Here is a 114,381-nt window from a genome sequence, read left to right as displayed (position 1 = left end):
GCCGCGATAGAAGGCGTTGCGGCCATCCCTGGCGATGGCCTTCAGCGTCGCGGCGAGGGCGGGATTGGTGACGCGTTCACCCGTTCTCGGCGCCCGGCCGTTCGGCAGGAAGTAGGCGGCCGAATCCTGATATTTGGCGACGCGGTCGCTGTAACGATGCCAGTCGAGTTCGACACGCGGCGTGATGCAATAGCCGTCTTCCGCGGCGGCGATGGCCGGAGCCAGTACGCGGCCCATATCCAGCCTGCCGTAGGTGCCGATCAGCCGGCACCATGCATCGATCGCGCCGGGAATGGTGACGGCATGTGGGCTGTCGTCGGGAATGGCGGTGAAGCCCTGTTCGAGGAAATAGTCGAGTTTTGCCTTTTGTGGCGCGCGGCCGGAGCCGTTGAGCGCGACCGGCATGCCGCCGGCGGCACTATAGAGGGCGAAGCAGTCGCCGCCGATGCCGGTCATGTGGGGATCGATGACCGACTGCAGCGCGACCGCAGCGACCGCGGCGTCGACGGCATTGCCGCCGGCACGCAGGATGTCGACGGCGGCGAGTGTTGCCAGCGGATGGGAGGTGGCGGCCATGCCCTTGTCCGAAACGGTGACCGAACGGCCGGGCTTGAAAAAGTCTCGCTGCTGCATGTCGTCGACGTCCTCTGTCTGCCTTGTGTGCATCCGCGCGCATGGCGCGGCGTCGATAGTGTTTTACGGTGTTTTTTCCGTCATGGAAGCCATGGCCTTGCCGCGTTGTGATTTTCAAACATCTTGTCATCAACCGATCGTGCTATCGGCCAGCCAAGCAGCGAAAATATCCGGATATTTGTCATGTTCATCTGTCAGGTTCGGGATGAAGCGGCCCGCCGTGCGGTGGCAATCACGCTAGGGTCGGCTTTTTTGACGCGCTTGCGTCGGATGGTCACTTTCGAGTGGCCCGGGCGTCGGAATTGAGTATTGTCGGCGGTAGTGGCGGCCTTGATTTGATTGTCGAAGGCCATCTCGAAAGATAGGGCTTGCGCTCGATTAGGTGAGGAAAATCAATATGACGACTGACATTAACGGCTTTGCCGGGCGCCTGAAGCGTCGCGAGAATGGCGGTATGATCTCTGCCTGGATCGGCACACCCGACCCGCTGTTCGTCAATCACCTGGCGCAGGAAGACTTCGATACCGTTGTGCTGGATATGCAGCATGGCATGTGGGACATGGCGTCGGCCGCCAACGGCATTGCGCATGTAAGGCTCGCCGGCAAGCCGGCGATCGCCCGCATCCCGGTCGGCGATTTCGCCTCCGCCTCGCGGCTTCTGGATGCGGGTGCCTCCGCCATCATCGCGCCGATGATCAATTCCGCCGATGACGCTCGCGCTCTGGTGAAGGCGACGAAATATCCGCCGCTCGGCGAGCGTAGCTGGGGGCCTTCGCTTGCGCTCAATCATTTCGGCATTTCAGCGGAAGACTATCTGCAGAGCGCCAATAGTCTGACCGTCACCATCGCTATGGTGGAAACCCGCATGGCGCTCGACGCCATCGACGAGATACTTGCTGTCGATGGTATCGATGGCATTTTTGTCGGCCCATCCGATCTTTCCATCGCGCTTTCGAACGGTGCGCGATTGGCGCCGGAAAGTGCGGCGATCGATCAGGCGCTGTCGACGGTGCTTGCACGTTGCCGCGCCCATGGCAAGGTGATCTGCGCCTTCGGCGGCGATGGCGATCGCGCCGGGCAATATCTGAAACTTGGCCTCGATCTGGTCATCGCCGGCGCGGAAACGGCGCAGTTGCGGGCCGGTGCCCGCACGGCCATTCAGACTGCACGAAAAATCGCTAGTTCATAAACGATTGGGTAGCAAAGAGGCTGCCCGGGAGCACTTCCGGGCATGCCATTGCCACTATCTGCGATGTCGATCCGCAGTTTCGGATCCGCCGATATCGGCCCAAACGGCAGATCCGGAGAATCCGGTCAGCGAGCTCGGGCTGCGAACGATGGGTTTTGTTAGTTTACGAGCTTTACGTAGCAGGGCCTATAAGTCTCCAAACCACAACCGCCACCGACGGCTTGTGCCGGCGTGATCGTGTTTTGGATGGCGATCGCTGCAAGCGCGACGGCAATGATTGTCAAAACAGTTTTGGTATATTTGTCCATGAGCTATTCTTTCAAAAGTAGCGAGCAATGATTTGCACTTTAAAATTGCTTTTATGAATGTCAATTACAAAAAGTTGCATTAAGCAATTTGCTGTCGAGCATATGCGCCGGCGGGGCCTGCTGGTCTTTCCGTTGCGATGAGCGCGGCTCCGCGCTTGCGTCGCCATTCGCCGGCGGGCATTGTCAGGCTGATATGACGGAGCAGAAAGATTTGTCGAAAGTGCATGGATGGGGACTAGGGCGCGGCTTGCGGCGCGAAGCTGGCCAGCGCGTGACCTTGCGAACGGTCGCGACTGCTCTCGGCCTTTCGGTCACAACCGTCAGCCGGGCTTTGAAAGAGGGACCCGAGGTCAATCGCGAGACGATCGAGCTGGTCAAGCGAGCGGCGAGCGAGCTTGGTTATCGCCCCAATCTTGGCGGTATCAATCTGCGCACCGGCAAGACCCACGCCATCGGCATCGTGCTGCCATTCGGGCGTGAGGGCGAGGTGAATATTGTCGTCGCCTCGCTGATCGAGGGTGCGTCGCGCTACATGAAGGCGCGGGGATACCGGACCACCATCGTGCCGCAACTGCAGGCGGATGATCCCTTCGCGACGGTGCGCGATATCGTCGAGGAAGGGTCCGTCGACGGCATCATCATCACGCATACGACGCCGCAGGACGACCGCGTCAAATATCTGCTTGAGGTCGGCATGCCTTTTGTTACTTTCGGCCGCACCGAATTGTTGAGCGTCCATCCGAGCATAGACCTCGATCATGAGGTGATCGGCGCGCACGCCGCGCGCCTGCTTCTGGATGCCGGCCATCGCAAGCCGTTGCTGATCGCGCCCAGCAGTCAATTCACCTATAGCCTCCAGTTCGTCCGGGGATGGCGCAAGGCCTTTGCCGAGCGGCATCTCGATGTTACGGGCGAACAGATCCACTTCACGGCGGGAACGCCGGATAATGGTCGCGAATTGGCAAAGCGCGTCGTCACGCAAAATCCGGAAGCGACCGCCGCCTTCGTCGCGAGCGAGGAGGCGGCTCTGGGCTTCCTGGCCGGCTTGCGGGACGCAGGCCGACAGGGTGGGCAGGATTTCGCGCTGATCACCTATGGCGGCACGGCATTGCCCGATTTCTTCAATCCACCGCTCAGTACTTTCTATTACTCCAATCATGCGATCGGCGAGCGGTTGGCCGCCTTTCTAACCCTGGCGATCGCCGGTGACGATCCCGCTGAGCTACGCGAAATCGTTCAGGCCGAATTCGTCGATCACAATAGTCAGCTACTCTCTGCCTGATATGCGCAGCAGTCGGGAACATCAGCCGAGCCGTAGAAGATATTCGTAACGTTACAATTTCGCGCATTTATAGGAAATGCCGCGCCTGTTGCCAAGAAAATGATCGCTTGACAGCATCATGATTATCCAACAATCGTAACGTTACGAATTGTCATTCGGAGGGGTTTGAGGCTCCGATTGGCAAAAATATCGACGAGGGCACGGAAGCCCTGCCGCAGGCGGGCAGCCACATTCCAAGGGAGGATGACGTGAGCCAAGGCGCGCTTTTTTTCGGATCGCCAATCTGGACGTTCAACTGGAACCCGCCTTACGCGGCACCGCTGCGGCGACTTGCCCGCACCGGCTGCAAGGGCTTCGAGCTCACCGCATGGTCGGTCGACATGCTGGCCTATTACACGCAGGAGACCATTCGCGAGCTGAAGCAGATCGCCGGTGGCGAGGGGCTGGTGCTCACCAACTTCTTCTTCAATCTGCCCTTCAGCCGCGTGGCGGAAGCGGCGACTTCAAGCGTCGATCTCGATGGCTACAAGCGCGGAATGGATGTGGCGGCGGAGATCGGCACGCCCATCGTCACCAGCATGACGCCCTATCCCTTTCAGTCCGACGTCAAGCCGATCTTGCAACGGCCGATTTCGCAGGAGTGGACAGCGGCGGTCGAGCCGCAATGGGACTGGACGGGCGAATATGATGTGGTCATCGATGGTTTTGCCAAGGCTTGCGAAATCGCTGCTTCGGCGGGCCTGCGCGTGGCGATCGAGCCGCATCCCTATCGCTGGGTCAGCTCTGGCCAAGGCATGCAGCGTCTGATCGAGCGCACAGGCGCTCCCAACCTCGGCCTGAATTTCGATCCGAGCCACCTCTTTCCGGCCGGCGACATGCCGCACTACGTCGTGCTGGCACTCGGCGACCGCATCTTCAACACCCATTTCTCCGACAATGAGGGCCATACCAATGCCCACTGGCGGCCGGGGCGCGGCAAGATCGACTGGAAGGCGATTTTCGCGGCACTGCAGGCGATCGGCTATTCCGGTCCGATCACGCTGGAGCTGGAGGATGCGCCGGGAGCGTCTCACTGGACGCATTTCCGTGAAGCGACACCGGAATTCGACGAGGAGATGCGACGCGGCATGAGCTATCTGCGCGCCGCCGCCGCCGAACTCGACATCATCATTTCCTAGAGGCAATCCCAATGAGCAATGAGCCCATGAAAGTCGGCATCGTCGGCGCCGGCAATATCAGCGCCACCTATGTCGCAACCCTGCATATGTTCGATTTTATCCGTGTGAAATCGATCTACGATCTCTATGATTCATCGGCGCAGAAGCTGGCTGCGCAGTTCGGTATTGAGGCCGTGCCGCTGGATACGATGTTGGCCGATCCGGAAATCGGCCTGATCATCAATTTGACGACGCCAGTCTCGCATTATGCCATCAGCAAGAAGGCGCTTCTTGCCGGCAAGCATGTCTATTCCGAAAAGCCGCTAGGCGTTTCCATGGCGGAGGCCGAGGAACTCATGTCGATCGCCCGTGCCGGTGACCTGCGGCTCGGTTGCGCGCCCGACACCTTCCTCGGCGGCGGTCATCAATTGACACGGCGGCTGCTGGATGAAGGCCGCATCGGCAAGACGATCTCGGCCACCGCCATGCTGCTCTTGCCCGGCCATGAGCATTGGCATCCCAATCCGGCCTTCTTCTACGGCCGTGGCGGTGGGCCGATGCTGGATGTCGGTCCCTATTACGTGACCAACCTCATTGCCTTGCTCGGCCCCGTGCGCGAGGTTTTCGGCACCGCAAAGATCACTCGCATCGAGCGCATGGTGAAGACCGATCCGCATCGCGGCGAGACGATCAAGGTACTGGTGCCGACGCATCTGACTGGCGTCATGGAGTTCCATAGCGGCGCGACGGTGACCATCGCGACCAGCTTCGATGTCATCAAGCACAAGCACAACCAGATCGAGCTTTATGGCTCGGAGGGAACCATGGTGACGCCGGATCCGAACAACTTTACCGGCAAGGTCGAGATATTCCGCGAAGGCACTGATGCCTGGGAGGAGGTTCCGGTCGACCATCCCTATACCGAGGGTGTGCCCGGCCATCTCGGGCTGCGCGGTTTGGGCGCGGCTGAAATGGTTGATTCCCTTCGCTCGGGACGCCAGCATCGGGTATCGTCGGAACTTGCCTTCCACGCCCTGGAAGTCATGACGGCATTCGAGCGGTCGGCCCAGTCACGCGGCGTGGTTGCAATCCACAGCAGCTGTGGTCGTCCGGATCCGATAGATCGCACAATTAATGAGGGACGTTTCGCATAGGCTGCGCTATAGGTTGGGAAAATGCAGTCCTTTCGGACTGTGGGCTTGACGAAGGGACGATGCGTAAGGGAGCATTGGCCACTCGCCGCAGGGAATGGAGGCCCGGCGGTACGGTTTTGGAGGACCGTGAAATTCGGCATCCGATGTCTGAAGATGGCGGCGGCTGAGCACGGGCGTTTGGAGAACGTTATCAAAGGAGGAGGAACGTATGCGTAAATTGATGATGGCATTGGTCGGCGCCACGGCGCTGGTCGCGGCAAGCGTGACCGGCGCTCTGGCCGACGGCAAGAAAGCCGAAGTCTTGCATTGGTGGACATCCGGGGGCGAAGCCGCCGCCGTGAAGGAACTGGCCAAGGCCTTCAACGCTGCCGGCGGCGAATGGGTGGATACCGCGATTGCCGGATCCGGCTCGACCGCTCGCCCGATCGGCATCAACCGCATCATCGGCGGCAACCCGCCGACGGCCATGCAGTTCAACACCGGCACGCAGATGAACGACCTGGCCCAGCAGGGCCTGCTGCGACCGCTTGATGATCTGGCCAAGGAGCAGGATTGGAAATCCGTCCTGACGCCCGCCTTCTATCAGGCGATTCAGTTCCAGGACCATATCTATGGCGCGCCGATCAATGACCACGGCCAAAACTGGCTGTTCTATTCCAAGCCCGTTTTCGCCAAGGCGGGCGTGACCGAGGAGCCGAAAACCTGGGATGAAATGTTTGCCGCGCTCGACAAGATCAAGGCCGCCGGGCTGATCCCGGTCGCCGTTGGCGGCCAGCCCTGGCAGCTCCAGTTGATGTTCAACGCCATCCTTCTCGGTGAGGGCGGCAAGGATCTCTACGGCAAGGTCTGGAAGGATCTCGATAAGGATGCGGTCAAGTCCGACAAGTTCAAACATGTCGCCGAGGTCTTCGCCAAGCTGCGCAACTACCAGGATCCGGGCAGCCCGAACCGCGACTGGAACGTCGCGACCGGCATGCTGATCGACGGCAAGGCCGGCATCCAGTTTATGGGCGACTGGGCCAAGGGCGAATTCATCCATGCAGGCCTCGTCGCCGACAAGGATTTCGGCTGCATCCTCGGGCCGGGCGAATCGAACTTCATGATGGGCGGCGACATCTTCGTCTTCCCGGTCCTGAAGGACAAGGCGGCGGTCGACGCTCAGACCCTGCTGGCAACGGTCATCATGTCCAAGGAAGGTCAGCTCGCCTTCAACTCCAAGAAGGGCTCGGTACCGGTTCGTCTCGACGTCGATACGTCGAAGCTCGATGCCTGCGCTCAGAAGGGTCTGAACGCGCTCAAGGATCCGAGCCGTCAGATCCTGACCTCCGACGTGCTGACATCGCAGGATATCGTTCAGACCGAACAGGACCTCGTCGCCCAGTACTGGACGACACCGAGCATGACGCCCGATCAGTTCGCCGACCAGTTTGCCAAGGTCATAGAACAGGCGAAGTAAGCTTCAGTCGACATCCATGCGGCGGCAGGGCCGGCCTGCCGCCGGTTTTCATGAATGCTGAGGAGGAGCGTCATGAGCACACCTGAAACAAGCGCCGCCACTGTCGGTGTGACCGTCGTAAAGACGGGCGCCACCCGCAGGAGAATGCGTTTTTCGCCCTATATCGCCCTTTTCCCTGCTTTCGTCATCGTCCTTCTCGCCTATGTCGTGACGGTTGTCTGGAACATCTGGATATCTTTCACAGACAGCAAGGTGCTGCCGGTCAACATCTTTGTCGGCACCAAGCAGTACGAGCGGCTGTTTGACACCGCACGCTGGCAGATATCGCTGCAGAACGTCGTGCTTTTCGGCTTTCTGTTCATTGCCGGCTGCCTGATCCTCGGCTTCCTTCTTGCCGTGGCGCTGGACCAGAAGGTTCGCTTCGAAAATACGTTCCGGACGATCTTCCTCTATCCCTTCGCCATGTCCTTCATCGTGACAGGCCTTGTCTGGCAGTGGATCATGAATCCGACGCTCGGCCTGCAGAAGGTTGCCGACAGCATCGGCTTCACCTGGTTCCGCTTCGACTGGATCGTCCAGAGCAATCTGGCGCTCTACGTCATCGTGCTTGCCGGCATATGGCAATCGACGGGCCTCGTAATGGCGATCATGCTGGCGGGATTGCGCGGCGTCGACCGCGAGCTGTGGAAGGCGACGCGCATCGACGGCATCCCGAGCTGGCGCGTCTATCTCCACATCGTCATACCGATTCTGAGACCGACCATTATCACCGCCAGCGTTCTTCTGGCGATCGCCGTGGTCAGGGTCTATGAGCTGGTTCTGGCGACCACCGGCGGCGGCCCGGGAATTTCGACCGAGGTGCCCGGGAAATTCATCATGGATTACCTGTTCGGCCGCGGCAATATCGGCCTTGCCACAGCGGCGTCGACCGTCATGTTCGTCACCGTGGTCATCGTGGTGACGCCCTGGCTCTACTACGAATATTTCCGTGAAAAACCGAGGGGGAACTGATGACGATGCCATCTTCCGTCGCAGCCGCCATGCAGGGCCCGACCGGGCGCAAACCGCAGCACTTTACTCCCGGGCGCATCGGCCTCTACGCCTTTCTCGTCATGGCGGCAATGTTCTTCCTGCTGCCGCTTTATGTGATGCTCGTCACCTCGTTCAAATCCATGCCGGAGATCCGGCAGGGCAATATCTTTGCCTTCCCGCTGATGTGGACGACGGAGGCCTGGGTGCAGGCGTGGAGCACGGCCTGCACCGGCCTTGAATGCGGCGGTATCAGCGTCGGCTTCTGGAACTCGGTAAAGATCCTGATTCCGAGCATGATCCTGTCGATCTTCATCTCGTCGCTGACCGGCTATGCGCTTTCCTTCTGGCGGGTGAGGGGCTCGAATGTCCTTTTCGCCATCCTCCTGCTGGGGGCCTTCATTCCCTACCAGGTCTTCATCTATCCGCTGGTTCTCATCTATCGCGATGTCGGCATCTATTCGACGCTGCCCTGCATCATCATCACCCATACGGTGTTCGGCCTGCCTGTTCTGACGCTGCTGTTCCGCAATTATTATTCCAGCCTGCCGATGGAGCTGTTCAAGGCTGCCCGCATCGACGGCGCGGGGCTATGGCAGATCTTCTTCCGGCTGATGATCCCCATGTCCATTCCGATCCTTGTGGTGGCGGGGATCCTGCAGGTCACCGGTATCTGGAACGACTTCCTGTTCGGCGTCGTCTTCGCCGGCCGGGAAAACTTCCCCATGACCGTGCAGCTCAACAATATCGTCAACTCCACCCAGGGCGAGAAACTCTACAACGTCAACATGGCGGCAACCATTCTGACCGCCCTGGTTCCGTTGATCGTCTATTTCGGTTCGGGTCGTTGGTTCGTGCGGGGTATCACCGCCGGCGCAGTCAAGGGATAGTTCATGGCCAATGTTTCCATTCGCGAACTTGCAATCGGTTTCGGCAGCGTCGGCGTCCTGAAATCGCTCAATCTCGAGGTGAGGTCGGGCGAGTTCATCGTTCTGCTCGGTCCGTCCGGCTGCGGCAAGTCGACCCTGCTCAATGCCATTGCCGGCCTCACCGATATCAGCGATGGCCAGATCTGGATCGGCGACAAGAACGTCACCTGGGAGGAGCCGAAGGATCGCGGTATCGGCATGGTGTTTCAATCCTATGCGCTCTATCCGACGATGACGGTCGAAGGAAATCTCTCCTTCGGGCTGCGCATCGCCGGCATGGCGAAGGAGGAGATTGCCAAGCGCGTCGACCGCGCCGTGCAGATCCTGCAGATCGACCCCCTGCGCAAGCGGCGGCCGGGAGAATTGTCCGGCGGCCAGCGCCAGCGCGTCGCCATCGGCCGCGCCCTGGTGCGCGACGTCGATGTCTTCCTGTTCGACGAGCCGCTGTCCAACCTCGATGCCAAGCTTCGAACCGAACTGCGCGTCGAGCTGAAGCGCCTGCATAGCGGCCTCGGCTCCACCATGATCTACGTCACGCACGACCAGATCGAGGCGCTGACGCTGGCCGATCGTATCGCTGTCATGAGCGGCGGCGTCATCCAGCAGTTCGCCACGCCGAAGGAAATCTATCGTCGCCCTGTCAATCGCTTCGTGGCGGGCTTCGTCGGCTCGCCCTCCATGAACTTCCTGTCGGGGAAGGTGACGAGCAACAACGGCTTGCCTGCCTTCGTGCTGACCGATGGCCGCACGATCGATCTCAACGGCTACCAGTTTTCCGGCACGCCCGGGGAGGGCCGTACGGCAACGCTCGGCGTGCGGCCGGAACAGATGCAGTTCACGCTCGCCAGCGATCGTGCCTCGAATCTGCCGGCGACCTTCAGCATCGTCGAGCCGATGGGCTCGGACAATCTGATCTGGGGCCAGGTCGGCAACGAGACCATATCGGTGCGCATCGATGCCGACGAGGAGGTTGCGCTCGAAAGCGAGCAGCCGGTCTATTTCCAGCCGGCGCTCGCGTCGCTGTTCGGCGAAGACGGGCAGCGTCTATAAAAGATCAGATGGCGCCGCGCGTTCTGCGGAGCGCGCGGCGCCATTTTCATGCCTTGACTTCGAAGACCATATTGAACGGCGTTTCGGTCGCCTTTCGGAAATGCGAATAGCCCGCATCCATAGCGACCTTGCGCAGTTTCAACTCGCCGGCTTGCGCGCCTAAACCCAGCCCGACTTCCTGCGACAGCGAGGCCGGCGTGCAGATCATCGTCGATGCGCCGTAGAAGACGCGGCCGACCGGGTTGAGATTGTCCTTCAGGCAATCATGCGCAAAAGGCTCGACGATCATCCAGGTGCCGTCGTCGGTAAGGCTGTCCTTGACATGTTTGCCGGCGCCGACAGGATCGCCCATGTCGTGCAGGCAATCGAACATCGTCACGAGATCATAGCCGGCAGCCGGGAAGTCCTTGGCACTCGCCTGTTCGAAGGTGATGCGACCGTCGACGCCCGCTTCCTTCGCCGCAGCTTTCGCTCGCTCGATGGAGGGAAGATGATAGTCGAAGCCGAAGAAGGTCGAGTTTGGATAGGCTTCCGCCATCAGGATGGTCGAGGCGCCATGGCCACAGCCGACATCGGCGACGGCGGCGCCGGCTTGAAGCTTTTCCTCTAAACCCTTCAGCGCCGGTATCCATTCCGAGACGAGATGGCTGTTGTAGCCCGGCCGGAAGAAACGCTCCGTGCCGCGGAACAGGCAGGCGCTGTGCTCATGCCAGCCGAGGCCGCTGCCGGTCCTGAAGGCATTGGCGATCTTCGGTTCGTCAAGCCACATGGATTGAACGACATCGAAGGCGCCGGTGAAGAAGGCGGGACTGTTTTCCTCCGCAAACACCATCGCCTGTTCCGGCGTCAGGTGGAAGCGCTCGGTCTTGTCGTCATAGCTGACATAATCGGCCGCCGCCTGAGCCGAAAGCCATTCGCGCACATAGCGCTCTTTCACGCCGACTTTGTCGGCTAACTCAGCCGAAGTCATCGGTGTTCCGTCCGCCATGGCCTTGAACAGGCCCAGATGATCTCCGAGCGTTACCAACACACCCGAAACCGCCGCGCCGAGATCGCCGACCAGGCGTCCGACTAGGGCATCGAGTTTCTGCATATCAGGTTCGCGCATGACATCCTCCCATCAGAATTGATGCAGCGTTCCGTCCAGATATATACGGAAGCCGAAACATACTCTCGGGCGGGAGGGGAGGCAATTACGTCATACGGCTGAGCAGGCCTCATGCTGCAGCCTTGGAAAAGGTGCAGCCTATTGAGGTAATGCCTTATTTTGGAAACGCGCGAGTTGCTTCAGCCGGCGCGCGCCAGCTCCTTTTCCAAAACGGAGAGCAAGCGCGGATCGTCGGCCGTAACATCAGGTGCAAAGCGGGCGGCGACCTTGCCGTCGCGGCCTATCAGGAACTTTTCGAAGTTCCAGACGATGCCGCCGTCCTGGCCGGTCTCAAGGCCGTGTTTCGCCAGGCGTTCGCGCATCGGGCCGTCGCCGGTCGTTTCGACGCCGGAGGCGATCAAGCCGTCGTAGAGCGGATGCCGCTCTTCGCCCGTGACAGCGATCTTGGAAAACATCGGGAACTGCACGTCATAGGTCAGCGTGCAGAAGCTCAGAATGTCCTCGTTCGTGCCGGGTTCCTGGCCCTTGAAATCATTGGCCGGGAAGCCTGCAATGACGAAGCCTTCGTCGCGCTTGTCCTCGTAAAGCTTTTCCAGCCCCTCATATTGCACCGTCAGCCCGCATTTGGAGGCGACGTTGACGACCATGATGACCTTACCGCGATAATCGGCGAGCGTCGTATCACTGCCGTCGATCTTCTTTACCGGAATATCGAGCACGTTGTCGGTCATTTCGTTCACTCCAAGTGAGATGGAAAATAGGATGCCGATATTTGCCTGGATTTGACGGCCGTCAAGGTCAAAATCCTGCTCAGGCGGCCTCCTCCATCCGGACCAGATGGCCGTTCGACACTTCACGGTAGTGTCGCGTCGGCGTGATGTATCCGACCGGCCGCACAGGGCTCTTCAACTCGTCGACGCCCAGATTGCGCTTGATGCCGCGACGCGACGGATCCGGCACGGGCACTGCCGCCATCAGCTTCCTCGTATAGGGATGCTGCGGGTTTTCGAACACCGAGGCACGCGGGCCGATCTCGACGATTTCGCCGAGATACATCACCGCAACGCGATGGCTGACGCGCTCGACCACGGCCATATCATGCGAGATGAAAAGATAGGATAGATTGAGGCTCTGTTGCAGGTCCATCAGCAGATTGCAGACCTGCGCCTTGATCGACACGTCGAGCGCCGAGACACTTTCGTCGGCAACGATCACCTTCGGATCGAGGGCGAGTGCGCGGGCGATACAGATGCGCTGGCGCTGGCCGCCCGAGAATTCGTGGGGGTAACGGCCCATCATATCAGCCTTGAGGCCGACGCGCTCCAGAAGATCGGCGGCCTTTTCGCGGGCTTCCGCGCGTGAACCGAGACGATGCTCGATGAAGGGTTCGGCGACCGCCGCTCCGATCGTCATGCGCGGGTTGAGGCTGGCGAAGGGGTCCTGGAAAATCATCTGGATGCTGCGGCGCATGCGGCGCAGATCGAGCGCGCCGAGCTTCATCACGTCATAGCCGTCGAGACGAACGTCACCGGATTTGGGATTGATGAGGCGCATGATGGAGCGCCCGGTCGTCGACTTGCCGCAACCGGATTCTCCCACCAGCGACAGTGTTTCTCCTTGGGCAAGATCGAAGGAGACGTTTTCAACTGCGTGGATGGCGCCGGTCGGGCGCCCCAGCAGCCCACCGCGAAGATCGAACCGGGTGACGAGGTTCTTGACCTCGAGAACCGGCGTCTTGCCGCGATCGACGGTGTCGGCAAGCGCCTTGGGTTCGCTGCGCTCGCCGGTGCTGATATCGACGATGGGGAAACGCAGCGGCTGGGCCTGATCCTTCATCGAGCCGAGCCGCGGCACGGCCGACAACAGCGCGCGGGTATAGGGATGCTGGCCGCGATGGAAGATGTCGTCGGTCTTGCCGGTTTCCACCGCCTCGCCGCGATACATGACGATGGTGCGGTCGGAAATCTCGGCAACGACACCCATGTCGTGGGTGATGAAGAGAACGGACATGCCTTCCTCCTCCTGCAGCACCTTGATGAGGTCGAGGATCTGCCCCTGAATGGTGACGTCGAGAGCCGTCGTCGGCTCGTCGGCGATCAATAGTTTCGGGCGGCTGGCGAGCGCCATGGCGATCATCACGCGCTGGCGCATGCCGCCGGAAAACTGATGAGGATATTCGTCAAAGCGCGAGATTGCGTTGGGGATGCGCACCTTCTCCAGCAGGCGGATCGTCTCTGCCCTGGCTTCTGCCTTGGAGATATCGCCGTGGCAGGTGAGCGCTTCGGAAATCTGCCGGCCGATGGTGAAGATCGGGTTGAGGCTGGTCATCGGCTCCTGAAAGATCATGGCGATGTCCTTGCCTCTGACCCTGCGCATCTCCCGCTCCGGAAGAGTAAGGATATCGCGGCCGTTGAGCCTGACGGAACCTTCGATACGGCTGCTGCCCCTGGCAAGCAGGCGCATGATCGAAAGCGAGGTGACGCTCTTGCCGGAGCCGCTTTCGCCGACAATCGCAACCGTCTCTCCCGGCATGACGTCGAAGGAGATGTTCTTGACCACCTGACGCCATTGGCCATCGACGAGAAACGAGGTCGTCAGATTGGAGACGGAGAGAACAGGCTGTGCATCCGGTTTGGTTTGCTGCGTTGTAACGGTTGTCATGGCGTCCCCTTTTTATGATCTTGCGCACTGGCCGGGCATCAATCGACGCTGTTCATGATGGTACCGGCGCGGTGGCGAAGGAGGCCGAAGGACGACCCTCGGCGATCCTTGCGGCTTCAAGAGCAGCAATCCTCTCGTCGATCTCGCGGCGGTCGGTCATCCCGCTGGGGTTCTGCCGTGTCGGCATGGTTTCGGCGACGTGCAGATAGCGCTCCTGCGCGACGGCATAGAGCCGTTCGAGTTCGGTGAGCGGGTCGGCGCTGTCGTCGACGCGGATGTTCAGCCAGGCATAATCCTGATCGCGGTAAATCACGAGCGCGGCCGATTGCTTGCCGCGCTTGTCGCCACCGGCATTCTCGCCGGCGCGCATGGCTTCGAGCAACCGCTCGGCCAGCGGCTTTCCCTTGGTCTTCCTGTAGGTCGCAAGCGTCTCGGCAATCACCTGTGGACCCGCCAGCATATTGCCGGCAACCGAGACATTGTCATCGACAAGATGGCCTGCCCAGTCGATGCACTTGGCGCCGGTGAAGGCGGCGTTGTTGCCCTTGCTGTCGATCAGATGGAACTGGCGTTGCTCGCGGCCTTCGTCGCGGGCACTCAGCGCTTGCAGAATCTCGGTCGGTGTATGACCGGCGGCGAGCATCGCAAGTCCGTCGATGCCGTAGAGCGGGCTTGCGAAGGCCTGCGTCGCGACGGCGCCGATGCCGCCGCGAATATGCGGCACGATGCTGCCGACCGCGAAAAAGCGGGTGGCGACGGCAATGGCGAGATGGCCGGTTTCCGGCTCACGGGCAACGATCGACCAGGTCATCGGCTCTATCTCCCAATGGCATAGGCTTGCATCAAACGCGGTGTTGCTGCAGCGCGCAAGAGGCCATCTTTATCTCGCCGTGCTGCGGTGAGCCGCCCCACGGTCCATTCGGGTGCGACGGTCAGCTGATGGCCCTTCCTGCGGAGGGCATCGAGCACTTCGGTATTGAAATTGGCCTCCGCCGTCAGGCCGCCGGGCTCGCGGGTGCGCGGATAGAAGGAGCTGGGGAAATGCGTGCTGTGAAACAGCGGCTTATCGATCGCTTCCTGCAGGTTCAGTCCGTGGTGAACATAGCGCAGGAAGAAGGAAAGCTGCCATTGCTCCTGCTGATCGCCGCCCGGCGTGCCGAAGGCGAGCGTCGGCCGGCCCTCGTGCAGCGCAAGCGTCGGCGTCAGCGTCGTGCGCGGCCGCTTGCCCGGAGCAAGCGAAGAGGGCAGGCCCGGCTTCAGCCAGAACATTTGCGCACGCGAATTCAGGCAGAAGCCGAGACCGGGAATGATCGGCGAGGACTGCAGCCAGCCACCGGAAGGGGTGACGGAGACCATGTTGCCCTCACGGTCGATCACGTCGATATGCACGGTATCGCCGCGCTTTTCGGTCAGGTGCGACATGGTGGGCTCGTAGACCGCGCCGCCCTTGGCTTCCGGAGTTTCGAGCATCTTCATGGTGAGATCGTATTGGTCTTCGAAGCCCGGCAGCTTGCCCGGGCGCAACGCAAGCGAGGCCTCCGGGGAAATGAGCTTGCGGCGCTCATCGGCATAGGCGTCCGATAGCAGGGTATCGAGCGGTACGGTCGTGAAATTGGGATCGCCGTAATAGACCTCGCGATCGGCAAAGGCGAGTTTCATGGCCTCCGTGATCGTGTGGACGAAGTCCGCGCCGGCCGGATCCATGCCAGCGAGGTCGAAACCCTTGAGCAGCGACAAAGTCTGCAGGAAGACCGGTCCCTGGCCCCACGGGCCGATCTTGGCGACGGTCCAGCCATGATAGTCGTAGGTCTGCGGCTCCTCGACGGTGGCGGACCAATTGGCCATGTCATCAGCCGTCAGGACGCCCTTGTGGCGCTGGCCGCTCGCATCCATCACTTCGGCCTTGCCGACATAGCTGTCGATCGCCTCCGCGACGAAGCCGCGATAAAAGGCATCGCGTGCCGCCTCGATCTGCGCTTCGCGGCCGCTCTTCACCTCCGCCTCCGCGACGACACGTTTCCAGGTTTCGGCAAGAACCGGGTTCTTGAAGTTGGACCAAGGTTCCGGGGCGGAGCCTCCGGGAAGCCAGGCCTCATAGGAAGTCGGCCATTCCTTGCGATAGAAATCGGCAAGTCCCGCGATGGTGGCGGAAACGCGGGGCAGGATGGGGTGGCCGTTCTCGGCATAGCGGATTGCCGGCTCGAGAACATCGCGGACCGTAAGCCTGCCATAGTCGCGCAGCATCAGCATCCAGCCGTCGAAGGAGCCGGGGATGACGGTGGCGAGCAGGCCATCGCCAGGGATCAGCTTCAACCCCTCGCTCGTATAGTGCTCGATCGTCGCTCCGGCCGGCGCCGGTCCCTGGGCGCAGATGACCTCGACCTTGTCCTTTTTCTTCGAATAGAGGATAGCCGGCATATCGCCGCCCGGTCCGCAAAGATGCGGCTCGACGATCTGCAGCACGAAGCCGGTCGCGACGGCGGCGTCGAAGGCGTTGCCCCCCTTTTCGAGAATGCTCATGCCGACGGCCGAGGCGATCCAGTGCGTTGACGTAACGACGCCGAAAGTGCCGAGGATCTCGGGGCGTGTGGTGAATGCGGTCATTGGGGGCATCCTTTCAGTTTATTCATGCTTCGCGCGGGTCGAGCGCATCGCGCAGGCCGTCGCCGAGGAGGTTGAAGCCGATCACGACGAGAAAGATGGCGGCCCCCGGCCACATGGCCATCCAGGGCGCCTGTTCCAGATAATTCTTGGCGACGTTGAGCATCGAGCCCCAGCTCGGAGCCGGCGGTTGCTGGCCGAGCCCGAGGAAGGAGAGGCTGGCCTCGGCGATGATGGCGGTCGCGATGGTGAGTGTTGCCTGCACCAGGATGGGCGCAAAGACGTTCGGCAGGATATAGCGGGTGATGATGCTGAAGTGGCGCAGGCCGATCGAGCGGGCGCCTTCGACATATTCCTCCGTCTTGACCGCGAGCACCTGACCGCGTGTTAGCCGTACGAAGACAGGCGTTGCCGAAAGGCCGATCGCGATCATCGCATTGGTGAGGCTCGGTCCGAGAAAGGCGGCAAGAGCAATGGCTGTGATCAGGAACGGCATGGCCAGAAAGGCTTCGGTGATGCGCGAGATGATCTGGTCGATCCAGCCACCGTAGTAGCCGGAGATCAGGCCGAAGGGCACGCCGATGGCGACCGCAATGGCGACAGAAAAGATGCCTGCCATCAACGATGCTTGCGCGCCCCAGATCATGCGGGACAGAATGTCCCGGCCGATATCGTCGGTGCCGAACCAATGGGCTGTTGATGGCGCCTTGCGGATCGCCGACCAGCTGGTGGCAATGGGATCGGCGATCGGCAGGATCGGCGCCAGCGCGGCGAGCACGGCAAAGAAGAGGATGATGGCGAGCCCGACCAATGCTCCCTTATTGGCCTTCAACTTGCGCCAGGCGCGGTTGGGAGCGCGCTTGGCCGAGGGCGCGGCTACGGCCGTCTGTACGATCGTACTCATAGCGCTGCCCTCATGCGCGGGTTGAGGAGGACATAGAGAATGTCGGCGATGAGGTTCATGGCGATGAAGCCGATAGCCGTGCAAAGCACGACTCCCTGGACCACCGCGTAATCCCGGTTGAAGACGGCATCGACGATCAGCTTGCCGAAGCCTGGGATGGTGAAGATCTGCTCGGTCAAAACCGCGCCGGCCAGCAGCTCGCCGAATAGCAGCGCGCTGACGGTGACGATGGGCAATATGGCGTTGCGGAAGGTGTGCTGCAAAACGACGGCGGCTTCGGAAAGACCTTTCGCGCGGGCCGTGCGGATATAGTCGGCGCTGAGCACGCTCAGCATCGAAGAGCGGGTGTGCCGCATCAGCGTGGCCGCGAGCGCATTGCCGAGCACGAAGGCGGGCATCAGCATGGTCTGGATCGAGCGCCAGGGATCCTCGAAGAACGGCTGGTATCCGGAGGCGGGCAGCCAGTGAAGCTTCACCGAAATCAGCAGGATCAGCATGATCCCGAGCCAGAAATTCGGCACGGACAAGCCGCAGAGGGCGACGATATTGGCGAGAAAATCGATAAGCGTATTCTTCTTCACCGCTGCGAGGATGCCCATGGGAATGCCGATGGCGAAGGCGAAGATCATCGACATGACGGCGAGCTGGATGGTGACCGGCAGCTTTTCCGCGATGAGCGTCAAGACCGGCTGATTGGTGCGCAGCGAAACGCCGAGATCGCCCTTCGCGACGCCCTGCAGCCAATAGCCATATTGGTAGATGACAGGGTCATTCAGCCGGTATTTTTCGCGAAGCAGCTCAAGAACCTGCGGATCGCGCTCCTCGCCTGCCATGGCCAGCACCGGATCGCCCGGAAGGAGCTTCTGCAGGGAGAAGACGAAGATCGAAATGATCAGCAGCGTCGGTATGGCGACGAGCAACCTCTTTCCGATATAGCTATACATGGGCAGATCCTCGCCGCGCATATCGAATGCCGGAAATGCCATGCGGGGAGAGCGCCCGCATGGCGTTTTTGGCTCAGTTGCTCTTCTTCACGCCGGCAAGACGGATCATACCGTCCGGGGCGGGCGCGAAGCCGGTCACTTTCTTGTTGTAGGCCCAGATCCAGGCCTGATGACCGAGAAAGATGATCGGCAGATCCTCGTTGAGGATGGCTTCGGCCGCATCGTATTTTTGCTTGCGCACCGCAGTGTCCTGCGACTGGCGTGCCTCGAGCAGCAGCTTGTCGACCTCAGGATTGGTGTATTTGGAATCGTTGAGGCCGGCACCCGTCGTCACGAATTGCTGGATATTGCCGTCGGGATCGGAGCGGCCGGACCAGTCGGAGCGGCTGAGCTGGTAGTTGCCGCTCGACTGCGCATCAAGCAGCGTTGCGAATTCGGTGGTTTTCAAGGTTACGTCGAAACCGGCTTCGGCAACCATCGACTGAATGATTTGCATCATTTGCATCGAGACCGGATTGTTGGCGACGGCGAGTTCGACGGGGATGCGATCGAAACCGGCGGCCTTGACCAATGCCTTGGCCTTGTCGATGTCGCGGGCAGGAACCGGAATGTCCTTATCGTACCAGGGGCTGTTCGGTGCAAAGGGCTGATTGCCGGCAAGCCCGGTGCCGTCGAAGACGATCTGCATGGCGGCTTCGCGGTCGATCGCCAGCGAGAAGGCCTGGCGCAGGCGCTTATACTTGCCCAGCGGATTGTCTGCGCGCGCACCATTGCCGACATTGGCATAGACGCCGAGCCACCCCGTGCCGATTGCATCGGCATAAACGAGATTGGGATCACCCTTCACCGTGCCGACATCGGATGCGGCGACGCGCTCGATCATGTCGAGATCGCCGGAGCGTAGGTTTGCGAGGCGAACCGTCGTGTCGGGGATCGGCAGATAGGTCACCTTGTCGATGAAGATGGTGTTCTTGTTCCAGTAGTCCTGGAATTTTTCGAGTACGATGCGGTCTTGCTGCACACGCTCGACGAATTTGAACGGACCGGAGCAAACGGGATGATCGCCGAATTTGGCGCCGGTCGCCTTTGCCGCGGTCGGCGAGACCATCATGCCGGAGCGGTCGGAGAGCTGGGCAAGCAGAGTGACATCGGGCGCTTTCAGGGTAAAGGTGACTTCGTATTCGCCCGATGCCTCGACCTTGGCGACGGAGGAGAGCTCGCTCTTGCGGCGCGATTCCGGCATCGTTTGGTAGCGCTGGATGTTATCGACCACCGCTTGCGCGTTGAACGGCGTCTCGTCCTGGAATTTTACGCCTTGACGCAGTTCCATGATCAGCTGCTTGCCATCAGCCGACCATTTCCAGGATGTGGCGAGCTGCGGCACGAACTGCAAATCCGGCGTCACGTCGACCAGCTTGTCGCAAAGGGCGGTATAGACGATACGGCCGACGAATGTGCGCGACTGGGCCGGATCCAGCACGTCGGCATCGTCCTGCAGGCCGATCTTCAGCTCGACAGCGAAAGCCGGCAGCGCGATCAATGCGCCGGCGGCAAGCGATGTCAGGAATTTGGCGATCTTCATCTTGTTCTCCTGATTATGAATTATGATTTTCGTTTTTTGCAGTCTCGACCGGTTTCCTCTCCGGTCGTTGTCTGGTGCGGGCAGAGCTTTTGGTCAGCCTACCTCTTCGGTCAGCGGTTCCTGTGCTTGTCGCGCATCGAGCGACGTGATGCGGATCAAGCTTTCCTGAAGCATTAGAAGGTGCTTACGCATGGCTTCGGCGGCCTTCATCGGGTCGCGCGCCGCAATCGCATCGATGATCGCCATGTGCTGGGCATAGGAGATCGGGCGCGTCTTGTTGATGCTGCGGGCCAATTCGCGAATGGTTTGCCATGCCTCGTCCTGGCGGACATGGTTGATGACGTCGAAGATGGTCAGAAAGAACTGATTGCCGGCACTCTCGGCGATCAGCCGGTGCAGCGCGCCATCCCAGAGCTCGCGACTGTCGGCATCGTCGCTGGCGGTGATTTTCTTGGTCAGCTCATACATGCGATCGATGTCATCGGGCTTGGCGCGCATGGCCGCCAGCTGGGCCAGCTGCGGCTCGATGCGCAGACGAACCTCCATGACCTCCATGAGATCCGTGCGGGCGACAAGCGAACTGACATGCTCGCTCCAGCCGTCCGGGCGCTGCCCCGCATAGGTTCCCGAGCCCTGGCGCCGCCAGACGCGGCCTTCGGCCTCCAGCACCTCCAACGCTCGCCGGATGGCACGACGGCTGACGCCCAATGTCTCCGACAGAACCCGTTCCGTCGGCAACTTCCCGTCTGCCGGCAGATCGGCCGAATTCAAAAGCCCTCTGAGCTTTTCCAGGGCGTAGATCGAATTCTCCGGAAGGCTGCTGATTGCCATAGTGGGGAGTGAACCAATTTCGAATTGGTTCAATAGAAGTTCAACGCAACCCTGCCGTCAAGCTCTTTTTTGTGCAATTTATGCAATGCACAATGTTTGTGCGTGACGCACAAAAGCGGACCGTAAAACGGTGCCGCCCGCGTGCTATTCCGGAAGAGTTTTGCCCGACCTACCGCTGCCGGCTTTGGAGCTCAGCGACTGATAGCGCGCGCCGAGACTACCGTCTCGGGCGTGAAATCGAAATCCTTGTCGAAGGGGTAGGTTGGCTTCTGCTTGCGCAGCCGCGGCAGGCGTTCGACGAACTGATCAACGACCCCCGGCGAAAGCGCCATCAGGTTCGGATTGGCGATCGGCGCCAATTCCGGCGAGAGATAGCCGGACTTCACGACGATGATCCTGGCCTTGTGCGGATCGAGGCCGAGGCGCGTGAAATCGGAGAGGTTGTGATAGGGCCGGCGCTTTGCCGACAGCACTAGGTCGATACCGCCGATGGAAACAACCGCCTGGGCGTCGATCGGGTCTGCGGTCTCAAGTAGAAATTTAACGGTGAAGCTGCCTTTCACGGGCTTGCTGCCCTTCGTGTCGAGCGATGCGCCGACCGAAAGATCGAGGGTGGCGCCGACGCCTGCCACATAGCAGGCTTCCGTGGCAGCCTTGTCGGCAATGCCGGCGAAAATGACGCCCTTTGCGTTATTGGCGATAAGTTCAGCAAGGACATCAGCGCGGTCGCCGACGCCGCCGCCTGTGGGATTATCGCCGGATTCGGCAAGCACCACGGGCACCGTCTCGCTGGCAATCGCCTTGGCGACGCATTCCCCGATCGTTCCGGTCTTGCAACCGAAAACGAAGTCCTCACGCACATCCCAATAGGCCTGAGCCAGGCGCTTCGCTTCGCGCTCAAGAACTTGGCGATCCGTGCCGGTCATGATGGCCGCGGCGGTGGCCCGCGGTTCGTCGGCCCAGACATAGCCGACCATCAGCGAGGCATCCCAGACGCCATCGATGGCGTCTATCCCGGGCAGTAGATCGTAGAGGCTCTTGGCCGGCTCATCGACCGTGCTGGTGCGTTCGCCCGGCAGTACCACAGGGATCGGTGCCCAAAGCAGGATCGGCTTCACGCCGGTCTTCAGGCTCTCCGTCAGCATCTTCACGGCGCGACGCATGGTCTCCTCGACATCAATATGCGGCGCGGTGCGATAGGTGGAATACATGTCGAGCGCATCGATGATGCGCTGGGTGACGTTGCCGTGCAGGTCATAGCTGGCCGAGATCATGCAATCGTCGCCGACGACGGCACGTGCCGCGCTGATCCAGTCGCCTTCGGCATCTTCCATGCCTTCGACATACATGGCGCCATGCATGGCAAGATAGAGCCCGTCGAGCGGCAGCAGGGGTTTGAGACGCTCCAGAAACTCCGCCTTGAAGGCCTCGTATGTATGGCGTGCGACAGGACCGCCGGCGATTGCCCTGGCATGGATGGTCGGCAGGAATTCGCCGTCGTAATCCCTAAGGAAAGCGAAATAGGGCGCGGCCGTCAGCTCCTCGCCACGCAGAACGCGAAAATCCCTTTCCTCGTTCAATACGGGATTATAGGTGCTGCACTCGATGTGAATGCCTCCGACGGCAATGCGCATGGGAACCTCAATTCGGGCTGGGACCAATCAGGAAATTATGGGCGGCAATGCTGGCGGCGCCACGCGCCCAGACATCGCCATCGACGCGCTGGTTGCGGATCGGCGTCTGGCCGGCATAGCGCGGCAACACGTTCGCCTCGGCCGCCTGCCGCATGACAGTGCCGAAGAGACCATCGAAGCGTCCCTCGACATGGGTGATCAGGATCATGCCGGGATCGTTGAACTGGATCAGATGGGCGATGGCCAGACCGAGTGCATTTCCGGCCCGATGCAGGATGCGGATGGCGGCCGCGTTGCCGAGCGAGGCCTCGTTTTCCAGATCGTCAAGGGAACTGCACGCAAGGCCTTCCGCTTTCGCCATTTCCTTGATTGCCTTCATCGAGGCGACGGTATCGAGGCAGCCGCGCTTGCCGCACCGGCAGGGCGAGCCATTGGGTTCGATGGTGCAATGGGCAATCTCGCCGGCGCCGCCATGATTGCCGCGATAAAGCTTGCCGCCGACGAAATGGGCGCAGCCGATGCCGTCGTCGAAAGAGACGACGCTGAAATTCTGGACGTCGCGTGTGCTGCCGAACAGCTTCTCGCTGACGGCGACCGCCTTGGCGTCGTTTTCGATGAAGGTGTCGATACCGGTCTTCTGCCTGACGATGCTCGCAAGCGGCACATCCTTCCAGCCAAGCAGCGTTGATTGAACGCAGTTTGCCTGCTTCTCGTCGACAAAGCCTGAGAGGGCGATGCCGATGCCGTAAAGCTTGCGGACAGCATCCTCGCGTTCTGCCAGCAGCTTCGGCAGCGTCTCTGCTATCAACTCGGCGATAACATCCGGATCGCGCGACCGCGGCATGGTCTGGCGCGCGACGATACTGCCGTTGAAATCGCTAAGCACCATCGCTGCCGGGTCTTCGAGCAGTGAAATGCCGACGAAGAAGGCGCCTTCGGGATGCAGATCGAGCAGGATCGAGGGGCGGCCCTGGCCGTAGATCGTCTCCGTTTCGTGCAGGACGCCAAGTGAGATCAGATCGCGGGCAATTCCGCTCATGGCGGCCTTGCTAAGACCCATAGATGTCGCAAGATCTGTTCGACTCAGTGGTCCGGATTGACTGATCACGCGCAGAAGCTGTTGCTGGGAAGAAGTAAGCAATTCGACGTTCCGCCTGGATTTCAGCGTGTTTTTCCGACAATAAGTTCATAAAATGAACAAATCAACGGAAATAAATTTAGCTGAGGGCTTATTTGCGGACGTGACAACAGACGGATTCCAGTCAATCTGCGCGATCTGCAGTTGCGTTTAAACAGTTGACATCGACCTGTATCAGTATGCAATGCTTATCATAGCAATCTAGGCAAAAATCCCCCCAGTCGCCTCGTCTTCCGGCGTCGATTCCAAAAATGAAACGCTCGATCATGGTCGCCTCGACGGCCTGTGCGTATTCGACATCGGGCGCGGCAGTCAGAAAGGAATACCATGTCCAGCACGGTCGATCGTTCGAGACGTCCGTTGGTCATCGTCTCGATCATGCTTGCGACCTTCATGGTCGCAGTGGAAGCGACGATTGTCGCGACCGCCATGCCGCGCATCGTCGGCCAGCTCGGCGGCTTCACCTATTACAGCTGGGTCTTCTCCGCTTTTCTCCTGGCGCAGTCCACCACGACGGTTATCTATGGCAAGCTTTCCGATATGTTCGGCCGCAAGCCCATGCTTATCGTTGGCATCCTGATCTTTCTCGTGGGATCTACGCTTGCGGGTTTTGCCTGGTCGATGGCCTCGCTGATCGCGTTCCGGCTGCTTCAAGGGCTTGGCGCCGGCGCCATTCAGCCCGTGACGATGACGGTTGTCGGCGATCTCTACAAGCTGGAAGAGCGTGCCAAGGTGCAGGGTGCCCTTGCCAGCGTCTGGGCTGTTTCGGCGGTCATCGGTCCGCTTGCCGGTGGCATCATCGTCGATCATCTCTCCTGGGCATGGATTTTCTGGATCAACCTGCCGTTAGGCGTCCTGTCCATCGCCGGCTTCGTATGCTTCCTGCATGAGCGCATCACCCCGCGCGAGGCGAAGATCGACTATCTCGGGACGATCCTGTTTTCGATATCGATCGTATCGCTGCTGGTCATTCTGACGGAAACCGGTTCCGGTTTTGCCGTCCTTGGTTTGCTAGCGATCGTCTTTGTGGTCAGCGGCGTCCTGTTCATATGGCAGGAGCGGCGGGCGCCTGAGCCGATCATCTCGATCGCGCTGTGGAGCCGGCGGCTGGTGGCGACCAGTAATGCGGCAACCCTGCTTGCCGGCATGGCCTTGATCGGCCTGACGACAGTTCTGCCGATCTACGTTCAGGGTGTTCTCGGCCGATCACCGCTCGAAGCCGGATTCACCTTGACCATGCTGATCGTCGGCTGGCCGCTGGCGGTCATGCTTGCGAGCCGGTTCTTTCGCATGTTCGGCATCCGCCGGACCTTGCGTGCCGGAAGCTTCATGTTTCCGTTCGGTGCGCTGTTTCTTTTGTTCCTGACCCCGGAAAGCAGCCCGATCATCGCCGGCGTAGGCTCGTTTCTGATGGGCTTCGGCATGGGTCTCATCAGTCTCACCAGCGTCGTGCTCGTGCAGGAAAGCGTCGAATGGTCTATGCGCGGCAGCGCCACGGCCTCGATCATCTTCTCGCGCAGCCTCGGCAACACGCTTGGCGCCACGGCGCTCGGCGCGATCATGAATATCGGTATCGCTCATTTCGGCAGCGGCGAACTGGCAACGAGGCTTCACGATATTCTGAACCAGCCGACTGGCCTTTCCGATCTTGTCGGCGATCCGGCGATCAGGAACGTTTTCGACGCCGCGCTTCACTGGAGTTTCTGGGGCGTCGTCATCGTCGCCATCACGACGTTCGCAACCGTCTGGCTCATTCCCGTTGCCCATGATGCCGGCCGCCGATCGGTGCCCAAGGCGGATGCCCAGGATGCGATGACGCATTGACGGAGCGCGACCGGCAACGGGCCACGCTTCCCTCCGCCGGCATTCATCGTGACGCTTGCGACGTGCTGCGTCAGAAATCGTAGTGGCTGATGCGCCAGGACTCCAACAGGCTCCGTGATGCCTTGATCGCGGCGTCGGAATCGCGGGCGACGATCGCGTCAAGGATGGCCTTGTGGTAGGGCAGGGAACGCTTCTGACCCTCCGCCACTTCATCATGGTCCGAAAGCGTGCGATTGGCGTAGATCCCAACCGCAATCAGGTCGATCAGCTGTGAATAGATCATGTTGTGCGTGGCGGCGAAGATCGCGGTATGGAAGCGCAGATCAGCGTCGGCATTGGTATTGATGTCGCCGATGGTGGAAACCATTTCCCCGTAAGCGGAACTGATTGCCGTGACGTCTTCGTCCGTGCGGCGTGTGGCGGCACGCGCGGTAGCCTCCGGCTCCAGCGCCAGCCGCAAATCCTTGATGGAGCGCATGATTTCCACCGAAGGTCCGGTCTCGTAGTACCAGACCATGACGTCGGTATCGAGGTGATGCCAGTTGGAGCGCTCCTTGACGCGGGTGCCGACGCGGGTCTTGATCTCCACCAGCCCCTTGCCGGCAAGGCATTTCATCGCTTCGCGAATGACGGTGCGGCTGATGCCGAATTGTTCCACCAGATCGGGCTCGTTCGGCAGCGTGGCGCCTACCGGGTAACTTCCACCGACGATGCGGCGACCAAGCTCGTGGACGAAATAGCCGAAGACGCCGCGACGGGGGATCGTACCGTATTTTCGCACAAAGGCATCGAATGGTGACTGCGTTACGATCAGTTTCGCCTCCGGTGTTGCCGCAGTGGTCTTTGCATCAAGGCCATGTTTCATTATGCGGAGCTCTCATTCCTTTGATACGCGATTGCGAAGCTAATCTTCAGCCGATGATATGTTTTGCGGGCTCTATGCTGATGTCTCGGCTTGTTCGAGGCTGTTTCATATTGTTTTGATATCGATCCTGTCGTTCTTGGCGCGGCATTTCCGATAAAAAACCCTACCATGTCTTGTGCGCAAATGCCTACTGGCACCGGATTGACCGGTCCGTTCACCAAGGCGCATTGGCGGATCGTCATGATTTCCGGCCCAGCCGCATGGCGGAAGGTGGCAGCACGGCAATCAAATTCTGCGCCACCCACTAAGCGAAACGTGATTGACCAATCGAATGATGGGACGATTTCGATCTATCGGAAACGATGCCGAACCGATTAAATAAAGGGGGATGCGAGGCGGATTCGGAGTAACTGGTTGATGAACGACATGTCCACGCATGGGCGGGAGAAGGAAATGCAGGCGGCAGGCTCACGGTCGGTCTCGATTGCGTTGCTCGTGGCCGGTGCTTTCTTCATGGAAAACCTGGATGGTACGGTCATTGCAACCGCGCTGCCGCAGATGGCCGTTTCCTTTGGCGCCCGACCGGTGGATCTCAATATAGGCATGAGTGCCTATCTTCTGACGCTCGGCGTCTTCATCCCCATCAGCGGCTGGATCAGCGACCGTTTCGGCGCGCGACTGGTATTCACCACGGCCGTCGTCGTCTTCACGCTCGCTTCCGTTTTGTGCGGTTTTGCCAACGGTGTCGGCTCCTTCGTCGCTATGCGCATCCTGCAGGGGATCGGCGGCGCGATGATGGTGCCGGTGGGCCGGCTCGTGGTTTTGAACAATACCCCGAAGGACAAGCTGATCTCGGCGATTGCGACGATCACCTGGCCGGCGCTGGTGGCGCCCGTTCTTGGACCGCCACTCGGCGGCTTCATCACCGACCATGCGAACTGGCGCTGGATCTTCTTTCTCAACTTGCCGCTCGGCATATTGGCGTTTGCCTTCGCGCTTATTCTCATTCCGGAAACCAAGAATGCTGCGCGGCCGCCTTTCGACTGGATCGGCTTCGTCGTCAGCAGCATCGGTCTGGCAAGCCTGATGTACGGGCTGGAGCTGGTCGGCCGTCCCGACCTCATATGGCTGGAAGCCTCGGCCTATGTGGTCGCCGGGCTGGTTTTGCTCACCGTAGCCGCGTTTCATTTCCTGAGGACGGAGCATCCGCTCATCGATCTCTCAGGGCTGAAGCTGCCGACCTTCGCGGTCACGATCTCCGGCGGATCACTGTTTCGTACCGCTATCGGTGCGGTGCCCTTTCTGTTGCCGCTGATGTTCCAGGTCGGCTTCGGGCTCAGCGCCTTTCATGCCGGCATGCTGACCTTGGCGGTCTTTGCCGGCAACCTGGCGATGAAGCCGGGGACGACGCCGATTTTGCGGCGTTTCGGCTTTAAACCGGTGTTGATCGTCAACGGCATCCTGAATGCCGTCTTCATTGCAGCCTGTGCGTTGTTTTCGCCCGATACGCCGGTCTGGCTCGTCGTACCGGTGCTGTTCATCGGGGGCATGTGCCGCTCGATGCATTTCACGGCATTGAATACGATTGCCTTCGCCGACATTCCGCCGCAGAAGATGACAGGCGCCAACACGCTGTTCAGCACCGTCTTTCAGCTGACCATGGGCATGGGCATCGCTGTCGGTGCCATCGGCATTCGCATCGGTCAGGCTGTCAGTGCACCGCTTGGCGTAGGCGGCATCGTCGCCATCGAATTCCGCCTCGCCTTCGTGTTGCTCGGCATCATCGCTCTCTTTGCCGTGCTGGATTGCCTGCCGCTCGACCGCAGGGCCGGCGACAACGTTGCGCGCAAGCAGAAGGCGGGCGCGAAAAAGGCGGCTTGAAAATCTCCGCTATGAACGACATGTGCTGCTCAATGGGGATACTGAATGAGATTATAATGCAACAGCACGGCGGGTATCGCCATCAGGATGATAAGAAGCATTGCAAAGCTTGCTGCACGCAACATTTTCATCCGGCGGGCGCGCTGACCGGTCCAATCATATACTGCCATAATGAGCCCCTCCTTTTCCTCAATCATTACAAAGGCAAGAAATGGAACTCCAGTCAATATTGGCAATAGGGCGTTAAATAATAAGTTCATTCTAATATAATGGGGTAGTATACCGCCATTCTATTGGGCACCAGCACAACGCGTCTTCTCCGGCATTGGCGCAAGCTCGTTTCGCGACACCGGTTGGACGCTGGAAGAACAAGAGTTTGGGCCTTGCGCAAGCAGGCGCCGTTTGCTTCGAAAAGAGGAAAAATGCGATGAGTAAGATGCGCGCTTTGGTGCTGGAACGCCAGCATGAACTGGCAATCCGCGATATAGACCTTCCGCAGGAGGTCGGGCCGGGTCAAGTCAAGATCAAGATCCATACGGTCGGCGTCTGCGGATCCGACGTCCACTATTACACGCACGGCAAGATTGGCCCCTTCGTCGTCAACGAGCCGATGGTGCTTGGCCATGAAGCCGCCGGCACTGTCGTCGAAGTCGGTGCTGGCGTGACGCATCTGAAGATCGGCGACCGCGTCTGCATGGAGCCGGGGATCCCCGATCCCAATTCCAAAGCGAGCCGTCTCGGCATGTACAATGTCGATCCCGCCGTCATCTTCTGGGCAACGCCGCCCGTCCATGGCGTGTTGACGCCCTTTGTCGTGCATCCGGCCAATTATACCTTCAAACTGCCTGATAATGTCAGCTTTGCCGAGGGCGCGATGGTCGAACCCTTTGCGGTCGGCATGCAGGCGGCGACCAAGGCGAGAATTACCCCCGGTGACACCGCCGTCATCCTCGGCGCCGGCCCGATCGGCACCATGGTCGCGATCGCGGCTCTTGCCGGCGGCTGCGCACGGGCGATCGTTGCCGATCTCGCCCAGCCGAAGCTCGACATCGCCGCCCAATATCAGGGCGTCATCCCTGTCAATATTCGCGAAAACAATCTGGTCGAGGAAGTCAGCCGCCTTACGGATGGTTGGGGCGCCGACGTCGTCTTCGAGTGCTCCGGTTCGCAGAAGGCCTGGGAAACAGTCATGGCGCTGCCGCGCCCGGGCGGCGTCATCGTCGCCGTCGGCCTGCCGGTCGATCCGGTCGATTTCGATGTTTCGACGGCATCGACCAAGGAAATCCGTATCGAAACGGTCTTCCGCTATGCGCATCAATATGAGCGCTCCATCGCACTGATCGCGTCCGGCCGTGTCGATCTGAAGCCGCTGATCTCGGAGACATTCGCCTTTGAAGACTCCATCGAGGCGTTCGATCGTGCCGTCGAGGCCAGACCAACGGATGTCAAGCTGCAGATCATCCTGGATCAGTAAGCGTCTGTTTACCTCGTCGCCTTGCATGGGCGAGGCGACGTTTTCCTCCGGTTTCGCACGACCCCGTAGACGGGTAGGCAAAAGCGATGCTAGTTAGCCTGAAAAGAGAGGAACAGGCTTTAACGCCGTGAAACGGGAAGGATAGCCGTGCCGCACGACGTCGCATTGATCGCACTGATTGCCGGCGGGTTCGTGTTCGCGGCCATTTTCGGCTATCTCGCCGACAGGCTACATCTGCCGCCGTTGGTCGGCTATCTGGTTGCCGGCGTCATTATCGGCTCATCCACACCGGGCTTTGTCGCCGATGTTTCACTCGCATCGCAATTGGCGGAAATCGGCGTCATCCTGCTGATGTTCGGCGTCGGCCTGCATTTTTCGGCCGCTGATCTGCTGGCGGTGCGCGGGGTCGCCATCCCCGGTGCCATCGGTCAGATCGCGATCGCAACGCTTTTAGGCATCGGCTTGACGTCCCTCTGGGGCTGGGGCATCGGCGCAGGCGTGGTCCTCGGGCTAAGCCTTGCCGTTGCCAGCACCGTTGTACTGTTGAAAGCGCTGGAAGAGCGCAATCTGGTGAATTCGACCAACGGGCGCGTGGCTGTCGGCTGGCTGATTGTCGAAGATCTGGCGATGGTGCTCGCACTTGTCCTGCTGCCGGCCTTTGCCGGCGCCATGGGCGGCCATGTGAATGCCGGCGACCATGCGGCTTCCGGCTCGATCTGGCTGACGATCGGCATGACGCTGGTCAAGGTGGCGGCATTTACTCTTGTAGCGATCTTCATCGGTCCGCGCGTCGTACCCTGGCTGTTGACGTCGGTCGCCCGCACAGGCTCGCGCGAATTGTTCACGCTGTCGGTTCTGGCGATCGCGCTCGGCATCGCCTTCGGGGCGGCGGAAATATTCGGCGTTTCCTTCGCGCTTGGAGCCTTCTTTGCCGGGCTCGTGATGAGTGAATCGCATCTCAGCCATCGGGCTGCGGCCGACTCCCTGCCATTGCAAAATGCCTTTTCCGTGCTGTTCTTCGTGTCTGTCGGCATGCTCTTCGATCCGACTATCCTGGTGCGCGAACCGCTGATGATCGTCGGCGTGCTTGCGCTCATCATGATCGGCAAGTCACTGATTGCTTTCGGCCTGGTGCTGTTGCTGCGTTACCCGGCGAGCATGGGCTTTGCGGTTGCAGCCGGCCTTGCGCAGATCGGCGAATTTTCCTTCATCCTGGCCGGGCTCGGCGTTTCGCTCGGTCTGTTGTCCCGGGAAGGACAGGATCTCATTCTTGCAGGAGCGATCCTGTCGATTACGCTCAATCCGCTGGCCTTCTTCGCCGTCGAGAAGCTGGAGAAATGGACGTTTTCCCGATGGCCGTCGTTCGCGAGCAAATACGGCATGGCCAAGCAAGATGGGCTGCGTCGCGAACTGACCGCCATCAACAAGCAGCGGGAGGAAAGGGATCGGCAGCATAGTCTCGAGATCGAGGAACTGATCGAGACCTTTCCGATGTTTGCCGAGCTGGATGACAATGCGCATGAGGAGCTTCTGCTGCTCTTCCGGCCGAGATCGGCTTCGCCGGGCGATCGCGTCATTCGCACGGGCGATCGCGGCGACAGCATGTTCTTCATCGCGTCCGGCGCCGTCGAAGTGCAGCTTGAGGACGATGAGGTTCCGCTCGGCGCCGGTTCATTCTTCGGCGAAATGGCCCTGTTGACCGGCGCGCGCCGTACCGCCGATGTCGTTGCCGTCGATTTCTGTCAGCTTTTCGTGCTGGAGCGCCGTGATTTCAACCTGTTCATGTCGCGGCATCCGCAACTGCGCGCCGCCGTCAGCCACATGGCGCGCGAACGGCAGGAAAGCAACGTGTCGCGCCAGCGGCGCGACCAATCAGAGGATGCGAGCTGACGCCCGATCTGGGATTTAGCGGCGCCTCAGCCAGGATTTCGAAACGCGGCAGGCCATCGTATAGGCCGGATCGAAGACATTGCCGACATCGTAGCGCACGACTTGGCCGAGCAGGTGGCTGGCGGCAGTCTTATCGAGGCCGTAGTCGGAGCCGAGCCAGCGCAGCATTTCACTGGTTGCGTGCTGCAGGGCCTGGTCGAGCGGCCGGGCATTGCCGATGGTGAAAATGTCGTCCACCGTCTCGCCGCGCGGCCAGACTATCGTCTTTTTCTTTTCGACGCTCAGCCGTACCGTCACCTCGAAGGTGGTTTCGATTCCCGTGCCGACGATCTCGCCGTCTCCCTGCACGGCGTGGCAATCGCCCAGGAAGAAAAGTGCGCCTGGCGCCGATACGGGAAACCAGATGGTCGTGCCCGGCCCCAGCAGCCGATAGTCCATGTTGCCGCCGAATTCGCCGCTGGTGGCGGTCGATATGGCCTGGCCGAGCGCCGGCGCAACACCGAAGCAGCCGATCATCGGCGAAAGCGGCAGCGTCAGGGCCTCAAGGCCGGCCACCGGCTCGGAAAGTCTCGTTGTCAGGGCTTCGCGGTCGATCTGCCAGATCACCTTTTCGCTGGCCGGCAGTGCCCGCACATCCTGCGGATCGACGACGTTGCCTGCAACGACGCTGCGGGTGAATCCCGTATCGCGCGTCGGCACCATCGTCAGGATTTCGACTTTGAGGGAATCGCCCGGTTCCGCACCCTCGACGAAGATCGGGCCGTTCATCGGGTTGGGACCCGAGGCATGGCGAATATCATGCTTGTCATAGCCGGCAGCGTCGAGCGTTTCGGTAATGACGGTATCGCCATCGGCGACATGCAAGGCCGGCGGCAGGGAGCCGATGACGTTGTGATAGACGGTGGGGGTAAAACGGTGCGTTGCCATTGCCTACAGCCTTATCCTGAATTTGGTTCGGTCAACCTATGACAGCTTTGCCGTGTCACGAAAGACCGCGTTTGCGGATATTATGGATTACCGCTTCGGACGATCCCAAGGACGATAATAGAAAAGCGACAACAGCGCTCTGCGGATTTCGCCGGCCGCGACCTGGAATGCAGGTTGATCTAGGCGAAATGATCGCGAAACTCCTGTGGCGTGGTTCCGAATTTTCTCAGGAAATTGCGCCGCATGGTTTCCTCCGAGCTGAAGCCGCAACGGATGCGCGCCTGGTGAACCGTAAGGCCCTCTTCCAGCAGACGCCGCACCGCCTCGGTGCGGATATCCTCCACAGCCCTTGCGGGCGTGCGTCCGGTCGCCTTGAGGTAATGCCGGGAAAAGCTGCGCGCACTCATATTCGCCCGTTCGGCGAGAACGGGCAGAGAGAGGTCCGCGCGCAGATTGCTCATGATCCAGGCATGCAGTTGGTCGAAGCGCTCGCCGCTTTCCTGCAGTCGCAATGCTGAACTGAATTGCGCCTGGCCGCCCGGCCGCTTCAGGAAGACGACGAGCTCGCGGGCGACGGAAAGTGCCAGTTTCCGGCCGAGGTCGTCTTCGACCAAAGCGAGGGCCAGATCGATGCCGGCGCTCACGCCCGCCGAGCTCCATAGGTCGCCGTCCCGGACGAAGATCGGATCCGGCTCCAGTTTCACTTGCGGGAAGCGCTTTGAGAATTCCTCGCAGCGGTTCCAATGGGTCGCCGCGCGTCGCCCGTCCAGAAGTCCCGCTTCGGCAAGAAGAAAGGCGCCGCTGCAGACGGAGGCGGTTCGCCGGGTGCTTGCCGACCGCCTGCGCACCCACTCGACCAGGGCCTGATCTTCGCATGCCTTGTTGACGCCCCAGCCGCCGGCGATGATCAAGGTGTCGAGCGGGCCGCCAACGTCGCTGAGTGGCGCAGTCGTCAGCACAAGGCCTGAACTGGTCCTGGTCTGCGCGTCCGTCGCGACTGCGACTGCCTCATAGGGCCTTGGCAATCCGCTTTCGATTGCCGCCTCATTGGCACTGGTGAAAACCTGCAGCGGACCGGCTATGTCGAGCAGCTGGGCATTGTCAAAGGCAAGTATCTCGATGTGGCGCATGATTGGCACAAAATGACGGGAGTTTGGCAAATACGCCAGATTGTGATCGCATAGGCTGGTCGAAGTCAACCATAGGAGATCCACCATGACCGTTCGCTTCGGCCTGCTCGCCTTTCCGGGCGTCCAGCAACTCGACCTGACCGCCCCTTACGAGATATTTGCGTCGATGGAAGGTGCGGAGGTTCACCTCGTCTGGAAGGATACGTCTCCGATCGTCTCCGCCACCAAGCTGGTGCTGCAGCCGACGACGAGCTTTGCGGCGTGCCCGTCCCTCGATGTGATCTGCGTGCCGGGGGGCAGCGGCGTCAATGCGCTGCTGGAAGACGAGACGGTTCTCTCCTTTATCCGCGCGCAGGCGGCCCAGGCACGCTTCATAACCTCGGTGTGCACAGGTTCTCTCGTTCTTGGCGCCGCCGGTCTGCTCAAGGGCAGGAAGGCGACGACCCATTGGAATGCGCGCGATTTCCTGGCGGAATTCGGCGCCATCGCGACCCCTGGACGAGTCGTCCGGGACGGCAACCTTTTCACCGCGGGCGGCGTGACGGCGGGCATCGATTTCGGACTGACCATCGTTGCGGCCCTGCGCGATCAGGCGGAGGCGGAAGCCATCCAGCTTTCGCTGGAATACGCGCCCGCACCGCCGTTTCACTCCGGATCGCCGGAGGAGGCGCCGGCCGATGTGTTGATCGAGACGAAACGGCGGCTTGCCGGCTCGCGGACGGCCCGGGAGGCCATCATGGCTCGTCTCGCGGCTCGCCGGCATCAGGCCGGTTGAGCGCCGATCCTGTGCGCAAGCGATGTCACCTCGCTGAAATGGAACGTCGATAAGGACACGATCTGACTTTTGATCGTAGCGACAATCCCATCGAGGTGACGATGCCCAATCGGGCGAACAGGATCCTGATTTCAGGTAGCCTCTCATGCTTGACAGGAACAGCATTTCTGCGACCGTGGCATCACGATGTCGTGTGCGGCCTTGTGGTGGGCGAGAGGCTATTCTGATGAACAAGTTCCGATCATTTCGCTGCATTCCCCGTTTTGCCATGGCGATGAACATTCTGGTCGCCGCGGTTTTCTCGCCGATGCTGCCGGCATCAGAAGCTCACGCGCTTGAGGTCGGGCAGCAGACGAAGGCATCGGGCGAGCAGATCGAGAAGCTGATCAAAGCGCTGCGCGACAGCGGTGCCATGGCCGACAAGGACCTGTTGCAGCGGCGTGCCGACTTCGAGAATCTGATGGCAGCGACGCCGGATCCGACACGGGTGCAGATTCGCCGGGTTGACGCCAACGGCGTTGCCGGCGATCTGATCTGGCCGGCACGGCTGCACTATGGAATCGGCAGGCGTGCCATTCTCTATCTGCATGGAGGGGGCTTTTATAGCGGCTCGCTGCGGACACACCGCAATATTGCCGCCTCGCTTGCCAAGGGGGCGTCTGCCGATGTGCTGCTCATCGACTATCGTCTCGCGCCCGAACACGGTTTTCCCTCGCAGATCAACGATGCGGTGGCGGCCTATCGTTGGCTCCTGTCGTCAGGATACAAGGCCGGAAACATTGTCATTGCGGGAGAGTCGGTCGGCGGAACCCTGGCCATCGAGATTATCCTGAACCAGCTTCGCCTCAAAGGAGCGCTTCCCGCGGCAGTGGTTGCCATGAGCCCGGTGACCGATTTCGCCGCGACGGGGGCGTCACTGGTTGCAAACGCTTCCCGTGACCCGTTCATGGGCAAGGAGGAATTGACCATCATCCACAATGCCTATGTTGCCGACCGATCACCGGTCGATCCCGAGATATCGCCGCTCTATGCCAATTTGGCCGGCTTTCCACCCCTGCTGATCCAGGTGGGTTCGCGGGAGACGCTGCTGGATGACAGTGTGCGGCTGGCGGACAAGGTGCGGCAGGCGGGCGGAGACGTGGCCCTGGAAATCTGGCCTGGCATGATTCACCAGTGGCAGATTTTCCCATTCTGGCTCGAGGATGCCAGGAAGTCGAATGGGAGAGTGGCGGAATTCGCGATTTCGCATTTCGTCGACAAACCCGCGCAATAGTCTTGGCGTACAATCGTATGCGGCCCGATTGGGTTTCGTGGAGTATCCTATAATTATTTATCGCACGATATAATCGTAAGATAAATTTTTTGTAGACAACGCGCGGCGAGTGCTCTATGCATAATGATATTGCGATAATAAATCGCGCAATATATTATAAGTGGAGATTGAAATGAGCCAGTCGATCAATCAAGCTACCCGTCGTGGCGTTATGACCGCCGGACTAGGCCTTGCCGCCGCCGCCGTCATGCCCTTCGCTCAACCTGCACAAGCCTCTGCAAAGCAATCTTCGAAAGGTAAGGACACAATGAGCAGCAGCACGATCACCACCAAGGACGGAACTCAGATCTTCTACAAGGATTGGGGAACAGGCCAGCCGATCGTCTTCCATCACGGATGGCCGCTGAGCTCGGACGATTGGGACGCCCAGATGCTCTTTTTCCTCAATCAGGGCTACCGCGTTATCGCCCATGATCGCCGCGGCCACGGGCGCTCGAGCCAGACGGCGACCGGAAACGAGATGGATACCTATGCTGCCGACGTGGCCGCACTCGCCGAGCATCTCGACCTGAAAGGCGCCATTCACGTCGGCCATTCGACCGGCGGTGGCGAAGTCGCCCGCTACGTGGCGCAGTATGGCGGTCATGGCCGGGTTTCCAAGGCGGTGCTGATTGGCGCCGTGCCGCCGATCATGGTCAAGTCCGACAAGAATCCCGGTGGCCTGCCGCTGGAGGTATTCGATGGCTTCCGCGCGGCGCTTGCCGCCAATCGCGCGCAATTCTTCCGCGACGTTCCGTCAGGACCGTTTTACGGCTTCAATCGCCCCGGTGCGGTGGTTTCGCAGGGCGTCATCGATAATTGGTGGCGTCAGGGCATGATGGGGGGCGCCAAGGCGCATTACGACTGCATCAAGGCCTTCTCGGAAACGGACTTCACTGAGGATCTGAAGAAGATCGAGGTGCCGACGCTGGTCATGCATGGCGATGATGACCAGATCGTCCCGATTGCGGACGCGGCCCTTTTGTCCATCAAGCTGCTGAAGAACGGCACGCTGAAAGTCTACAAAGGCTTTCCGCACGGCATGGCGACCACGCATGCGGATATCATCAATGCGGATCTGCTGGCGTTCTTCAAGGCTTAAAGATCCCCCGAAGAGTGAAGCGCCCGCCTTCCGGCGGGCGCTTCACAGCCGGCCGGGTGCTGTTACCACGCCTGCCGCTTCAGCTATCAAGTTTCAATGAAAGCTGAACGGCACGCGGCAAGGGTGGTAGCGGCCGGCTGATGTCGACGCGGCGTTTCCAATTGGCGAGCCGCTTCTGCTCGCGCTCCCGAAGCGCCTTCGAGACCGCGACAAAGGTCATGGCACGCTCAATGACTTGTTCAGCTTTGGTCATGGACATCTCCATATGTTCACTTTATGTTCTCATATTGAGTGCAATAAGTCAAGCCTATGGCGGTGAGCGCCCAGCGCTCTCGGGTTCCGAATATAGGGCGAGCATATTCCGACTGCTCTGCGGAATGTCCCGGACTTGCAACGCCAGTGAATGGGGTTGACGTTCGTAGCCAATCAAATGCTTAGAAGAGTGTCGCGGTCGTCTTTTCCAATTCGGACGTTGACGGTCTACTAGCCTTTCAGCCTGCGCCCCTGTTTTTGCTTCGGCTTCTCAACGGATGGGTCCGACACTTCCTTGGCCAATCTTGCCTGGCGAAGGCGCTCCGTCTTGCTTTCACGCGCAACGACTTCGTTTTGAATGATGGTCCGTGCTGAATCATTCGTGGCAATCGCCGCTTTTTCGGCTCTGGACAAGCGCTGCTCTGACCGATTGACTCTAAATGCACTCATGTTGCCTCCTGGAGCTGCCGGCAACAAAAAAGGCCGGAGCGAAACCGCGCCGACCTTCCTCACATCGCCCTCGCACCAATGCCAGTACATCCGTGGTCAAAAGAGGAAAACGACTAAAACATCGCGAGCGTCAAATTTCGTTAGCGCTCACCAGCAATGTTACTTTGTAGATGTGGGGTGTCATTCCGTCGAATGCAAGTACTAGAGAAATTTATTTCGATTTATTAGGCGTCCATAGGGAGTTTCCGGACGTTTTTTCGATGCAGCTAAGGAGATGATGAGTATCCGTCTTCTCCGAAACTTAAATGGCTGATAAACTACTTGAGATCGATGCGACACGGAAATTGCTCCGCCCCATCCTTCTCGGTGGCCCATGTCGAAGCTTACATTCAGATACAGCGTTCGTGAGGAGCGTGATTGTACCTGGACAGTGTACGATGTCTTCACGGGAAGGGCTGCGGAGCCCACGCATTGGATACTGAACGTTCTGACTGAGAAGGAAGCAAAGGCCTATTGCGCCATTCTTAATGTCAAGGACATGGAAAGACGTGAACGCCTGGGCTTCTAGCGCGCGCAGGCGAGATTGCCTTGTCCCTTAATGGTTAGGCGATATTCTCCCGCAATGTCACGCCCGGCCACGCCGGATGGGCTTTTTTCTTTCCTTTACCAAGGTGGCCGTTTTCGGTTCTTCCGTGGCTTCTTGTTGCAGGCGAAGAGTTCGCAGCGCCTCGGTTTTCTTTTCCCGGGCGGAGTTTTCCGCCGCCACGATGGATTTTGCCATGCTGGTGGTGGTCGCGGCTTTGTCGTTGGTGAGAGACGCAGCCTTCTTGAAGAATTGGTCCTTGGTGGCTGTCATGATCGCTCCTTCGCGCACAGCAGTAAATTGGGGAGGGTTGTCGAAGATTAACGACTTTGGGTCCGGCTTCGGGTGCTCTTGGGCAGCAGACCGTCTCTTTGTAGCTTCTTGCGCATCAGCTTGCGGTGCCGGCGAATGGCTTGCGCTTTCTCTTGAACACGCTGCTCGGATGGCTTCACAAAGGCTGAACGCACTTTTATTTCGCGAAAAATGCCTTCACGGATCATCTTCTTCTTCAGTACGCGCAATGCTTGATCAATATCATTGTCTTTTACAAAAACTTGCAAATCATACCTTTCCGTAGCGCACAGCATGTCGCTCCGCGCCCTATCTGAAGGCTTGTTTTTTGCCTCCCGCAGTAAGGGGTTTCAGCCAAGGCTCCGGTCTTGCGGATGTGGAGTTTTGGCTGTCGGCAACTGGATCCGCGCAAAGCTGCTCGATGTCCGCCTCCGAGATGCGGCGTTCAAAGCTCTCATGCGTGAAGCGAACCTGATAATATGCCTCGGCGGAGTCGGAGGGGAGCATGCTTATGATGCGGCATGTCCTTGGGGCTGCTTTCAGCCGAGTGAGATCCGCTTTCAAGACCACTACGTCTCCAGCCGAAAACTTCATTCTGCTCATGGCATCCCCTCGCTGATGGGCCGCAGAAATACAAAAGGCCGGGCATTACCCGACCTTTCCCTGCCAGTTCGATCCTTGCTGCCGGTACATCCGTGGTCAGCATGACGAATGACAATCAGATAGCTTTGAGATTGTCGGCAGAACTCTTGCCGGTCTTGCGATCGCGAACCAGTTCGTAATCGACCTTCTGGCCTTCGGCGAGAGAATTCATACCCGCGCGCTCCACAGCGGAAATGTGAACAAACACATCCGTTGCGCCGTCTTCAGGTTGAATGAAGCCAAAACCCTTGGCGCTATTGAACCACTTTACAGTTCCAGAGCTCATGACAATTTCCTTTCAATTAGACATAGAATTTCGCTCCGCGACAAACCATTTGCCGCAGTATCACGACCAAAATTGAAAGAAAATTCGGCTACGCTTCCGCGTTAACAAAGATCATCAAGCAAGATCGACATTATTAACATAGGGCTGAAACAAGGCAAAGGCAAGGCTGCATTTATGGCCGACGATTTTAACCGGCAGCCGCTCCGATACAATAAATGAAAATAACCGTTGATTTACAATCGCGATGGGGTGTTCGCTACACCCACGGCCGCGGTCGCAAGGCATGTGTCGACGATCCCGCGGGTATCGGTACGGCAGGAGCCGCGACCGGCTGGCAGGCGACGTTGCGGGTCGCGCGGCCGGAACATTTGCCGGATGGACGGTTGTGTCGGATGAGAGCGAAAATCATCTGGCCGCTAGCGCATGAAGCGACAACGCCCGCTTGAAATTTGCCTCATCTTCCGCCACCTGTTCGGCGCGACTTTCAATATTCCCAGGAGACTAGACGCACATGACAACCACCGCAGAAAACACCGCTGAGAGCCACGTCTTTGAGGCTGACGTTGCCCGCCTTCTGCATATGATGGTTCACTCGGTTTATTCGGATAAGGACGTCTTCCTGCGCGAGCTGATCTCGAACGCGGCCGATGCCTGCGAAAAGCTGCGCTATGAGGCAATCGCCGAGCCCGCGCTGCTCGCCAACGACCCCGACAGCCGCATCCTGCTGACGCTCGATGCCGACGGCAACAAGCTCGTCGTCGAGGACAACGGCATCGGCATGAGCCGCGACGAGCTGATCGAGGCGCTCGGAACGATCGCCCGCTCGGGCACGCGCGCCTTCATGGAGCGCATCGAGGCCAACAAGCAGGGCGAAGGCGCCCAGCTCATCGGCCAGTTCGGCGTCGGCTTCTATTCCTGTTTCATGGTCGCCGACCGGGTCGACGTCGCCTCCCGCCGCGCCGGCGCGGAGGAAGCCTGGCTCTGGTCATCCGACGGCAAGGGTGGCTACAGCGTCGCCCCGATCGATGTGGCCGAGGCTCCCGCTCGCGGCACGCGCATCACGCTGCATCTGATGGACGATGCCAAGAGCTATGCATCGCGCTGGACGGTGGAGCGCATCGTCAAGGAGCAGTCGGGCCATGTGCCGGTGCCGATCAAGATCGTCGAGGCGCCCGGCGCCGAGCCCACGCAGCTGACCGACGGCACCGCGCTTTGGACCAAGTCGAAGAACGACATCACCAGCGAGGAATATACGGATTTCTATCGCGGCGTTTCCGGCCAGTATGACGAGCCGGCGCTGACGGTGCATTTCCGCGCCGAAGGCCGCCACGAATATTCCGCCCTCGCCTTCGTGCCGGGCTCGCAGCCATTCGATCTCTCCGATCCGGATCGCAAAGGCCGCATGAAGCTCTATGTGAAGCGGGTCTTCATCACCGACGAGGCGGAATTGTTGCCGCGCTATCTCCGCTTCGTGCGCGGTCTTGTCGATACGAACGACCTCCCGCTCAACGTCTCGCGCGAGATGATCCAGGAAAGCGCGATCCTGTCGGCGATCCGCAAGGGTGTCACCAACCGTATCATCACGGCGATCGAGAAGCTGGCTGAAAGCGACCAGGATGCTTTCCTGAAGCTCTGGGAAAATTTCGGCAGCCTGATCAAGGAAGGCCTCTACGAGGATTTCGAGCGGCGCACGCAACTGCTGGCGCTGTCGCGCTTCCGCACCACCGCCTCCGGCGATGGCTACCGTTCGCTTGCCGATTACGTCAAGGACGCCAAGGAAGGCCAGCAGTCGATCTACTATCTCGTCGGCGGCAGCCTGGATCAGCTGAAGGCATCGCCTCAGCTCGAAGGTTTCCGCGCCCGCGGCATCGAAGTGCTGTTGCTGACGGATTCCGTCGACAGCTTCTGGGTGACGAACGCGCCGGAATTCGAGGGCAAGAGCTTCAAGTCGATCACCCAGGGCTCCGCCGATCTCGCGCAGTTCAAGAAGCTGGACGAAGACAAGGCGGAAAGCGCAAGCGCTCCCGCCGAAGTGCAGGCCTTCATCGATTTCGCCAGGGAAAAGCTTGCCGATGAGGTGTCGGACGTGCGCGCGTCCGATCGCCTGATCGAAAGCGCTGTCTGCCTGGTCGCCTCCGAACAGGGTTACGACCGGCAGCTCGAGAAGATCCTGCAGGGGGCCGGCCGCTTGCAGTCCGGCGCCAAGCCGATCCTGGAAATCAATATGGATCACCCGGTCGTCAAGGCTATCGCCGCCAAGGTCGATGCACCGTCGCTGCGCGACGATGCGGCATTCCTGCTGCTCGATCAGGCGCGCGTGCTTGATGGTGACAAGCCGGCCGATCCGCGCGCTTTCGCCGAGCGTCTGGCGCGGGTGATGGAAAAGGCTCTCCAGTAATCGAAAGGGCCGGCACGACTTTGATGAGGTCGTGCCGGCCCGGATCTTTCGAGTGCGGTCGGGAAGGCTGAATACGTTCGACAGAGCGGGTCGCTATAGCCAAAACTTATCGCCAGGGCACGAGGTCCGAATTGGCAAACTGCGCCGCGCGGCGTGAAATCGCTGTCGTTCGGAAGGAGTTTCCCATGTCGGAAGAAAAGACGGCACTTGTTATCAGCGCGCATGCTGCTGACTTCGTATCGCGCTGCATGCGGAGCGGGCTATAAGGTCACCGTCGTCTGCCTGTCCCTCGACGAGCGCGGCGAGTCGGCAAAGCTCCGGAAGCAGCCGGGCATGACGCTGGAGCGGGTCAAGGCAGCGCAACGGGCGGAATCGGAAAAGGCGGCAAAGGCGCTCGGCGTCTACGATCTCATCAGCTTCGACCTCGGCGACTATCCGCTGCGCCTGACGGACGAAGGCAAATACTGCCTGGCCGATGCGATCTCTTATCGAACATCCGGCGGGCCTGATGGAGGTTTTCCTGGACCTCGACGAGGGCGGCCGTCAATGGGGCGGGAACGGTCAGGACAGCGCGAAAAATGTTCGATGGCCGCGTGTTTCCGACGTCATAAACTTGAGTTTCGTTTGAAGCTTTTTATTGCGCGCCGCGCGTTCTTCTCCTATAGAGGAACCCGAAATGGCCGGGTGTCGCCCGGCCACGTAAGCGTTAACGTCACTCAACGCGTATGATCGAACGGCTCTGCGGCTTCGGTCTGCGCGGCTATGTCCTGCGGATCAAGGTTTAAGAGCCTCGAAGGGACACAGATGGATAACCCCCAAACCTCAAATCCGAATAGTTCGGTTCCGAAGATCGAGCGTGTGCGCCATGAGCTGAAGCGGCGTACCCTGACCGTCTCCAACGTCGAAAAGATGACGCCCGGCATGCTGCGCATCGAGCTTGCCGGGGAAGACCTTGCCGATTTTGTCAGCCTGGCGCCCGACGATCACATCAAGGTTCTCGTGCCGGGCCCTGGCGAAGAGATGGTGCGGCGCGACTATACGCCTCGCCGCTACGATACCGATGCCCGCACGCTCGTCATTGATTTTGCCATTCATGAAGCAGGACCTGTCACTCAATGGGCACTCGGCGCCCGCCCCGGTGACAGCCTGGAGATCGGCGGTCCCCGCGGCTCTGCGGTAATCTCCGACGACGTCAAGAATTGGCTGCTCGTCGGCGACGAGACGGCGTTGCCGGCCATCGGCCGTCGCATAGAGGAGGCAGGCAGCGATGTGCGGATCACGGCCATCATGGCGGTTGCGGACGCTGCCGAGCACCAGATCTTTCAAACCGACGCCCAGCTGGAGACTCATTGGGCGCATCGGCCCCTGTCGGAGGCGACCGACGCGTCTGCGCTGATGGCCGTTCTCCAATCGGTCGAGCTTGCGCCCGGCACCTTCGTCTGGATTGCCGCTGAAGCCTCGGTGACGCGTGCGCTGCGGACCTATTTCGTCGAAGAACGCGGCTATCCGCTGAGCTGGATCAAGGCATCCGGCTACTGGGTCAAGGGCAAGGCGGACGCGACCGAGAAATTCGACTAGGTGTCGATATGGCAGGCGGCTGCAAGAAACCGCCTGCCAATCCTGATATGAAGGCCGGCTCATCTTGCCGGCAGATGTTCCTGCCCCATCTGATGGCACAGCTGTCCCGTAAAAGGACAAGGGGCTCAATGCTAAGATTGAGTTCACCGAGACTGAAGCCGGGGCAGATTTCGACTTCCTAAATTGCGTGGAATCGCCGAAGGTTAGGCGCGAAGCGGAAATGGTGACGAAGTCATCGCCGGCCAATTTACAGGTTCGAGGCGCCGAGCGGGAGGCGGTGCCGACGAACGTCGCGCAAACCCCTGCCGCACGCGACGGCCGATATTGAGGATCAAAGCGAAGTGCCTGCCGTCCCGAAAGAACCGCCGCAAACATTCGCCTCGCTGATGTTGTCGTCTCTGCGCAAGGCCTTCTTCAGCATTGCGCTTGCGAGTGTTGGTATCAACGTGCTGGCGCTGACCGGCTCCTTCTTCATGCTGCAGGTCTACGACCGGGTTATTCCCAGCCGCAGCCTGCCGACGCTATCGGGACTCGTCATCATCGTCGCAACCCTGTTCCTCTTCCAGGGAGTGTTGGAACTGCTGCGTTCGATGCTGCTTGCGCGCATCGGCACGTCGCTGGATGAGCGGTTGAACCGAAAGGTCTTCCGCTCGCTTCTGTTCCTGCCGACTCAAAGGCAGACATCGGATGACGGGTTGCAATCGGTTCGCGATCTCGAGCAGATCCGCTCGTTTCTGTCCGGCAGCGGCTCGACGGCGCTTTTCGACCTGCCTTGGATGCCTTTCTACCTGATCCTCTGCTTCCTGTTCCACGTCTGGATCGGCGTCACGGCCCTATGCGGCGCCATCCTGCTCGTCGGCATAACCTTGCTCGCGGAAATATTGTCGCGACGGCCGGCCTTGGATGCCGCCAAGTCCTCCGCCCTGCGTCTCGGCTTTGCCCAGGCGGCACGGCGGAACTGGGAGGCGGCGATATCAATGGGTTTTGCCGGCCGGCTGACCGAGAAATGGGTTGTCATGAATGACGATTACCTGAAGCATCAGGCGGCTGCCGGCTCCATCGTCGGAGCGCTGACGATCGCGGCAAAGATGGCGCGCATGATGCTTCAATCCGCGGTGCTGGCGGTCGGCGCGATCCTTGTCATCCGTCAGGAGGCGACGGGCGGTATCATCATCGCGAGCTCGATCCTGGTGACGCGGGCGCTGGCACCCGTCGAGCTTGCGATCGGTCAATGGAAGGGTTTCGTTGCCGCGCGCCAGGGCTGGACGCGGCTTGCGACGCTCCTCGATGTCGCACCTGCCGAGCAGCATGCTCTCACCCTCCCGGCACCGGCGCGCGAACTCAGCGTCGAGAATATCAGTGTTGCCTCTCCGGGCGGCCGCGATCTCATCCTGCGCAACGTCTCGTTCAAAGTACCGGCGGGAACGGTGCTGGGCGTCATCGGTCCGAGTGCATCGGGCAAGTCTTCGCTGGCGCGCGCGATCACGGGTCTCTGGCCAGCTGCGATCGGCACCATCAGGCTCGACAAGGCAGCGCTATCGCAATGGGAGCCGAACGAACTTGGCCGGCATATCGGCTATCTGCCGCAGGATGTCGCTCTCTTCGACGGCTCGATTGCGGACAACATTTCCCGTTTCGATAAGAATATGGAGCCCGAGCCGGTCATCTCAGCTGCAAAGGCTGCTGGCGTCTACAACATGATCGTCAAGCTTCCCGATGGATTCGATACGGTGATCGGCGAGGGCGGCTCACGGCTTTCGGCCGGCCAGAGGCAGCGCATCGCATTGGCGCGCGCGCTTTACGGGGATCCATTCCTGGTGGTCCTGGACGAGCCGAATTCTAACCTGGATGCCGAAGGAGAGACGGGCCTGACCGCCGCGCTGACGGGCGTGCGGGAGCGGGGCGGCATCGCCATCGTCATCGCTCACAGGCCGAGTGCGCTTGCCGCCGCCGACAAGGTGATGATCGTTGCCGGCGGCCAGATGCAGGCATTCGGGCCGAAGAAGGAGATACTCGGCGCCCCGCCCAAGCAGGTCGAGACGGCAGCCCTTGCGATTGCTGGCGGAGAAGTATGAGGATGAACGACAGCGCATCACCTTCAACCGAACGCGCCATCCGCCGTCTGTCGCTGCTCGTGGTGGCCGCCATCCTGCTATTGTTCGGCGTCATGGGCGGCCTTGCGGCCGCAACGAAGATTTCCGGCGCGGTGATTGCTTCCGGCAGCCTGGTCGTAGACAGCTACGTGAAGCCGGTGAAGCATCTGAAGGGCGGTATCGCGAGCGCGATCTTCGTGAAGAACGGCGATCATGTCGGTGCAGGCCAGGTGCTCCTGCGGCTAGACGATACGCAAACCAGAGCCAATCTCGCCATCATCCGCAAGCGCCTCAGCGAACTGTCCGCGCGCACGGCGCGTCTGGTCGCCGAGCGCGACGGCAAGGATGAGATCGCCTTTCCGGCCGATCTGCTCACTGCTGTCGGCAACGAGGATGTCGGGGCCATTCTGGACGGTGAGCGGCGGCTTTTTCGAGACCGGGAGGCTTCACGCGAGGGCCAGAAATCGCAGCTGCGCGAACGAATTCAGCAGCTGAAGCAGGAGATCGAGGGGCTTACGGCGCAGGAGCAGGGCAAGCGGAGCGAGATTGCGCTGATCGGCAAGGAGCTTGGCAGCCTCGAGGGGCTGCTCAACCAGGGCATCATTTCGGCGACGAAGGTCTATTCTCTGCAGCGGGAAAGCGCCTCGCTGAACGGCGATCTCGGCAATCTCGTATCGTCGATTGCCCAGACCAGGGGCAAGATCGCGGAAACCGAACTGCAGATCCTTCAGATCGATGCCGATCAGAGCTCGCAGGTCTCCGATCAATTGCGCCAGGCGGAGAGTGATACCGGCCAGTTTTCGGAACGCCTGGTCGCCGCCGAGGACGATCTGAAGCGGATCGACATCAGGGCGCCGCAGGCGGGCATCGTCGATCAGCTGGGCATCCATGCCGAAGGCGCGGTCATCTCGCCGGCCGAAGCGATCCTGCAGATCGTCCCCGACAAGGATGCGCTCGTGGCCGAGCTGAAGCTCGCGCCGCAGGATATCGATCAGATCGCTGTCGGGCAGCCGGTCTCATTGCGATTTCCCGCCTTCAATCAGCGGATTACGCCGGAGCTGAACGGGCATGTGGAGACGGTCTCGGCGGATCTGGCGATCGATCAGCGTTCGGGCCAGAGCTATTATATCGTGCGGGCAAGGGCGCCGAAACAGGAATGGGACCGGCTGGGGAAACTGACGCCGCTGCCCGGCATGCCGGTGGAGGCTTTCATGCAGACAGGCCAAAGAAGCATTCTGGCCTATCTGACGAAGCCGATGACCGATCAGATCCGGCGGGCATTCAAGGAGGATTAGGGTGCCGCCGTGAGGCACCCTTGATCTTCTCAGATATGCCAATCCGACGTATGGGCTGTTTGGGCCGAGGCGGCGAGTTGCGCTGCATGGTCGTCCAGCGAATAGGCCTTGATGTAGTCGATCTTCATTTCGGATCCGTGCTGGAGCCCGTCCGACGGCGTGCCCGCCAGGCCTCCGACGGCGAGATCGACAAGCATATACATCGGACCATGCATATCGGCGGGCGTGGCGGCATGGGCGACGGCGACGTCGTCGAAATACCAGGTGATCTGATCCTTGTCCCAGAGCACGCCGTAATTGTGGAAGCCGTCGGTGCTCGGCACTTCCACTGGAATGGACGTCATCGTGTGCTCGCCGGTGGCATTCGAATGAACCGTGACGTTGACCGTATTCGGGTTCTGGCCACGCATTTCCGCCACGTCGAGTTCCGGCGGCCAGGAGCCATCCTCCGGCAGCAGCCAGAAGGCCGGCCAGACGCCCTGGTCATGCGGCATCTCGGCGCGCATTTCGAAATACCCGTAGGTCTGGGAGAAGGAGGAATGGGTGGTCAGTACGCCGGACGTGTAGTTATGGTTCTCGGTGATTGTCTTCAATGCGTCGGGCGTCGGTTTCGCGGTGATGGTGAGAACACCGTCGGATGAAATTGAAAACGGATTTGCCGATGCCGTCGGCGCATAGGACGGGTTGATGTACCATTGCAGCTCGTCGTTCAGGCTGCTGCCCTTGTCCGGTGCCCAGGAATATTTCGCGTCCCAGGTGCCCTGTGTTCCCTCATGCAGCGAGAGCGCGTTGAAATCGTCTGAAAAGGTTTGCGTCAGCAAGGATCTGTCCAATCCGAGCTGGAACTGATTTTCGTGCAGATCGGCAACCGTCTTGTTGGCGAAGACCAGGCTTTCGCCGTTACCGAGATCGAGATGCAGGTTGGCGCCATCCTGGCTGGTATGGCTGACGACCTGATCGAAGGAAGTCAGACCGTATTGGTTGAGGCGCACCTTGTCGTCAGCGCTGAAGTCGGTAATGAGATCGCTGCCGTTGCCCTTGGTGACGATGAAGGTATCGGCACCGCCGCCGCCTGTCAGCACGTCGTTGCCGGCGCCGCCGTCGATGGTCTGGCTGCCGCTGCCGCCTGTGATGATGTTGTCGGCGCTATTGCCATAGGCATGGCGGTTGTTGCCGGTCACCGTGAGATTTTCGAAATTGTCCGGCAGGGTGTAGTCCATCCAGGTGTTGATGGTATCGACACCGGCATTGGGCGCCTCGTAGGCGTGGTTGATGCTTGAATAGAGATAGTAGATATCGTCGCCGGTGCCACCCATCATCGTCACGTTGACGGTGTTGTCACCCCACATGGAATCATTTCCGGCGGTGCCGTGGAGCGTAGGGCCGGAGCCGGTGGCCGAAAAGAAACCCGTCGACGTATCGCTGTAGTAAAGCGGCTGTCCTAGGGCATTCAGAACCGAATTGGGCATCGCAAACCTCTTCCTTTGTGCCGGGCTGTCTCCTCCACAGACCTGATATTATATTCCTCCACGCTCATGTGCCTCAGATAGCGTGCTTTGTTTTTTCGCCCAGCCCCGCGCGACAAGTTTTTCGGCGATATGAGTGAAATGGCTGGGCATCGCGCATTTTGGATCACCCGGGACGGGCAGCCCCTACAAGCAGGGAAGAGATTTTCGGTTTTGCGACCAACGAGAGATCGTCGTTTCTTTTAATCTATCAATTTTGTGGACAATATTCGCATTATCGAAAGCGTGCCCGACGTTCGGAAAGGAATAAGAATGAGCGCCCCTAAACTCGTCGGCATCGCCGGCAGCTTCAATCGGCCATCAAAGACCTACGCGCTGGTTCGGACCGTCGCCGGTCTGGCGAGCGACCGATATGGGTTTGCCAGCAAGGTCTACGACCTGCACGATGTCGGTCCCTCGCTCGGCGCAGCGCAATGGCGCAAGGATCTTGACGATCAAGCCAAGAGCGTCATCGACGATATCGTCTCGTCGGATGCGCTGATCATCGGTTCGCCGACCTTCAAGGGATCCTATCCGGGGCTCTTCAAGCATCTCATCGACCTTATCGATCCTCATGAACTGCGCGCCAAGCCGATCATCATCACGGCGACGGGCGGAGGCGACCGGCATGCGCTGATGGTGGAGCACCAACTACGGCCGCTCTTCGGCTTCTTCATGGCCCATACGCTGCCGACTGCGGTCTATGCCTCGGATCGCGATTTCACCGATTACAAGGTTTCCTCGGAGCCGCTCGCCAACCGGATCAATGAAGTCGTCGGCGAGCTTGCCGCCTTCTTTCCGCATCCGGTGAGGGTGCTTGTTGCCGCGGAATAGTGCCTGAAAGGCGGTTCGATCTGCAAGCGCTAAGCCTGGAATTCAACGAGATGGAGGGTTGCATGAGATCTAGTATCATCAGTCGCCTGAAGACGATTTTCGGCTTCTTTCCGTTGGATAGAAAGAGGGATGGGCTTGTGCCCGTACAAGGGGCGCCGATCGCAAGCGACGGCCGGGAGCCTTCCGCGCGCGAGTATGAGCTCTATTATTGGTGCTCCACGCCGGCGCCCTGGTATTGAAGGGACACGCCCTTGGTTTTGTGTCGCGGATTGCGGTTCTCGCTGAAATCGGCTGCGAGGGTATCATGAGCAGAGTGCTGATCGTGCCCGGATTGTTCGGATCGGGCGAGGGGCATTGGCAACGCTATTGGCTGCAGGATCATCCTGATGTTCGGCTCGTGGAGCAAGACGATTGGGACCATCCCAATCTCGGCAATTGGATGGAAAGCCTCGAGGCGGCGCTGGAAGAGGCCGGCGAAGCCTATATCGTTGCCCATAGCCTGGGCTGCCTGCTGACCGCGAGATTGGCCGGTCGCCCGGCTGCGCGAAGGGTCAAAGGAGCACTTCTCGTCGCTCCTTGCGATATTCCCGCAACCGAGACGCTTCACGCCGGCCATCTTTCCTTCGGCACGATGCCGACGGAGGCGCTGCCTTTCCCTAGTATCACGATCGGCAGCCTCAACGACATCTATATGAGGCTCGACCGCCTGACCATGTTCGGCCGGCTCTGGAATTCCGATGTCCGCAACATCGGCCTTGCCGGGCACATCAATATCGCCAGCGGGTTTGGACGATGGCCAAGCGGCTACGGGTTTCTGGAAATGCTGAAGGCGCGCACGAGGCATCGCCGGCCGCAAGGACTTCCGCTTGCAATCACGGCGCTCCCTTGAAAGAGGGGCTTCCCATGAGAGCCATTCGACGCCATTGTGCGGTCGACTTTTTGACCGTTTCCTTTGCTCGCAATCCAAGGCATGCGACGAGGATCACATTTTGGAGGTAGGGTAATGAGCTTGCGTATCAACGATATTGCTCCCGATTTCACCGCAGAGACGACGCAAGGGGAAATTCACTTCCACGACTGGATCGGCAGCGGCTGGGCTGTTCTGTTCTCCCACCCGAAGAACTTCACGCCCGTCTGCACGACCGAACTCGGAGCGATGGCAGGCCTGGAGCGGGAATTCGCCAAGCGCGGCGTCAAGGTCATCGGCATTTCCGTCGATCCGGTCGAAAGTCATGAAAAGTGGAAGAGCGATATCAAGACGGCGACCGGCTTCGAGGTCGAATATCCGCTGATCGGCGACAAGGACCTCAAAGTCGCCAAGCTCTATGACATGTTGCCGGCCGGTGCCGGCGAAAGCTCCGAGGGGCGCACCCCCGCCGACAACGCCACTGTTCGCTCGGTCTTCGTCATCGGCCCGGACAAGAAGATCAAATTGATCCTTACCTACCCGATGACGACCGGGCGCAATTTCGGCGAAATTCTCCGCGCCATCGACTCCATCCAGCTGACGACCAAGCACCAGGTCGCGACGCCGGCAAACTGGCAGCAGGGCGAAGATGTCATCATCACCGCCGCCGTTTCCAACGAGGACGCCATCAGCCGGTTCGGCTCGTTCGATACGGTATTGCCCTATCTGCGCAAGACCCGGCAGCCGACTGCCTAAGTCGCCACGTTGGCGCGACTACCAATCGATGCGATGCGACCTCAGGGGCCGCATCGCCTTTTCATAGCCTGACATTCTCGCGCAGGAACTCCAGGAGCGCCCGCACCCGCGCCGGCAGGGGGCCACCCTGGCCGATATAGACGGCGTAGAATTCCTCGACATCGCCCGGGTTGAGCTCTTCCAACACCGGAAGCAGCCGGCCGGCATCAAGATCGGCCTTGACCGTGAAGGCGGCGAGGCGCGCAATCCCGGCGCCCGCAAGCGCAAGGTGGCGCATGGCTTCGCCGTCGCCAACCAGCAGGTTGCGCGTCGCCGGAAGTGTCATCATTTGGCTGCCGGACTGAAGGGGCCAGTCTTCGATCGCCCGCGAATAGGAAAAGCCGATGCGGCAGTGCCTTTCAAGCTCTGCGGGTGAGCGCGGCACACCATGCCGCCGTAGATAATCCGGCGATGCAACGATCATCTTACGCGTCGCGCCGAGCTTGCGGGCGGTGAGGCTGGAACTCTTCAGCGGGCCGGCGCGGATTGCGACATCTGCCCGCTCTTCCATCAGATCCACGATCCGATCGGTATGAAAGACCTCGAGCGAGACATCAGGATATAGCGCCATGAAGGCGGGAACGAGTGGAGCGAGCACATGATTGCCGAAGGAGCCGCTGGTGTTGATGCGGATATGCCCTACAACCTGCTCGCCTGCCGAAGCATGGCGTTCGGCCTCGCCAATATCGGCGAGGATCGTCACGCTGCGCTCATAGAAGCCGCAACCCTCGGGCGTCAGCTGCAGGCGCCTCGTTGAGCGATTGATGAGACGCGCGCCGAGACGCTTCTCTAGCCTCGCGACGAGTTTGCTCACGGCTGAAGGGGTCATGCCGCAGGCCTTAGCGGCGGCGGTGAAGCCGCCGAGCTCGACGGCGCGGACGAAGACCTCCATTTCACCGGAACGATTGATGTCCTGACGGCTCATGATGAATTGAAATCACAAATTAGTTTCTTTCCGACAATCTATATCATCACTGCCGAAGCGTCTATCTATGAGGAGAACCAAAGGAGACAGACGATGGATTACAGAAATCTTGGTGCTTCCGGCTTGAGAGTGCCCGTGCTCAGTTTCGGAGCCGGCACATTTGCCGGCAGCGGGCCGCTCTTCAGTGCCTGGGGTTCGACGGACGCGACGGAGGCGCGGCGTCTCGTCGATATCTGCCTCGAGGCGGGCGTCAATCTCTTCGACACCGCCGATGTCTATTCGGCCGGCGCCTCCGAAGAGGTGCTCGGTCAGGCGATCCGGGGCCGGCGCGACGCCGTGTTGATTTCGACCAAGACTGCACTGCCAATGGGGGATGGACCGGGTGATTGGGGCGCTTCGCGTTCCCGGTTGATCAAATCGGTCGACGCTGCGTTGCATCGTCTCGGCACTGACTATATCGACCTGCTGCAGTTGCACGCCTTCGATGCCTCGACGCCCATCGAGGAGACGCTTTCCACCCTTGACGGTCTCGTGAAGGCGGGCAAGATCCGCTATATCGGCGCTTCGAATTTTGCCGGCTGGGAGCTGATGAAATCGCTTTCCGTCTCCGACAGGCATTCATATGCGCGCCATGTCGCCCATCAGGTCTACTATTCGCTTGCAGGCCGCGACTATGAATGGGAGCTGATGCCGCTCGGCGCGGATCAGAATGTCGGCGCGCTGGTCTGGAGCCCGCTCGCGTGGGGCAGGCTCACGGGCAAGATCCGCCGTGGTCAGCCGCTGCCGGAGAAAAGCCGTCTGCACGAAACAGCATCCTTCGGGCCGCCGGTCGATGACGAAAAGCTGTTCGATATCGTCGATGCTCTGGATGAGATCGCTGCCGAAACCGGCAAGAGCGTGCCGCAGATCGCAATCAACTGGTTGCTGAGCCGGCCGACCGTTGCGAGCGTCATCATCGGCGCGCGCAACGAAGAGCAGCTGCGACAAAATCTCGGTGCGGTCGGCTGGGCGCTTTCCAAGCAGCAAATCGAAAAGCTGGACCGGGTCAGCGCCGTGGCCGCGCCCTATCCTTATTTCCCATATCGACGGCAGGAGGGCTTTGCCAGGCTCAATCCGCCGCTGGTCTGACCGGCAGCCCTTGTGCTTGCCCGAGACTGGGACAAGGAAAAAGCTGGCGGCGAAGAACGATCTCTCTTCGCCGCCAAACTATATTTTACCGGCCGCCTTCGATCTTGCGATGGCGCTGGTTCCTGCCGCTCTCGCCATAGGGATAGGCGGCGGGTTGCGGTGCGCTGATCTCGTTCAGCCTATCCATCTCCGCCTCCGACAGCTTCAGCTCGCCAGCGCCGAGATTGTCTGCAAGCTGCTCCCGCGTGCGGGCACCGAGGATGACGGAGGTCACCGCCGGCCGCGCAGCCGTCCAGGCCAGTGCGACCTGCGCCATGGTGACGCCGCGTGCCTTGGCGATCTCTTCCACGGCAGCGATGATTGCCCAGGTCCGCTCCTGCGCGTTGCGCGGTGCATAGGATTCGCTGCCGCGATTGGGGTTCTCGCCAAGCCGGGTAGCACCGGTCGGCGCCTCGTCGCGCCTGTATTTGCCGGTCAGCCAGCCCCCGCCCAGCGGTGACCAGGGCAGCATGCCCATGCCGGCATCCAGGCATGCGTCGACGATCTCAAGCTCGATATCGCGTACGAGCAGATTATATTGCGGCTGCAGCGTGACCGGCCGCGTGTATCCGTGCGCCTTGGCGATCTCGACGGCCTTGGCGATGTGCCAGCCGACATAGTTGGAGAAGCCGTAATACCCGATCTTGCCGGCGCGCACCGCATCGTCGAGAAAGCGCAGCGTCTCCTCGATCGGGGTCAAGGCATCCCAGGCATGCATCTGATAGAGATCGATGTGGTCGATGCCGAGACGGCGCAGCGAGTCGTCCAGAGCCTGCCCGAGGTGCCGGCGCGAGAGGCCGATGTCGTTCGGGCCGTTGCCCATCGGAAAACGGCCCTTGGTGGCGACGACGGTCTGTCGTGCCTCGGTCGGACGCGCCTTGAGCCAGCGCCCGATGATCTCTTCCGACTTGCCGGCGCTATAGACGTCGGCGGTGTCGATGAAATTTCCGCCCCAGGCGAAGTAATCGTCCAGCAGTTTGTGCGATGCGGCTTCGTCCGCTTCCGCGCCGAAAGTCATGGTGCCAAGGCAGTAGGCGGTTACGACGGCCCCGCTTGGGCCGAGCTTGCGATAATCCATTCCTGTCTCCTCTGACGGAGCGACGGCACCCGATTCGCAAAAGCGAGCGGCAGAGCCGGGGGCTCCGATATCCATAGCGATGTCGTGGTTGAGACGGCCTCCACCGTCGATGACGTATGGCGCCCGACACTCCAGCGTCGAGGCCACAGCAATACAATAGCCAATCATCCCATGATAACCAAGCGCATTCATTGCCTGGACGACTTGGCTTGCGTAAAATTCTCCGTGATGATTCCTCTTTCGCCGAATGTCTTCCTTCATGGATGAAACGCCGACAAGCCGCATGCTCTCCTGGGCGCGCAACTCCACGATCTATCGCCTCGAACGCCGGATGATGACCGAGAAGCAGCTGTTCGATGCGATCGCCAGAAAGGCGAAACAGAAATTCGAGGGTATCAGTGATGCGCAGATCAAAGCGCTTGCCGATTTTGCCGTCAAATTCGCCTATGAGCTGAAAGTACTCGATGATGTCGTTTACGCCGAGATCAGCACGCGCTCCGCAGCTCGCTCCGGCAAATCGAAGAAAGCCATCGCCTTCAAGCTCGCGTCCAAGGGGATACATAGTGAAACGGTCGTCGCCGCAGTGGAGGAGGTCGACGATCTCCACGCGGCCGTGATCTTTGCCAGAAAGCGCGGCTTCGGCCCCTTTCGACGCGGTGATCTGGATGAGAGGCGCAAGTCAAAGGAATTGTCCGCCTTCGCCCGCAACGGCTTCAGCTTTGCGGTCGGCAAGAAGGTTTTCGATATGGAGCGTCAGGACGCCGAAGAGGTGCTGCAGTCGACCTCTGCATTCTGAGGCCTGACACTCATTGAAATAGCCGGGGTCACCGGCTAGCTTGCCGCGCTTGAGAGCAGCGTGCACGGGGAAGTTTGTGAGATCAGCTATTCGATTGTCCGCGATGGCCTTATGCATCGCTTTTCTGCCCATGCCTGCCTATGCCGATTGGCAGCCTGTCGAGATCATCAAGACCTATGCAATTACTGGAACGTCCGGCGCCGAACTTTATGATTCGATCGGCGAGCGGGGTCCGTTGCTCGGCCCCAAGGTGCGGGCGATCGCCCATACCGATTTCAAGCTCACCTGGACCCGCAAATACGAGCCGCAGCCGGATGGCGCCTGCATGATCACCGTCAACATTCCCAAGGTGATCATCACCTACACATTGCCGAAACCCTCGGCACGACTGCCGGCCTCGACGCGCAGAAGCTGGCAGAAGTTCATTGCCGGCGTCGAGGCGCATGAGCGGGTGCATGGTGGGTTCATCAAGGATATGGTCAAGGAAATCGAGACCATGAGCGTCGACTTCTCCGTGCCCGACGACCCGAAATGCAGCAGGATTCGCGTGGAGTTGACGAAGCGGCTTGGCGAGATTTCCAAGAAAGAGCGGCAGCGCAACGTCGACTTCGACAAGGTCGAATTCAGCGACGGCGGCAATCTCCAGCAGCTCGTTCTGAAACTGGTGAGGGAAGAATAGGCGGCGACAGAGATATCGAAGCTCGCAACGCTATTGTCGTCTCCGCCGCTTGCCCCGATATCGACCTTTCGCCATTGTCACGCCCGGGGCGGAAGAGGTTGTGCAAGGCGATATGAAAACACCCAGGAGAATCGGTATTCTTGAGGTTGCGCGGCTGGCCGGCGTTTCCGCTACGACGGTTTCCCGCGTCCTCAACGGTCATGCCGATAGCCGCATCAGCCTGGAGACACAGGAACGCGTCAGGGCGACGGCAAACAGTGTCGGTTATGTCGTCAACCGGCTGGCGACATCGCTCAGAACGCACAGAACCGGTGTGTTCGGTGCCATCGTCAACAGTCTTTCGGGTCACTATCAGCCGCATCTGACAAGCCGCCTTCAGGCGGCGGCTCAGCGGCGAGGGGTGGAACTGCTGGTCGCGCAGGCGAAGGCGGAGGCTGGCGAGGTCGCCGGCCAGCTACGCCTGTTCCAGGAGGATTTCTTCGACGGCGTGATCATGGTCAGCGATCTCCCCGGTCAGCAGGCCCTTTGCGATCATCTGGATCGCATGGGCAAGGCGCATGTGACGCTAGGCGCGGGGTTGACCGGTCCGTTGCCTGCAGTCGTGACGGACGACCGTCATGGCATGACCCTGCTGTTCGACCATCTGACGGGATTGGGACACAGCCGCATCTCCTTCGTCTACCGCGTGAGCCGCAGCGCGCTTCGTGATCGCCTGTCGATCTATCAGGACGTGGTTGGCGGCAGCGCGGGTGCCATCGTCGGCGATGTCATCTCCTTCGAGAGGAATGATAGCGATCGTGACGCGTTCAAGAGCATCCTGGCTTCGCCCATGACGCATCCGACGGCCCTCATCTGTGGGAGCGATGGCCTTGCGATCGAGGTCGTTGCATTTCTGCGCGACATCGGGCTGCGGATTCCCGCCGATATATCCGTTGTAGGCTATGACAACGTGCCCGACACAGCCTATTGGGCGCCGCCGCTTACGACAGTGGCACAACCGACGGATTCGCTGTGCGAAGCCTCGCTTGACCTTCTGGTTGAGCTGTCGAATCTTCCACTGGAAGCACGCATTACAAAGCGCCCGATGCGCTTCGTACCGCCTGAACTTGTCATACGTGCGTCATCGTGCTCCCCTAGTTTGCGGCCATTCTCCCTTGCGTAGTTGAAACGACAGTTTTGAGCGCAAGTGGTCCTTTCTTATTTGCGCAAACGTTTGTGCAAGCCCTTAACAGGAGAGCGTGCCGATGTCCGATACCCTGCTCACCGGCCTCAATATGGCCATTACCCGCCGCACGACGCTTTTCATGGGAGCGGCGGCAGGACTCTCCGTCTTCGTGCCGGCACTGTCTGCTTCCGCTGGGGATGGCGATGACAAAAGACCCGAGCTTCGCATCGCGGTTCAGCAGAATCCGGTATCGCAAGAGCCTGTCGATGCGGCCAGCAACGTCGCCTTCCGCAACAATTATTCCATTCACGAGACGGTTCTTGCGCTCGACATGCGCGGCGACTTCTCGGTGAAGCCCAATCTTGGGGTATCCTGGACCTGGGTCTCGCCGACCATTTTGGAAATGAAGCTGCGTCCGGGCGTGATCTTCCACGACGGCCGCGAGATGACGGCTGAGGATGTCGCCTTCTCTTTCGGCCCCGAGCGGCTCCTGAACAAGGATGCGCCGGGCTACCCCGTCTATCGCACCAATTTCACCAGCCTCGATCATGTCGAGGTGGTCGATCCGCTGACGGTTCGCTTCATCACGAAATTCCAGGATCCGATCTTCCTGCAGCGCCTGGCATCCTATGCCGCCGTCGTCATCAGCAAGGACGCCTGGCAGAAGAACGGCGGCAACTGGACCACATGGCGCCAGAAGCCGGTCGGCGCCGGCCCCTACAAGGTCGAGAGCTATGCGACCAATGAAAATGTGATCCTCGCGTCGCATGATCAGGCTTATCGCGGCAAGCCGGCCGCCAAGCGCGTGACATTGCGCATCGTCCCGGAAGTCTCCTCGCGCATCGCCGGACTGCTCGCCGGCGACTACGACATCGCGACGGACCTGCCGCCGGATCAGCTTGCGGTCGTGACCGCCAGCGCCGGCCATGAGATCGTCGGCGGTCCGGTTCCCAATCACCGCATCCTGTTTTTCGACAAGAACAATCCGGCGCTCAAGGACCCGCGCGTACGCCAGGCACTCATTCTCGCTATCGACCGTCAGGCGATCGTCGATACGATCTGGAACGGCCGCACCAGAGTGCCGAACGGCCTGCAGTTCGAACTCTACGGTCCCGTCTATCTCAAGGACTATCCGGCTTACAAGTACGATCCGGATCAGGCGATGCAGCTCCTGAAGGATGCCGGCTATAACGGCGAAGAAATCGAGATTCGCTCGCAGAACAATTATTATACGGCGGAAAATCCCGTTACGCAGGCCGTCGTCGCCATGTGGCAGGCCGTCGGCGTCAACGCCAAGATGAAGTTCGTCGAAAGCGGCAAGCTGTTCGAAAACTCGTCGACCCGGGCCACTGGCAACTGGTCGAGCACCGGGCAGGTCCCCGACCCCTATATTTCCTTCTTCACGCAGTTCAGCTCGGCCGGCTCGTTGAACTCGTTCAAGATCTGGCAAAATGCGGATTTCGACGCCCTGGGCGCGAAGATGGAGCAGGCCGTCGATCCGGCCGAACGTGCCAAGATCTTCCGCGACATGCTGCATCTGATCGAGTGGCAGGATCCGGGTGTGACTGTCCTGCACCAGAATGCCGTCTTCTTCGGTATCCGCAAAGGCATCAAGTGGCAGCCGCTGCCGGCCTTCCAGATGGATCTTGGTGCCGGCAGCCTTGCCTTCGAAGAGCAGAAGAGCTGAGCATCGTCGCGATGGCAACGCCCATTCTTTCGGTCGACAATCTGAGTGTCTCGTTCAGAATGGGCGCGGGCCGGGTTCATCCGATCAACAATGTCTCCTTTGACCTTGCCGAGGGTGAAATCCTCGGCATCGTTGGGGAGAGCGGGTCGGGCAAGAGCATGACTTGTCTTGCCCTTGCAGGCCTCTTGGGTCCGACGGCGAGTGCCACCGGCTATATTTCCTTCGAAGATGCCATGTACGATGCTGCGGAGCTTAGCGGGATGGCGCGCGCAAAGCTGCCGCCCATCGGCCTGATCTTTCAGGAGCCCGTCTCCTGTCTCGATCCGGTCCGCACGATCGGCTCCCAGATCGCCGAAGCGGCTGTCAGCGCCGGCCTGTCCGCAAGCGAAGCCAGGGCCGAGGCGCTGCGGCTGCTGGCGGAGGTCGCCATTCCGCAGCCGGAAACGCGTTACAATGCCTATCCCGCGCAATTTTCCGGTGGCATGTGCCAGCGCGTGATGATTGCCATGGCGCTTGCCATGCAGCCGCGGCTGATCATTGCCGACGAGCCGACCACCGCGCTTGACGTCACCGTTCAGGCGCAGGTCGTGGCATTGCTGGTCAAGGCAGTGCGCGAGCGCGGCATCCCGATGATCTTCATCAGCCACGATCTCGATCTGGTTTCCGAGGTCTGCGACCGTATCGCGGTCATGTATGCGGGCTCGCTGGTCGAGATCAACCGGACGGACGATCTCTACGACAATCCGCGCCATCCCTATACGCGGTTGCTGCTGGAGGCGATGCCGGGCCGCGGCAAGCCGCTCGAGAAGCTCGCCGATATTCCAGGCGAGCTGAAGCTGCACGATGCCAAGCCTTTGGCCTGCGCCTTCGCTCCACGTTGCCCGCGGGTCGAGACCCATTGCGCGACGGCCGTTCCGCCGCTGATCGCCGGCAGGGCTTCGCTTGCCTGCTTCAATCCATGGAGCTCCCATGACGCTTGAGAAAACAATCCCATCGAATGGGGATGAAGCCGGCCTCGCGCTCGCCGCCCGCAATCTGCAATTTTCCTATTCGCCCGGCTTCTCCCTCTGGCCTGGGCGAGCCCAGGGATTTCACGCGATCAAGGATGTGAGCCTGGAATTGAAGCCCGGCGAGACGCTGGGTCTGGTCGGGGAGTCCGGTTGCGGCAAATCCACGCTCGCCTCCCTTCTCTGCGGTGACCGGATGCCGACATCAGGCGCCATCGAATTGTTCGGCCAATCCTTTGACGACTTAATGAAGCCGAACCGGCGCGGGCTGGCCAGGCATTTGCAGGTGATTTCACAGGATACGCTGGGCGCGCTCGATCCGCGGCGCAGCGTCGGCCACCAGATGCTGGAGACACTGGCGATCCACCGCATCGGTCATCCGTCGAGCCGGTCCGACCGCGCCGCCGAGACCTTCAAGGCCGTCAGCCTGCCGGTCTCCGCCCTGCAGAAGTTCCCGCATCAGCTTTCGGGCGGCCAGCGCCAGCGCGTGGCCATCGCGCGTGCTCTAATCGTCGAGCCGAAGATCCTGCTCTGCGACGAGCCGGTCTCGGCGCTCGATGTCTCGGTGCAGGCTCAGGTTCTCAATCTCCTGCTCGATCTGCAGCGCGCCCGCGGCCTGTCGCTGCTCTTCATCAGCCACGACGTGCGGGTGGTCCGCCATGTCTCGCATCGCGTAGCGATCATGGAGGCTGGGCAGATCGTCGAGACCGGCCCGACCGAGGAGGTCTTCGCAAACCCAGATCATCCCTACACGGCAAAGCTTCTGTCTGCCGTTCCGCGCGGACGTCGCCACAAGATGCGGCAGGCAGCCGCCGTTCTCGAAACGCTCTGAAGGAACGGGCCATGCTTCAATCCATTCTGCGTGCGCTCTTCAGGGCCCTCGTCACGCTCTTCTTGGCGATCACCTTTACCTTCATCATCCTGCGTATCAGCGGCGATCCCCTGCATTCGCTGTTGCCCGTCGAGACGCCGCCGGAAGTGGTGGCGCTGATGCGGCAGCAATGGGGTCTCGATCAACCGCTCTACATCCAGTATTTCTCCTATCTCGGCCATCTATTGCGCGGGGATTTCGGCAAGTCGCTGCTGAACGGGCAGGATGCCTTGACGCTGGTCCTTTCGAAGGTGCCGGCGACGCTGGAGTTGATGGGCGCGGCGCTGATATTGGCTTTTGGCGCCGGCGTGCCGCTTGGCATTCTGGCCGCGCGCAATCGCGGCGGTCTGATCGACCGTTTCGTGATGATGCTGGCGGTGCTGATGCATTCCCTGCCGAATTTTCTGATCGCAATCCTGCTTATTCAGTTGTTCGCCGTGTCGCTGCGGCTGCTGCCAAGCGGCGGCGGATCGACGGCGGCGCATCTGGTCATGCCTGTTCTGGTGATCGGTCTTTACAATGCCGGCATCATCGCCCGCTTCGTTCGTTCGAGCGTGCTGGAAGTGCTGGGCCAGCGCTATATCCTGGCCGCCCGCGCCAAGCGGATCGGCGAGAGCGCGGTGCTCTGGCAGCATGTCATGCCGAATGCGGCCCTGCCGCTCCTGACCATGCTCGGCTTTCTCGTCGGCGGCATGATCGGCGGCGCGGCTGTTGTCGAGACCGTGTATGCCTGGCCCGGCGTCGGCCGCTTTCTCGTTTCGTCGGTGGCGCAGCGCGACCTCAACATCGTGCAGACCATCGTCATCCTCATCACGGCGACGATGGTGAGCGCCAATCTCCTCATCGATTGTCTCTACATTCTCGCCGATCCGCGCCTGCGGCATCGGGCATCGGCCTGATCGGCCACTTCGAAAGGTCATCATCATGACGAACGCCGCGACCGGCGCCGATGCGCTCCCCAAGATCAAGTCCGAGAAAGCGTCGCGTAGCCCGCGTCTCGATCTCACGACGGCGGTTTGCGCGATCGTGCTTGTCACGTTCATTCTGGTTGCGATCTTTGCCAATGCGCTTGCGCCCTATGGCTTTGCGCAGATCGATCTCCATGCCCGCAAGGCGCCGCCGCTCCTGTTCGGCGGCACATTCAAGCACGTTCTCGGCACGGACGAGCTTGGCCGCGATATTCTAAGCCGTGTCTTCTATGGCGTGCGGACCAGCCTGCTGATCGCGCTCGGCGCCTCAGTGATCAGCCTGGCGCTCGGAACGACGCTCGGACTGCTCGCCGCGTTTCGCCGCGGCTTTGCCGACATGCTGATCCGGGTCGCGGTGGACTTCCAGGCATCGATGCCGTTTCTGATCATCGCGCTCGCCGTTCTCGCCTTCTTCGGCGACAACCTCTGGCTTTTCATGGCGCTGCTCGGCCTCTACGGCTGGGAGCGTTACGCCCGGCTGGTTCGCACCATGGCCGGCCTGGAACTGGAGCGGGGCTATGTCGCTGCCCTGAAGCGCAACGGCGCCGGCACACCCCGCATCGCCTTCCTGCATGTCTTGCCGAATATCCTCTCGGTGGTTCTCGTCAATCTCACAGTGATCTTGCCCGAAATCCTGATGCAGGAATCGGCGCTGAGCTTCCTGGGCCTCGGTATCCAGCCGCCGCTCGTCAGCCTCGGCAGCATGGTCGGCGCAGGGCGCGATTACATCATGACCGAATGGTGGATTTCGACGCTGCCGGGCATCGTGATCTTCCTGCTGTCGCTGTCGATCAGCCTGATCGGCGACTATCTGCGCGACGCCTTCGACCCGACGCTGCACTAAGCTTTTGCTGAAAACATTCGATAATCCAAGGAGACTTCCATTGCCTCTACCTCTTCATGCCGCTCGTCACGGCCTGCTGCGCATCGCAGCCCATCGCGGCTTCAGCCGACATTTCCCGGAAAATACCATCCTTGCCTTCCAGAAAGGGGTGGACGCCGGCGCCAACGAATCCGAGATCGACCTGATGCTGACGCGCGACGACAAGATCGTCGTGATGCACGACAAGACGCTGGATCGCACCACGAGCGGCCGAGGCTTCGTCGCCGATCATGATCTCGACCATATTCTGACGCTCGATGCGGGCGCGAAATTCGATGCGCGTTTTGCCGGCACGCGCGCGCCGGCGTTCGCCGAGGTGGTCTCCTGGGCGAAGCGGACGGACACGCGCCTCGCCATCGAGATGAAGGAGCAGGAGCGGCCCGACAGGCTGGCCGACATCATGATCGGGACGCTGAGGGACATGGATGCCTTCGAGCACGTCGCCATCTCCTCCTTCGATCACCTCGATCTGCGGCGGGTGAAGGAGATCGAGCCCCGCCTGCAGACGGAAGCGATCCTTCATCATCGTCCGGTCGATATCGTCGCCTCCATGCGATCAGGCGGGATAGATGGCGTGTCGCTGGAGCTCAATCGCTTTCATCGAGCCGATGCCGAGGCCCTGCAGGAGGCTGGGATCGCTGTGCGATTGAGCCTGCCGCTACCGGAAAAACTCGCCGTTTTCTGGCAAGGCGGCAGGGACCTGCTTCCCATGATCCGGCATTGCGTCAAGGACGGCATTATCGACGCCCTGATCGGCGACGACGTGGATTTCCTGTGCATGCTGGCGAGAAGCGCAGCCGGAATCGAGGAGTAACGGACATTCCCGTGGCTACGCTGTTGCGTGAGGGCCGCCGTCAGCGGCCCTTTTTCTTTCGCCATTCGGCGAATTTGAGCTTCGGGGCGTCGCTGGTTGCTGGGTAGAGACCGATGATGGTGGCGCCGTTCATGACCTCCTCGGTCACGAAGTCCTCGTAAGCCGTCATCTCCACGGTCTCGTCTGCTATTTCATCTGCCAGATGTGCGGGAATGACGATGACGCCTTCATTGTCGCCGACAAGAACGTCGCCGGGGAAAACGGCGACGTCGCCGCAGCCGATCGGACCGTTGATCTCGATGGCCTGATGCAGCGTCAGATTTGTCGGCGCTGAGGGGCGGTGATGATAGGAGGGGATATTGAGTGCGGCGATTTCCGGGCTGTCGCGGAAACCGCCGTCGGTGACGACGCCGGCCACGCCGCGCACCTGCAGGCGCGAGATCAGGATCGAGCCCGCCGATGCGGCGCGAGCATCCTTGCGGCTGTCCATGACCAGAACGGCGCCGGGCGGGCACTGTTCGACGGCGGCACGCTGCGGATGTTCCGGATTACGGAAGACTTCGAGCGTGTTGAGGTCTTCGCGCGCCGGAATATAGCGCAGGGTGAAGGCCTGGCCGACCATGTTCGCCTTCTTCGGCGAGAGCGGCCGGACATCCTGGATGAACTGGTTGCGCAAGCCGCGCTTGAAGAGGGCCGTGGCGATCGTCGGTGTTGCGACCCCCATCAGCTTGTTGCGCGTCTCGTTGCTCAGCACGTAGTTGCTCATACAGAATATCCTTTGCGATCAATAGATGTCGGGTTCGCCCGGTGTCGGGCCGAAGCTGGTTTCCAGGAAGTCGAAGTCGCAGCCCGTATCGGCCTGCGCCACATGGCGCGAGAACATCCAGCCATAGCCGCGGCCGAATTTCTCGGCCGGCTTGACCCATGCTTTGCGCCGCCGTTGCAATTCGCCTTCGTCGACAAGCATGTCGATGCGCCGCGCTTCGAGATCGAGACGAACGATATCGTCGTTGCGCAGCAAGGCCAGCGGGCCGCCGACATGGGATTCCGGGGATACATGCAGGATGCAGGCGCCGTAGCTGGTGCCGCTCATACGGGCGTCGGAGAGGCGGAGCATGTCGCGATGACCCTGCTTCAAGAGCGCCTTGGGGATCGGCAGCATGCCCCATTCCGGCATGCCCGGCCCGCCCTGTGGGCCAGCACCGCGCAGCACCATGACGTGGTCTGGCGTGATGTCGAGATTTTCATCGTCCACCGCCGCTTTCATCTCCGGATAGCTGTCGAACACCAGCGCCGGCCCCTGATGCTTGTGGAAGCGCGGATCGCAGGCGGCCGGCTTGATGACGGCGCCTGTTGGAGCAAGGTTGCCCTTCAGCACCGCGAGCGAGCCTTCATGATAGACCGGATTGTCGAGCGAGCGGATGACGTCGTCATTGTAGCATTTGGCACCTTCCAGCGTTTCGCCGAGCGTAACGCCGGATACGGTGAGTGCCGACAGGTCGAGCTTGGAAGAGAGCTTCGCCATCAGCGCTCTGAGGCCGCCGGCGTAATAGAAATCCTCCATCAGATAGGTCTTGCCGGTCGGCCTGATGTTGGCGAGCACCGGCGTGGTGCGGCCAGCCGTGTCGAGATCGTCAAGCGAGAGATTGACGCCGGCCCGCCGCGCCATGGCGATCAAATGGACGACGGCATTGGTGGAACAGCCCGTCGCCATTGCCACCGCGACGGCATTGTTAACCGCGGCTTCCGTGACGATCTTGGAGGGAATGAGATCTTCCCATACCATCTCGACGATGCGACGGCCGACGGCCGAGGACATGCGGATATGGTTGGCATCCGGTGCCGGAATGGAGCTGGCGCCGGGCAATGTCAGGCCGAGCGCCTCGGCGATCGCCGTCATGGTGCTTGCCGTGCCCATGGTCATGCAGTGGCCGTAGGAGCGGGCGATACCGGCTTCGACGTCGACCCATTCCTTCTCCGAAATGGTGCCGGCGCGGCGCTCGTCCCAGAATTTCCAGGCATCCGAGCCGGAGCCCAGATATTCGCCGCGGTAATTGCCGCGCAACATCGGGCCGGCCGGCAGGTAGATCATTGGCAGCCCCGCGGAGAGCGCGCCCATGACGAGGCCGGGCGTAGTCTTGTCGCAGCCGCCCATCAAGACAGTGCCGTCGACCGGATGCGAGCGCAGCAGCTCTTCAGCTTCCATCGCCAGCATGTTGCGATAGAGCATGGTCGTTGGCTTCACATAGCTTTCCGACAGCGACAGGGCGGGCAGTTCCAACGGAAAGCCGCCGGCCTGCAGGATGCCGCGTTTCACATCCTCGACGCGATGCTTGAAATGAGCGTGGCAAGGGTTGGCATCGGACCAGGTATTTAGGATGGCGATGACCGGCTTGTCGGTCCATTCTTCGGGCGCATAACCCATCTGCATGGTGCGCGAACGATGCCCCGAACTTCTGAGATCGTCCGGGGCGAACCATCTGGCGCTGCGCAGTTCCGACGGTATTTTCCTGCTGCTCATTGTATTCCAGCCTCGTATCCGAATGTTGGTGGAAGCGATAAGTCGATGCGCCGCATCATTCCTTCATGCCCCATTTTTGCAGGGTCCGACGCTCGATCGTCTGGAAGACCAGGTTCTCGACAATAAGCCCGATGACGATCACAGTCAGCAGGCCGGCGAAGACCGAGGGTATGTCGAGAAGATTGCGGTTTTCGAAGATGAACCAGCCAAGGCCGCCCTGGCCGGAGGAGACGCCGAACACAAGTTCGGCGGCAATCAGCGTACGCCACGAAAAGGCCCACCCGATCTTTAGTCCGGTCAGGATCGAGGGGAAGGCGGCCGGGATCAATATGCGGAAGACATAGGAAAGTCCGGTCAGCCCATAATTGGCGCCGACCATACGCAGCGTGCGCGAGACGCCGAGGAAACCGGCATGAGTGTTGAGCGCGACAGCCCAAAGTACCGAATGTATGAGTACGAAGACGAGGCTTGCCGGTCCGAGACCGAACCAGATGAGGGCGAGCGGCAGCAGCGAAATTGCCGGCAGCGGGTTGAACATCGCCGTCATGGTTTCAAGAAAATCGGTGCCGATGCGGGTATTGATCGCGACGACCGTGAGGATGGCGGCAAGCACCGTTCCCGAGACGTAACCCGTCACCAGCACCTTCAAGGTGGTCCAGATGCGGGCTGGCAGGACGCCGTCGGCGAACCGATCGTAGAGCGCCGTCAGCGTGTCGCTGAGCGTCGGGAACAGGAGGGGATTGTCGAGATGCCGGGCATAGGTCTCCCAGATGATGGCAAGGGCGACGATCAGCAGTGATTTGCGAAAGAGACCGGATTGCCAGAGGAGCTCCAGCGGGCCGAGCTTCTGTTCGACGGCGGCGATATGGCCGACCGTTTCGGCTGTCTCGGGGGCAAGGATGATCTGCGGTGCGCTCATGGTCTCACTCCCTGTGTCCCTGTTCGGCAAACAGCATGTGATGGATTTCCTGCTCCAGCTTTGCGGCGGCCGCGGCGTCATTGCGGACCGATTCCACATCGCGCACTTCGGCCTTGACGCGGCCGGGATGCGGCGACAGCAGCAGGATGCGGTTGGAGATCTTGATCGCCTCGGCGATCGAATGGGTGACGAAGATGACGGTGAAGCGGGTATCTTCCCAGAGCTGCAGCAGCTCATCCTGCATCTGGCGGCGGGTCAGCGCATCGAGTGCGGCAAAGGGCTCGTCCATCAGCAGGATATCGGGCTGCATGGCCATGCCGCGGGCGATTGCGACGCGCTGCTTCATGCCGCCGGAAAGCATATGCGGATAAGTGTCCACCGCCCGGGTGAGCTTTACCTTCTCGATATAGTCGCGGGCGATGGCCTCGGCTTCCCTGCGTGGCAGGCGGCGTGCCGTCGTCAGCGGAAACATGACGTTTTCGAGCACTGTCTTCCACGGCAGCAACTGGTCGAATTCCTGGAAGACCATCATGCGGTCGGCGCCGGGCTTCTTGACCGGCTGTCCCTTGATTTCGATCCGGCCCGCCGTTGGCGTCATATAGCCGCCGATGGCCTTCAGCAGGGTCGATTTTCCGCAGCCCGAGGGTCCGAGGAGAACGAAGCGATCGGACTGGGCAACCGAGAAGCTGACGTTTTCCGTCGCGGTGATGAGGAGATTCGGCGTCTTGTAGCGCAGCGTCACCTTATCGACATTCAACAGCGGCTTTGCGGTTGCCGTTTCTGTTGTGGGCTTGTCGGCGGCAATTTTTGTCTGAAGCATGAGGGCTCCTCCACGAAATGGCTTGAAGGCGGCATTCGCGCCGCCCGCAGGCGTCAGTTGCCGTTGAGATCGGCTGCTTCCGGCAGGTAGTAGTCGGTCCAGGCCTTGGGCATCGTCTTCAGTGTGCCGGTCTTGTAGAGATGGGCCGCGAACTTCATGGTTCCCTGTGGGTCCATGCGGAATTCCATCATGTGCGGCTCATTGAGGATCGCCAGCAGGTCGTCGACACCAGTTTTGTCGCCGCTGACCGTCTTATAGGCTTCCACCGCCGATTTCGGGTCCTTTTTGATGAAATCGATCGCTTCCGCCGTCGCTTCGCGCACCGCCTTGATGATCGTCGGGTTGGCGCTGGCAAACTGGGTCGTGGTGAAGAAGGTGCCCTGGGTCAGCTCGCCGCCGATGATGTCGCGGGAATCGATGACCTTATGAACGCCCGGCTGCTTCAGCTCCAGATACTGGAAGGGTGGGGCGGAGAAGTGGTTCTTCACCTCATGCGTCTGGTTGGCAAGCGCTGCCATGGCATCGGGATGGCCGAGCTGTACCGTATTGGCATCGAATTTGTGCACCTGGTCGTCGCCATACATCTGCGCGGCAGCCATCTGCAACAGGATAGCCTGCGTCGAAACGCCGACCGTCGGCACGGCGATCTTGTCGCCCTGCTGGATATCCTTCAGCGACTGAACCCGCGGATCGCGCGAGACCATGATGACCGGCTGGGCCGAATTGGTGACGATGCCCTTGACCTTGCCCCTGGTGCGATCCCAAAGCAGCAGGAGGTTGCCGGTGCCGGTATTGACGATGTCGACGCTGCCGGAAAGCAGTGCATCGGTCTGCGCGCCGCCGCCGCTGAAGGTGCGCCATTCCACCGTGACGCCGGGCAGGCCATCGGCCGCCGCGTGTTTCTCGATCAGCTTCTGCGTCTCCATGACGTGGCTGGCGAGATAAAGAATGCCCGGCTGGCGCGTGATCGAAATGTCGGTCTTTTCAGCGGCGCCGGCTGAAAAAGTGCCGGCAAGCATCACGCCGACCGCGGTCAGACAGCGAAGAAATCCTCTCATCTACTCCTCCCATTGATCCAACCCTTGAGAAATGGAGTTGGCTTGGTTGGACTAAAGCACTAATGTATCAGTGCATCAAGCCCTAAACTGTGCTTAAAGGTTCGACGCTCTCGATCAGAAAGGCTGCCAGTGAAGCTCAACCCGAAAGAATTCGCCCTGGACCGCTCCCGTCAGGTCGCGCCGCAGATCCTGGAAATCCTGCGGTCACGTATTCTTTCCATGAGCCTGCCACCGACGACGGTGCTATCGCGCATCTCGCTGCAGAGCGAATTTAACGTCAGCCAGACGCCCGTGCGCGATGCCTTGATTCGGTTGGAAGAGGAGGGGCTGGTCGAGGTCTATCCGCAATATGCAACCGTCGTTTCGCGGATCGATATTCGTAATGCCACCGAAGCGCATTTCCTGCGACTGTCGATCGAGCTTGAGGCGATCCGCCGGCTGACGCTGGAAGCGCCGGATGAGACGTCAGCGGCTCTGGAGACGGTTCTGTCTCGCCAAAAACGTGTCGTGTCGCCGGAGACCTACGATCTCTTTGATATGCTCGACAAGGATTTTCATCGGGTACTTTACGAGAGGGCAGACATTCTCGGCCTGTGGGCGACAGTTCGGCGTCAGGGCGCACATATCGACCGGCTGCGGATGCTCAATCTGCCGATGCCGGGCAAACTGGAGCAGATCATCGTCGATCATCAGGCCGTCGTCGATGCCGTTCGCTTGGGCGATCCGGAGGCGGCCGTTGCCGCCTTGCGCAAGCATCTCTCCGGCACATTATCGATCATCGATCTGATCTGCGAGCAATATCCGGATTATGTGAGCCGTTAAACGCCATCGGTCATCTCAGGATTGCTTGGACATGTGGAGCGCGCAAGCGCGCGCATTGGCTTGCGCCTCGCTTCATGCGAGAAAGCATGTGATGAAACAGATCATGGAGTTTGCTTGACCATCGGACTTGCGCATGCCGAGCTGATCGCGGTCCTGACGGCTGTCACGGGCAATGATCCCAGGGTGATGACGGTGCGGTCGGGCGAAGCTTTGCCGTCCGGTCCGTTCGAGCTTGGGCATCGCACGCTGCAAAGCGGGCTTCGTGAGTGGATCAGGGAGCAGACGGCTCATCCCGTCGGCTATCTGGAGCAGCTTTATACCTTCGCCGATCGTGACCGAAACAACGAGATCCTCGGCGGACGAACGATCTCGATCAGCTATCTCGGCCTGGTGCGCGAACAGGCAGCCCCCGGCGGCGGCCTGCCGGGATGGCATGGCTGGTACGAATATTTCCCTTGGGAAGACCATCGCAAAGGTCGGCCGGCGGTCCTCGATGACATCGCCGCCCGCGTTGCGCTCTGGGTCGATGGTGACGCTGCGAGGCGTGATCAACGCCGGCGCCGTATCGATTTCGCCTTTGGATTAAACGGGGCCGCATGGAACGAAGATCTCGTTCTGCAGCGCTATGAGCTGCTCTACGAGGCCGGTATCGTCGCCGAGGCGGGCTGCGAGCAGTCGCGAACTTTCGGACGGCCGATGTTTGCCGATCACCGTCGTATCCTCGCCACCGGCATGGCGCGGCTGCGGGCCAAGATCAAGTACCGCCCGGTCGTCTTCGAGCTCATGCCTGAGAACTTCACGCTTCTGCAATTGCAGCGAACAGTCGAGGCGCTGGCAGGCCTGACGCTGCACAAGCAGAATTTCCGACGGCTGATCGAACAGCAGGACTTGGTGGAAGAGACCGGCGGCTCCGAAAGCGAGACCGGCGGCCGCCCGGCGAAGCTCTTCCGCTTCCGTCACGCCATCCTCGAAGAACGCGAATTCGCCGGAACGAAATTACCGCTCTCCCGCAATTGACATATGCTCATATCGAGAATATCTATTTGCGCATAATATGCTCAAAATGAGTATAACAAGGAGCCGGTCATGAATCTTCCCGTATCCGCATCCTCCCTCTATGATCGTGTCAGCCGCGTCATCCCGAAAGCCGAATGGCTGACGTTTCAGGATGATGTCGAGGCCATCCTCGAGCTGAAGCGGCGGCACAACGCCGTCATTCTCGCCCACAACTACCAGACGCCGGAGATCTTCCACGGCGTTGCCGATATTGTCGGCGACAGCCTGGCGCTGGCGCGCAAGGCCATCGAGGTCGACGCCGACATCATCGTCCTTGCCGGCGTGCACTTCATGGCCGAGACCGCCAAGCTGCTGAACCCGGAAAAGACGGTGCTGATCCCCGATATGGACGCGGGTTGTTCGCTGGCGGATTCGATCACGCCTGAGGATATCGCCTTGCTGCGACAGGCACATCCGGGCGTTCCCGTCGTCACCTATGTCAACACCTCGGCTGCCGTGAAGGCGGCATCCGATATCTGCTGCACTTCGGGCAATGCCAAACAGGTGGTGGAATCGCTCGGCGTGCCGAAAGTGCTGATGCTTCCGGACGAATATCTGGCGCGCAACGTCGCGCGCGAAACCAATGTTCAGCTCATCGCCTGGCATGGACACTGCGAGGTCCATGAACTCTTCACCGCCGATGACGTGCGCCAACTGCGTGAAAATTATCCTGGCGTCACGGTGCTTGCGCATCCCGAATGTCCGCCGGATGTTGTCATGGAAGCGGATTTTGCCGGCTCGACTGCCGTCATGTCCGACTATGTCGGCAAAAGGCGCCCCGCGCGCGTCGTGCTGCTGACGGAATGTTCGATGAGCGACAATGTCGCCGTGCGTCATCCCGATGTGGAGTTCATCCGGCCCTGCAATCTCTGCCCGCATATGAAGCGCATCACGCTCGGGAATATCCGTAAGGCGTTGGAAGAGGGGCAGCATGAAGTGACGATCAATCCGGCGATCGCGGTCGCCGCCCGCCGCGCGGTGGAAAGGATGCTGGCGATATGAGCGAGATTCTTGAAGAACTGAGCGGTCGCATCGTTATCGTCGGCAGTGGTCTTGCCGGGCTGATGACAGCGCTGACCTTGGCCCCGGAACCCACCGTGATCGTAACGCGCGCCGCGCTCGGCGGGGAAACGTCGAGCGCCTGGGCGCAGGGCGGTATCGCTGCCAGCATGGGTGACGACGATAGTGCTGCGTTGCACCTGGCCGATACGCTTGCCGCCGGCGACGGGCTTTGCGATTTGAAGGTGGCTGCGAGCATCGTCGCCGAAGCGCCCGCTGCCATCGCCGCGCTGGAGCGGGCCGGCGTTCAGTTCGATCGCAATGGCGCCGGCGTCCTATCATTGGGCCTCGAAGCGGCTCATTCACGTCGCCGTATCGTGCATGCGAAAGGCGACGGCTCGGGTGCGGCCATAGTCCGTGCGCTTACAGAGGCGGTCGCCCGCGCGCCGTCGATCAGGGTGCTTGAAGGCTATGAGGCGCGACGGCTGTTGCTGGACGGCGACCATATCGCCGGTCTGCTGTGTGCTACGGAGAAGGGTACAATCATCCTGCCATCCTGCCGCGTCGTGCTCGCGACGGGCGGCATAGGCGGCCTCTACGAGGCCACGACCAATCCTGTCGGCAATTTCGGGCAGGGGATCGCGCTTGCCGCGCGGGCCGGCGCGTTTCTGGCCGACATGGAATTCGTGCAGTTCCATCCGACGGCGCTCGACAGCCGCAGGCGACCGCTGGCGCTCGTCAGCGAGGCGGTTCGTGGCGAGGGTGCCTTGCTCGTCAATGAGAATAACGAGCGCTTCATGGCTGAGGTCGATGGCGCCGAGTTGGCCGCCCGCGATGTCGTTGCGCGCGCCATCAGCGCGGAAATCGCGCGCGGAGGCCGGGTTTTTCTCGATGCCCGTGAGGCGCTCGGCAACCGCTTCGCGGCGCGTTTCCCTGTCATCGACGCGCTTTGCGGCGAGGCCGGCGTCGATCCATCGCGTGATCTCATTCCGGTGCGTCCGGCTGTCCACTATCATATGGGTGGCGTGGCGACGGACGAGAATGGCCGCAGTTCCGTGCCCGGCCTATGGGTCGTTGGCGAGGCGGCATCCACCGGCCTGCACGGGGCCAACCGCCTTGCCAGCAATTCCCTGCTGGAAGCTGCCGTGATGGGCATGCGAGCGGCGCATGATATCGCCGGCATCGATGCAGGCCCGACAAGGCTGCTGCACGATCATGCGCGTCTCGTGGCACCCGATCCGTCGCTTGTTCGGCCTGTTGTCTCGCGCCATCTCGGCGTACTGCGCAATGCTGGCGCGATTCATGGCGCGATCGCAGCCCTCCTGCCGTTGTTCGACAGTGAGGGTCCGGCGGCCGATCCGGCCCTCGTCGCGCTGCTGATCGCCGTCTTCGCCAGCCTCAGGAGGGAATCGCGCGGTGCCCACGCCCGCACGGATTTTCCGCTGAAGCTGCAGCATGTGCAGCGTCGCATGATGCGTCTGTCCGATGCCTTGGACATCGCGAGATCCGTCATTCCCTATTCCTTCGCCAGGAGCGCCTGACATGACCCTCGTTCCCCTTCCGCGCCTCATCGTCGAGCCGTTGGTGCGCAATGCCCTGCTTGAGGATCTCGGCCTTGCCGGCGATGTCACGTCCGCTGCCGTGATCCTCGCGACGCATCGGTCCCGCGTGGCAATGGTGACGCGCCAGCCGGGTGTGGTCGCCGGCCTCGATGCGTCCGAACTCGCCTTCCAGCTCGTCGATCCCGGCATCACCATGACCCGCCACGTGCCTGACGGCACGAAGGTAGAGGCAGGCGAGGTGATTGCAACGATCGAGGGGCCATCGCGCGGCCTGCTGACGGCGGAACGCACCGCCTTGAATTTCCTCGGCCATCTCTCGGGTATCGCGTCCGTGACGGGCGGCATCGTCGAGGCGATCGCGGGCACCAAGGCTTCGATCGTCTGCACCCGCAAGACGACGCCGGGCCTGAGGGCGCTGGAGAAATATGCAGTCCGCGCTGGCGGCGGCATGAACCATCGCTTCGCGCTCTATGACGCTGTGCTGATCAAGGACAATCATGTTGCCATTGCGGGCGGTGTCGTCGAGGCGATCCGTCGAGCCAAGGCGGGCGTCGGCCATATGGTCAAGATCGAAGTCGAGGTCGATACGCTGGAACAGCTTCGCGAAGCCATGGCCGAAGGTGTGGATGCCGTGCTGCTCGACAATATGGCGCCGGATCAGCTGCGCGAGGCGGTCGATATTGTCGCCGGACGAGCCATTACCGAAGCGTCGGGCCGCATCACGCCGGCAACCGCTGCAGCAATCGCGGCCTCCGGTGTCGATCTCATTTCCGTCGGATGGCTGACACATAGCGCGCCGACGCTCGATATCGGCCTGGACTGGAAGTCGGCGGCTTAACGCCGCCGATTGCAAGCTCAGACAACGATCGGCACTTGTGCGCCGTCCATGCTGATGACGACGCCGGTAACGTAACTTGCCTTGGTCGAGCTCAGGAAGGCAACGACATTGGCAATGTCGGTAGGATCTGCCATGCGGCCGATCGGGATGCGCCGCAGCGCGTCGGCGAGCGCCTCCTCCTCTGTCGAGCCGGTAGCTTTCGCCGCCGCCTTCAGGCCTTCGGCGACGCGATCCGTTTCTGTCAGGCCGGGATTGAGGCCGACGACACGCACGCCTTTGCCGGCATAGGCGTTGGCGAGCCCGACGCTTGCGAGCATCAGGGCGGCATTGGCCGACCCGCCGGCCAGATGGAAGGGCGAGGCGATCTTGCCGCCATTGCCGATGATATTGATGACGGCGCCCGAGCCACGCGTACCCATGCGTTTGATGACGGGATCGATCACGTTGATATAGGAAAAATACTTCGCATCCATCGCGGCGCGCCAGATCGCAGGGGTCAGTTCGTCTGCCGGCGTGCGCGCCGCAGCCCCTGCGCTGTTGACGAGAATATCGATGGGGCCGATTTCGGCCTCGACCTTGTCGACGACCGCGAGTGCCTGCTCATCGGATATCAGGTCGGCGGCATAGCCTTGCGCTCCGGAGAGCTTCGAAAGCGCCTTGTCGATGTTGGCTTGCGCGCGCGAACATATGGCGACACGCGCGCCTTCCGACAGGAAGAGTTCGGCGCAGGCGTAGCCGATGCCCTTAGAGCCGCCTGTGATCAGAACGACTTTATCCTTGAGGCCAAGGTCCATGAGATTGTCTCCGGGTGCGTTGCGAAAGGGCTCGCAAGCTACGTCCGGAAATCCCTGCAGTACAGAGTGGCAGCCGTCACAGCTTGTTTACCGGTCTCTACGAAAGGCGTTTGGCCTTCAGCACGGAAACGGCGGTTTCGCTGTTGTGGACATAGTCGTGGGCATCGGGCTGCTTTTGCACCAGCAGAATGAACAGCAAATCCGTCAACATCAGCTGGGCATCGCGCGCCGTGATCGACGAGGAGCGGACGCGATCCTCGTCGCCGACGGTGTGAAGGCGGATATCGGCAACGCGGGCAAGCGGGTTGTCCTGAAGTCCGGTGACGGCAATGACGGTCGCCTTGCGCTGGCTTGCGAGCTCGGCGATCCGCAGCGTCTCGATGCTGGTGCCGGAATAGGAAAGGGCGAAGAGCAGATCGTCCGGGCCGAGCGTCGACGCATTGGCCATCTGCACGTGGCTGTCGCTGTCATGCAGGACGTTGCGGCCGAGCTTCATCAGCTTGTAAGAAAAGTCGCGGGCGACCAGCGATGAGGCGCCGACGCCGGCCAGATGGATGCGCCGTGCATCGTGAAGGGCTTCGAGCGCCTTGTCGATATCGCCCTCATTGTTGACCGAGATGGTCTGCTGCATGGCTTGCAATTTACTGCCCAACAGCTTCTGCAGGATCGTGAGATAGCCGTCACCCACTTCGATCGTGCCGTGGATCATGCCGGCCGGGGCTGGCCATTCCTGGGCTTTCGCCTCGCTGACGGCAAGCTTCAGTTCCTGGTAGCCGGCATAGCCAAGCTTCTGGCTGAACTTGACGACGCTCGACTGGCTGCGGCCTGTCTCGACCGCAAGCGCCGCCGATGAGAGGCGCAACATCTGGTCGGGATTTTCGACGATGAATTGCCCGATCTGGCGATCGGCAGGCGCCATGGTCTCGAGCTGCGCACTGATTTTCTTCAAGATAGACATCTGTCCCTTCGGGCCGTCGGGGCCGATTCACGCATCATCACGAGCAGACCAAAAATAGCATTCGGATGAAGCCGGGCAACCATGCTTTGAGCGATAGAGGTTACCATAGAGAATTGGAATAAAAAATTCCAATTTCCGTTGACAGGTTGGAATGGTCGAATAATCTTCTGCAGGAAGCAGGCGGCGGAGTCTCTGGGACGTCGCACCTCTCTTCAACGGGTTCTGATCATGGATAGACTTCGCATCTCTGGCGGCAAAAGGTTGCAGGGCGCCGTGACGATCTCGGGCGCCAAGAATGCGGCCCTGCCGCAGATCGCGGCTGCCCTTTTGAGCCCGCATCCACTCGAGCTGACCAACCTGCCTGTCGTCAGCGATGTCGAGAACATGCTTGGCGTCATTGCCCTTCATGGGGCGAAGATCACGCGTGCGGCGCACGGCACGACGATCGATCCGAGCGCCATCGTCTCGAAGGAGACCTCCTACGATACGGTGCGGCGCATGCGAGCGACCGTCCTGGTGTTGGCGCCGCTGCTTGCCCGTTTCGGTCAAGCATGCGTCTCCCTTCCCGGTGGTTGCGCCATCGGTGCCCGACCTGTCGATATGCATATCAAGGCGCTTGCGACCCTGGGAGCCGATATCGCGATCGAAAGCGGCCTAATCGTCGCTTCGGCTGCCAATGGGCTGAAGGGTGCCCGCATCGTGCTGAGCTCGCCGTCCGTCGGCGCGACGGAGACGGCCATGATGGCCGCCTGCGCAGCCAAGGGTGAAACGGAGATTTTGAACGCCGCGCGTGAGCCGGAAGTTGCCGATCTCGCCGCCTGCCTCAGCGCCATGGGTGCGCGGATCGAAGGGGCGGGCACGCATCGCATCCTCATCGATGGCGACACCAGCTGGCGTCCCGCCAAACACCACGGCATCCCCGACCGTATCGAGGCGGGAACCTATGCCGTGGCCGCCGCCATCACCGGTGGACAGCTCGAGCTCATCCATGCCCGGTTGGAAAATCTTGCCTCGGTCGTACAGGCGCTGGAGGCCATGGGCGTCAGTGTCTGGCCGAGCGATCGCGGCTTGGTCGTCTCCAGAGACCGTCCGCTCAAGGGCGCCGACCTCACCACCGAACCCTATCCGGGCTTCCCGACCGATCTGCAGGCGCAATTCATGGCTCTTGCCTGCTGCGCCGAGGGCGCCTCGCTGATCCGCGAGACGGTGTTTGAAAATCGCTTCATGCATGTGCCGGAGCTGATGCGGCTGGGAGCCAACATCACCCTGCAGGGCACAACGGCCCTGGTGCGGGGTGGTGCGCCGCTCAAGGGGGCGCAGGTGATGGCGACGGATCTTCGCGCCTCCGTTTCGCTGGTGCTGGCGGCGCTCGTGTCGAAAGGCGAAACCATCGTCAATCGCGTCTATCATCTCGATCGCGGCTATGAGCAGCTTGATCGCAAGCTTCGCCTCTGCGGCGCCGATATCGAACGGCTGACGTCATGACCGCTGCAGCAGAAACCTCTCCTTATTTCCTCGGCGTCGATGGCGGCGGCACCGGTTGCCGCGCTCGCATCGAGGATACCGCCGGCACGATACTGGGGCAGGGATTGTCCGGTCCCGCGACGACGCGGCTCGGTGTCGAGGAAGCCTGGGCTTCCATCGTCAGGGCCTTCGATGCCGCAATCGAAGAGGCGGGTCTGAGCGCCGTGCATATCAAGCGTATCCATGCAGGCGTCGGGCTGGCCGGCATCAGCCGCAAGGGCGCGCTTGCAGCCCTCAGGGCCATAGAACATCCCTTTGCCAGCATCGACTTCGTCAGCGACGGCGAGGGAGCCTGCCTCGGCGCCCATTCCGGCCGGGATGGGGCAATCGTCATTGCCGGCACGGGGTCGATCGGGCTCGGTCTCGTCGAGGGCCGGCAATTGCGGGTCGGTGGTTATGGTTTTCCGATCTCGGACGAGGGTAGTGGCGCTTACCTCGGGCTGAATGCGGTGCAGTTCGCGCTTCGCGCCCATGATGGCCGCGAGCAGAAGACGGCATTGCTGGCCGAGATCATGCAGCGATTCCAGAACGATACCATGGAAGCGGTGGCCTGGATGGATCGCGCATCCGCCACCGACTATGCGACACTTGCGCCGATGGTTCTGCGTCATGCCGACCAGGGCGATGCCGTGGCGCGGCGCATCGTGCAAAGCGCGGCAGGGCATATCGACACATTGGTTCGCACCCTGTTCGAGAAGGGTGCGCCGCGCGTCTGCCTGCTTGGCGGCTTGGCGAGTCCGCTCGAGCCCTGGCTTGCGCCGGATGTGCGCCGCAGCCTCAAGCCCATCGATGGCGATGCGGTCTCGGGCGCCATCATCCTTGCCAGAAGGGCAATCCGCCAGCGTTGACGGGAAGGTTGGCGCAGCGGTTTTTCGCGCGAAAAAATGGAATATTTTATTCCTTTTGTGATTGACTGAAGGAATAAACGGACATAGTGTTAATAAAGGTAAACAGGGAATGGGCGCAGAACGAAGCCGAAAAGGCCGGCTGCATCCTGGCTGATTTCAGTCTTCCGTTTTGTTGAAAAACCGAATTTTGCTGAGGCGGGTCCGATGCTTCATTGGTCGGGCTTGTCATCTCCTGACCTATTGATGTCGAAGCGTTAGTTCGAGAACAGGCCCATGACAGAGCAGAAGTTGATATCCGAACTGGAGCAGTTGGTTTCCGAAGGCCGCAATCCGAATACGATGCATATCGATCTGCTGCCGACCTTCGATATCCTGCGCGAGATCAATTATGAGGATCAGACGGTGCCGGTCGCCGTCGAAAAGGTCATTCCGGCCATCGCCGCCGCCGTCAACCAGATCGTCGCCGCCTTCCAGAAGGGTGGCCGGCTGATCTACATGGGGGCAGGGACCAGCGGCCGGCTCGGCGTGCTCGACGCCTCCGAATGCCCGCCGACCTTCAGCGTGCCGCCGGAGATGGTCATCGGCCTGATTGCAGGCGGGCCGGATGCGCTGCGGCGCTCGATCGAGGGAGCCGAGGATGATCCCGAGCAGGGACGCCAGGCGCTGCGGGACATCAATCTGACGGCAGCCGATGTCGTTGTCGGCATCGCCGTCAGCGGTCGCACGCCCTATGTCATCGGCGGCTTGAACTATGCGAAGAGCATCGGCGCCTTTACGGTCGCCCTGTCCTGCAATCCCAATTCCATTATTGCCGGCATCGCCGATCTGGCGATTTCTCCGGTTGTCGGTCCGGAAATCCTGACAGGCTCGACGCGCCTGAAGTCCGGCACAGCGCAGAAGCTCATTCTTAACATGCTGACGACGGCAAGCATGATCCGCATCGGCAAGAGCTATCAGAATCTGATGGTCGACGTCAGCGCGAGCAACAAGAAGCTGGTGGCGCGCGCCGCGCGCATCGTCATGCAGGCGACCGGCTGCTCGCAGCAGGAGGCACGCCGCGTTCTCGATCTGACAGGCAATGACGTCAAGCTTGCCATTCTCATGGAAATAACCGGGATGGGCATTGAAGAAGCCCGCGCGGCATTGCAAAACGCTGATGGATTCTTGCGCAAGGCCATCAACGCTAGGACTGCTTAAGGGAAGATCGCGGCGCGCCGCGATAGCAATCAATTGGCCAAAATCGGCCGGGGACATTTGAAAAAATCGGAGGGCTGGGAATGGAAGGGCATTTTGCAAGGAAACTGATTTCGGGGGTCGTGCTGGCGGCGGGGCTTGGCATGGCGGTGGTCGCGATGCCGGTTGAGGCAGCGACGCTGCGCATGGCGTGGTCGCAGGATGCGACCGGGCTCGACCCGCACAAGCAGACGGCCTTTTCCTCCATCCGGCTGCTGGAACTGATCTATGAGCCGCTCGTTCGCCTCGATGGCAGTCTGCAGATCGTGCCCGGCATTGCCGACAGCTGGCAGTTTTCACCCGACGGCAAGCAGCTGACTTTCAAGCTCAACGCCAAGGCGAAGTTCCAGAATGGCGCCCCGGTGACCTCGGCCGACGTGAAGGCTTCCTTCCAGCGCATCCTCGACCAGGCGACCGGCGCCGTCGCCCGCGCCAACTTCTTGTCGATCGCGAGCATCGATACGCCCGACGCCAATACCGTTGTGTTCAACCTGTCGCAGCCTGACGTTCCGATCCTGACGGCGATGACCAGCCTCAATGCGGCGGTTGTTCCGGCGAGCGAAATTGCCGCCGGCACCATCGGCACGAAGGCGATCGGTTCCGGCCCCTTCAAGCTCGACAGCTGGGTTCCGAATTCCAAGGAAGTGTTGAGCGCCAACAAGGATTGGGCAGGCGGCGCCATCGGCGTCGACGGCATCAACATCAGCGTACTGCCCGATGAAACGGCCATCCTCGCCTCGCTGCGCACCGGCCAAATCGATTTCGCTCTCCTGAACGATCCGCTCGTGGCGACACTGGTGCCTAAGGAGCCGAAGCTGCAGCTCACCCGCACGCCGGTGCTTTCCTACAATGTCCTGCAGCTCAATCCCTCCCGCAAGCCGATGGATCAGCTTGCGGTGCGCCAGGCGATCTCTTGCGCCATCGACCGCAAGGACGTGATGGATACGGCCGCGCTCGGCGAGGGCAAGGTGACCGGGCCGCTGACGATGCCGCTCTACGCCACCGATCCCGGCCAGCTTTTCTGCTATACACGCGACGTAGCGAAGGCAAAGAAGCTGATGGCCGATGCCGGTTTTGCCAATGGCTTCTCCGCGACCGTGATCGCCGCCACCGGCGAGCCGCCGACGGCGACAGCCGAAGCGCAGGTCATCCAGTCGCAGCTCGCCGAAATCGGCATCAAGCTCGATATCAAGGTGATGGAGCTCAACGTCTATGTCGATACCTGGCTGAAGGGCAATTTCGACATGGCGGTCGCGCTCAACGGCGGCAGCGCCGATCCTTACTCCATGTACAACCGGTACTGGACGAAGACCGGCAATCTGCAGAAGGTCGCCAATTACATCGACGACACGCTCGATAGCCTGATGCAGAAGGGGCGCGTCGAAACCGACCCGGCCAAGCGCAAAGCGATCTTTGCCGAATTCGAGAAGCACATCGCCGAAGTCTCGCCCTGGATCTGGCTCTACACGGCTTATGGCTACACGGCTGAACAGAAGAATGTTCAGGGCTTTGTGCCGACGCCGACGGGCTCGCTGTTCGGCCTCGCCAAAGTCTCGATCAAGTGACGGCAGTCGAGATTTAGAGGAAGTGCCATGGGATACCTGACGCGCCGGCTCATGACATTCCCGCTGATCATGCTGGGCGTATCCATCCTCGTCTTCGTCGCCATCCGGCTGGTGCCGGGTGACGCGATCACGGCGATGCTCGGAACCAATGCGGGCCTGCTGACGCCGGAGCAGCGGCAGGCCCTTGCCACCTATTTCGGCATCGACCAGTCCTGGCCTGTTCAGTATTGGCATTGGCTCCTGGGCATATTCCAGGGCAATCTCGGCATTTCCGTCACCTACGGCAAGCCGGTGCTCGACATCATCCTCGAGCGTTTCCCGCTGACGCTCGAACTTGCGTTGCTCTCCATGGTGATCGCGCTTGCCATCGGCCTGCCGGCGGGCGTCTTTGCCGCGACACGAAACGAGAGGTTCTCCGATCTTGCCGTGCGCATCGTCGCCATGATCGGGCAATCGACGCCGAATTTCGTTCTCGGGCTTCTGCTGATCTATGCCTTGTCGGCCGGTTTCGGTGTCTTGCCGACCATGGGGGAGTTCACGCCCATCTGGCAGGATCCGCTCGGCAATCTCGGCCAGATGATCCTGCCGGCATTGACGCTTGGCTTCGCCTTCGCCGCCTCGGTCACGCGCGTCGTACGCTCGGCCATGCTCGATGTTCTGAGTGATGATTATGTCCGCACGGCCCGCAGTCGCGGCGTGCCGGCGCGTGGCGTCATCTGGCGGCATGCGTTGCCGAATGCGCTGATCCCGGTGGTGACGCTCAGTGGCGTCGAGTTCGGCTATCTTCTCGGCGGCGCGGTTCTCGTCGAGCAGATCTATGCTCTGCCCGGACTCGGCCGCATGGTGCTCGACGCCATCCTGCAGCGCGATTATGCCCTGGTGCAGGGTAGCGTGCTGTTCATCGCCTTCAACTTCATGATCGTCAACCTGCTCGTCGATCTCGCCTATGTCGCGCTCGATCCGCGCGTCCGTCTGGGAGAGGGTTGATGCGGATCGTCAAGGCCATTTTGGGACATATGAGCGGCCGGATCGGCGGCATCATCGTTCTCATCTATATCGTGCTTGCCATTCTCGGCATGCTGGGGCTTACCCCGCACGATCCATTGATGCAGAACCGGATCGACCGCCTGCATGCCCCCAATCTCACCTATTGGATGGGCACCGATCTCTTCGGCCGCGATGTCGCAAGCCGGCTGATGAACGGCATCGGAGAATCCTTCACCGTCGCCTTCCTGTCCGTGGCCGCCGCAAGCCTGATCGGCACCGTGCTCGGTTTGACCGCAGCCTGGTCCGGAAAGCGCTGGGACGGCGTGATTATGCGGACGATGGACGTGCTTCTGGCCTTCCCGGCGATCCTTCTAGCGCTCCTGATTATCGCCATCGTCGGGCCGGGCACCTGGACCAGCGTCGCGGCGATCGCGATCGTCTACACGCCTATCTTTACCCGCGTCGTGCGCGGTCCGGCGCTGTCTTTGAAGGGACGCGACTTCGTCGATGCCGCCCGCACCTTCGGCAGCAGCAGGTCTTACATCCTGACGCGGCATTTGTTGCTCAATCTTGTTGCGCCGCTGACGGTGCAGGTGACGCTGGCGCTCGCCTGGTCGCTGTTGACCGAAGCGGGCCTGAGCTTTCTCGGTTTGGGAACGCAGCCGCCGGCCTCCTCGCTCGGGCTGATGCTGAGTGACAGCCGCAACCTTATGGAAACAGCGCCCTGGCTGCTGATCTTCCCCGGCATAACCATTATGATCTCTATTCTCGGCTTCAACCTGCTCGGCGATGCCCTGCGCGATATTCTCGATCCGAAAATGCGGAGGTCCACCGTATGAGCCCACTGCTGTCGGTCTCGGATCTGCGCGTCGGTTTCGGACGCAACCCGGAAGCAAATCCCATCGTTCGCGGAGTCAGCTTCGAGCTCGAAGCCGGCGAGACGCTGGCGATCGTCGGTGAGAGTGGGTCGGGCAAATCCGTCACGGCGCTTTCGATCAATCGCCTCGTCGATTTCGGCGGCGGTCGCATTACTGGCGGCTCGATCCGGCTGAAACGTGCGGATAACAGCGTTCTCGACCTGACCACGGCCGGCGAGGCACAGCTGACGAAGATCCGCGGCGCCGAGATCGGCATGATCTTCCAGGAACCGATGACGTCCCTTAATCCAGTGCTGACGATCGGCACGCAGATCGAGGAATCGTTTCGGCTGCATCGCGGTCTGACCGGCCGCCAAGCGACGGCCGCCGCCAAGGATGCCTTGGATCGTGTGCGCATTCCCGATGCCGCGCGACGCCTGACCTATTGTCCGAACCAGCTTTCCGGCGGCATGCTTCAGCGTGTGATGATCGCGACGGCACTTGCCTGCAATCCGCGCCTGCTGATCGCCGACGAGCCGACGACCGCGCTCGACGTGACCGTGCAGGCGCAGATCATGGCGTTGCTCGCCGAGCTGAAGCGCGAGACCGGCATGTCGATGATCTTCATCACCCACGATATCGGCCTCGTCGCCGGCATTGCCGACAAGGTCATGGTTATGCAGGCCGGAGAGGCGGTCGAGCAGGGCGAACTTAACCAGATCCTCGATAATCCCATCCATCCCTATACACAGCATCTGCTGCATTCGGTTCCGCATTTCGCTGCCGGGAGTGCCGCGCGCACGGATTTTCAGCGCGATGAATCTCAGACCAAACCGGCGCTGAAGGTCGATGGCTTGACCGTCCGTTTCGCGGTGTCGAGCAGCTTCCTGCGTCGTGCGACCGGCGCGGTTCATGCCGTGGAAGGGGTCGGCTTCGATCTGATGCCGGGCGAGACGCTGGCGATCGTCGGCGAGAGCGGCTCCGGCAAATCCACGACCGCGCGGGCGGTCCTTGGATTGGTCAAGTCGACGCGCGGCACGTTCACGACTAGTGGCGGCAAGGCTGCCGACCGCACGAGCGCGGTGCAGATGGTCTTCCAGAATCCTTACGCCTCGCTCAACCCGAGACTTCGGGTCGACAGCATTCTCGCCGAACCGGTGATCGCGGCCGGTGGCCGTCTGTCGGGAGGCACGCGGGAGCGGATGGTCATGCTGCTGAAGCGTGTCGGTTTGCCGGAAAATGCCCTTGAACGCTACCCGCACGAGTTTTCCGGTGGCCAGCGCCAGAGACTGTGCATCGCGCGCGCTCTGATGCTGAACCCGTCCGTGCTGGTGCTCGACGAGGCGGTTTCCGCACTCGACGTCTCCGTTCAGGCGCAGGTCTTGAACCTGTTGATAGAGCTCCAGCGCGAATATGGGCTCGCCTATCTGTTCATCTCGCATGACATGGCAGTGGTGGAGCGGATCGCCCATCGCATCGCCGTGCTCTATGCCGGCCAGATCGTCGAGATCGGCGATGCGGCCTCGATCTTGTCGCAGCCAAAGCATTCCTATACCAGGCGGTTGATCTCGGCAGTCCCGACGGTCGCGCGGCGAAAGGAGAATTTCGCGCTCGACACGCGTCAGGTTCCTTCGCTGGTGCGTCCTCTCGGTTTCGAGCCGGCAACACCGGAATGGCGCCGGTTCGCGCCGGATCACATCGCTCTGGCGGAAGCCTGAAGCAAGCCGGCGGGAAGGCGAGATATGACGGGAGAGGGTATGCAGTTTGAGGAGCGTTTCGATCGGGCCTTTTCGCCGCTCGAACAGGCCGTCGCGTCAACGCGCATTCCGGGCGGCGTTCTGGGCATGGTCGATCTCGACGGCAACCGGCTGGTACGTGCCGTCGGTTCGGCGCAGAAGGTCCCGAGCGTCAGGCCCATGCTGGTCGATACATGGTTCGATCTCGCATCGCTCACCAAGGTCATTTTCACCACATCGCGCATCCTGGCGCTGGCGGAGGCCGGCACCATCGATCTCGATGCGCCGCTGACGACACTTCTGCCCGATCTGCGTCAGTACAGCGCCGAGGCATGGGAGCGAAAGGTGACCTTTCGCCAATGCCTCGGTCATCAGACGCCTTTTCCGGCGGTCGAGCCGATCTATACCTACGGCCACGATCCGGACCTATTGCGCGCTTTCATCCTGCAGCGCGAATGGCGGGCCGGCCCACCCGTCTATTCCGATATCAATTTCATTCTTCTCGGCTTCGCGCTCGAACGCCTGACCGGCCAGACGATCCGCGCCATGGACCCGGGGCGGGGCTTTGCCTTTTCCGCCGAGCCCGATCAGGCGGCCGCGACGGAAGACTGCACGTGGCGTCATCGCGTCTTGTCGGGCGAAGTCCATGACGATAATTGCTCCGCTCTTCGGGGTGCGGGCCATGCCGGGCTATTCGGAACGGCAGCGGCAATCCTCGATTTTGCCGGGCGCTTGCTCGATGGCAGCGGCGCATCAGCCCGCTCGATCGCATTGATGCGCGCACCGCTTTCGGCCACACGCACGCATGGCTGGGAGCGCGCCCATGACGGTTGGTCCGGTGGGACGCTGTGCTCGCCGGAGACGATCGGCCACACAGGGTTCACCGGCACCGGCCTCTGGATCGATTTCGACAAGGGCAGGGCCTGGACCTTGCTCACCAACCGCATTCATCCGACACGCCATTTCGACAGTGGCATCCTGACGCTTCGTCAAACTGTCGGCGATCGCGTCAACGCAGCTTAGGAGCCTGATCATGGAACCAATATGGGCAGTCGGTCTGATGACCGGAACCGTTCTCGACGGCAATATCGATGTTGCCATGCTGAAGACGGATGGCGAGCGGATCGAGGAATTCGGCCCCTATGTTCTGGCTCCCTATCCCGACTGGATCCGGACGCTTCTGGAGGAGACGCTGCGGCAAGCGCGGGCATGGAATTTCGACGGCCCCGAGCCGGCGATCTTCAAGGAGGCGGAAGAGGCCCTGACGCGGGCGCAGTCGGAGGCTGTCAGGCAATTGGTCGAGAGCAACGGCATGACCATGGCAGACATCGGCGTTGTCGGGTTCCACGGCCAGACCGTGCTGCATCGGGCACCACAGAAAGATCGGCTGGGGCAGACGCGCCAGCTCGGCGATGGCGAGTTGATGCGGTCCATCCTCGGCACCAAGGTCGCCTATGATTTCCGCTCGGCCGATATGCGCGCCGGTGGCCAGGGTGCGCCGCTTGCCGCCGTCTACCACACCGCCTTGCTGCGCGGCGCGGGCGCGGCTGGCGAGACCGCTATCCTCAATCTTGGCGGCGTCGCCAATATCACGTGGTGGGACGGCGAGGGCAATTTCGTCGCCTTCGACACCGGCCCTGCCAATGCACCGCTCAATGATTTCATCAAGTCCCATGGTCTCGGCGAGATGGACCGCGACGGCGCGCTCGGTCGGGCTGGCAAAGTGGACGAGGCGCGGCTCGAGAAGTTGCTGCAGCACCCCTATCTCAGCAAACCCTATCCGAAGTCGCTGGATCGTTTCGATTTCGGTGCTTCGATGGCGGATGGGCTCAGCCCTGAAGATGGTGCTGCAACGCTTTCGGCCTTCACGGCGGGCGCCGTGGGCAAGGCGCTCGATCTGTTGCCGCGCCGGCCGAAGAAGGTTGTCGTCAGTGGCGGCGGCCGTCACAATCCGACGATCATGTCGATGATGCAAAGCCGCGCCGGTGTAGAGCCGATCTTTGCCGAAGACCTCGGGTGGCGTGGCGATGCCGTTGAAGCGGAATGTTTTGCATTTCTGGCCGTGCGTGTGCTGCGCGGCTTGCCGATCAGCTTCCCCGGCACGACGGGTGCGCCGGAGCCCATGCGCGGCGGACGTCTCGCCGGATAATCGCCGGCAGCAACATCACGCCGTCAAAGGTTTTCGCTGCAGCCCATCGATGCTATGAAGAGATCGCAATTATGCGATCGAACTGGCTTGGACGGATATCGCACGGATGGCAGGCAGGCAGCATCGAGCAGGCTTTGTCGGCGGCGTGGTCGCCTTTGCCATTATATGTGTCGTCGTGGCTTCGGCCCTTCGCCCTGCGAGCGCGCAGCCGGAATGGAGCGTTGCGCCACCGGCCTGCGTCTCCGGCCCGATGATCACGCGCACGGGCGAGACGCTCTGCATTCGCAAGGAAAGTTATAACAGGGATCTCTGTGCGGCTATCGATTACTTCGCCCGCATCAACCGTCTGCCGCCGGATTATCTGGCTCGGCTGGTCTGGCGCGAGAGCACGTTTCGGCCGGATGCCGTCAGCCCGAAAGGCGCTCAAGGCATTGCCCAGTTCATGCCTGGGACGGCAAAGCTTCGCGGCGTCCGCGACAGCTATGATGCGCTCGAAGCGCTGGGCAAGGCAGCTTCCTATCTCGACGAATTGCGCAACCGGTTCGGCAATCTCGGGCTGGCCGCCGCCGCCTACAATGCCGGCGAGGCGGGCCTGGCGAATTTTCTGAATTCCGGCGATCTTCCCTATGAGACGCGCAGCTATGTGAGCGCGATCACCGCGCATACGGTCGAGGAGTGGCGCGATGGACCGCCCGACGTCGCCGCGCCGGACTTGGACAAGGGCAAGCCCTTTGTTCAATCCTGTGTTGCCCTTGCTGGAAGTCGGCGGCTGAAGCAGGTCGCCTTGGAGCAAGAGCGGCCATGGGCACCCTGGGGCGCTCAATTGGCAGAGCATTTCCAGGTTAATGCCGCCCGCAACCTTTTCGCGACAAATGTCCGAAAGTTGCAGTCTCCCTTGAACGCGGAAAAGCCGCTGATCGTGCGTCAGCGTAATGCGGATTTCGGCCGGCGCATCCGCTTTGCCGCGCGTATCGGCAGGCAGACGCGTGCCGAGGCGGATGCCGTTTGCACGCAGGTCCGGCAACAGGGCGGCACTTGCCTGGTGTTCAAGAATTGAGTTTCTTGCTGACCTCAGATGCCGATCTCGAATGCCGGAGGCATGCCATCGTCGCATCGCGCCGCGCTTGTCTGATCGAGTGCCCACTGATTGGACTTTACTCCCTCTTGGCTCGCGCTTATTCGTTAAGGCCCGACCTTTGGGAGGAAGCCGCGGGATAACCAAAGGAGCGTGCAATGGCGCATAAGCGTGAAGTCCCTGGGATCCGTGCCTACAACAGCCCGGCCGGCGGCTGGGGAGCGCTCAAGGCCACCGCCAAGGCGGTCCGTGACCAGATGGAAGTCACCGAGGCGCCCGGCCTGCTCCTGCGCACCAACAAGCCGACGGGTTTCGATTGCCCCGGCTGTGCATGGCCCGACAAGGAGCATACCTCCACCTTCCAATTCTGCGAAAATGGTGCGAAAGCAGTCACTTGGGAAGCGACAAACAAGCGCGTGACGCCGGATTTCTTCGCCGAGCATACGGTCAGCGAACTCCTGACTTGGAGCGACTATGATCTGGAGAATTCCGGTCGGCTGACGCATCCGATGGTCTACGATCGCGCAAGCGACACTTATAAGCCGATTGCTTGGGAAGATGCCTTCACCCGCATCGGCGAAGTCATGCGCAGCATGCCCAATCCGGATATGGTCGAATTCTACACGTCGGGCCGCGCCTCCAACGAGGCGGCTTTCCTCTTCCAGATCTTCGCGAGGGAATACGGCACCAACAATTTCCCCGATTGCTCGAACATGTGCCATGAGGCCACCAGTGTCGGTCTGCCGCAATCGATCGGCATGGGCAAGGGCACGGTATCGCTCGACGATTTTGATCAGTGCGACCTGATCATTTCGATGGGGCACAATCCCGGCACCAACCATCCGCGCATGATGGGCACACTGCACGAGTGCTCGCGCCGCGGCGTGCCGATCATCGTGTTCAATCCGCTGAAGGAGCGGGCGCTGGAGCGCTTCGCCGACCCGCAGAGCCCGATCGAAATGGGAACCTTCGGATCGACCCGGATCGCCTCCTCCTACTACCAGGTGAAGATCGGCGGCGATGCCGCTGCGCTCAAGGGTATCATGAAGGGCGTTCTGGCACTTGCCGAGACTTCGGAAGACGTGCTCGATCATGCGTTCATTGCCGAGCATACCAGCGGTTTCGACGCGCTGGTTGCCGATATCAAGCAGACGGAATGGGCTGATATAGAGCGCGTATCGGGTCTTTCCCGCGCCGATCTGGAGCAGGTCGCCGCCGCCTATGCCAAATCCAAGGCAACGATCGTCGCCTACGGCATGGGTATCACCCAGCATGCCAAGGGCACTGCGAATGTGCAGCAGATCGCCAATCTTCTGCTGCTGCGCGGCAATTTCGGTAAACCTGGCGCCGGCATCTGCCCGCTGCGCGGACACTCCAACGTGCAGGGCAATCGTACCGTCGGGATCACCGAGAAGCCGGATGCCGCGCTGATTGAGGGCATCGAGCGCGCCTTCGGTTTCAAGTCCCCGGCCCATCACGGCCATGATGCGGTTGCCGCCATGCAGGCGATGGCCGAAGGTCGCTCGAAGGTGCTGCTCAGCCTCGGCGGCAATTTTTCGATCGCGCTTCCGGATCCCGAGATGTGCGCCGAGGGTATGCGCAGGCTGGACCTTGCTGTTCACATGAACACCAAGCTTAACCGTTCCAATCTTCTGATCGGCAAGGAATCCTTCCTGCTGCCAGTGCTTGGCCGCACCGAAGAGGACGTTCAGGCCGCCGGCCCGCAATCGGTGACCATCGAGGACTCGATGTCGATGGTGCATGCCTCGCGCGGCAGGCTGAAGCCGGCATCGGGGGAGCTACGTTCAGAGCCAGCCATCGTTGCGGCCATGGCGCAGGCTACCTTGCCGGAAAGCAAGGTCGCGTGGATGGAACTGGTCACCGACTATGACCTGATCCGCGACAAGATCGAAATCGTTTATCCTGATTTCGCCCGTTACAATGAGCGCATCCGCGTGCCCGGCGGCTTTCGCCTGCCGCTCCCGGCGACGGAGCGCGTCTGGAAGACGCCTTCCGGCAAGGCCGAGTTCAAGCTGTTTTCCGGCCTTAATGAGGACATCTCGCTTTCGGATTCAAGTATCCTCAAGCTCGCGACGATCCGCAGCCATGATCAGTACAACACCACGATCTACGGCCTCGACGACCGTTATCGCGGCGTGTTCGGCCGTCGTGATGTCCTGTTCATGAACGACAAGGACCTTGAGGCCAAGGGATTGGAGCATGGCGATCTCGTCGAGATCGAGACGGCGCTGCCTTCCGGCGGCAAGCGGCTGTTAAAGCTGACGGCGATTTCCTACGATATCTCGGAGGGTTCCGTCGCTGCCTATTATCCGGAAGCCAATTGCCTGATCCCGCTTGACTATCAGGACAAGGAAAGCGGCACGCCTTCCTACAAGTCCATTCCGGTGCGCATCAGCAAGGCTGCTTGAGCAAGGCTGCGCGCAAACCGGGCTAGACGCTGCGGCCGCCGACCCAGGTGGCCGCAATATTCGGCCGCGAGGCGGTGTAAATGATCTTCTGCAGGATGCCTTCTCCGGCATCGCGATCCTCGAACAGCCGCACCGTGCCCTTCTCGTGGGCGGTGTCGATGACGATGGCATCGAACTGATAGCCGGGCGTAAACTGCCCGACCGGCAGATCGAGTGCCGCGCCGCCGCCGGCCGTTGCGATATGAAAGGCATCGCGAAAATCGATCTGCGCCGGTCCGAATGTGGAGCGGCTTTCGGCCGGCACGTTCGGATCGACACCGCTTTGCAGCATCCTCGAGACGAGGATCGCGCCGCGGGCATTCTCCAGCATCGACGCGCTGGGCCCGCCGGAAATATCCGTGCCGAGGCCGACATGCAGGCCCTTTTCCAGCGCCGCCCGCAACGGAAAGACCGCATTGGCAAAATAGGCGTTCGAAAGCGGACAATGCGCAACGGCTGCTTCGCGCGCCTTGATCGTCTCCATATCCCCAGCGGTCAGGAAGTTCGCATGCGCCAATACCGTGCCGCGCCGAAGCAGGCCGAAGCGGTCCAGGCTCTCGGTATCCGTCATGCCGTGCCGGGTAAGCACGTAGCCATGCTCCCAATCGCTCTCCGAACAATGGGTCTGCACATGGCAGCCGCATTCCCGGGCAATCGCGCCGAGCCCTTCGAGCGTTGCATCCGTGCAGGAGGGAATGAAGCGCGGCGTTACCACAGGCAGGACGCGGCTTTCGCCATTGTCGGGATGGCCGCGCACATAATCGATGAGTGCGCGAGTGCCTTCCAGCGCCGCATCGCTCGAGGCGTCGCGATAGTAGTCGGGGCATTCCTGCGGATTGTCCATGGCCACCTTGCCGATCAGGGCGCGCTGGCCCCTTTCGAGGCAGATATCGACCAGCGCCCGGGTCGCCTGCTGGTGTATGGTGGCGAAATACAACGCCGTCGTCGTGCCGTTGGCAAGGAGGTCGTCGACCAGCAGGCCATAGACATGGCGTGCGAAGACAAGGTCCTCATAGCGTGCCTCCAGCGGGAACGTGTGTTTCTGCAGCCAGGCTTCCAGCGGAACGTCAAGCGCGTCGCCAAGCTGCGGGTATTGCGGCGCATGCACATGCAGGTCGACGAAACCTGGCAGAAGATAGGAGCCGTTCGGCAGCGTCACCAATTCACCGGTGGCTTCGCGGGCGTCGCGAATGGTCCGATAGTTGGGGTCACCGTAACGATGGATCGCTTTGATCGCGCCGGCTACATCGATCTCGATCAGCACATCATCCAGAATGTCGATCTTGCCGCGCACGGGTGAATGAAAGCCCGATGCGCTCAGGGTCTTGCCACGCAAATCCATCGCTGTTCTCTATTTCAGGCAGCCATCATGGTGGTGCCGTAGGTAATGCCCTTTTCCTTCAGCCAGCGCCGATAGGCGATCGACGTGGCGTCGGCGCGAGTCGGGATTTCCGCCCGCGGCTCCAGCGGTAGCAGCACCGGGCGCTGGTTTTCAAGAATGATGCGGTCCTGCAGGAAGATAAGTTGCTGGAAATGTACCAGTTCCGTCGTCGTCGAGACGTCGTCGATCAGGAACATGACCGGATGGGCGCGGCAACGATCCGGATCCAGCGGCTGCACGAAAAGGCAGATGACGTCCCAACGATTGGCGGCGTTCGGGCAGGTCTTGTAGAGCAGCGTCGCAAACGGCGTCATCACCCGATAGATATAATCCGTCATGATGCCTTCGCTGGCCGAAAGTGCCGCCTGCGGCTGGAAGAACTGGCAATTGGTCGCCCAGACCTCGTCGACGTCGCGGCGGATCTCGACATTGTACTGCGCCACTTCGGTGTGCGGCTCGGCGCCGAGAATATCGGTGTGCACGAAGGGGAAATGCGCCAGGTCGAGGAAATTTTCCACGATCCGGAGCCCCGAGGCCCGCACCGCCACCGTGCCGCAATTGACCACGCGGCGATCCGGCTCATCGGCTTCGGGCAAGTCGAACAACCCGCCGGCCGGCGTGCCGAGCGTCGTCCAGACGAGGCCGAAGCGGTGGATCAGCGGCAATGGCTCGGCGCGTCCCTCGGCATTTACGACCAGTGTCCCGTCATTCGATCGCGTCACGGTAAGGTCGGTGCCGAGAAGACGGTTCACCGAGGTTCCGAAGGGAATCTCGTTTTCCGTTTCCAGCGCATACCATTGATCGAGGGCTGCCTTGTCCAAACATTGGCTCATGCGAGGCTCCTTTTTCTTGTCCGTCGATGCACCTTAGCGGACATCGCGATAATAGGGCAGGCCGATGGCGGCCGGGGCGGCCATGATACGGCGCATGCGCTGCCATGCCAGAACCGGCACGATGATGAAGGCCATCGTGCCGAGATAGGGCAACATGGACAGGAAGGCGGGTGCGATCGGCCAGCCGCGCGCCTGGCCGACGAAGCCGAGCGCGGTGATGAGGCCGAACAGCAAGCCCGACAGAACGGCCGGGATCGGCCGGTAGCCGGCAAAGATCACCAGCGCCACCGCGATCCAGCCGCGACCGGCGACCACCCCGTCGGACCAGGACGGCACGAAAGCAAGCGTCAGGTAGGCACCCGCGCCGGCGGCAAGGGCTGAGCCGGCCATGACGTAGGCGCAGCGGATGAGGTTGACCGAAATGCCGGCCGCGTCCGCCGCCGCCGGATTTTCGCCGACGGCGCGCAGATTGAGGCCGTGGCGGGTGCGGAACATGAGGTAGCTCAGCGCTACCGGCAGGATGATATAGATCAGATAGACGAGGATGTTCTGCGAGAAGAAGGCCTTGCCGAGGATAGGAAGATCGCTGAGGAGCGGGATTTCGATACCGGAAAAGGTGGCGCGCACCGGCATGCCAGAATAGGCGCGGCCGATGCTGGAGGCAATGCCGTTGCCCATCAAAGTCAGCGCCAGGCCGCATAGCACCTGGTTGGCACGCAGGAGAACGGTGGCTACGGCGAAGATCGCGCCGAAGAATGCGCCGACGATCAAGGCCGCGAGAAAACCGAGCGTCGGCGAGGGATAGATCGTCGTTGCGGCAACGCCCGTCAGCGCCCCCATTGCCATCAGTCCCTCGACGCCGAGATTGACGACGCCGACCCGTTCGGCCAGCACTTCGCCGAGAGCAGCCAGCGCCAGCACGCCGCCTGCGAGAAAGGCTGTGGTCAGGAGGCCGGTGAGAAGATCCATGGTCTCTTGTCCTTTCAAGCCTTGTCGCGGGCGATGTGATAATGGGCGAGCTCATCGCCGATCGCCGTCAGGAACAGGATGAGCCCGGTGATCGCGAGCACCGCCGACGTCGTCAGCCCCTGGGTTTGCAGGACGATGCCGGAATTCAGGATGAAGGCCATCAACGCCGCTGAAAAGATAACGCCAATGGCGGAGTTGCGCGCCAGCACCGCGACCATGATGCCGAGATAGCCGTAATTGTTGGAAATACCGCCCTGCAGGCGATGCACCGTGCCGGCGATCTCCAGCATGCCGGCAAGCCCCGCTATGGCACCGGACAGAAGCATGACCGTGATCAGGTGGCGCCGCGCCGGTATGCCGGCATAATGGGCCGCAGCCGGGTTGGAGCCGACGAGGCGCACTTCGTAGCCCCAGCGCGAGAAAGCCAGCAGGCCGGCGACGATGATGGCGGCAAGGATGGCGACAGGAAAGCCCCAATGGATGGAGCCCCAAAGCTCCGGTATTTCGGCCGACAATCGCCCGGTTGCCGAATTCGCCGTGCGGTCGCGCCAGGCGCTGGTCGAGACGTAGAACACCAGAAGCACAGCGACGAAATTGAGCAGCAGCGTAGTGATCAGCTCATTGACGCCGGCATAGGCGCGCGCCAGCGTCGGGATAAGGATCCAGACAAGGCCGCCGAGGAGGCCGCCAAGAAACATCAACGGCAGGATCACGACAGGCGGGCCGGGCACGAAGAGGCCGACCACGGCAGCACCGAATGCACCGGCATAGAACTGACCTTCGGCACCGATATTCCAGATGCCAATTTGCTGGCCGACGGCGACGGACAGTCCCGTCAGGATGAGAGGGACCAGCAGAACACCGAGATCCTGAAGGCCGAAACTGGAGCCGAGGCTCGAATCGATCACCTCGGAAGCCAGCTCGAGCGGCTTTGCGCCGGTGACCGCCAAAACCAGCCCGGCAAACACGAGCGCCAGCAGGATAGCGACGATGCGGGCGGCAAATGCCTTGGCGGGCGAGGCGGAGGGTAGGCGGTGAAGACGCCAGGACATGCTCATGTCAGGCAACCTCGCGCGCAAGGGCGCGTCCACCCATCAGCAGGCCGATCTGGTCGATGTCGGTCCTGTCGTTGTCGACTATTCCCATGATCCTGCCTTCGTAGAGCACGGCGATGCGGTCGGAGAGATTGAGGAGTTCTTCCAGTTCCTCCGAGATCAGCACGATCCCTGCGCCGGCATCGCGTAGCTCCACGATGTAGCGCAGCATCGTGTTGATGGCGCCGACGTCGAGGCCGCGGCTTGGATAGGCAGCGATCAGAACCTTGTTGGCGATACGCATCTCACGTCGGGCGACGAGGCGCTGCTGGTTGCCGCCGGAAAGATTGCGGACCGGCATGTTGAAGTCGGGAATGGTCACATCCGCAGCCGCCGCAATCTCCTTGGCAAGTGCGGTCGCTCCGCCCGGACGATAGACCGCGCCGGCTGATACCGGCGACTTCTTGTACTCGCGCATCACGGCGTTGACGGTTATGCTGAGCGCAGGGGCAAGGCCGCTATGCAGCCTGTCTTCCGGTATATGGCCGATGCCATTGTCAGCGAAAACAGCCGCATTGCTGTGCTCGACTGGACGCCCATCGATAAGGATGCGCCCGTTGCCGATCTGCCGCATGCCTGATAGCACCTGGCTCAATTCGCGCTGGCCGTTTCCGGCGACACCGGCAATGCCGAGGATTTCCCCGGCATGAACCGCAAGCGAAACATCATGCAGCGCCTCGGTACCGGCGTCATTCTGTGCAGATACGCTTTCCAGGCTCAGCACGGGTTTCGCAGAGATCGGCGCGGCGCCGGCGGCGCGCTGGCGCATGTCGGCAAGCACGATATCGCGGCCGACCATCAGCTTGGCAAGCATGCGGGCATTGCAATCGGCCGTCCTTTCGGTCGCGACCTTGCGTCCGCCGCGCAGAACGCTGATGCGATCGGAAATCTCCATGACCTCATCAAGCTTGTGGCTGATGAAGATGATGGCGTTGCCATGGGAGACGAATTCGCGCAGTGCCCTGAAGAGTTCGCGGGCTTCTGCCGGCGTCAGCACGGCGGTCGGCTCGTCGAGAATGAGAACACGCGCCTGACGCGCGAGCACTCTCAGGATCTCGACACGCTGCTGCTCACCCGTCGAAAGATCGCTGATGCGCGCGCCGGGGCGGGTTTGAAGATTGAATTTTTCCGCGAGGGATGCCGTGCGCGCTTCCAGCACCTGTGCGGAGGCGCGCCGCGGCGTCTCCGACCAGCCGAGATGGATGTTCTCGGCGACGGTGAAGGCCTGCACCAGCTTGAAATGCTGATGCACCATGCCGATGCCGGCGGCGATCGCCTGAAGGGGCGTCGCAAAATGCTTGGCATAGCCATCGATGATGATCTCGCCGGCGTCGGGCTGATAGATGCCGGTGAGGATGTTCATCAGCGTCGATTTGCCGGCGCCGTTTTCGCCAAGCAGCGCATGGATCTCGCCGGGTAAAACCTCGAGATCGACATTCTCGTTGGCGATGACGCCTGGAAAATACTTGGCGATGCCCTTGAGCTGGACCAGTGGCGGTGTGCCCGCGGGAGCGGAAAAGGGTGTCGCTGTTTCGGTCATCAAATGCATACCAGACAGTCATGGGATAGGCCTCGGCCGCAGATCGGCCGAGGCGTAATTCGCAATTGGCTTGTTCAGACGCTGAGCCCGGTAACGCCCTCGACGGACCAATCCCAATTATAGAGGTCGTTATCGGTCATCGTCTGCCCGGCGGCGATGCGGACCTTGCCGGTCGAATCCTTGATTTCACCGGCAAAGGGCGACCAGCCGCCGACGATCTTGTCACGCACCGCATCGGCAGCAGCGGCAACATCGGCCGGAACCTTTTCGCCCCATTTGTCGCGGTCGACGCCGGAACCCATGGCAAAGAGCGTATTGGTCGGAGTCCAGGTGCCGGCTAGCCGCTTGCCGACCTGATCGACATAATACTTGCTGAAATCGATGAGGACGGACGAGACGTAGGAGTTCGGGCCGTAGCGGCGGATGTCGGTGTTCCACATGGCCGCCCAGACGCCGCGTTTTTCGGCGACCTGCAGATAGCCGGCTTCGTCCATGATGCCGAAGAGGAAATCGCAGCCATTGTCGATCAGCGCCGTGCCGGCCTGCGTTGCCGCCTGCGGATCAAACCAGGAATTGATGGCTATGGTCTGCAGCGTCGCATTCGGATTGACCGAGCGCGCGCCCATCAGAAAGGCGTTGGTCGAGGCAAACACCGAGGCGACCGGGAAGGAGGCGACATAGCCGAGCTTGCCGGACTTCGACAGATGACCGGCGGCAACGCCGATGACGTAGGTCGGATACCAATGGGCCAGATAGTACCAGCCGAGATTATCCATATCGACGCGGCCGTCGCATTCGAGGAAGGCGACGGCGGGTGCCTGCTTGACGACGGCATGCAGGAAGTCGCCGTTCGAGGAGGTATCGAAAATGATGTTGGCGCCTTCGTTGACGAACTGACGATAGGTGCGGGTCGCATCGGCGGAGTAGGGGATGTTTTCGACTTCGAGGATCTTTTTCAGCTTCGGATAGGCCGCCTTTACCGCGAGCAGGCCCTGGTGATGCGCCCAAGTCCAGCCTTCGTCCGAAATCGGGCCGACATGACCGAAGCCGACGACCGCATCTTCTTCCTTGATCGCCGGGAAAGAGGCTGCGGCATAGGCCTGGCCGGCAAGGCCTGCAGGCAGCATCAAGGACGCCGCACCAGCGGCGCTCATATTTAAAAATCCGCGACGGGAAAGCGAACGCAAGTCGATCATGGGACCCCTCTTTTGATTAGGTGCGCAACGGCGCCCGGGTGTAATCGACGCAACAATTATGCCAGTTGCCGCGCGGTGATCTGTCCGATGTCTGTTGGTCGATATCGATCCGCTCCGCAAAGCCTCTTGAATTTCAAAAGGCAGCGCGGCTAGAATGCCTAAAACTGAAGCATGTTTATTTTTTATGCAAAGTGGGCATTTTTGATGCGTAATGTGGGCATGGATAGAACGAGCGGACTGTCTGCGGCATGATCGAGGCGGCGCGTTTTGTCTTTCGGGGGCGGATGGTGTGCGACAGTTTCGTCGAGTTTGCCCGGCATCGTGCGCGCCGGCTGGATCTGGACATCGAGGTCGGGGCCTGCGATGCGCGATCCGCGACGCTTGCCGTAAGGGGCCAGAATGATCTTGTCGACGCATTCGAAATGGCCTGCAGCCTCGGGCCCTACGATTGCGTTATTCTCGATATCGAGCGGAGTGGCTTATGAAACTGGAAGCAGGATGGGTGCCGGTGGCGCTTTCGGCGTCGATCGAGGCTGGAACCTCGGCCGGCGCCGTGGTCGATGGCAGCGAGATCGTCGTCTGGCGCGACAATAGCGGCAAGGCTCATGTCTGGGAGGATCGCTGTCCGCATCGCGGTATGCGCATGAGCTTCGGTTTCGTTCGCGGCGATCACATCGCCTGCCTCTATCACGGCTGGCAGTACGATACCGCCGGGCAATGTCGTTATATCCCGGCGCATCCGACCCTTGATGTGCCGCAGACCATCAAGGTGCCGACCTATGCGGCCGAGGAGAAATACGGGATCGTCTGGGCGACGGCCGCGCGGGAGGCTGCGCTGCCTGACATCGACGGCGTAACCGAGGTGACCCCGGTGCGCAGCCTCTATATCGAACGCTGCCCGGACGATGTCGCTGCTGCATTGCCCAGGAGCGGCTTCAGCGACCTGGGCGCCAATCTCGGCCTGCTCGAGGTGGGCGATGATCGCTTACTGGTGGCGCTGCAAAACATCTCGCCGAACAAGACCGCCCTGCATATCGTTATTGCCGGTGCGCCTGCCGTGCATGCCGGCGCCAAGCAGAAGCACTATGCTGTCTGGGCCGAGAGGTTGCGTTTCGACCTCGAGCAGAAAGCGGAGGTCGCCTGATGGCCGGCATCACGCTCTATAATTACGAGATGGACGAGGGAAGCTATCGCGTCCGCCTGCTGCTTTCGATGCTGAAGCTCACCTATACGACGGTCGCCGTCGATATGTTTCCCGGGCACGAAGAGACGAAGCCGGCCATGCTGGCGCTCAATCCCCTGGGAACGATGCCTGTCCTGAGCGACGGCGACCTCGTGCTGCATGGCACTGAGGCTATCCTTGCCTATCTCGCCAAGGCCTACGATCCCTCGCGCCTCTGGCTGCCGGAGGATGCGCCCGCCTTCGGCGCGACTGTGACGTGGCTGCATTTTTCGGCGACAGCACTTGCGGCCGCCGTGGCCGCACGGCTGAAATCCCTGTTCGATACGCCGGGCGATGAAACAGCCCTTTATGTCGGCGCGCGCAAGGCCTTCCGCATCATGGACGACCACATGACGCTGCGCCAGTTCGATGGCCGCGAATGGTTCGTCGGCGACGGCCCGACGCTTGCGGATCTGACGTTGTTTCCATCCTTCGCGCTCAGCCGCGACTATGGTATCGATCACGACGACTATCCGGCCCTGCGCCGTTGGGTGCGGCGTTTCCGTGCCATCGAAGGCTTCCGCACCATGCCGGGCATACCCGATTATCACTGATCTCGAATTGGATATCCGATGACGCTCACACGTTTTTCCGTCAAGCCGCTTTCGACCATGACGTGTACGCTTGCCGATGTTGCCTCGGCCCGCCGCGAGCCCGATCTGGTGATCGAGGGTACGCGCGTATTGTCGACCTATTCGGAGCGCATCCTGCCTGACAAGGAAATCTGGGTTGCGGGCGGCCGTATCGCCGCCGTCAAGCCGGCCGGCAGTTACCGGGGCAGCGGCGCCAAGCTCTATGACGCCAGGGGAGGGATCATCGCGCCCGGCCTGGTCGATCCGCATATCCATATCGAGTCCAGCATGGTGACGGCCTGCGCCTATGCCGAGGCCGCTCTCTTGAACGGGACGACGACCATCTTCTGCGACAGCCATGAGATCGGCAATGTGATGGATGTCGCCGGTGTCGAGGCGATGCTGGAGGATGCACGCCATGCGCCCCTGTCGATCTTCCTGACGGTGCCGAGCACGGTGCCTGCGACCTCGCCGCAGCTGGAGACGGCGGGCGGCGATCTGACACCGCAAAAGATCGCCGATCTCTTCGACAAATGGCCGGAAGCCTTGGCGCTCGGCGAAAAGATGGATTTCGTGCAGGTGGCGATGGGCGACGAGCGCAGCCATGCGATCCTGGCGGCGGCGCTCGAGCGAGGACGGCCGGTCTCGGGTCATGTCTATGGCCGCGAATTCGTCGCCGCCTATGCGGCATCCGGCGTGACGGATACGCACGAAGCCATCGACCGGGAAATCGCCGACGACCTGCTGGAGGCCGGCATCTGGCTGTTCCTGCGCGGCGGTCCGCCGACAACGCCCTGGCACAGCCTGCCGCATGCCATCAAGACCATCACCGAGCTCGGCGCGTCGCATAAGCGCATCGCCGTCTGCACCGACGACCGCGATGCCGAAGACCTTCTGCTCTTCGGTCTCGATTGGGTAACGCGAGAGGCCGTCAAGGCCGGCATGACGCCAGAGCAGGCCTGGGCGATGGGCTCCCTGCACGGCGCGACCCGCTTCGGCATGGAAAGCGAAATCGGCGGTCTCGGCGGCGGCCGCCGCGCCGATCTGGTGCTGTTGACCGATGACCTGAAGCCGGTCAGCACCTGGTATGGCGGGGAGCTGGTGGTCGAAGACCGCAAGATCACCCCGGTTCTTGATGCGGCGCTGTCCAATCCCTACCGCTATCCGGAAGCGGCCTATCACACGGTGAAGCTGCCGAAGGCGCTGAAGCTGACGCCGGAGCTGCCGACCGGAGCGGTGATCGCCCACACGATCAAGACCGAGTTGCCGGGCATCACGCTCGGGCATGTCACGGTCGAGCTCGAGCCGGCAAACGACTGGCAGACGCATTTCGACCGTCACGGGCTCTGCTTCGTCACGGTGGTCGAGCGTCACGGCAAGTCCTCGGGCAACGTGGCCCATGGTCTCCTGAACAGCTTTGGCCTGAAGAAGGGGGCGGTTGCCTCCTCCGTCGGCCATGACAGCCACAATATCATCATCGCCGGCACCAACGAGGCGGATATGAAGGTCGCTCTCGATGCGATCGAGGCCGTGCAGGGCGGCGTCTGCGTCGTCATGGACGGCAAGGTAACGGCGATGGTGCCGCTGCCGATCGCCGGGCTGCTCTCCGACAAGCGCGTGCATGAGGTTGCGGAAGAGGTGAAGGCGCTGAAGGTCGAATGGGAGAAGGCCGGCTGCACCATCGCCTATATGGGCTTCAACCTCATCCCCCTTTCCGTCATTCCGGAAATCCGCATCACCGACAAGGGCCTCGTTCTTGTGCCGGAAATGGTGATCGAGCCGTTGTTCGAGCCGGCATGACACATCAATTAGGTGTTGCCATCTAGCCATCGGATGCCATCTTGATGGCTAGATAAGAGGGGGCTTATATTGGTGGGATAGGAGACCAATATGGCTGAACCTCAACTATCTGTTCGTAGCGCCAAGGCACGGGACCTCGCTCATCGGCTTGCCCGGCGCGAGAACCGCACCATTGCCGATATCGTCGAACGCGCGCTGGAATCCTACGAAATTCGCGAGGCCGGCCGTGAACCCGCATCGTCTTTTTATGCTCGTATGGCTCTGAGCGATGGCGAGGATATCGATCTGGAGGCCGTCATCCGCGAAGGACGGCAAGCTAATCACGGAATAGATCTGTGATATTTCTCGATACCAATGTCGTCTCGGAAGCGTTCCGAAAGCTGCCTGATGCGGCTGTGATCTCGTGGCTTGGTCGGTATGATGCGGAGGTTGCGCTCTCAACCGCGGTTATCGGCGAAATCGCCTTCGGTATTCAGAAGATCTTACCGGATCAACGTGCGGCACGGCTGGCGCAACGATTGTCCGAATGGCGCCGCCGGTTTGCCGATCGGCTTTTCGGCCTCACCGAAGAGGCTGCGTTGGTTTATGGAGAGATCATAGGAGTCGCGAAACGACAAGGGCGGCCGATGTCGACGGCGGATGGCATGATCGCTGCCATAGCGCGCGTAAATGGCGGACGCCTGGCGACTCGCAATTTATCTGAATTTGAGACTGCAGGCCTTGAACTGATATCGCCGTGGGAATTCTAGTATCGCGCCAAGTTCAATAACCCCTCGCGATCATCTCAGCTGCCTTCGAGCCAATCGCCATGGCAGGTGCATTGGTATTGCCCGAGGGGATAAAAGGAATGATCGAGCAATCGATGACCCTGAGACCTTCGATGCCGCGCACGCGCAGCGTTCCGTCGACCACTGACATCGGATCGCTCTCTGGCCCCATGCGCAGGCTGCCGGAGGGATGGTAGTTGGTCTTGACCGTCTGGCCGGCGAATTTGGCCAGCGACTCTTCGTCCTGTAGCGCCCGTCCGGGCAGGATCTCATCTGATATCTTCGATTTGAACGGTTCGGTTTCCAATAGCTGACGGGCGACCTTCAGCGAGGCGAGCGTCAGCCGCAGATCGTCGGGATCGCCGAAGAAATTGCAGTCGACCAAGGGCTGATCCGCCGGATCGGCCGAGCGCAGCCTGACGCTGCCGCGCGCTTTCGGCCGCAGCAGACACGAGGTGAAGGTGACGCCGTAGGTCGGCTTTGCCGAGGAGACATCGCGGTCGAGATAGACGATCGGCGCGCAGTAGAGCTGGATCGTCGGCCGTTCGCCGCCATCGGGGTCGTAGAACAGGCAGGATTCGATGCCCGTCGTCGTGACCGGGCCGGAGTTGAACAGGAGATATTGCAGGCCGTTGCGCAACATCGGCCAGCCCTTGTCCTCGCCGAAATAACCGGATTTGCCCTTGGTGGTGGCAATGACCGGGACCTCGTGATGATCCTGCAGATTGGCGCCGACGCCTGGAAGATCACGCACGACGTCGATACCATGGTTGCGGAGGTGATCGGCCGGTCCGATGCCGGAGAGCATCATCAGCTTGGCGCTGTTATAGGTGCCGGCTGCGAGGAGAACTTCGCGGGCGGCCCTGACCGTGTGCGTTTGGCCATTCTGCGTGTAACTGACGCCAGTCGCGCGGCCGCTTTCGATGACGATGCGATCGACGCGGGCGTCGGTGACGATATCCAGCCGCTCATCGCCGGCAAGCGGATCGAGGAAGGCCTTCTTGGCATCGGAACGTTCCGTCTTGCCGCCCCATAATCCATAGGTGTGCTGCATGATGCCGACGCCGTTTTGCCTGGCGCCGTTGAAATCCGGATTGTAGGGATGGCCGAGGCCCTGGGCTGCGAGCAGGAAATCCTGGGTCGTATCGCACGTATAACCGGGTTCAGAGACGCGTAGGTTGCCGGCAATACCGTGATAGTCGTCGTTGAAGCGGGTATTGCCCTCGATGCCTTTGAAATGCGGCAGCATGTCCGCATAGGACCATTCCGTACCGTTACCGAGATGGGCGGCCCAGTGGTCGTAGTCTTCCTTTTGGCCGCGCATGTAGACCATGGCGTTGACGGCACTGCCGCCGCCGAGCGCCTTGGCGACGGGAACGATCGGGCCGCGTCCGCCAAGCTGCGGCTGGGCGACCGTATGATGCATTTCGAGGAAATCGTCGCGGGCGAGATATTTCATGTAGCCGGCGGGAAAGGCCATCAGCTTGGCAGTGTTGCGCGGGCCGCGTTCGATGATGAGCACGGAGAAGCCGAAATCGCGTATAAGCCGCATGGCTGCGACGCAGGCAGCCGAACCGCCGCCGGCAATGATGAAATCATATGTCTTCGCCATAAGACCCTTCCGGCTTGATATCGCGCATCGTCCTGGACAGGACAGGCGCACGGCATGAAATCTCCATCAGCAACTTTCCTCAAATCATCCTTGTTCGTCAAATGATTAGCGTGCCGATGCGATGGAAATATGCGGCTTAGCGAAGTCGCCCGCCCTGCTTGTCGAAATAGCGCCGCCGCTCGGATGGGCAGCGCAGATAGAGCGTATCGCCGCGCTCGATATCAGGCCCATCACGATATTCGGCGATCAGTGATTGGCCATCTTCCGTCTGGCAATAGAGATAGCGGGTGCCGCCCAGATATTCGGTGACGTCGACCGTGACCCGTACGGCATCCTCCCGATCGGATGCCACGATCAAATGTTCCGGGCGCATGCCGAGCAGCAGGCTTTCGCCGGGAGCCGGCCTGTGCTGTGCGAGATCGACCTTGATGTTGCCGTTGCCGACCTTCGCCATCCCTTCGCCAGACCATATGGCTTCGATCATGTTCATGCGTGGCGAACCGATGAAGCCGGCGACGAAGCTGTTGGCGGGATCCTCATAGATCTCGCGCGGACTGCCCACCTGTTCGATCCGGCCGTCCTTCAAGACGACGATCTTGTCGGCGAGCGTCATGGCCTCGGTCTGATCGTGGGTAACATAGATCATCGTATTGCCGAGCTCGCGGTGCAGCCGGGCAATCTCGATGCGCATGGATACCCGAAGTTCGGCATCGAGATTGGACAGCGGTTCATCGAACAGGAAGACCTCCGGCTTGCGCACGATCGCCCGGCCAATGGCGACGCGCTGGCGCTGGCCGCCCGAGAGCTGGCCCGGACGTCGATCGAGCAGATGGTCGATCTTGAGGATCGCGGCGGCGGAGCCCACCCGCTGTTCGATCTCGGCCGCATCGGCCCGGGCCATTTTCAGCCCGAAACCGAGATTGTCGCGCACGCTCATATGCGGATAGAGCGCGTAGGACTGGAAAACCATGGCGATGCCGCGCTCGGAGGGATCGAGATCGGTGACATCGCGACCCTTGATGGCGATCTCGCCGTCGGTGACTTCCTCCAGCCCGGCAATCATCCGCAGCAGGGTGGACTTGCCGCAGCCGGACGGTCCGACGAAGACCACGAAGGCGCCCTCCGGCACATCGAGATCGATGCCGTGAATGACCTCCAGCCCGCCGAAGCTCTTGCGGACGCCGGTGAGCCTCATGCCGTTCTTTGTCATGTCAGGCCCCATGGCTCTGACCGGCGCGGATCCAGACCAGCATTTCGCCCGGCTCACGATTGTCCCAGAGATGATAGGGAACGAAGCGCGCAGTGGCGGCGCGGCTCTTCGGCGGTGTCGTCCGATAAAGATCCGATCCCCAGTCAGCCTCATCACGCGTGACCGGAATATCGAGCGCAACGGCGCCTTCGAGGGCGGCGATTTCCGCCGTCTTTGCGGATGCCGGATCGCCGGCGAGCGAAATGCCGTTGAGATCGTGACCGTTATCCGTGGTCTCGACGCAATAGACGAGCGGGCCGCGCATCAGGGCAGCGCGCCCGGCATCCTGGCGAACCCTCGGATTGGCGAACAGGGTACGCGGGATCAGCGGAATGTTGAGGTCGACCTTGTCGCCCGCCTGCCATTCGCGTTCGATACGGGCATAGCCGTCGATGGTAACGGCCGGGAGATCGACGGACTTGCCGTTGACGGCAAGCGTTGCGCCTTCGGCCCACTCCGGTATGCGTAGCGACAGTGCGAAATCTGCGTTGCGATCGGGGTTGACCTCGAAATGGATGGCCCCATCCCAAGGATAGCGCGTCGTCTGGACAAGCGTCGCTGTCACGCCGCTCGCCAGCGGCACGCGGGCCTTGCTCTCGCCATAGAGATGCACTGCGATCTCGTTGTCTGCGGCGGCATACATGTAGGAGCCGACCGAAGCGAGCAGGCGGGCGATGTTGGGCGGGCAGCAGGGGCAATGATGCCAGGTCCAGCGGTGATGCTTGCCGGCGCTCTCCAGCGGGTTTTCATAGAAGAAGGTCTTGCCGTCGAGCGACAATCCGGCCATCGCGCCGTTATAGAGCGCCTGCTCCATGATGTCTGCATAGCGGCGGTTCGGGCCGCGCCCGAGCATGCGGTTGGCCCAGAAGACGAGGCCGACAGAGGCGCAGGTCTCGGCATAGGCGCTCTCGTTCGGCAGGTCGTAATAGTCGGTAAAGCCTTCGTTGGCGGCGGCCGGGCCGATGCCGCCGGTGACATACATCTGCTTGGTCGTCAGATCGTCCCACAGCGTTTCCAGCGCCGAGGTCAGCGTGTCGTCGTTATACTCCGTGGCGATATCGGCCATGCCGGAATAGAGATACATGGCGCGCACGGCATGCCCCACAACCTTGGTCTGGTTGCGGACCGGCTGATGGGCCTGATTGTACTCATAGGTCTTCTGTACGAATTTCTTGGGGTCGCGCCCGTCGCGCAGCGCTTCCTCGGTGAAGAAATGCGGTTCCTGACCGCGCTCGTCGATGAAGTATTTGGCAAGATCGAGATACTTCTTCTCAGCCGTAACGCGGGCGAGCTTGACGAGCGCGAGCTCCACCTCCTCATGGCCGCAATAACCGCGAAGCTGCCCTTCGCCGTGGCCGAAGACCGTGAGCATGTAGTCGGCAAAGCGGCTCATGATGTCGAGCAGCTTGCGCTTGCCCGTCGCCTGATAATAGGCGACGGCCGCTTCGATCAGATGGCCGGCGCAATAGAGCTCGTGATGATCGCGCAGATTGGTCCAGCGGCGACCGGGCTGGACGCGCTGGAACCAGGCATTCAGATAGCCGTCCTCGTCCTGCATCTTGCCATACATGTCGATGATGGCGTCCGCGCGCGCCTCCAGTTCCGGATTGGGCTGGCGGTAGAGCGAATAGGCGATGGTCTCGATCGATTTGCCGAGATCGCTGTCCCAGAACATCTGCGTCGAGCCCGACCATGTCTGTAAGGGAATGATGATGCCCGGGCTCGGCTGGTCGACATCGATAGCGCGGATCATGCCGGCCTCGACGCAGCGGTCGAGCAGGGTGGCTGCGGTCGAATTGCAGATTGCATCCTGGCGCTCACCGAACAGACCGGCGAGCTCGACATTCGGAACGGGCAGGGGGCGGAACTGGCGGCTTTGCTTGTCTGACATGGCTTTCATCCATTTGTTTGAAGGGGTCATTTCACCGCGCCGGCCATCAGGCCGCGCATGTAGTAGCGTTGCAGAAGCAGGAAGACGATGACGCAGGGGATGGTCATGACAGCGATGCCGGCCTGGACCGCCCCCCAATTGACGGCGCCGAGGCGCCCGGTTCTGACGGCGATCATCAGCACCGGCAGGGTGAATTTCTCGTTGCTGGAGAGAAGGATCAGCGCTGCCAGGAACTCGTTCCAGGCATTCAGGAAGGCGAAGATCGCAACCGTTGCCACACCAGGCAGCACCAGCGGAAACAGCACGCGGAAGAGAAGCCTGAGGTCGCGCGCGCCGTCGATGCGGGCTGCCTCTTCGATTTCCTTGGGCACCGCGTCAAAGGCGTTGCGCATCATGAAGACCGAGAAGGGCAGTTGCAGCGTCACGTAGACCAGCGTCAGCCCGATCAGCGAATTGTTGAGGCCAAGCTTCGCCAGGATGATGAAAAGCGGCGTCAGGATCGACTGAAAGGGGATCATCAGCGTTGCGATGACCAATATGAACAGCGCACCCTTGAAGGGGAATTGATAGCGCGAGAAGCCGTAGCCGGCGAGCAGGCTGACGATGACGGTCAGCAGCACCGTGCCGAGCGAGACGAAGAGCGAATTCAGCGTGTGCTGCACGATGCCGGCGCCGAAGCCATCGAGCGAACGATAGGCATCGAAGCTGAAGCCCGTCGTCGGCCAGGGTGGCAGCGGCGGAAGGCTCGCCTCGCTACCGTGCCGGAACGAAGACAGGAGCGCGATCGCAAAGGGTGCGAAGAAGAAGATGACGATGATGACGCCGATGCCGTGATAGCCGACACCGCCCCAAAGCTTGCGCCTTGCGCGGCGCTCCTTTGCGCTGATCATGGCCGATCCTCCCCGACGCGCAGCAGCCAGAGCTGGACGATGCTGATCAGCACGAGAATGACGAGCAGTGCGATGGAGAGTGCGGCGCCATAGCCGAGATTGAAGGACACGAAGGACTGGTTGAAAATGTAGTAAACAACGGAAATCATTCGGTTTTGCGGCCCGCCGCTGGTCATGATGTAGAACTGGTCGAAGGCGAGCACCGAGCCGGTGATGGAAATGATCAGCGCGAGCGCGATGGTGCGGCGCATCAGCGGCAGGGTCAGATGCCGGAAGCGCTGCCAGCGTTTTGCGCCATCGATGCGGGCGGCTTCGGTGAGTTCGGAGGGGATTGCCTGCAGGCCGGTGAGAAGGATGATCATGGTGAAACCGGCGATTTTCCAAACGACCATGACGATGATCGTGGCGAAGGCCATGTCGAAGTCGGCCAGCAGGTTCGGCCTCTTGTCGGCCAGACCGAGCGCCAGCGCCACCGGCGCGAAAAAGCCGCTGTCGACATTGGCGAGCCAGACCCAGAGCAGCGAGGCCGTCGCAAGCCCGACAACGACGGGAAGGAAGATGATGGTGCGGTAGAAGCCGACGAAGGGCCGCTGCTTCTCCACATAGAGCGCCAGCGGAAAGGCTATGGCGAAAATCGCGATGGTGACGATGACGGTGTAATAGGCGGTAAACCGTAGCGCCGCCATGAAACGTATGTCGGAGACCATGCGCGTATAGTTGCCGAAGCCGATCCAGCGGGGATTGCCGAGCAGCGGCCAGTTATGCAGGCTCATCCAAACGGTGAAGATGACGGGCAGAATGAAGAAGACGATGACGAGCGCCATGGCCGGCGCGATGTAGAGAAATCCGTGCCAGCCGGCACGCCTTCGCCGCTTGCGAAGCCGCGCGGTTGCTGTAGCTCCAGGACCAGCCATGGAATGCTCCCGATGTTGCGATGGAAGGACCGGGAAGCCCCAAGGCTTCCCGGTGTTCACGCGTTTATGTTACTGGGCGTTGTCGATGATCGACTGCATCTCCGATTGGGCGCTGGAAAAGGCGCCGTCGACGTCGCTTCCGAAGATGGCGGCATTGGTGAAGCCAGCCCAGGGTCCGTTGGCGCTGTTGATCAGATCGTTGAACTGCAGCGTATAGGGCGTCTTGGCGACCGATATGGCCTTGAGGCCCACCTGCATGCGCGGATCGAGGCCTTGTAGCACCTGATCGGCGATATCGCCACGCGTCGGTAGGCTGCCGTACTTCGCCATGATCTTCTGTCCCTCGAGCGAATAGGTGTATTCGAGGAATTTTTTCACCGCATCGAGCTTCTTGGTACCCTTGGAGATGACGAAATTGTCGCCGCCGGCAAAGGAAGACGGCTTGCCGTCGACGCCGGGGATCAGCGTCACGCCGAAATGGATATCGGGATATTGCGTGATCAGCGTGCCGATCGAAAAGGCGCCGATGCTTTGCTGGCCGATCCTGCCGTTGCTGATGCTAAGGAAATTGGCGCCAATGTCGCTGGCGGCTCCCGCCGGCACCAGATCCTTCTTGACCATGTCGCGGTAGATGCCGACCGCCTTGCGCATTTGCGGCGTGTCGAGCGTGGCGGTCTTGCCGTCTGCCGAAAGAATGTCGGCGCCCGCACCCCAGACGAGTGGGGTGAAAGTGAAGATCATGCAGCCGCCACAACCGCCGCCGGAGAAATAGAAGCCGTAGGTATCGCCACCGAGCGCGCGGATCTTTTCGGCATTCTGCTCGATCTCCTCCCAGGTGGCCGGCGCCTTTTCCGGGTCGAGGCCGGCCTTCTTGTAGAGATCCTTGTTCCAGGCGAAGACCGAGGTCTCGACCGACAGCGGCAGGCCGTAGACATGGCCGTCATAGGTGCCGAGCTTCACATGTGAGGGCGAGAGCGAGTTGAAGTAGGGCAGGCTCTTGGCCCAATCAGTGAGGTCCGCGAGCTGGCCTGCGGCGGCAAAGGCCGGCGTATAGATCAGGTCCATCGACAACGCGTCAGGGGCCTGGCCGCCGGCGATGGCGGTTGCGTATTTCTGCACGAGTTCCGAGAACGGCACTTCCGTCAGCGCGACCTTGTCGTCGTGGCCGGCATTATAGGCCTCGACGACCTTCTTGAAGGAATCGCCGATGCCGCTGCGCACCCACATGGAGATGTTTTCGGCGGATGCGGCGGATGCAAGGCATAGGGATATGAGGCCGGTTGCGGCCAGAAAGCGCTTCATCATGTTTCTCCTCCCATGGGGCAACTCCCGTGTGCCCCTTTTCCTCAATTAAAGATTGGGGTCTCCCCCGCACGACTGCCGCACGACGAGTTCGCAGGGCAATGTTCTGATCCCCGGTTCGACGGTGCGTCCCTCCGCCAGCGCCAGAACCGTCAGCCCGGCTTCTCTGCCGAGCGCCTTGAGATTCATGTCGACCGTCGTCAGCGGCGGCCGCGTTTGCGCCGCGACGATCTCCCAATTGTCGAAGCCGACCACCGAGACATCCTCCGGCACCCGCACGCTGCGCTCGCGCAGCGCATCCACGACCGCGCGGGCGATCTGGTCGTTGCCGCAAAAAATACCATCCGGCTTTGCGCCGGCTGTGCTCCACAGTTGCTCCACCGCCTCATGTCCCCACGCCTCCGACCAGGAGCCGTACATGACCGGCAGCGTGTCGCCGGCAAGCTCGCGATAGGCCCGGGCACGCTCGCGCACCGAGACGAAGCTCTCCGGGCCGGTCACATGGGCGATCCGGTGGCGGCCAAGACCCTTCAGCCACTCGACGGCAAGGGCCGCGCCCTGAAAGTCATCGGCGCAGAAGGTGACGCTATCGGGCGCACCCTCGGTAAAGGCATAGACGACGGGCACGGGCAGGTTGGAAAGATCCACCGGCAGGCGGCGGTCGATCCGCTTCCCCGAGGCGATGATGCCGTCGACGTGCTTGTCCAGCATGGCGTCCACATGAACCTTTCCGAGCGCCGGATCGTCCTCGATCGTGCAGAGGAAGACCGAAACTCCGTGATCGACGAGCGCTTCCGTGATGCCGGCCATAACAGGCAGCGTGAAGCGGCCATATGTATCGTTGGTCAGAAGACCGATCGTGAAGGTGCGATTGCTGAGCAGTCCCTTTGCCAATGCGTTCGGGCGAAAGCCGATCTCGGCGGCGATGCGTTTGACCCGCTCGCGAGTGTCGTCACCCATGCGACCGGTATTGTTCAGGGCTTTCGATGCCGTGGAAATGCTCACGCCCGCAGCCGCTGCAACATCGTGAATCGTTGCCCGGCCGCCTCTCGCACGCTGGTTTTCCAGATGTTTTCTCCCGTTCGATTTTTCATGAGAAAAGCTTTTCTCACTATGAGAGTCAAGATGAGAAAAGCTTTTCTCAAATATTTTTGAGCGCACCGGTTCATGGCGCTCGAGGCGCAAGAAGAGCGCGTGGCGGCGATTGCGCCGGGGCGAGTTTGGGAGGGTTTACGATCGAAGGCAGATCAATAAAAAAGGCGGCAGCCAACCCTCGGCAAGGGTTCGACTGCCGCATGCATCAAGGTTACGAAAGACGTTATCCGATGGTCATCAGGCTTGCATTGCCGCCGGCTGCGGCGGTGTTGATCGAGGTCGTCACTTCTTCCAATAGCCAGTTCAGGCAATAAGCGTCCGTGCTGTTGGCGATTTCCTCGCTCGAGGCGCCCTGCGTCAGCACCAGCGGGCCGGGCAGTGTGGCGATGGTCTTGACGGCCTGTGCGATGCGCTCGGCATTACCTTCGATGAGCGCGCCGGCGAAAGGTCCGTCCGCAGCCCAGTCCTTTGTCCAGGAGATGCGGCTTGTGACGGCGGCCGGCAGGTTCTGAAGCTCGTCCTGCAGGCCGGATAAAGCGTCGATGGCGATCGAATTGCCAGTCGCAAGCGCGGCAGCGATCTGGACATGCAGGCCAAGTGCGGTCTGGGGAATAAGCAGGATCCTGCCGCGGGGATGCAGCGCATAGAGGTTCAATTCGCCGACGGGGCCTGTCAGCTCGGCGTTGAAGCCCAATGATGATTGGCCGGCGACGGCGCGCGCCTGCTTTGCTGCTCCCTTGCTCTCAAGCCAGGCGAGAAATTCCAGGGCGGCCGGATCGACTTGTACAGTGGCGTCGCGCAAGGGTTCTGTCGAAGAGGCGACGAGCCTGCGCAGATACATAGGTCCACCCGCTTTCGGGCCTGTGCCGGAAAGGCCGCGGCCGCCAAAGGGCTGGACGCCGACAACGGCGCCGATGATGTTGCGGTTGACATAGAGATTGCCCGCCCGCACGCGCCCGGTGACATGGGCGATCATGTCGTCGAGCCGCGTATGCAGGCCGAAAGTCAGGCCGTAGCCGGATGCATTGACATCGTCGATCAGCTTGTCGAGCCCCTTGCGCTTGTAGCGAATGATGTGGAGGACAGGTCCGAACACCTCTTTCTTGAGGTCGCTCAGCTTCTTCAGCTCGATGATCGTCGGGGCGACGAATGTGCCCTTGTCGGCACTTGCGGGAAGGTCGAGTTGCTCGACGGCGCAGCCGAGCTTGCGCATGCGTTCGATATGTTCATCGATGCCGCGCTTGGCGCTGTCGTCGATGACAGGGCCGATATCGATGGCGAGCCTGTCGGTTCGGCCAACGGACAGTTCGCGAAGCGCGCCTCGCAGCATGGTCAGCGTGCGATCTGCGATTTCCTCCTGCAGGCACAGCACGCGCAGAGCCGAGCAGCGCTGTCCGGCGCTGTCGAAGGCAGAAGCGATCACATCGCCGACCACCTGTTCGGCGAGCGCCGAGGAGTCGACGATCATGCCGTTCTGGCCACCGGTCTCGGCGATCAGCGGGATCGGCTTGTTGAATTTCGACAGCCGTTCGGAAAGCTGCGCCTGAATGAGCCGGGCGACTTCAGTCGAACCGGTGAACATGACGCCGGCAGTCTCCGGCGCACCGACGAGAGCCGAGCCCATCCTGCCGCTGCCCGGCGCGAATTGAAGAACGTCGTGCGGAATACCGGCTTCGTGCAGGATGCGAATACCCTGGGCGGCAATCAGCGGTGTATTGCCGGCCGGCTTGGCGACGACCGGGTTGCCGGCGACCAGTGCAGCAGCAACCTGGCCGGTGAAGATCGCCAGCGGGAAGTTCCAGGGGCTGATGCAGACGACCGGACCGAGCGGGACGCTGTCGGGCTTCAACACCTCGCGCGCTTGCGCGGCATAATAGCGAAGGAAGTCGATGGCTTCCCGGACTTCGCCGACGGCGTTCGCAGCCGACTTGCCCGCCTCGCGGATCGCCAAGCCTACAAGCAACGGCATCTCGCCTTGCATCAGCTCGGCGGCACGCTCCAGCATCGTTGCCCGCGCATCCGGGCTGACGGCGGCCCATGAGGCAGCAGCGCCGGCTGCAAGGCGCATCACCTCGGCCGCGTCCTCAGGATTAAGCTCGGCAACCTGACCGACGATATCGGAATGGTCGGCGGGGTTGAGGATTGGGCGCTTCTCGCCGCGTTCAGAGCCATCAGCGAGCGACGGCTTTGCAATCCATTCCCTGGCAGCGGAGGAGTGCAGTTCAATAGACAGATCGGAAAGCGCCGCTTCGTTTGAAAGATCTATGCCGACAGAATTCTTTCGAGCACCGTCAAACAGGTCGGCGGGCAGGGCGATCTTGTCGTGCTGGGCGCCCATGATGGGCATTGCGCGCACGCGTTCGACAGGATCGGCGATCAGTTCGGAGACGGGAACGGCGGGATCGGCGATCTTGTTGACGAAGGAGGAGTTGGCGCCGTTTTCCAGCAGGCGCCGGACAAGGTAGGCGAGCAGCGTTTCATGCGTGCCGACGGGCGCGTAGATCCGGCACGGGCGGCCGAGGTTTTCGGCGCCGACCACTTCCTCATAGAGCGGTTCACCCATGCCATGCAGGCATTGGAACTCATATTTGCCGACGGAGAAATCGTTTCCGGCCATCTGATAGATCGTCGCCAGCGTCTGCGCATTGTGCGTGGCGAATTGCGGGAAGACTACATCGGTTGCCGCGAGCAGCTTCTTGGCGCAGGCGATGTAGGAGACGTCGGTGTAGACCTTGCGGGTGTAGACCGGGAAGCCTTCGAGGCCATCCAGCTGGGCACGCTTGATCTCGGCGTCCCAATAGGCGCCCTTGACGAGGCGGACCATCAGCCGATGGCCTGAGCGGCGGGCGAGATCGATGATGAAATCGAGGACGAAGGGGCAGCGCTTGCCATAGGCCTGCACGACGAAGCCCATTCCATCCCAGCCAGCAAGATCGGGATCAAGGCAAAGCGCCTCCAGCAGATCGAGCGATAGCTCCAGCCGGTCGGCCTCTTCGGCATCGATATTCAAGCCGATATTGTATCGCTTGGAGAGGAGGGCGAGCGCTTTCACCTTCGGCAGCAGCTCGCCCATGACCCTGTCGGCCTGCGAGCGCGAATAGCGGGGATGCAGGGCTGAAAGCTTGATGGAGATGCCCGGCCCTTCGTAAATGCCGCGGCCGGCCGAAGCCTTGCCGATCGCATGGATCGCGGTTTCATAGTCGCGATAATAGCGCTCGGCATCGGCATGCGTCGTCGCGGCCTCACCGAGCATGTCGTAGGAGTAGCGGAAGCCCTTCGCCTCCAGCGTGCGGGCGCGCCGCAGCGCCTCGTCGATCGTTTCGCCGGTGACGAATTGCTCGCCCATCATACGCATGGCCATGTCGACGCCGCGCCGGATGACAGGCTCGCCGCAGCGCGCGATCAGCCGCGTCAGCGATGCCGACAGCCCGCCGTCGTTGACTGTCGACGTAAGCTTGCCGGTCACCACCAGGCCCCAGGTCGCGGCATTGACGAAAATGGAGCGACCGCCGCCCAGATGCGACTTCCAGTTACCCCCGGCAATCTTGTCGCGGATCAGGGCGTCACGCGTCGCGGTATCGGGAATGCGCAACAGCGCCTCGGCAAGGCACATCAGCGCCACGCCTTCCTGGCTCGATAGCGAATATTCATGCACCAGGCCTTCGACGCCATCGCCCTTGTGCTTGGCGCGGAGCGCTTCGATCAGTGTCCTCGCCGTCTTCTTCGCAGCCTCGCGGACGGGCTCCGGCAGAGTGGCAGCCTCGACCAGCATAGGGAGGCATTCGGTTTCCGGGCGGCGGTAGGCGGCCGTGATCGCCTTTCGAAGCGGGCTTTGCTGCTGGATAGGGGGTGCGAACTGCGCGAATGGGGCGGCGTCTGGCGATGGTTCTTCGGCGGCGAGTGTGGCAGTGACAGTCATGATAACCTCAAGGTGCAAGGGTCCCGGTAGCCTGGCAGGCGCGAGCAATTTCGCCTTCTGCAGCTCTCCCGTTGCTTCGATGCAAACATACTTCATTCTGGAAAGGCGTTCCGCCTTGAAACTGCGGCTTTCTAGTCATATTGGACTTCAATAGCCCGTATTTCAAATAGGAATGCCTACAAAAATGATAAAATCCAGTGAAATAGACCAGTTCGATCAAAAGATTCTCGATGCACTGGTCGAAGACGGCCGCATGTCGATCACCGAGCTTTCCGAGCGGGTCGGTCTTTCCAAGACCCCTTGCCAGGCACGACTGAAGAAACTGATCGATTCCGGCTATATCGATGGCTTCAAGGCGGTGCTCAATCCAATCAAGCTCGGCCTCGACCATGTCGCCTTTGCCGAAGTGAAGCTGACGGATACGCGCGAGCAAGCTTTGCTCAGCTTCAACAATGCAGTCAAGAAGATCAAGGAAATCGAGGAGTGCCATATGATCGCCGGCCGCTTCGATTATCTTCTGAAAGTGCGGACATCAGATATTCGTCGCTACCGTATCGTCTTGGGCGAGAAGATTTCCAGCCTGCCTTTCGTGGCGAGCACATCGACCAATGTGGTGATGCAGTCGGT

At 61.1% G+C, this 114,381-nt stretch carries 101 protein-coding genes and 1 pseudogene (2 of these 102 cut by a window edge); 57 read left to right on the top strand and 45 right to left on the bottom strand.

Annotation, left to right across the window (positions count from 1 at the left end; genetic code table 11):
- Positions 1 to 633, bottom strand: partial view of a gamma-glutamyltransferase gene (ggt, locus tag GA0061101_RS10425; RefSeq protein ID WP_037193204.1) — the 5' end (the start) only. It extends 957 nt beyond the left edge of the window; the window shows 633 of its 1,590 coding nt (coding positions 1-633); it begins with the start codon at positions 631 to 633; its stop codon lies beyond the left edge, outside the window.
- Positions 634 to 1,030: 397 nt separating this feature from the next.
- Here ggt and GA0061101_RS10420 point away from each other — a divergent pair, with 397 nt between their 5' ends.
- From GA0061101_RS10420 to GA0061101_RS10385, 8 genes are all read left to right on the top strand, one after another.
- Positions 1,031 to 1,822 carry an HpcH/HpaI aldolase family protein gene (locus GA0061101_RS10420; RefSeq protein WP_037192451.1) on the top strand — a complete coding sequence of 264 codons (792 nt, stop codon included), beginning with the start codon at positions 1,031 to 1,033 and terminating at the stop codon, positions 1,820 to 1,822.
- Between the two features lie 528 nt (positions 1,823 to 2,350).
- Positions 2,351 to 3,412 (top strand): LacI family transcriptional regulator, encoded by a 1,062-nt coding sequence (locus GA0061101_RS10415; protein WP_245297469.1) that lies wholly within the window; start codon positions 2,351 to 2,353, stop codon positions 3,410 to 3,412.
- A gap of 248 nt (positions 3,413 to 3,660) precedes the next feature.
- Complete coding sequence (locus GA0061101_RS10410; protein WP_037192445.1) at positions 3,661 to 4,590, top strand: sugar phosphate isomerase/epimerase family protein; 930 nt, start codon at positions 3,661 to 3,663, stop codon at positions 4,588 to 4,590.
- An 11-nt stretch (positions 4,591 to 4,601) separates the two neighbouring features.
- Positions 4,602 to 5,723 (top strand): Gfo/Idh/MocA family protein, encoded by a 1,122-nt coding sequence (locus GA0061101_RS10405; protein ID WP_092573577.1) that lies wholly within the window; start codon positions 4,602 to 4,604, stop codon positions 5,721 to 5,723.
- A 208-nt stretch (positions 5,724 to 5,931) separates the two neighbouring features.
- Positions 5,932 to 7,179 carry an ABC transporter substrate-binding protein gene (locus GA0061101_RS10400; RefSeq protein ID WP_080760457.1) on the top strand — a complete coding sequence of 416 codons (1,248 nt, stop codon included), beginning with the start codon at positions 5,932 to 5,934 and terminating at the stop codon, positions 7,177 to 7,179.
- A 144-nt stretch (positions 7,180 to 7,323) separates the two neighbouring features.
- A complete protein-coding gene (locus tag GA0061101_RS10395; protein ID WP_037193200.1) occupies positions 7,324 to 8,190 on the top strand; it encodes a carbohydrate ABC transporter permease in 867 nt (288 codons plus the stop codon).
- 5 nt (positions 8,191 to 8,195) lie between these two features.
- Positions 8,196 to 9,098 (top strand): carbohydrate ABC transporter permease, encoded by a 903-nt coding sequence (locus GA0061101_RS10390; RefSeq protein WP_037193198.1) that lies wholly within the window; start codon positions 8,196 to 8,198, stop codon positions 9,096 to 9,098.
- Between the two features lie 3 nt (positions 9,099 to 9,101).
- The gene (locus tag GA0061101_RS10385; RefSeq protein ID WP_037192442.1) at positions 9,102 to 10,187 is read left to right on the top strand and encodes an ABC transporter ATP-binding protein; all 1,086 of its coding nucleotides are present in this window, start codon (positions 9,102 to 9,104) and stop codon (positions 10,185 to 10,187) included.
- Between the two features lie 46 nt (positions 10,188 to 10,233).
- Here GA0061101_RS10385 and GA0061101_RS10380 read toward each other — a convergent pair whose 3' ends face one another.
- From GA0061101_RS10380 to GA0061101_RS10330, 11 genes are all read right to left on the bottom strand, one after another.
- Entirely contained in the window at positions 10,234 to 11,295 is a 1,062-nt protein-coding gene (locus GA0061101_RS10380; protein ID WP_037192440.1) for a class I SAM-dependent methyltransferase, read from the bottom strand.
- A gap of 179 nt (positions 11,296 to 11,474) precedes the next feature.
- A complete protein-coding gene (locus GA0061101_RS10375) occupies positions 11,475 to 12,026 on the bottom strand; it encodes a glutathione peroxidase (RefSeq protein WP_037192437.1) in 552 nt (183 codons plus the stop codon).
- 79 nt (positions 12,027 to 12,105) lie between these two features.
- Complete coding sequence (locus GA0061101_RS10370; RefSeq protein WP_037192435.1) at positions 12,106 to 13,956, bottom strand: ABC transporter ATP-binding protein; 1,851 nt, start codon at positions 13,954 to 13,956, stop codon at positions 12,106 to 12,108.
- A gap of 52 nt (positions 13,957 to 14,008) precedes the next feature.
- On the bottom strand, positions 14,009 to 14,767 hold the full coding sequence (locus GA0061101_RS10365) for a DUF1028 domain-containing protein (RefSeq protein WP_037192433.1): 759 nt from the start codon (positions 14,765 to 14,767) through the stop codon (positions 14,009 to 14,011).
- 5 nt (positions 14,768 to 14,772) lie between these two features.
- A complete protein-coding gene (locus GA0061101_RS10360) occupies positions 14,773 to 16,560 on the bottom strand; it encodes a gamma-glutamyltransferase family protein (protein WP_092573576.1) in 1,788 nt (595 codons plus the stop codon).
- Between the two features lie 22 nt (positions 16,561 to 16,582).
- On the bottom strand, positions 16,583 to 17,461 hold the full coding sequence (locus GA0061101_RS10355; RefSeq protein WP_037192429.1) for an ABC transporter permease: 879 nt from the start codon (positions 17,459 to 17,461) through the stop codon (positions 16,583 to 16,585).
- Positions 17,458 to 18,405, bottom strand: a complete 948-nt coding sequence (locus tag GA0061101_RS10350) for an ABC transporter permease (protein WP_037193196.1) — start codon at positions 18,403 to 18,405, stop codon at positions 17,458 to 17,460. Before GA0061101_RS10350 ends, GA0061101_RS10355 begins: the two co-directional genes overlap by 4 nt.
- Before the next feature lie 73 nt (positions 18,406 to 18,478).
- Complete coding sequence (locus GA0061101_RS10345; RefSeq protein WP_037192426.1) at positions 18,479 to 19,987, bottom strand: ABC transporter substrate-binding protein; 1,509 nt, start codon at positions 19,985 to 19,987, stop codon at positions 18,479 to 18,481.
- Positions 19,988 to 20,080: 93 nt separating this feature from the next.
- A complete protein-coding gene (locus GA0061101_RS10340) occupies positions 20,081 to 20,818 on the bottom strand; it encodes a FadR/GntR family transcriptional regulator (protein WP_037192424.1) in 738 nt (245 codons plus the stop codon).
- 191 nt (positions 20,819 to 21,009) lie between these two features.
- Positions 21,010 to 22,452, bottom strand: coding sequence for a M81 family metallopeptidase (locus GA0061101_RS10335; RefSeq protein WP_037192421.1), 1,443 nt, complete (start codon positions 22,450 to 22,452; stop codon positions 21,010 to 21,012).
- A 7-nt stretch (positions 22,453 to 22,459) separates the two neighbouring features.
- A complete protein-coding gene (locus GA0061101_RS10330) occupies positions 22,460 to 23,593 on the bottom strand; it encodes an ROK family transcriptional regulator (RefSeq protein WP_037192419.1) in 1,134 nt (377 codons plus the stop codon).
- Positions 23,594 to 23,917: 324 nt separating this feature from the next.
- On the opposite strand from GA0061101_RS10330, the gene GA0061101_RS10325 reads away from it, so the two are divergent.
- Complete coding sequence (locus GA0061101_RS10325) at positions 23,918 to 25,414, top strand: MDR family MFS transporter (protein WP_037192417.1); 1,497 nt, start codon at positions 23,918 to 23,920, stop codon at positions 25,412 to 25,414.
- Between the two features lie 70 nt (positions 25,415 to 25,484).
- Here GA0061101_RS10325 and GA0061101_RS10320 read toward each other — a convergent pair whose 3' ends face one another.
- Positions 25,485 to 26,279, bottom strand: coding sequence for a FadR/GntR family transcriptional regulator (locus GA0061101_RS10320; protein WP_037192414.1), 795 nt, complete (start codon positions 26,277 to 26,279; stop codon positions 25,485 to 25,487).
- Positions 26,280 to 26,696: 417 nt separating this feature from the next.
- On the opposite strand from GA0061101_RS10320, the gene GA0061101_RS10315 reads away from it, so the two are divergent.
- The gene (locus GA0061101_RS10315; RefSeq protein WP_081938688.1) at positions 26,697 to 28,160 is read left to right on the top strand and encodes a DHA2 family efflux MFS transporter permease subunit; all 1,464 of its coding nucleotides are present in this window, start codon (positions 26,697 to 26,699) and stop codon (positions 28,158 to 28,160) included.
- A 29-nt stretch (positions 28,161 to 28,189) separates the two neighbouring features.
- Here the strand turns inward: GA0061101_RS10315 and GA0061101_RS39340 are convergent, their stop codons facing one another.
- Positions 28,190 to 28,330, bottom strand: a complete 141-nt coding sequence (locus GA0061101_RS39340) for a hypothetical protein (protein WP_167669539.1) — start codon at positions 28,328 to 28,330, stop codon at positions 28,190 to 28,192.
- A gap of 257 nt (positions 28,331 to 28,587) precedes the next feature.
- Between GA0061101_RS39340 and GA0061101_RS10310 the strand changes: the two genes are divergently transcribed.
- Positions 28,588 to 29,634 carry an NAD(P)-dependent alcohol dehydrogenase gene (locus GA0061101_RS10310; protein WP_037193189.1) on the top strand — a complete coding sequence of 349 codons (1,047 nt, stop codon included), beginning with the start codon at positions 28,588 to 28,590 and terminating at the stop codon, positions 29,632 to 29,634.
- 147 nt (positions 29,635 to 29,781) lie between these two features.
- The gene (locus GA0061101_RS10305; protein WP_037192412.1) at positions 29,782 to 31,524 is read left to right on the top strand and encodes a cation:proton antiporter domain-containing protein; all 1,743 of its coding nucleotides are present in this window, start codon (positions 29,782 to 29,784) and stop codon (positions 31,522 to 31,524) included.
- Positions 31,525 to 31,539: 15 nt separating this feature from the next.
- Here the strand turns inward: GA0061101_RS10305 and GA0061101_RS10300 are convergent, their stop codons facing one another.
- Complete coding sequence (locus GA0061101_RS10300) at positions 31,540 to 32,451, bottom strand: acetamidase/formamidase family protein (protein ID WP_037192409.1); 912 nt, start codon at positions 32,449 to 32,451, stop codon at positions 31,540 to 31,542.
- A 179-nt stretch (positions 32,452 to 32,630) separates the two neighbouring features.
- A complete protein-coding gene (locus GA0061101_RS10295; RefSeq protein ID WP_037193185.1) occupies positions 32,631 to 33,581 on the bottom strand; it encodes a GlxA family transcriptional regulator in 951 nt (316 codons plus the stop codon).
- An 85-nt stretch (positions 33,582 to 33,666) separates the two neighbouring features.
- Between GA0061101_RS10295 and GA0061101_RS10290 the strand changes: the two genes are divergently transcribed.
- The 3 genes from GA0061101_RS10290 (at position 33,667) to GA0061101_RS10280 (ending at position 36,770) form a co-directional block, all read left to right on the top strand.
- Positions 33,667 to 34,356 carry a DJ-1/PfpI family protein gene (locus GA0061101_RS10290; RefSeq protein ID WP_037192406.1) on the top strand — a complete coding sequence of 230 codons (690 nt, stop codon included), beginning with the start codon at positions 33,667 to 33,669 and terminating at the stop codon, positions 34,354 to 34,356.
- Between the two features lie 274 nt (positions 34,357 to 34,630).
- A complete protein-coding gene (locus tag GA0061101_RS10285; RefSeq protein ID WP_037193182.1) occupies positions 34,631 to 35,629 on the top strand; it encodes an alpha/beta hydrolase in 999 nt (332 codons plus the stop codon).
- 307 nt (positions 35,630 to 35,936) lie between these two features.
- Positions 35,937 to 36,770, top strand: coding sequence for an alpha/beta fold hydrolase (locus GA0061101_RS10280; RefSeq protein WP_092573628.1), 834 nt, complete (start codon positions 35,937 to 35,939; stop codon positions 36,768 to 36,770).
- Between the two features lie 79 nt (positions 36,771 to 36,849).
- On the opposite strand, the gene GA0061101_RS39335 is transcribed toward GA0061101_RS10280, so the two are convergent.
- The 5 genes from GA0061101_RS39335 to GA0061101_RS10245 form a co-directional block, all read right to left on the bottom strand.
- Entirely contained in the window at positions 36,850 to 37,023 is a 174-nt protein-coding gene (locus GA0061101_RS39335; RefSeq protein ID WP_092573627.1) for a hypothetical protein, read from the bottom strand.
- A gap of 230 nt (positions 37,024 to 37,253) precedes the next feature.
- The gene (locus GA0061101_RS10270) at positions 37,254 to 37,436 is read right to left on the bottom strand and encodes a hypothetical protein (RefSeq protein ID WP_092573575.1); all 183 of its coding nucleotides are present in this window, start codon (positions 37,434 to 37,436) and stop codon (positions 37,254 to 37,256) included.
- Positions 37,437 to 38,097: 661 nt separating this feature from the next.
- On the bottom strand, positions 38,098 to 38,328 hold the full coding sequence (locus tag GA0061101_RS10260; RefSeq protein WP_037192396.1) for a hypothetical protein: 231 nt from the start codon (positions 38,326 to 38,328) through the stop codon (positions 38,098 to 38,100).
- Between the two features lie 47 nt (positions 38,329 to 38,375).
- Complete coding sequence (gene rpsU / locus GA0061101_RS10255; protein ID WP_037193176.1) at positions 38,376 to 38,615, bottom strand: 30S ribosomal protein S21; 240 nt, start codon at positions 38,613 to 38,615, stop codon at positions 38,376 to 38,378.
- 449 nt (positions 38,616 to 39,064) lie between these two features.
- A complete protein-coding gene (locus GA0061101_RS10245) occupies positions 39,065 to 39,274 on the bottom strand; it encodes a cold-shock protein (RefSeq protein WP_037192391.1) in 210 nt (69 codons plus the stop codon).
- Positions 39,275 to 39,785: 511 nt separating this feature from the next.
- Between GA0061101_RS10245 and htpG the strand changes: the two genes are divergently transcribed.
- The 5 genes and pseudogenes from htpG (at position 39,786) to GA0061101_RS10220 (ending at position 46,638) form a co-directional block, all read left to right on the top strand.
- Positions 39,786 to 41,672 (top strand): molecular chaperone HtpG, encoded by a 1,887-nt coding sequence (gene htpG, locus GA0061101_RS10240; RefSeq protein ID WP_037192388.1) that lies wholly within the window; start codon positions 39,786 to 39,788, stop codon positions 41,670 to 41,672.
- 185 nt (positions 41,673 to 41,857) lie between these two features.
- A pseudogene (locus GA0061101_RS10235) lies at positions 41,858 to 42,155 on the top strand (PIG-L deacetylase family protein); the annotation flags it as partial.
- 321 nt (positions 42,156 to 42,476) lie between these two features.
- Positions 42,477 to 43,250 carry a siderophore-interacting protein gene (locus tag GA0061101_RS10230; protein ID WP_037192386.1) on the top strand — a complete coding sequence of 258 codons (774 nt, stop codon included), beginning with the start codon at positions 42,477 to 42,479 and terminating at the stop codon, positions 43,248 to 43,250.
- Between the two features lie 341 nt (positions 43,251 to 43,591).
- Complete coding sequence (locus GA0061101_RS10225; protein WP_037192383.1) at positions 43,592 to 45,325, top strand: type I secretion system permease/ATPase; 1,734 nt, start codon at positions 43,592 to 43,594, stop codon at positions 45,323 to 45,325.
- Positions 45,326 to 45,327: 2 nt separating this feature from the next.
- The gene (locus GA0061101_RS10220) at positions 45,328 to 46,638 is read left to right on the top strand and encodes an HlyD family type I secretion periplasmic adaptor subunit (protein WP_037192381.1); all 1,311 of its coding nucleotides are present in this window, start codon (positions 45,328 to 45,330) and stop codon (positions 46,636 to 46,638) included.
- Between the two features lie 29 nt (positions 46,639 to 46,667).
- On the opposite strand, the gene eglC is transcribed toward GA0061101_RS10220, so the two are convergent.
- Positions 46,668 to 48,107: an endo-1,3-1,4-beta-glycanase EglC gene (gene eglC, locus GA0061101_RS10215; RefSeq protein WP_037192379.1), complete on the bottom strand. Its 1,440-nt coding sequence runs from the start codon at positions 48,105 to 48,107 to the stop codon at positions 46,668 to 46,670.
- Positions 48,108 to 48,416: 309 nt separating this feature from the next.
- On the opposite strand from eglC, the gene msuE reads away from it, so the two are divergent.
- The 4 genes from msuE to GA0061101_RS10195 all read left to right on the top strand — a co-directional run bounded on the left by msuE (position 48,417) and on the right by GA0061101_RS10195 (position 50,640).
- On the top strand, positions 48,417 to 48,977 hold the full coding sequence (gene msuE, locus GA0061101_RS10210) for an FMN reductase (protein WP_037192376.1): 561 nt from the start codon (positions 48,417 to 48,419) through the stop codon (positions 48,975 to 48,977).
- A gap of 62 nt (positions 48,978 to 49,039) precedes the next feature.
- Positions 49,040 to 49,216, top strand: coding sequence for a hypothetical protein (locus GA0061101_RS10205; protein WP_245297462.1), 177 nt, complete (start codon positions 49,040 to 49,042; stop codon positions 49,214 to 49,216).
- Positions 49,217 to 49,281: 65 nt separating this feature from the next.
- Positions 49,282 to 49,866: an RBBP9/YdeN family alpha/beta hydrolase gene (locus GA0061101_RS10200; protein WP_037193174.1), complete on the top strand. Its 585-nt coding sequence runs from the start codon at positions 49,282 to 49,284 to the stop codon at positions 49,864 to 49,866.
- A 114-nt stretch (positions 49,867 to 49,980) separates the two neighbouring features.
- A complete protein-coding gene (locus GA0061101_RS10195; protein ID WP_037192372.1) occupies positions 49,981 to 50,640 on the top strand; it encodes a peroxiredoxin in 660 nt (219 codons plus the stop codon).
- 61 nt (positions 50,641 to 50,701) lie between these two features.
- On the opposite strand, the gene GA0061101_RS10190 is transcribed toward GA0061101_RS10195, so the two are convergent.
- Entirely contained in the window at positions 50,702 to 51,604 is a 903-nt protein-coding gene (locus GA0061101_RS10190) for a LysR family transcriptional regulator (RefSeq protein ID WP_037192369.1), read from the bottom strand.
- 93 nt (positions 51,605 to 51,697) lie between these two features.
- Here GA0061101_RS10190 and GA0061101_RS10185 point away from each other — a divergent pair, with 93 nt between their 5' ends.
- A complete protein-coding gene (locus tag GA0061101_RS10185) occupies positions 51,698 to 52,732 on the top strand; it encodes an aldo/keto reductase (RefSeq protein ID WP_037192367.1) in 1,035 nt (344 codons plus the stop codon).
- Between the two features lie 85 nt (positions 52,733 to 52,817).
- On the opposite strand, the gene GA0061101_RS10180 is transcribed toward GA0061101_RS10185, so the two are convergent.
- Complete coding sequence (locus GA0061101_RS10180; protein ID WP_037193163.1) at positions 52,818 to 53,849, bottom strand: aldo/keto reductase; 1,032 nt, start codon at positions 53,847 to 53,849, stop codon at positions 52,818 to 52,820.
- A 259-nt stretch (positions 53,850 to 54,108) separates the two neighbouring features.
- On the opposite strand from GA0061101_RS10180, the gene recX reads away from it, so the two are divergent.
- From recX to GA0061101_RS10135, 9 genes are all read left to right on the top strand, one after another.
- Positions 54,109 to 54,645 (top strand): recombination regulator RecX, encoded by a 537-nt coding sequence (gene recX, locus GA0061101_RS10175; protein ID WP_037192365.1) that lies wholly within the window; start codon positions 54,109 to 54,111, stop codon positions 54,643 to 54,645.
- A 103-nt stretch (positions 54,646 to 54,748) separates the two neighbouring features.
- Positions 54,749 to 55,324 (top strand): DUF922 domain-containing Zn-dependent protease, encoded by a 576-nt coding sequence (locus GA0061101_RS10170; protein ID WP_037192362.1) that lies wholly within the window; start codon positions 54,749 to 54,751, stop codon positions 55,322 to 55,324.
- A gap of 112 nt (positions 55,325 to 55,436) precedes the next feature.
- Complete coding sequence (locus GA0061101_RS10165) at positions 55,437 to 56,486, top strand: LacI family DNA-binding transcriptional regulator (RefSeq protein ID WP_037193160.1); 1,050 nt, start codon at positions 55,437 to 55,439, stop codon at positions 56,484 to 56,486.
- Positions 56,487 to 56,568: 82 nt separating this feature from the next.
- Entirely contained in the window at positions 56,569 to 58,176 is a 1,608-nt protein-coding gene (locus GA0061101_RS10160) for an ABC transporter substrate-binding protein (protein ID WP_051963303.1), read from the top strand.
- Positions 58,177 to 58,187: 11 nt separating this feature from the next.
- Positions 58,188 to 59,156, top strand: a complete 969-nt coding sequence (locus GA0061101_RS10155) for an ABC transporter ATP-binding protein (protein ID WP_037192359.1) — start codon at positions 58,188 to 58,190, stop codon at positions 59,154 to 59,156.
- Positions 59,146 to 60,015, top strand: a complete 870-nt coding sequence (locus tag GA0061101_RS10150) for an ABC transporter ATP-binding protein (RefSeq protein WP_037192356.1) — start codon at positions 59,146 to 59,148, stop codon at positions 60,013 to 60,015. Before GA0061101_RS10155 ends, GA0061101_RS10150 begins: the two co-directional genes overlap by 11 nt.
- Before the next feature lie 11 nt (positions 60,016 to 60,026).
- Positions 60,027 to 60,953: an ABC transporter permease gene (locus tag GA0061101_RS10145; RefSeq protein ID WP_037192354.1), complete on the top strand. Its 927-nt coding sequence runs from the start codon at positions 60,027 to 60,029 to the stop codon at positions 60,951 to 60,953.
- Between the two features lie 25 nt (positions 60,954 to 60,978).
- A complete protein-coding gene (locus GA0061101_RS10140; RefSeq protein WP_037192352.1) occupies positions 60,979 to 61,866 on the top strand; it encodes an ABC transporter permease in 888 nt (295 codons plus the stop codon).
- Between the two features lie 40 nt (positions 61,867 to 61,906).
- A complete protein-coding gene (locus GA0061101_RS10135) occupies positions 61,907 to 62,719 on the top strand; it encodes a glycerophosphodiester phosphodiesterase (RefSeq protein ID WP_037192349.1) in 813 nt (270 codons plus the stop codon).
- A 40-nt stretch (positions 62,720 to 62,759) separates the two neighbouring features.
- On the opposite strand, the gene GA0061101_RS10130 is transcribed toward GA0061101_RS10135, so the two are convergent.
- The 5 genes from GA0061101_RS10130 to GA0061101_RS10110 are packed head-to-tail and all read right to left on the bottom strand — an operon-like array spanning position 62,760 to position 68,037.
- Positions 62,760 to 63,485 carry a ribonuclease activity regulator RraA gene (locus tag GA0061101_RS10130; protein WP_037192346.1) on the bottom strand — a complete coding sequence of 242 codons (726 nt, stop codon included), beginning with the start codon at positions 63,483 to 63,485 and terminating at the stop codon, positions 62,760 to 62,762.
- A gap of 18 nt (positions 63,486 to 63,503) precedes the next feature.
- Positions 63,504 to 65,240 carry an L-arabinonate dehydratase gene (araD, locus tag GA0061101_RS10125; RefSeq protein ID WP_037192344.1) on the bottom strand — a complete coding sequence of 579 codons (1,737 nt, stop codon included), beginning with the start codon at positions 65,238 to 65,240 and terminating at the stop codon, positions 63,504 to 63,506.
- A gap of 55 nt (positions 65,241 to 65,295) precedes the next feature.
- On the bottom strand, positions 65,296 to 66,159 hold the full coding sequence (locus GA0061101_RS10120) for an ABC transporter permease (RefSeq protein WP_037192342.1): 864 nt from the start codon (positions 66,157 to 66,159) through the stop codon (positions 65,296 to 65,298).
- Between the two features lie 4 nt (positions 66,160 to 66,163).
- Positions 66,164 to 66,979, bottom strand: coding sequence for an ABC transporter ATP-binding protein (locus GA0061101_RS10115; protein WP_051963302.1), 816 nt, complete (start codon positions 66,977 to 66,979; stop codon positions 66,164 to 66,166).
- Between the two features lie 53 nt (positions 66,980 to 67,032).
- Entirely contained in the window at positions 67,033 to 68,037 is a 1,005-nt protein-coding gene (locus tag GA0061101_RS10110; protein ID WP_037192340.1) for an ABC transporter substrate-binding protein, read from the bottom strand.
- A gap of 129 nt (positions 68,038 to 68,166) precedes the next feature.
- On the opposite strand from GA0061101_RS10110, the gene GA0061101_RS10105 reads away from it, so the two are divergent.
- The 5 genes from GA0061101_RS10105 (at position 68,167) to nadC (ending at position 73,314) form a co-directional block, all read left to right on the top strand.
- Entirely contained in the window at positions 68,167 to 68,859 is a 693-nt protein-coding gene (locus tag GA0061101_RS10105; protein WP_037192338.1) for a GntR family transcriptional regulator, read from the top strand.
- Positions 68,860 to 68,973: 114 nt separating this feature from the next.
- Positions 68,974 to 69,876 carry an NUDIX hydrolase gene (locus tag GA0061101_RS10100; protein ID WP_037192336.1) on the top strand — a complete coding sequence of 301 codons (903 nt, stop codon included), beginning with the start codon at positions 68,974 to 68,976 and terminating at the stop codon, positions 69,874 to 69,876.
- Positions 69,877 to 69,945: 69 nt separating this feature from the next.
- The gene (gene nadA / locus GA0061101_RS10095) at positions 69,946 to 70,917 is read left to right on the top strand and encodes a quinolinate synthase NadA (RefSeq protein ID WP_037192334.1); all 972 of its coding nucleotides are present in this window, start codon (positions 69,946 to 69,948) and stop codon (positions 70,915 to 70,917) included.
- On the top strand, positions 70,914 to 72,455 hold the full coding sequence (locus GA0061101_RS10090; RefSeq protein WP_037192331.1) for an L-aspartate oxidase: 1,542 nt from the start codon (positions 70,914 to 70,916) through the stop codon (positions 72,453 to 72,455). The genes nadA and GA0061101_RS10090 overlap by 4 nt, the downstream gene beginning before the upstream one ends.
- A gap of 1 nt (position 72,456) precedes the next feature.
- A complete protein-coding gene (gene nadC, locus GA0061101_RS10085) occupies positions 72,457 to 73,314 on the top strand; it encodes a carboxylating nicotinate-nucleotide diphosphorylase (protein WP_037192329.1) in 858 nt (285 codons plus the stop codon).
- A gap of 17 nt (positions 73,315 to 73,331) precedes the next feature.
- On the opposite strand, the gene GA0061101_RS10080 is transcribed toward nadC, so the two are convergent.
- Positions 73,332 to 74,108 carry an SDR family oxidoreductase gene (locus GA0061101_RS10080; RefSeq protein WP_037192327.1) on the bottom strand — a complete coding sequence of 259 codons (777 nt, stop codon included), beginning with the start codon at positions 74,106 to 74,108 and terminating at the stop codon, positions 73,332 to 73,334.
- A gap of 97 nt (positions 74,109 to 74,205) precedes the next feature.
- Entirely contained in the window at positions 74,206 to 75,066 is an 861-nt protein-coding gene (locus tag GA0061101_RS10075; protein WP_037192326.1) for a MurR/RpiR family transcriptional regulator, read from the bottom strand.
- Positions 75,067 to 75,294: 228 nt separating this feature from the next.
- On the opposite strand from GA0061101_RS10075, the gene murA reads away from it, so the two are divergent.
- The 11 genes from murA (at position 75,295) to GA0061101_RS10020 (ending at position 89,469) form a co-directional block, all read left to right on the top strand.
- Positions 75,295 to 76,551, top strand: a complete 1,257-nt coding sequence (murA, locus tag GA0061101_RS10070; RefSeq protein ID WP_037192324.1) for a UDP-N-acetylglucosamine 1-carboxyvinyltransferase — start codon at positions 75,295 to 75,297, stop codon at positions 76,549 to 76,551.
- Positions 76,548 to 77,438, top strand: a complete 891-nt coding sequence (locus GA0061101_RS10065) for a glucosamine kinase nucleotide-binding domain-containing protein (RefSeq protein WP_037192322.1) — start codon at positions 76,548 to 76,550, stop codon at positions 77,436 to 77,438. The genes murA and GA0061101_RS10065 overlap by 4 nt, the downstream gene beginning before the upstream one ends.
- A gap of 273 nt (positions 77,439 to 77,711) precedes the next feature.
- Complete coding sequence (gene murQ, locus GA0061101_RS10060) at positions 77,712 to 78,635, top strand: N-acetylmuramic acid 6-phosphate etherase (protein ID WP_037192321.1); 924 nt, start codon at positions 77,712 to 77,714, stop codon at positions 78,633 to 78,635.
- Positions 78,636 to 78,715: 80 nt separating this feature from the next.
- Positions 78,716 to 80,236, top strand: a complete 1,521-nt coding sequence (locus tag GA0061101_RS10055; protein ID WP_037192320.1) for an ABC transporter substrate-binding protein — start codon at positions 78,716 to 78,718, stop codon at positions 80,234 to 80,236.
- 27 nt (positions 80,237 to 80,263) lie between these two features.
- Positions 80,264 to 81,223, top strand: a complete 960-nt coding sequence (locus tag GA0061101_RS10050) for an ABC transporter permease (RefSeq protein WP_037192319.1) — start codon at positions 80,264 to 80,266, stop codon at positions 81,221 to 81,223.
- Positions 81,223 to 82,062: an ABC transporter permease gene (locus tag GA0061101_RS10045; RefSeq protein ID WP_037192317.1), complete on the top strand. Its 840-nt coding sequence runs from the start codon at positions 81,223 to 81,225 to the stop codon at positions 82,060 to 82,062. Before GA0061101_RS10050 ends, GA0061101_RS10045 begins: the two co-directional genes overlap by 1 nt.
- A complete protein-coding gene (locus tag GA0061101_RS10040; protein WP_037192315.1) occupies positions 82,059 to 83,798 on the top strand; it encodes an ABC transporter ATP-binding protein in 1,740 nt (579 codons plus the stop codon). Before GA0061101_RS10045 ends, GA0061101_RS10040 begins: the two co-directional genes overlap by 4 nt.
- A 24-nt stretch (positions 83,799 to 83,822) precedes the next feature.
- The gene (locus GA0061101_RS10035) at positions 83,823 to 84,839 is read left to right on the top strand and encodes a serine hydrolase domain-containing protein (protein WP_092573574.1); all 1,017 of its coding nucleotides are present in this window, start codon (positions 83,823 to 83,825) and stop codon (positions 84,837 to 84,839) included.
- Positions 84,840 to 84,849: 10 nt separating this feature from the next.
- Complete coding sequence (locus GA0061101_RS10030) at positions 84,850 to 85,965, top strand: anhydro-N-acetylmuramic acid kinase (protein WP_037192311.1); 1,116 nt, start codon at positions 84,850 to 84,852, stop codon at positions 85,963 to 85,965.
- A gap of 106 nt (positions 85,966 to 86,071) precedes the next feature.
- On the top strand, positions 86,072 to 87,022 hold the full coding sequence (locus tag GA0061101_RS10025; RefSeq protein WP_037192307.1) for a lytic transglycosylase domain-containing protein: 951 nt from the start codon (positions 86,072 to 86,074) through the stop codon (positions 87,020 to 87,022).
- A gap of 176 nt (positions 87,023 to 87,198) precedes the next feature.
- Positions 87,199 to 89,469 (top strand): FdhF/YdeP family oxidoreductase, encoded by a 2,271-nt coding sequence (locus tag GA0061101_RS10020; RefSeq protein WP_092573573.1) that lies wholly within the window; start codon positions 87,199 to 87,201, stop codon positions 89,467 to 89,469.
- Between the two features lie 22 nt (positions 89,470 to 89,491).
- Here the strand turns inward: GA0061101_RS10020 and guaD are convergent, their stop codons facing one another.
- The 6 genes from guaD to GA0061101_RS09990 form a co-directional block, all read right to left on the bottom strand.
- A complete protein-coding gene (gene guaD, locus GA0061101_RS10015) occupies positions 89,492 to 90,850 on the bottom strand; it encodes a guanine deaminase (RefSeq protein WP_037192301.1) in 1,359 nt (452 codons plus the stop codon).
- Between the two features lie 14 nt (positions 90,851 to 90,864).
- A complete protein-coding gene (locus GA0061101_RS10010) occupies positions 90,865 to 91,722 on the bottom strand; it encodes an aromatic ring-hydroxylating oxygenase subunit alpha (RefSeq protein WP_037192298.1) in 858 nt (285 codons plus the stop codon).
- Between the two features lie 33 nt (positions 91,723 to 91,755).
- A complete protein-coding gene (locus GA0061101_RS10005; RefSeq protein WP_037192295.1) occupies positions 91,756 to 92,691 on the bottom strand; it encodes an ABC transporter permease in 936 nt (311 codons plus the stop codon).
- A gap of 14 nt (positions 92,692 to 92,705) precedes the next feature.
- Complete coding sequence (locus tag GA0061101_RS10000) at positions 92,706 to 93,749, bottom strand: ABC transporter permease (RefSeq protein WP_197072728.1); 1,044 nt, start codon at positions 93,747 to 93,749, stop codon at positions 92,706 to 92,708.
- Position 93,750: 1 nt separating this feature from the next.
- Positions 93,751 to 95,325, bottom strand: coding sequence for an ABC transporter ATP-binding protein (locus tag GA0061101_RS09995; protein ID WP_037193151.1), 1,575 nt, complete (start codon positions 95,323 to 95,325; stop codon positions 93,751 to 93,753).
- Positions 95,326 to 95,399: 74 nt separating this feature from the next.
- Positions 95,400 to 96,521, bottom strand: a complete 1,122-nt coding sequence (locus GA0061101_RS09990) for a BMP family ABC transporter substrate-binding protein (protein ID WP_037192293.1) — start codon at positions 96,519 to 96,521, stop codon at positions 95,400 to 95,402.
- A gap of 248 nt (positions 96,522 to 96,769) precedes the next feature.
- Between GA0061101_RS09990 and GA0061101_RS09985 the strand changes: the two genes are divergently transcribed.
- From GA0061101_RS09985 to GA0061101_RS09960, 6 genes are all read left to right on the top strand, one after another.
- Complete coding sequence (locus GA0061101_RS09985) at positions 96,770 to 97,006, top strand: hypothetical protein (RefSeq protein ID WP_234903846.1); 237 nt, start codon at positions 96,770 to 96,772, stop codon at positions 97,004 to 97,006.
- Positions 97,003 to 97,665: a Rieske 2Fe-2S domain-containing protein gene (locus GA0061101_RS09980; RefSeq protein ID WP_037192292.1), complete on the top strand. Its 663-nt coding sequence runs from the start codon at positions 97,003 to 97,005 to the stop codon at positions 97,663 to 97,665. Before GA0061101_RS09985 ends, GA0061101_RS09980 begins: the two co-directional genes overlap by 4 nt.
- Positions 97,665 to 98,297: a glutathione S-transferase family protein gene (locus tag GA0061101_RS09975; protein ID WP_037192290.1), complete on the top strand. Its 633-nt coding sequence runs from the start codon at positions 97,665 to 97,667 to the stop codon at positions 98,295 to 98,297. The genes GA0061101_RS09980 and GA0061101_RS09975 overlap by 1 nt, the downstream gene beginning before the upstream one ends.
- Before the next feature lie 18 nt (positions 98,298 to 98,315).
- Positions 98,316 to 100,115 (top strand): adenine deaminase, encoded by a 1,800-nt coding sequence (locus GA0061101_RS09970; protein ID WP_092573572.1) that lies wholly within the window; start codon positions 98,316 to 98,318, stop codon positions 100,113 to 100,115.
- A 90-nt stretch (positions 100,116 to 100,205) separates the two neighbouring features.
- A complete protein-coding gene (locus GA0061101_RS09965; protein WP_092573571.1) occupies positions 100,206 to 100,454 on the top strand; it encodes a plasmid stabilization protein in 249 nt (82 codons plus the stop codon).
- Entirely contained in the window at positions 100,451 to 100,864 is a 414-nt protein-coding gene (locus GA0061101_RS09960) for a type II toxin-antitoxin system VapC family toxin (protein ID WP_037192287.1), read from the top strand. Before GA0061101_RS09965 ends, GA0061101_RS09960 begins: the two co-directional genes overlap by 4 nt.
- 13 nt (positions 100,865 to 100,877) lie before the next feature.
- On the opposite strand, the gene GA0061101_RS09955 is transcribed toward GA0061101_RS09960, so the two are convergent.
- From GA0061101_RS09955 to putA, 8 genes are all read right to left on the bottom strand, one after another.
- Positions 100,878 to 102,494 carry a GMC family oxidoreductase gene (locus GA0061101_RS09955; RefSeq protein WP_037192286.1) on the bottom strand — a complete coding sequence of 539 codons (1,617 nt, stop codon included), beginning with the start codon at positions 102,492 to 102,494 and terminating at the stop codon, positions 100,878 to 100,880.
- A 136-nt stretch (positions 102,495 to 102,630) separates the two neighbouring features.
- A complete protein-coding gene (locus tag GA0061101_RS09950; protein ID WP_037192285.1) occupies positions 102,631 to 103,716 on the bottom strand; it encodes an ABC transporter ATP-binding protein in 1,086 nt (361 codons plus the stop codon).
- The gene (locus tag GA0061101_RS09945; protein WP_037192284.1) at positions 103,706 to 105,634 is read right to left on the bottom strand and encodes a glycoside hydrolase family 127 protein; all 1,929 of its coding nucleotides are present in this window, start codon (positions 105,632 to 105,634) and stop codon (positions 103,706 to 103,708) included. Before GA0061101_RS09945 ends, GA0061101_RS09950 begins: the two co-directional genes overlap by 11 nt.
- 26 nt (positions 105,635 to 105,660) lie before the next feature.
- On the bottom strand, positions 105,661 to 106,524 hold the full coding sequence (locus GA0061101_RS09940) for a carbohydrate ABC transporter permease (protein ID WP_037192282.1): 864 nt from the start codon (positions 106,522 to 106,524) through the stop codon (positions 105,661 to 105,663).
- A complete protein-coding gene (locus GA0061101_RS09935; protein WP_037192280.1) occupies positions 106,521 to 107,438 on the bottom strand; it encodes a carbohydrate ABC transporter permease in 918 nt (305 codons plus the stop codon). The genes GA0061101_RS09940 and GA0061101_RS09935 overlap by 4 nt, the downstream gene beginning before the upstream one ends.
- 69 nt (positions 107,439 to 107,507) lie before the next feature.
- A complete protein-coding gene (locus GA0061101_RS09930) occupies positions 107,508 to 108,743 on the bottom strand; it encodes an ABC transporter substrate-binding protein (RefSeq protein ID WP_037192278.1) in 1,236 nt (411 codons plus the stop codon).
- Between the two features lie 45 nt (positions 108,744 to 108,788).
- On the bottom strand, positions 108,789 to 109,808 hold the full coding sequence (locus GA0061101_RS09925; RefSeq protein ID WP_051963328.1) for a LacI family DNA-binding transcriptional regulator: 1,020 nt from the start codon (positions 109,806 to 109,808) through the stop codon (positions 108,789 to 108,791).
- Positions 109,809 to 110,058: 250 nt separating this feature from the next.
- Positions 110,059 to 113,754 (bottom strand): trifunctional transcriptional regulator/proline dehydrogenase/L-glutamate gamma-semialdehyde dehydrogenase, encoded by a 3,696-nt coding sequence (gene putA / locus GA0061101_RS09920; RefSeq protein WP_092573625.1) that lies wholly within the window; start codon positions 113,752 to 113,754, stop codon positions 110,059 to 110,061.
- 184 nt (positions 113,755 to 113,938) lie between these two features.
- Here putA and GA0061101_RS09915 point away from each other — a divergent pair, with 184 nt between their 5' ends.
- A protein-coding gene (locus tag GA0061101_RS09915; protein WP_034506732.1) for an Lrp/AsnC family transcriptional regulator crosses the window boundary here: on the top strand, positions 113,939 to 114,381 show its 5' portion. It continues 19 nt past the right edge of the window; the window shows 443 of its 462 coding nt (coding positions 1-443); it begins with the start codon at positions 113,939 to 113,941; its stop codon lies beyond the right edge, outside the window.

It is taken from the genome of Martinezella lusitana, from assembly GCF_900094565.1.
Lineage (GTDB): Bacteria > Pseudomonadota > Alphaproteobacteria > Rhizobiales > Rhizobiaceae > Rhizobium > Rhizobium lusitanum.
The sequence above is the reverse complement of the archived record's forward strand: the minus strand, read 5'-3'. Positions and strand labels throughout refer to the sequence as shown.

What these genes read in the sequence shown, in the direction of transcription:
- GA0061101_RS10325 (WP_037192417.1), top strand. Translation starts at nt 23,918, where the DNA reads ATGTCCAGCACGGTCGATCGTTCGAGACGTCCGTTGGTCATCGTCTCG.
- eglC (WP_037192379.1), bottom strand. Translation starts at nt 48,107, where the DNA reads ATGCCCAATTCGGTTCTGAATGCCCTAGGACAGCCGCTTTACTACAGC.
- GA0061101_RS10290 (WP_037192406.1), top strand. Translation starts at nt 33,667, where the DNA reads ATGACCGTTCGCTTCGGCCTGCTCGCCTTTCCGGGCGTCCAGCAACTC.
- putA (WP_092573625.1), bottom strand. Translation starts at nt 113,754, where the DNA reads ATGACTGTCACTGCCACACTCGCCGCCGAAGAACCATCGCCAGACGCC.
- GA0061101_RS10345 (WP_037192426.1), bottom strand. Translation starts at nt 19,987, where the DNA reads ATGAAGATCGCCAAATTCCTGACATCGCTTGCCGCCGGCGCATTGATC.
- GA0061101_RS10120 (WP_037192342.1), bottom strand. Translation starts at nt 66,159, where the DNA reads ATGAGCGCACCGCAGATCATCCTTGCCCCCGAGACAGCCGAAACGGTC.
- GA0061101_RS09980 (WP_037192292.1), top strand. Translation starts at nt 97,003, where the DNA reads ATGAAACTGGAAGCAGGATGGGTGCCGGTGGCGCTTTCGGCGTCGATC.
- murA (WP_037192324.1), top strand. Translation starts at nt 75,295, where the DNA reads ATGGATAGACTTCGCATCTCTGGCGGCAAAAGGTTGCAGGGCGCCGTG.
- GA0061101_RS10280 (WP_092573628.1), top strand. Translation starts at nt 35,937, where the DNA reads ATGAGCAGCAGCACGATCACCACCAAGGACGGAACTCAGATCTTCTAC.
- GA0061101_RS10310 (WP_037193189.1), top strand. Translation starts at nt 28,588, where the DNA reads ATGAGTAAGATGCGCGCTTTGGTGCTGGAACGCCAGCATGAACTGGCA.
- GA0061101_RS10370 (WP_037192435.1), bottom strand. Translation starts at nt 13,956, where the DNA reads ATGACAACCGTTACAACGCAGCAAACCAAACCGGATGCACAGCCTGTT.
- GA0061101_RS10150 (WP_037192356.1), top strand. Translation starts at nt 59,146, where the DNA reads ATGACGCTTGAGAAAACAATCCCATCGAATGGGGATGAAGCCGGCCTC.
- GA0061101_RS10315 (WP_081938688.1), top strand. Translation starts at nt 26,697, where the DNA reads ATGAACGACATGTCCACGCATGGGCGGGAGAAGGAAATGCAGGCGGCA.
- GA0061101_RS10390 (WP_037193198.1), top strand. Translation starts at nt 8,196, where the DNA reads ATGCCATCTTCCGTCGCAGCCGCCATGCAGGGCCCGACCGGGCGCAAA.
- GA0061101_RS09945 (WP_037192284.1), bottom strand. Translation starts at nt 105,634, where the DNA reads ATGTCAGACAAGCAAAGCCGCCAGTTCCGCCCCCTGCCCGTTCCGAAT.
- GA0061101_RS10295 (WP_037193185.1), bottom strand. Translation starts at nt 33,581, where the DNA reads ATGCGCCACATCGAGATACTTGCCTTTGACAATGCCCAGCTGCTCGAC.
- GA0061101_RS10180 (WP_037193163.1), bottom strand. Translation starts at nt 53,849, where the DNA reads ATGGATTATCGCAAGCTCGGCCCAAGCGGGGCCGTCGTAACCGCCTAC.
- nadC (WP_037192329.1), top strand. Translation starts at nt 72,457, where the DNA reads ATGACCCTCGTTCCCCTTCCGCGCCTCATCGTCGAGCCGTTGGTGCGC.
- GA0061101_RS10170 (WP_037192362.1), top strand. Translation starts at nt 54,749, where the DNA reads ATGGCCTTATGCATCGCTTTTCTGCCCATGCCTGCCTATGCCGATTGG.
- htpG (WP_037192388.1), top strand. Translation starts at nt 39,786, where the DNA reads ATGACAACCACCGCAGAAAACACCGCTGAGAGCCACGTCTTTGAGGCT.
- GA0061101_RS10300 (WP_037192409.1), bottom strand. Translation starts at nt 32,451, where the DNA reads ATGGCAACGCACCGTTTTACCCCCACCGTCTATCACAACGTCATCGGC.
- GA0061101_RS09965 (WP_092573571.1), top strand. Translation starts at nt 100,206, where the DNA reads ATGGCTGAACCTCAACTATCTGTTCGTAGCGCCAAGGCACGGGACCTC.
- GA0061101_RS10185 (WP_037192367.1), top strand. Translation starts at nt 51,698, where the DNA reads ATGGATTACAGAAATCTTGGTGCTTCCGGCTTGAGAGTGCCCGTGCTC.
- murQ (WP_037192321.1), top strand. Translation starts at nt 77,712, where the DNA reads ATGACAGAGCAGAAGTTGATATCCGAACTGGAGCAGTTGGTTTCCGAA.
- GA0061101_RS10335 (WP_037192421.1), bottom strand. Translation starts at nt 22,452, where the DNA reads ATGCGCATTGCCGTCGGAGGCATTCACATCGAGTGCAGCACCTATAAT.
- GA0061101_RS10205 (WP_245297462.1), top strand. Translation starts at nt 49,040, where the DNA reads ATGAGATCTAGTATCATCAGTCGCCTGAAGACGATTTTCGGCTTCTTT.
- GA0061101_RS10110 (WP_037192340.1), bottom strand. Translation starts at nt 68,037, where the DNA reads ATGAGAGGATTTCTTCGCTGTCTGACCGCGGTCGGCGTGATGCTTGCC.
- GA0061101_RS10285 (WP_037193182.1), top strand. Translation starts at nt 34,631, where the DNA reads ATGAACATTCTGGTCGCCGCGGTTTTCTCGCCGATGCTGCCGGCATCA.
- GA0061101_RS09930 (WP_037192278.1), bottom strand. Translation starts at nt 108,743, where the DNA reads ATGATGAAGCGCTTTCTGGCCGCAACCGGCCTCATATCCCTATGCCTT.
- GA0061101_RS10260 (WP_037192396.1), bottom strand. Translation starts at nt 38,328, where the DNA reads ATGACAGCCACCAAGGACCAATTCTTCAAGAAGGCTGCGTCTCTCACC.
- GA0061101_RS10140 (WP_037192352.1), top strand. Translation starts at nt 60,979, where the DNA reads ATGACGAACGCCGCGACCGGCGCCGATGCGCTCCCCAAGATCAAGTCC.
- recX (WP_037192365.1), top strand. Translation starts at nt 54,109, where the DNA reads ATGGATGAAACGCCGACAAGCCGCATGCTCTCCTGGGCGCGCAACTCC.
- GA0061101_RS10405 (WP_092573577.1), top strand. Translation starts at nt 4,602, where the DNA reads ATGAGCAATGAGCCCATGAAAGTCGGCATCGTCGGCGCCGGCAATATC.
- GA0061101_RS09985 (WP_234903846.1), top strand. Translation starts at nt 96,770, where the DNA reads ATGATCGAGGCGGCGCGTTTTGTCTTTCGGGGGCGGATGGTGTGCGAC.
- nadA (WP_037192334.1), top strand. Translation starts at nt 69,946, where the DNA reads ATGAATCTTCCCGTATCCGCATCCTCCCTCTATGATCGTGTCAGCCGC.
- GA0061101_RS10045 (WP_037192317.1), top strand. Translation starts at nt 81,223, where the DNA reads ATGCGGATCGTCAAGGCCATTTTGGGACATATGAGCGGCCGGATCGGC.
- GA0061101_RS09950 (WP_037192285.1), bottom strand. Translation starts at nt 103,716, where the DNA reads ATGGGGCCTGACATGACAAAGAACGGCATGAGGCTCACCGGCGTCCGC.
- GA0061101_RS10160 (WP_051963303.1), top strand. Translation starts at nt 56,569, where the DNA reads ATGTCCGATACCCTGCTCACCGGCCTCAATATGGCCATTACCCGCCGC.
- GA0061101_RS10230 (WP_037192386.1), top strand. Translation starts at nt 42,477, where the DNA reads ATGGATAACCCCCAAACCTCAAATCCGAATAGTTCGGTTCCGAAGATC.
- GA0061101_RS10355 (WP_037192429.1), bottom strand. Translation starts at nt 17,461, where the DNA reads ATGAGTACGATCGTACAGACGGCCGTAGCCGCGCCCTCGGCCAAGCGC.
- GA0061101_RS10420 (WP_037192451.1), top strand. Translation starts at nt 1,031, where the DNA reads ATGACGACTGACATTAACGGCTTTGCCGGGCGCCTGAAGCGTCGCGAG.
- GA0061101_RS10365 (WP_037192433.1), bottom strand. Translation starts at nt 14,767, where the DNA reads ATGACCTGGTCGATCGTTGCCCGTGAGCCGGAAACCGGCCATCTCGCC.
- araD (WP_037192344.1), bottom strand. Translation starts at nt 65,240, where the DNA reads ATGAGCAGCAGGAAAATACCGTCGGAACTGCGCAGCGCCAGATGGTTC.
- msuE (WP_037192376.1), top strand. Translation starts at nt 48,417, where the DNA reads ATGAGCGCCCCTAAACTCGTCGGCATCGCCGGCAGCTTCAATCGGCCA.
- GA0061101_RS10340 (WP_037192424.1), bottom strand. Translation starts at nt 20,818, where the DNA reads ATGGCAATCAGCAGCCTTCCGGAGAATTCGATCTACGCCCTGGAAAAG.
- GA0061101_RS10200 (WP_037193174.1), top strand. Translation starts at nt 49,282, where the DNA reads ATGAGCAGAGTGCTGATCGTGCCCGGATTGTTCGGATCGGGCGAGGGG.
- GA0061101_RS10025 (WP_037192307.1), top strand. Translation starts at nt 86,072, where the DNA reads ATGGCAGGCAGGCAGCATCGAGCAGGCTTTGTCGGCGGCGTGGTCGCC.
- GA0061101_RS10080 (WP_037192327.1), bottom strand. Translation starts at nt 74,108, where the DNA reads ATGGACCTTGGCCTCAAGGATAAAGTCGTTCTGATCACAGGCGGCTCT.
- GA0061101_RS10000 (WP_197072728.1), bottom strand. Translation starts at nt 93,749, where the DNA reads ATGAGCATGTCCTGGCGTCTTCACCGCCTACCCTCCGCCTCGCCCGCC.
- GA0061101_RS10380 (WP_037192440.1), bottom strand. Translation starts at nt 11,295, where the DNA reads ATGCGCGAACCTGATATGCAGAAACTCGATGCCCTAGTCGGACGCCTG.
- GA0061101_RS39340 (WP_167669539.1), bottom strand. Translation starts at nt 28,330, where the DNA reads ATGGCAGTATATGATTGGACCGGTCAGCGCGCCCGCCGGATGAAAATG.
- guaD (WP_037192301.1), bottom strand. Translation starts at nt 90,850, where the DNA reads ATGGATTTGCGTGGCAAGACCCTGAGCGCATCGGGCTTTCATTCACCC.
- GA0061101_RS10220 (WP_037192381.1), top strand. Translation starts at nt 45,328, where the DNA reads ATGAACGACAGCGCATCACCTTCAACCGAACGCGCCATCCGCCGTCTG.
- GA0061101_RS10030 (WP_037192311.1), top strand. Translation starts at nt 84,850, where the DNA reads ATGGAACCAATATGGGCAGTCGGTCTGATGACCGGAACCGTTCTCGAC.
- GA0061101_RS10065 (WP_037192322.1), top strand. Translation starts at nt 76,548, where the DNA reads ATGACCGCTGCAGCAGAAACCTCTCCTTATTTCCTCGGCGTCGATGGC.
- GA0061101_RS10010 (WP_037192298.1), bottom strand. Translation starts at nt 91,722, where the DNA reads ATGAGCCAATGTTTGGACAAGGCAGCCCTCGATCAATGGTATGCGCTG.
- GA0061101_RS10055 (WP_037192320.1), top strand. Translation starts at nt 78,716, where the DNA reads ATGGAAGGGCATTTTGCAAGGAAACTGATTTCGGGGGTCGTGCTGGCG.
- GA0061101_RS10090 (WP_037192331.1), top strand. Translation starts at nt 70,914, where the DNA reads ATGAGCGAGATTCTTGAAGAACTGAGCGGTCGCATCGTTATCGTCGGC.
- GA0061101_RS09995 (WP_037193151.1), bottom strand. Translation starts at nt 95,325, where the DNA reads ATGACCGAAACAGCGACACCCTTTTCCGCTCCCGCGGGCACACCGCCA.
- GA0061101_RS10145 (WP_037192354.1), top strand. Translation starts at nt 60,027, where the DNA reads ATGCTTCAATCCATTCTGCGTGCGCTCTTCAGGGCCCTCGTCACGCTC.
- GA0061101_RS10360 (WP_092573576.1), bottom strand. Translation starts at nt 16,560, where the DNA reads ATGACCGCATTCACCACACGCCCCGAGATCCTCGGCACTTTCGGCGTC.
- GA0061101_RS09975 (WP_037192290.1), top strand. Translation starts at nt 97,665, where the DNA reads ATGGCCGGCATCACGCTCTATAATTACGAGATGGACGAGGGAAGCTAT.
- GA0061101_RS10130 (WP_037192346.1), bottom strand. Translation starts at nt 63,485, where the DNA reads ATGAGCAACTACGTGCTGAGCAACGAGACGCGCAACAAGCTGATGGGG.
- GA0061101_RS09990 (WP_037192293.1), bottom strand. Translation starts at nt 96,521, where the DNA reads ATGATCGACTTGCGTTCGCTTTCCCGTCGCGGATTTTTAAATATGAGC.
- GA0061101_RS10385 (WP_037192442.1), top strand. Translation starts at nt 9,102, where the DNA reads ATGGCCAATGTTTCCATTCGCGAACTTGCAATCGGTTTCGGCAGCGTC.
- GA0061101_RS10075 (WP_037192326.1), bottom strand. Translation starts at nt 75,066, where the DNA reads ATGTCTATCTTGAAGAAAATCAGTGCGCAGCTCGAGACCATGGCGCCT.
- GA0061101_RS10195 (WP_037192372.1), top strand. Translation starts at nt 49,981, where the DNA reads ATGAGCTTGCGTATCAACGATATTGCTCCCGATTTCACCGCAGAGACG.
- GA0061101_RS10350 (WP_037193196.1), bottom strand. Translation starts at nt 18,405, where the DNA reads ATGTATAGCTATATCGGAAAGAGGTTGCTCGTCGCCATACCGACGCTG.
- GA0061101_RS10395 (WP_037193200.1), top strand. Translation starts at nt 7,324, where the DNA reads ATGCGTTTTTCGCCCTATATCGCCCTTTTCCCTGCTTTCGTCATCGTC.
- GA0061101_RS09970 (WP_092573572.1), top strand. Translation starts at nt 98,316, where the DNA reads ATGACGCTCACACGTTTTTCCGTCAAGCCGCTTTCGACCATGACGTGT.
- GA0061101_RS10050 (WP_037192319.1), top strand. Translation starts at nt 80,264, where the DNA reads ATGGGATACCTGACGCGCCGGCTCATGACATTCCCGCTGATCATGCTG.
- GA0061101_RS10040 (WP_037192315.1), top strand. Translation starts at nt 82,059, where the DNA reads ATGAGCCCACTGCTGTCGGTCTCGGATCTGCGCGTCGGTTTCGGACGC.
- GA0061101_RS09940 (WP_037192282.1), bottom strand. Translation starts at nt 106,524, where the DNA reads ATGATCAGCGCAAAGGAGCGCCGCGCAAGGCGCAAGCTTTGGGGCGGT.
- GA0061101_RS09955 (WP_037192286.1), bottom strand. Translation starts at nt 102,494, where the DNA reads ATGGCGAAGACATATGATTTCATCATTGCCGGCGGCGGTTCGGCTGCC.
- GA0061101_RS10190 (WP_037192369.1), bottom strand. Translation starts at nt 51,604, where the DNA reads ATGAGCCGTCAGGACATCAATCGTTCCGGTGAAATGGAGGTCTTCGTC.
- GA0061101_RS10400 (WP_080760457.1), top strand. Translation starts at nt 5,932, where the DNA reads ATGCGTAAATTGATGATGGCATTGGTCGGCGCCACGGCGCTGGTCGCG.
- GA0061101_RS09935 (WP_037192280.1), bottom strand. Translation starts at nt 107,438, where the DNA reads ATGGCTGGTCCTGGAGCTACAGCAACCGCGCGGCTTCGCAAGCGGCGA.
- GA0061101_RS10005 (WP_037192295.1), bottom strand. Translation starts at nt 92,691, where the DNA reads ATGGATCTTCTCACCGGCCTCCTGACCACAGCCTTTCTCGCAGGCGGC.
- GA0061101_RS10035 (WP_092573574.1), top strand. Translation starts at nt 83,823, where the DNA reads ATGACGGGAGAGGGTATGCAGTTTGAGGAGCGTTTCGATCGGGCCTTT.
- GA0061101_RS39335 (WP_092573627.1), bottom strand. Translation starts at nt 37,023, where the DNA reads ATGACCAAAGCTGAACAAGTCATTGAGCGTGCCATGACCTTTGTCGCG.
- GA0061101_RS10375 (WP_037192437.1), bottom strand. Translation starts at nt 12,026, where the DNA reads ATGACCGACAACGTGCTCGATATTCCGGTAAAGAAGATCGACGGCAGT.
- GA0061101_RS10320 (WP_037192414.1), bottom strand. Translation starts at nt 26,279, where the DNA reads ATGAAACATGGCCTTGATGCAAAGACCACTGCGGCAACACCGGAGGCG.
- GA0061101_RS10115 (WP_051963302.1), bottom strand. Translation starts at nt 66,979, where the DNA reads ATGCTTCAGACAAAAATTGCCGCCGACAAGCCCACAACAGAAACGGCA.
- GA0061101_RS10165 (WP_037193160.1), top strand. Translation starts at nt 55,437, where the DNA reads ATGAAAACACCCAGGAGAATCGGTATTCTTGAGGTTGCGCGGCTGGCC.
- GA0061101_RS10020 (WP_092573573.1), top strand. Translation starts at nt 87,199, where the DNA reads ATGGCGCATAAGCGTGAAGTCCCTGGGATCCGTGCCTACAACAGCCCG.
- GA0061101_RS10245 (WP_037192391.1), bottom strand. Translation starts at nt 39,274, where the DNA reads ATGAGCTCTGGAACTGTAAAGTGGTTCAATAGCGCCAAGGGTTTTGGC.
- GA0061101_RS10155 (WP_037192359.1), top strand. Translation starts at nt 58,188, where the DNA reads ATGGCAACGCCCATTCTTTCGGTCGACAATCTGAGTGTCTCGTTCAGA.